Origin of the sequence: Nonomuraea rubra (assembly GCF_014207985.1) — a bacterium.
GTDB classification, from domain to species: domain Bacteria; phylum Actinomycetota; class Actinomycetes; order Streptosporangiales; family Streptosporangiaceae; genus Nonomuraea; species Nonomuraea rubra.
In genome coordinates this window covers 8,363,233-8,474,307 of record NZ_JACHMI010000001.1, presented here as the reverse complement: position 1 = coordinate 8,474,307, position 111,075 = coordinate 8,363,233, and the positions used below count along the sequence as shown (strand labels likewise).

Here is a 111,075-nt window from a genome sequence, read left to right as displayed (position 1 = left end):
TGTACGGCTACCGCGTCGACGCCGTCATCGCCAACCGGGTCTTCCCCGGCGAGGGCGCCGACGAGTGGCGCGCCCGCTGGGTGGAGGCGCAGTCCCGGCTGCTGGCCGAGGCTGAGCAGTCGTTCGCGCCGCTGCCCGTCCACGTCGTGCCGTACCTGCCCGCCGAGCCCGTCGGCAAGGACGCCCTGGCCGGGCTGGGCGCGGCGATGTACGGCGAGTCCGACCCGTTCGCCGCCCACGCCGTCGAGCCGCCGCTGCGGATGAGCGCCGACGAGCTGACGCTGGCCCTGCCCGGCGCCGATCGCGGCGACGTCGACCTGGCCCGCAAGGGCGACGAGCTGATCGTCACCGCGGGGCCGTACCGCAGGATCCTGGCGCTGCCGGCGGCGCTGGCCCGCAGGAGGATCAGCGGGGCGGAGCTGCGCGACGGCGTGCTGCGCGTGCGCTGGGCGGCCGGCGACGGCCCGCCCGGGGGCGGGGGGTCCGCACTACGGTTCGGCTCGGGGAGCGAATCCGCGACCTGAAGAGTTGAACATGGAGGAGCGACCCATACGCCAGGGAGGGCCAAGATGACCGAGAGCCAGGACAGAGATCCCATCGGGACCGTCGCCGACGAGGCGCGCAAGCTGTTCGATTCGATCCAGGGGCGGGCCACCCGCCAGGTGGGCAGGAGCGTGTTCAACTCCTTCACCGGCGGCGGCCGCAGGGAGCGGGACGTGTGGGAGGAAGCCGTCTCCGAGCCCCACGACGAGTACATCTGCCGCGCCTGCCCCGTCTGCCGGGCGATCGCGGCGCAGCGGGAGTCGGGCGGCGACGTGACCGGGCACCTGATGGCCGCGGGCGGCGAGCTGTTCGCCGCCTTCAGGGGCGCGCTCGACGCGCTGAGCAGGCCCGCGCCCCGCACCAGCCGGCCGCGGGAGGACCGTGACGACGACCGCGGCGACGGCGTGGAACACATAGATCTGAACTAGGGAGACACGGGGCATGCTCACGATCGGTGTCGACATCGGCGGAACGAAGGTGGCCGCCGGTGTGGTCGACGACAATGGCGAGATCGTCGAACACACGCTCAGGCCCACCGCCGCGGACCGTCCCGACGTGGTCGCCGAGACGGTGGCCGACGTCGTACGCGAGCTGTCCAGGGACAGGGCGATCGAGGCCGTCGGCGTCGGCGCGGCCGGCTTCGTGGACGAGACCAGGTCCGTCATCCGCTTCGCCCCCAACCTCGCCTGGCGGGAGGAGCCGCTGCAGAAGAAGATCAGCGGCCTGGTCGGCCTGCCGGTCGTCGTGGAGAACGACGCCAACGCCATGGCCTGGGGCGAGACCCGGTTCGGCGCGGGCAGGGGCCAGTCGCACGTGGTCTGCCTGACGCTCGGCACCGGCATCGGCGGCGGCATCGTCATCGACGGCGCGCTCTACCGGGGCCGCTGGGGCATGGGCGCCGAGCTGGGCCACATGCAGGTGCTGCCCGGCGGGCGGCTGTGCGGCTGCGGCAACATCGGCTGCTTCGAGCAGTACGCCAGCGGCCAGGCCCTGGTCAAGGACGCCAGGGAGATCGCCGAGGCGGAGCCGGAGCGGGCCCGCATCCTGCTGGGCCTGGCCGGGGGCAAGATCGAGGGTGAGGAGGTGACCGAGGCCGCGCGGCAGGGCGACGAGGCCTCGCTGGCCGCCTTCCACAGCCTGGCCGACTGGCTCGGGCAGGGCATGGCCGACCTGGCCGCCGTGCTCGACCCCGGCTGCTTCATCGTCGGCGGCGGTGTGTCCCGCGCGGCCGACCTGTTCATCGACCGGGCCAGGCAGGCGTTCGCCGAGCGGCTCACCGGCCGCGGGCACCGGCCGCTCGCCGAGATCAGGCTGGCCGAGCTGGGCGCCTCCGCGGGCGTGGTGGGTGCCGCCGATCTGGCCAGGCAGCGCTGAGCCGCGCACGTGACGATCAGGGTCGCCACGTACAACCTGCACGGGCTGCGCGACAGCGTGCCCGCGCTGACCAGGGTCATCACGGCGGCCCGGGCCGACGTGCTGTGCGTGCAGGAGGCGCCCAGGTTCGGCCGCTGGCGGGCCAGGCGCGCGGCGCTGGCCGCCGCCGCGGGCCTGGCCGTGGCGACGCCGGACAGGGCGGGGGGAGTGGCCGTTCTCGTCGGGCGGCGCGCCCGCGTGCTGCACGCGGAGAGCCACCGGCTGCGCGCGTTCCTCGGCCTGGAACGGCGCGCGCTGGCCGTCGCCGTGGTGCAGGCCGAGGGCGCCAGGCTGGCCGTCGGCTCGCTCCACCTGGACCTCAGCGACCCCGCCAGGATGCACCACGCGGCCGAGGCCGTGGCGCTGCTGGAGGACGTGGCGGCCAGGCACGGCGCCGCCGTCGTGCTCGCCGGTGACGTCAACGAGCATCCCCACCGGCCCGCCTGGCGCTATCTGGCGGGGCGGCTGTCCGACTGTTACGCGGTGGCGCCCAAGGGCGAGGGGCTGACGTTCCCCGCCGCGAGGCCGTCCGCGCGGATCGACGGGGTGTTCGCCGCGCGCGGGACGCACGTCGTGTCGTGCGGCGGAGTGGACGCCGCGATCGCCGATCTGACCGGGGCGAGCGACCATCTCCCGGTGGTCGCGGAGTTGCGAGTTGGGCACTAGCGGGCATGTCAGGCTCTCCAGCCCGTAGCATTTCCTTCATGACCCGTCGCTCTCAGCGGCGTGCGCTCTCCTTGATCTTGGCGACGTTCGTGGCCTGGACGCAGGTCACGCCCGCCGCGCATGCCGATCCCCGCCCCACGCAGATCGAGGCGTGGCAGCAGTCGACCAGCGTGCGCCTCCAGGCGGACGGCTCGCTCTCCGACGTGCTGGCGATCTCGCCGAGCGACGTGTGGGCGGTGGGCCAGCAGGAGATCTGGGACGTCTGGAAGAACCGCGGCACCATCCGCCACTGGAACGGCAGCAGGTGGGCCGAGGTCGGCATCCGCGACAACACGGCGGCGGGCAACCTGCGCGGCCTGGCCGCCGCCTCGCCGTCGGACGTGTGGGCCGTGGGCGACGGCCACGACGGCCTGCCGTACCTGGCGCACGGCGACACGGCCGGGTTCGACCGGGTCAGGCCGCCCGCCCTGCGGGCCGGCGACTGGCTGGGCGGCATCGACGCCAAGTCGGGCAAGGTCGTGGCGGTCGGCAGCCGCGAGAGGAACGGCCTGATCCTCACCGGCCAGGGCAACTCCTGGACCGCGCAGGAGACCAAGGAGAAGGGCGCCCTGTACGCGGTGTCCGGCGGCTTCGCGGTCGGCGACACCGGCACCGAGCCGCTGATCGTGCACCTGTCGGGCGGCTCGTGGAAGTCCATGCCGCTGCCCGACATCCCCGGCGGCTACCTGCGCGACGTGCAGGTCGACAGCTCCAAGCGGGCGCTGGCCGTCGGAGGCGTCTACCGCGGCCCCGGCGACATCTCGCCGCTCGCCCTGGCCTGGAACGGCAAGCGGTGGCGGGAGCTGCGCCTGCCCCGCTCCGAGGCTCGGCTGTACGGCGTTACCGGCGACGGCAAGGGGCGTTACTGGATGACCGGTTACGACCCCGCGCGGGCGGCCGAGCCGTTCATGCTGCGCTGCGAGAAGGCCGCGTGCGAGACGATCAGGGGCGGCACGCAGAAGGGCAGGAGCAGCGTACGGCTGCAGGCGGTGGCGTACCTGGCGGGCAAGAGCACGGTCTGGGCGGTCGGCCACGCGGTGGACACCAGGGACCGCTACACCGACGTGGTGGAGTCGTTCGCGCCCAGGACCACCACGTCGAAGTCGTAGGCACGCTCAGAGTACGGCGCCGTCGTCCCAGCCGGAGTCGTTGGGCGGCCCGTCGCCCATGCGGACCACCAGCGCCACGAACCCCCCGATGAACGCCGCCACCGCGGTGAACAGCGCCCAGCCCTCCATGTGCCAGCTCGCCATGGCGGCGACCAGCAGGTAGGCGGGGCCGCCGAACAGCGCCACCCACGCCAGCTTGGTCGGCAGGTCGAGCTTGGGCAGCGGAGGGGGCGGCGGAGGCTCGAAGTGGCCCTCGTCCTCTTCCTCCCCGTCCTGGCCGGCGTCCGAGCGTTCCAGCGGGTCGTCGTCGAGGACGGTGCCGGTCGCGGGCTCCTCCTCCGGGGGTTTGACCACCCGGCGGGTCGGCTCGGCAGGCACGTTCTCGCTGTCGGGCCATGGCTGATCGGCCGAGTCGCGCTCGGCCGTGTCGTTGAAGGACGCGACGATCTGCCGCCAGACCTCGTCCTCGTCACTCTGGGGCGTCACCTAGATGGGCCTCTCCGCAGCGATCGCGACTTCCCCCTGGGTGCGATCAGTCCCTCTGCAAGGGTACCGAGGCATGTGTCCGGATGAAGTCGAGGCTCCCGGCAAAGATCCTGTCGGCATCGTTGTCAAGCGTCGCAACATGGTAGCTATCGGTAAGCTCCTCGATCGTGGCCTGCGGGACCTTCGCGCGTATGATCGCGACACTCGTCGGCTTCACCACGTGGTCCTCCACGCTGTGGAAGACCAGCAGCGGCTGTGTCACCTTCGCCAGGTCGGCCTGCACCAGCGACCAGAGCCCGGGCAGCGAGGCCGCCGCCTTGACCGGGGTGCGGGTGTAGGCCAGCTCGCGCGCGCCGGGCTTCTTGACGTCGTTGGCGACGCCGGGCACCGACGGCACGAACCATTTGAGCAGCGGAGCCAGCTTCAGCAACGGCACGTCGTTGGCGATCGACGGGTTGACCACCATAACGCCTGAGATCGCCGGGCCGTGCACCTCGGCCAGCCGCAGCGCCAGGCAGCCGCCCAGCGACAGCCCCGCCACGAACACCTCCGCGCACCTGCCCTGGAGGTCGGCGAATGCCTTCTCCACCTCGGCGTACCAGTCCTCCCAGCGCGTCCTGTTCATCTCCTGCCACCTGGTGCCGTGCCCGGGCTGGCGGGGGAGCGAAACGCTGACCCCGTGCCCGGCCAGGTATTCACCCCACGGCCGCAGGGACTGCGGCGTGCCGGTGAACCCGTGACACAGCAGCACGCCGATCTGGCCTGCTTCGTGGTGATAGGGCTCTGCGCCTGGCATGAGCGGCATAACAGCTCCTCTGTGCCGTTTCATTCCGGCAATTTCCGCCGGAACGGCCCGATCGTCGCATGTTCCGGGGTATTTGTGCGAGAGCTGATGTAGGAGCATGGCCGTCGAGGTGGGAAGATGACTCTGCCCGCTGCTGACAATGCCCGCCGACGAGAAGTGCGCAGGAAGAGGTGCCAGGGTGTTCTACTGGGTGGTCAAGGCCATCTTGGGGCCGTTCCTCCACCTCATCTTCAGGCCGTGGACCGAGGGCGCGGAGAACGTGCCCAAGGAGGGGCCCGCGATCCTGGCCGGCAACCACCTGTCCTTCGCCGACCACTTCTTCGGCCCGCTGCAGATCCGGCGCAAGGTCATCTCGCTCGGCAAGGCCGACTACTTCACCGGGCGGGGGATCAAGGGCTTCTTCACCCGGCTGTTCTTCAGCGGCGTCGGCACCGTGCCGATCGACCGCTCCGGCGGCAAGGCCAGCGAGGCCGCCCTGCGCACCGGGCTGCGCGTGCTGCGCGAGGGGCACATCCTGGGCATCTACCCCGAGGGCACCCGCACCCCTGACGGCCGCCTCTACAAGGGCAAGACCGGCGTGGCCAGGCTCGCCCTGGAGTCGCGGGTGCCGGTGATCCCGTGGGCGATGATCAACACGTACGAGATGATGCCGCCCGGGCGGGTGCTGCCCAAGCTGGGCATCAAGCCGGGCGTGCGGTTCGGCAAGCCGCTCGACTTCTCCCGCTACTACGGCATGGAGGACGACCGGCTGGTGCTGCGCGCGGTGACCGACGAGATCATGTACGCGCTGATGGAGCTGTCGGGCCAGGAGTACGTCGACAAGTACGCCGCCAGCGCCCGCGTCGAGATGGAACGCGCCGCGCGCGCCGCGGCCGCGGCCTCCGGCGGCAAGAGCGAGTGATCGCGGGGTCAGGCGGACGACCGTAAGGCCTCTTCCGTCCTGCGCATGGCGCTCGTCATCGCGCGCAGCTCCTCCCGGCTGAGCCGGTCGATCAGGAAGGCGCGCACGACCTCCAGGTGACCGGGGGCCACCTGCTCCAGGCACCGCGCGCCCTTCTCCGTCAGCACCGCCAGCACGCCGCGCTCGTCGGACGGGCACGTCGCCCGCTCGACCAGCCCCGCCTTCTCCAGCTGGTTGATCTGGTACGTCAGCGCGCTCTTCGACACCACGACGTCCCTGGCCAGCTCCGTCATGCGCATCTGGCGGCCGGGGGACTCCGACAGGACCACCAGGATCTCGTACTGCGGGTGCGTGAGGCCGGCGGCGGCCTTGAGCTGCTCCTCGATGCGCCGCTCGAGCAGGTGGGAGGTGGACACGAAGGCGCGCCAGGCCGCCATCTCGGTCGCGTCCAGCCATCGGATGTCCGTCACCGATTCAGTGTACTGTCGTTCGAATTTGAACAAATCACTGCTAGAGTCGTTGTTCAAATCTGAACAACCATCGAGGAGTTCCGCATGGTGGATCAGGCGCGTCCCTTCGCCCTGCTGCTGGCGAGGGTCGCCATCGGGGTGATCTTCCTGGTGCACGGCTATCAGAAGTTCGCGACGATGGGGATCGCGGGCACGACCAAGTTCTTCGAGTCCGTCGGCATCCCGCTGGCCGGCCTGGCCGCTCCGGCGGTGGCCGTGCTGGAGGTCGCCGGCGGCCTGGCGCTGATCCTCGGCGCCGCGCTGCCGATCGCCGGCACGCTGCTCGCCCTCGACATGCTCGGGGCGATCGCCTTCGTGCACGGGGGCAACGGGCTGGCCGGTGAGGGGGGCTACGAGTTCGTGCTGGCGCTGGCCGCGGCCAGCCTGGCCGTCGGGTTCACCGGGGGCGGGGCGCTGGCGCTCGACCGCGTCCTGCTCCGCCGCCGCAGCCCCGCCACGGCGACCGCCTGACGCGCCCGCCCTGCGGTTCAGGCCGGCCGCGCGGACCCGCCCTGCGGTTCAGGCCGGCCGCGCGGACCCGCCCTGCGGTTCAGGCCGGCCGCGCGGACCCGCCCGGCGGCTCAGGTCAGGCGGGCGCGGATCCGCCTGGCGGGTCAGGTCAGGTGCGTGCGGATCCGCCTGGCGGGTCAGGTCAGGTGCGTGCGGATCTGCCTGATGTGCTCCGGCGTCGTACGGCAGCAGCCGCCGATCAGCGACACGCCCGCCCGCTGCCACTCCTGGGCGGCCCGGCCGTACTCGACCGGGTCGGCCAGGCCCGTCCAGCGGCGGGCGGCGGCGTCCCACGACTCGCCCGAGTTGGGGTAGACCACCACGGGCAGGCCGCCCGACAGGCACCCGATGAGGCCGGGGATGTGGCGCGGCGCGGTGCAGTTCGCGCCGACGGCCACCACCTGCGGGTTCCCCGCGAACAGCGCCGCCGCCTCGCGGATCGGGGTGCCGTCGTTGAGCCGCTCGCCGTCGCGGCACGAGAAGCTCACCCACGCCTTCACCCCCGGCGTGCGGGCCAGCAGCGCGGCCAGCGCCCGCGCCTCGGCGAAGGACGGGATCGTCTCGCAGGCCAGCAGATCGGCCCCGGCCGCGGCCAGGATCTCCCAGCGCGGCAGGTGCCAGGCGTACAGGCCGTCCTCGTCGAGGTCGTAGTCGCCGGTGTACTCGGCGCCGTTGGCCAGATAGGCGCCGTACGGGCCCACGGAGGCCGCCACCAGCCCGTGCCCCGCCTCGTCCCGGGCCTGGGCGGCCAGCTCCACCGACAGCCGGATCAGCCGCTCGGCCTCGACCGCGTCCAGCCCGCGCCGCGCGAACCCCGGCAGCGTCGCCTGATAGCTCGCCGTCGTCGCCACGTCGGCGCCCGCCGCGAAGTAGTCCGCGTGCACGCGCCGGATCAGCGCCGGCTCCTCCAGCAGCGGCCGCGCCGACCACAGCGCGTCGCTGAGATCCGCGCCGAGCTCCTCGAGCCGCGTCGCCAGCCCGCCGTCCAGGACCAGTGTCGTCACTTATCCAGCGTACGGGGCCGCCGGAAAGGCACGGATGACGTGGTCGAGCATGGCGGGGGTGTCCTCCGGCGCGTCGATCGTGAAGTCCGCCCGGCGCGCCAGCTCGTCGCCCGTCTCCCCGTTGGCCACCGCCACCCTGACGCCCAGGAACGCCGGATCCCGCTCCTCCCGCCCGCGCAGCACGTCGAACGCCCGGCCGTCGGACAGGTCGTCGCCGAAGTACCAGGCCCGGGTGAGGGTCTCGGCCTCGCGCTCGACGACGGTGCCCTTGTCGCACTCGATTGGGGGTCTGAGCTCGACGACCATGCGCCCGTACTGCTCCCGCAGGCCCAGCTCGGCGGCCTTGGCCGAGGCCCATCGCTCCACCGCGCCGCGCAACGACGGCACCGCGCGGTAGTGCAGCGCCACCAGCAGCGCCTTGTCCTCCACCAGCACCTCGCCGGGCAGGTCGCGGGCGGCGTCGGCGGCCACCCGGCCGATCACGGGGGCCCAGGCGCCGGCCTCGGCCGCCGTACGCACCCGGCCGTCCACGACGCTCTGCATGCCGTACAGGCCGAACAGGCTCACGTGCGGCACGTCCGCGAACCGGTCGCGCAGGAACGCGGCCGGGCGGGCCGAGACGACGGCCACCCTGCCGACCAGCTCCGCCAGCACCCGCAGCCGCTCCACCGCGCCGGCCACCGGGAGGACGGCGGCGGGATCTCGCATGATGGGGGCGATCGTGCCGTCGAAGTCGAAGAAGAAACCGGACTTCGTGCTCTCCGAGACCGTGGCGGACACCGCTTCCGTGAAGCGGAGCGGGGCGCGAGGGGTCGCCATGCTCAGTGACTGTAGAACAGCCGGACCGGATCGGACAGACGCCCGCACGCCATGCGTTTCGGTCCCTGGGGGAGTGCGGGGCGAGGGGTGGGGCAGAACGTGCGCGGGGGGCTTGTGAGCAGGGGTGAGCTTGCGCGGTTCAGGGGCCGGGCTTGCGCTCTCACGGGGTGGGGCTTGCGCGGGATGCTCTCACGGGGTGGGGGCTGGGAGGGCGGCGGCGCGGGCGAGTGCAGGGTGGTCCAGCACGATCACCTCGCCGGTGCCGATCTCGATCAGGCCCCGGCGTTCGAACGCCCGCAGGGCCCGGTTCACGCTCACCCTGGTCGCCCCGATCTCGGCACCCAGACCGGCCTGCCCGCCGTGCAGCGGCACCCGTCCGGTGGCGCAGCGGCGTACCAGCCAGGTCGCCACCCGCGACGGCACGTCCCGCACCGACGCGTCGAGGAGCCGCTCGTCGAGGTCCCGCACGGTCGTGGCGAGCGTGCGCAGCAGCCGCGCCGCCACGGACGGCTCCGCGCCGACGACCTCCAGCACGGCGGCCCGCGGCAGGTACGCCACCTCCACCGCCGTCAGCGCCGTGCACGTGGCGCGATGGGGCCCGTCCACCAGCAGGGCCGTCTTGTCGAAGGCCACCGGCGCCTCCTCGACGGCCAGCACCACCTCCCGGCCCTCCGCGCTCACCCGCGCCGCCCGCACCCGCCCGGCCAGCAGCACGATCAGATGGTCGGCCGGATCCCCCTCCGTGCACAGCACCTGCCCGGCCGGATACCTCCGCCGCCGCGCCGCCAGCCCGCGCAGCCGCTCCTCACCGAGCCCGCCGAACATGGGCAAATCGGCCAGCGTGTACGTCATGTATCCCGTGATACACCACGCCCGTGCCTCGCGATGCTGAGCGCGGTGGTGGCCGGGGCCTAGCGTGCGGGGGCATGGCGAGATACGTGTTGCAACTGGCCTTCGACGGCGATCCCCGGCGGCTCGCGGCCCGCCCGGCGCATCGGGAGCATCTGCGGCGGCTCAAGGAGCGGGGGCTGCTGGTGACCGCCGGGCCGTGGGCGGATGACAGCGGGGCGATGCATGTCTATGAGGTGGCGGACGAGGCCGAGTTGCGGGCGATCCTCCGGGAGGATCCGTACACGGCGGTGGACGGCTACGAGATCGTGCTGCTGAGGGAGTGGACCCCGCTCATGTGACGCCCGAGCGCCGCCACCGCACTGTGGCGGCGGCGGCGCACCCCGCGGGGCCGTGGGCGGTCAGGCGCGCTTCCAGAAGGGGCCGCGTCGCTGGCCGCCGGCAGGGCCGGGTGCCGGAGACGGGGAGCTGCCGCCGGTGAGGGCGGTCAGCACCTCGACGGCGCGATCGTGCAGCGCCTGGGCGTCCGCGCCGGGCCGCTCGGCGCCCTCCAGCTCGCGGGCCAGCGTCTCCAGGTCCTCGTTCCCGCCGAGGAAGGCTGCCAGGGCCGCCAGCCGGGTGCCCAGGTCCGCCAGGTACAGCAGGTCAGGCGCCGGGAGGGCCCTGAGCCGGTCGAGCTCGGCGACCAGCTGGGGCCGTACCGAGTCGAGCCGGTGAGCCGGCCGCGCGCCCGGCCTGCCCCAGCGGCCCCCGCCGGGAGCGGCCGGAGCGGGCATCGGCGGCCCGCCGGGCGTGGCCGGCCGCGGCGCCCCGCCATAAGCCGGTCCTCCACCGCCAGGCCCGCCACCAGGACCGCTGGGACCGCCATCACCACCGAGACCGCCGGGACCGCCGAAGGCGGGGCCGCCCTCCTGGGCGCCGCCGCCCACGAACCCCTGGTCCAGGTCGGCCTGGCTGAGCCCGGGCGCGGGCATCCGCATCCGGGGTGCCGCCATGGGGGCGGCGGCCAGCATCATGCCGGTCGCGAACGTGCCCGGCGCCGGCGCCGCGCTGGGCAGCTCCCAGCCGCTCGGCGGCTCGACCGGCTGGATGACGCGGTGCTCGGGCCCCTCGCCGGCGACCTGCCTGGTGTCGACGGCCACGTACGCGGTGAACCGGCAGAGCACGCCGTACTCCAGCGACGTCCGCACGATGCGCGACTCCAGGTCGTGCTCGCCCATGGCGTACCGGTCCTCCAGCTCGCGCAGGTGCGCCCGCGCCCACACCGCGCGGATGGCCGGATGGTCCGCGGTCACGCCGGGCACCCGCTCCTCCCACGGCGTGCCCGCCGCCGTCCCGCGCACCGTGACCGAGGAGCCCTCGCGGTAACGCCCGTACGCGCGCAGCGGCACGCCGGGGAAGATCGAGCCCAGGTGGGTGACGGTGCCGGGCTCGACGTCGAGGTCCTTGAGAGACAGGTCGGTCACCAGGGGGGCGCCGATCCTGCGGTGGATGGCGTCCATGGCGGCGTCGAGCCGGTCCTCCGACTCGACCAGCTCGCACCGCCCGGCGCCGAGCCCGGCCAGCCGGCCGAGGAACCCGGCGTTCACGGCCCGGTCGATGCCGACCGTGTGCACGCGCATGGCCGACAGCGCGCCGCCCGCCTGCTCCAGGATCTGGTCCTCGTTGCCCACCTGGCCGTCGGTGACCAGCACCACGACGCGTTCGCGTCCGCTCTGGGCGCCGCCCAGCAGGGCGGTGGCCTGGCGCAGCGGTTCGAGCAGCTCGGTGCCGCCGCGGGCGTCCACCCTGGCCAGGTGCTCGACCGCGCGGTACCGGTTGCGGTCGGACGCCTCCACCAGCCCCTCGAACGCCTGCTCCACCACCGAGTCGAACGTCAGCACCGCGAACCTGTCCTGCGGCGTCAGCGTGTCGACGATGCGCGCGGCGGCCCGGCGGGCGCAGACCATCTTCCAGCCGCCCATGCTGCCCGAACGGTCGAGCAGCAGCACCAGGTCGCGCGGTGTCCGGGTGGACTCGAGCGGCGGGGGCAGCACGGTGAGCGCGAACGTTCCCCGGCCGTCGAGCTGCAACGCCGTGGAGGCGTCGAACGACAGCCGGAGCACGAAGTCCCGGTCGAGCCGCTCGCCGGGGCGCAGCCGTACGGTGTGGCCCGCCTCTCCCTCGGCCTCCTCGACCACGTGCAGGCTGGAGGCCAGCTCGCGCAGCTCCAGCCCGGCCGCGTCCACGGTGGCGGACAGCGACAGCCGGACGGGGTTGGGGAAGCCGGGCAGCAGGACCGGCGGGCTGATCCTCGACGCGTCGGGCACGGCGTCGGTGTCGGGAGCCGTGCCGTCACCGGCCGGCGGGCCGTCGATCGGGCTGCCCGGGATGTAGCGCGGCGCCACGACCAGCGGGAACCTGAACGTGGCCGCTCCGTCCTCGTACGGCAGGGGCTGGCTCATCGTGAGCTTCACCGAGACGCGCTCGCCGGGCAGGATGTTGCCCACCCTGATCGTGAACACGTCCGGCCGGTCCTCCTCGGCGATCGCCGCCCGCCTGCCCTCGCGCAGCGCCCGGTCGTAGTCCGCCCTGGCCTGGCCGCGCTCCTTCAGCACGCCCTCGATGACCCGGTCGTCGGCCTCCATCCGGAAGCCGGTGACGGCCGCCCTGCCGGGCAGCGGGAAGACGTACGTGGCCTCGAGCGTGACGTCGAACGGGTTCCTGAAGCCCTGCGTGACCTCCACACCGGCGATCAGGCCGGAGATGTCCGCGGTCACGTCCACGCTCTCCAGCGGCAGGTTGCCGCGCTCGGTCAGCAGCGCGCCGAACCCGGCGTCCGGCACCGGCAGGCACCGTGCGGGCTCCAGCGAAGTGATCCTCATATCAGCTCCCTCTCTTCGAGCACCGCGAGCAGCGGCCGCGCCGCCGCCAGCACCGCCTGTACGTCCTCGTCGGACGGCGCCCGGCCCGCGTCCAGCACGAGCCGCACCCCTTCCGCCAGCCTGACCCCCGTCACCACCCCACCACGGGCCCCGCCCGCCCTGCCTTCCTCGGCGGCCCCGACACGCCCCTGACCGTCGCCGGCCATGCTTTCCTCGGCCGCTCGGACACGTCCCTGACCGGCCCCGCGTGCCTCGGCGGCCCGGACACGTCCTTGCTCAACGCCGCCCCGCGTCGCCGTGTCGCTGGTAGGCACCGTGCCAGGCCCGTGCGCGGGGTGCTCGCGGCGCGGTGCGTGCGCCTCCTGAGGCGGGTGTGCGCTCGGCGATGTGCCGGGCACGGGTGTTTGTGCGCCGGGCGCTGCTTCGCGAGCGTGTGCCGCGCGGCTGCCAGGACGCTCGGCCCAGAACCGGTCCCGCACGGGCTCGCCACCACCGGCCGCTCCCGCGTGTGCTCCAGCGGCCCGCGCACCGTCGGCCGCCGCAGGCACGTGACCGGTCGCGTCCGGGTGGTGGGCGGGCGGTGGGGACTCCAGGTGGGCCGCCGCCTCCAGCATCCGGTCCGTGGCTCCCGTCAGCGCCGCCTGGATCTCCGCGATCGATCGCCCGGCCGCCTGCAAGCGCTTCACGGCGACGAGCTGCAGCAGGTGCCGCCGCCCGTACCTGGCCACCCGGCCGCGCCGGGTGAGCGGCGGGTCCACCAGGCCGATCGTCGTGTACCACCTGATCAGCCGTTCGCCCGGCACGTCGCGGACCCGCCCGTTGGGCGGTGACGGCGCGCCGGCGCGCAGGGCGCGTGCCGCGTGCTCGGCCAGCTCGCCGATCGTCCAGGTGGTGTCACTCATACCCCCACAATGACACTGTCACTATTACACTGTCAATGACGTCGAGACCCGGAAGATCTGACTCCCCGATTTCGTTCTTGAATGTGTAAATTCCGACCGTAGGGGAGGAAACAGACATGGCTACCATCACCGGCCCGCTCTCGGGCGACGCCAGGAACACCGTCGCGGAGGCCCTGCAGGGCGCTCTGGTCGACCTCATCGATCTGTCGCTGGTCGCCAAGCAGGCACACTGGAACCTCATCGGCACCCACTTCCGCTCCATCCACCTCCAGCTCGACGAGGTCGTCGCGCTGGCCAGAACGCACATGGACACCATCGCCGAGCGTGCCGTCGCCCTCGGGGTGAACCCGGACGGCCGCGCCGCCACGGTCTCCCGCTCCAGCAGGCTCCAGCAGCCGGAGAGCGGCTGGATCGAGGACGGGAAGGTGCTGGCGACGATCACCGACGTTCTCGACGGCATCAGCAAGCGCATGTACGAGCGCATCCGGGCCACCGACGAGGCCGACCCCGTCACCCAGGACCTGCTGATCGCCGTGGCGCAGGAGATCGACAAGCAGCACTGGATGTTCCAGGCGCAGCGCTGACCCATCGCGAAGAGAGCCCGGGCCCCGAGCCCGGGCTTTCGCATGTCCCGGACACCGCGGCATGGCGCCGGGCACCGACGTGTCCGTTCCCGCCACGGTGCTGTCACCGGCGCTCGGCTCCGCCGATAGGACGGGACGCGGCGGTACCCGGTCTCACCGTCACCGACCGTCATGAGGCGGCAGGTCGCCGGTCCGCGTACCGCCCCCAGCTGTACGGAACGTCACCGCGCACGGACCGCCCGGCGAACGGAAGCCGGGGTTTGCGCAGAGTTTGATGTCGCGAGTCCCTGCCATTCATGTCGGTGCGGTCGACTAGCGTGGCACCTAGAGGGAGGCCCCACGATGTCGCGCAAGACTCTCCTCCGCACGGGCCCGCTCGTGCCGGGCGGCGTCAGCCCGTACGGTCCGCTCGGCCTGGCAGGCACGGGCGGCCTGGCGCTGCCCCCAGGGTTCACCGGCCGGGTCGTGGCCCGCTCTGGGCAGAAGGTCGCCGGCCTGACCTGGCACGCCGCCCCCGACGGTGGCGCCTGCTTCCCCGACGGCGACGGCTGGATCTACGTCAGCAACTCCGAGCTGCCCCTGCTCGGCGGCGCCTCGGCGCTGCGGTTCCGGGCCGACGGCAGCATCGGCGACGCGTACCGCATCCTGTCGGGCACCGACCTCAACTGCGCCGGCGGCGCCACGCCGTGGCACAGCTGGCTGTCGTGCGAGCTCGGCCACCGGGGCCGCGTCTTCGAGTGCGACCCCTACGGTGCCCGCGCCGCCCGGCCCCGGCTGGCCATGGGGCGGTTCAAGCACGAGGCCGCCGCCTGCGACCCCGAGCGGCACGTGATCTACATGACGGAGGACGAGCCCGACGGCTGCTTCTACCGGTTCCGGCCGAGCGACTGGGGCGACCTGACGGAGGGCACGCTGGAGGTGCTGTGCGCCTCGGGGCACTGGCAGGCGGTGCCCTCGCCGGCCGCCCTGCTCAAGGAGGCCCGCCACCAGGTCGAGGACGCCCGTCACTTCGACGGCGGCGACGGCTGCCACTATGCCGGAGGGGTGTGTTACTTCACCACGAAGGGCGACACCCGCCTGTGGGCGTACGACGCGCAGACCTCGACCCTCGACCGGCTCTGCGAGGGCGTGCGCGCCATCACCGCCGCCCCCTCCGGCGATCTGTACGTCGCCAGGGAGCGCCCCGAGATCGACGTCATCGCGCCCGACCGGGCGGTGACGCCGTTCCTCAGGCTGGAGGGGCACGACGGGGCCGAGCTGACCGGGCTGGCCTTCTCGCCCGACGGCGAGCGGCTCTACTTCTCGGCCAGGCGCGGCCGCACCGAGGGGCACACGTTCGAGGTGAGCGGCCCCTTCCGCACCTGACCGCGGTCAGGGCGCCCCCATATCCGTGGTCAGCTCAGGTAGCGGACCAGCATGAGCTTGAGCTCGTTGACGAGCTCGGCCGACCGCTCGGGCGCCGATGAGGTGATCATCGGCATCACCGCCTTCACCGTGGCCAGCGCCATGGTCCCGGTCAGCAGCGCCCGTTCCTCCGGCAGCCCGGGGGAGCGGCGGCGCAGCATGGCCGCGAGGTGTCCCGCGATGTCCTCGTGCAGCCGCTGCGACGCCGCCGCGAGCTGGTCGCCGGTCGCCGAGCCGTACAGCAGCGACCAGTACGCGGGCGACGCGCTCTTGAACCGCACGCTCTCGTCCACGAGCTGCCCCACCAGCGTCTCCAGGGGCACCTCCGGCGTGACGCCGGCCAGCCGGGCGGCCCAGAACTCCTGCCGGTCCACCGTGTAGCGGGCCACCAGCCCGTCCAGGATCTCCTCCTTGTTCCTGAAGAACTGGTACAGCGACCCCGGCGACACCCCCGCCCGCGCGGCGACCTGGTTCGTGGTCATCTCCGGGTAGCCGACCTCGGCGATCACCAGCTCGGCGGCGTCGAGGATCTCCGCCATGCGCTTGAGGCCGCGCGCCTGCCGGCGGACCGTGCGTTCAGCCATGGGTCTCCTCGTTGACAAATACGAGCATTTACTTGTATTTCTGGGTCCGGAAGTAAAACACGAGCAGTTTACCGACTTTCGGGGAGATCTCATGGTGACCACCCGCGCCCGCCCCGCCCGCCAGGACACGGCGGGCCCGCCGCTGCGCAGGCTGGGCTTCCTGCTCGTCCGCCGCCGCCGGCTCGTGCTCGCGCTGGCCCTGGTCCTGCTGATCGGCGCCGGCGTGCTGGCGGCGGGGGCGGCCTCCGGGCTGTCGCTGGCCAGGTTCGAGGCGCCCGGATCGGAGTCGGACCGGGCGCAGGCCGAGCTGGAGGAACGGTTCGGCACCGGCAGCCCCGACATGATCTTCCTGGTGACGGCGCGGAGCGGCACCGTGGACGATCCCGCCGTCGAGGCGGCGGGCAGGGAGCTGACCGAGCGCGCCGGCCGCTACGAGGGCGTGGCCGATGCCGCCTCGTACTGGACCCGGGGCAGGCCCGCCACCCTGCGCAGCCAGGACGGCAGGCACGCGCTGATCGTCGTGCGCATCCCGGGGGACGCCGACCACGTGCGCGCCGGGGTGCTGCCCGGCCTCGTCCCCGAGATCACCAGGGGCACAGACCTGCTGCAGGTGCGGGCCGGCGGCGGGGAGGAGGTGTTCAGGGAGACGGTGCCGCTGGCCAGGCAGGACTTCGTCCGGGCCGAGCTGGTCATCTTCCCGCTGGCGTTCGTGCTGCTCTGGCTCTACCAGCGGCGCGCCATGGCGGCCCTGGTGCCGATCCTGGCCGGCGTGTACGCCATGGTGATCGGCCTGGCGCTGCTCGGCGGCGTCCTGCTGTTCGCCGAGATCTCCACCTTCGCCCTCAACCTGACCCTGGCCATGGGCCTGGGCCTGGGCATCGACTACTGCCTGTTCGTCATCCAGCGCTTCCGCGAGGAGACGCGGCGCGGGGCGGACCGGGCCGCCGCGGTCGCCGGGGCGGTCGAGCACGCGGGCCGGACGGTGCTGTTCAGCGGCCTGACCGTGGCCTCATCGCTGGCCGTCCTGTTCGCGCTGCCGTTCGACTTCCTGCGCTCCTTCGCCTACGCCGGGATCGCGGTCGTGCTGGGCGGCCTGGTGGCGGCCGTGATCGTGCTGCCCGCCGTGCTGGCCGCGATCGGCGGCACGTTCCTGCCCAAGCGGGACAGGCCCGAGCGGGCGGACGGCTTCTGGCACGCCCTGGCCACCCGGGTGATGCGCCGGCCGCTGGTGTCCGGCGGGCTGGCCACGGTGCTGCTGCTCGTGCTCGCCTCACCGTTCCTGGGCCTGCGTTTCGGCGTGGCCGACGACCGCATCCTGCCGCCGGAGGCCTCCTCCCGCCAGACGCAGGAGGTCATCCGCCAGACTTTCCCCGCCGAGGAGACCGACGCCATCCAGCTCGTCTCCAGGGACGCGTCCGCGGGCGACGTCTCCGGGTACGCCGCGAGCCTGTCCAGGCTGCCCGGCGTCGCCCAGGTGGACTCGGCGGCCGGCTCGTACGCGGGCGGCACCCGCGTGGGCGACGGCGACCGGGCCAGGTTCCAGGGGCAGGGCACGTGGTTGTCCGTGGTCCCGTCCGCGGCGGCGCTGGCCGACGACCCCGTACGCCTGGTCGAGGCCGTACGCGCGGTGCCGCCGCCCTTCGAGGTGCTGGTCGGCGGCTACCCGGCCGAGCTGTCCGACTACCGCTCCTCCGTGGTGGACCGGCTGCCCCTGGTGCTGGCGCTCATGCTGGGCGTGACGTTCGCCGTCCTGTTCCTCATGACCAGGAGCGTGATCATCCCGATCAAGGCGACCCTCCTGAACGTCCTCAGCCTCGGCGTGATGTTCGGCGCCATCGTCTGGATCTTCCAGGACGGCAACCTGTCGGGCCTGCTCGGCTTCACCCCGACGGGCACGCTCGACCCGAGCATCCCGATCCTGATGCTCTGCGTGGCCTACGGGCTGTCGATGGACTACGAGGTCTTCCTGCTCTCCCGGATCAAGGAGGAGTACGACAGGACGGGCGACACCGAGTCGGCCGTGGCCACGGGCCTGCAGGCGGGGGCGCCGCTGATCACGGCGGCCGGCGGGATCCTGGCGCTGACGTTCGCCGCGTACGCCACGGCGTCGGTGACGTTCGTGCAGATGCTGGGCGTCGGCATGGCGGTGGCCGTGCTGGTGGACGCCACCGTGATCAGGGCGGTGCTGGTGCCCAGCCTGATGCGCCTGGCCGGGCCGCTCAACTGGTGGCCTAGAGGTCGCGCGACCACAGCTGCTCGGTGACCTCGACCCCGTTCTCCACCCCCTTCTCCTCCGAGTCCAGCTCGAACCCGGCCGCCTGGTAGATGCGCCGCGCGCTCGCCAGGCAGTCGCGGGTCCACAACACGATCCGCTTGTACCCCTCGGCCCGCGCGTGCCGCAGGCACTCGTCCACGAGCCGCCGCCCGATGCCCAGCCCCCGGGCGGACGGCTCGACGAGCAACATCCGCAGCTTGGCCGTCGTGTCGTCCTGGCGCACGCAGAACACGCACCCGGCCCGTTCCCCGTCGACCTCGGCGATCCAGCCGGCGTCGCGCGAGAAGTCGAGATCGCCCACGATCCTGGCGACGAGCTGCTCGAACTCGGTGCCCCAGCCGTACTCGGCGCTGTAGAGCGTGCCGTGCCGGTAGACGACCCAGCCCAGGTCGCCGGTGTGCGGCGGCCTGATCACGTACGGGGCGCGTTCCCGCCCGCCGTCCAGCGCCCGCCTGATCGCGGCCATGCCGGACACCAGCCGCTCCTGGTCCGCCTCGGGCAGGCGGCCGAGCAGCGTACCGATCTCCTCGGACGAGCGCCGGTCGAGCGCCGCGAACACCTCGGCCCCCGCCGGGGTGAGCCCGACGAGCTGCTTGCGCGCGTCGGCCGCCGAGCGCTCGCGGGTGACCAGCCCGTCGCCCTCGAAGCGGGCCAGGATCCGGCTGAGGTAGCCCGCGTCCAGGCCGAGCAGCCCGCGCAGCTCGCCGGTCTCCATGCGCTCGGAGTGCGCCAGCTCGAACAGCACCCTGGCCTCGGTCAGCGAGTACGGCGAGTCGAGCATCCCTGCCTGGAGCGCGCCGATCACCTTCGTATAGAACCGGTTGAAGGCTCTGACCTCAGAAACCCTTGCTTCTGTCAACGAACTCATTGCCATAGTCAACCATAGGAGGATCCCCACTGTGAAGCATGTGCGCATAGGCGGATACGGCCCTGGGATCGTCACCGTCGGAGGGGGCCTCACCCGGGTGACGGCGGCCTCGTTCCTGGCCGCCCATCCCACGCTGCCGGTGCTGTACGCCGTGGGCGAGCTCGAACGCGGCTGGCTCACCGCGTACGAGGTCCGGGGCGCCGACCTCGCCCCGCTGGACGAGCGCCCCAGCGAGGGCGACAGCCCCTGCCACGTCGCCGTGGACCCCGAGGGCGGCCTGCTCGCGGTGGCCAACTACGGCGACGGCACGGCCACCCTCTACCGGCTGGACGAGCGGGGCGTGTTCGCCGGGGATCCGATCGTGCTGCGCCACACGGGCTCGGGCCCGGTCGCCGGCCGCCAGGAGGGCCCGCACGCCCACCAGGCCGTCTTCCACGAGGGCCTGGTGCACGTCTCCGACCTCGGCACCGACGAGATCCGCCGCTACCGCCGCGACGGCACCCCGCTGGAGCCGATCGCCCTGGCCCCCGGCACCGGCCCGCGCCACTTCGCGTTCGCGGGCTCGCGCCTGTACGTGGCGGGCGAGCTGGACGGCACCGTCACCCTGATCGACGGCGAGCGCCGCACGGTCGTCCGCGCCTCCCGCAGGGAGGGCGACAACGCCCCCTCCCACCTGCAGCTCCACGGTGACCTCGTCTACGTCGCCAACCGCGGCCCGAACACGATCTCCGTGCTGCGCGCCGCCGACCTGTCACCGGTGGCCGAGGTGCCCTCAGGCGGCGACTGGCCCAGGCACTTCGCCATCGACGGCGACCGCGTGTACGTGGCCAACCAGTACGCGAACACCGTCACCACCTTCAGGCTCAAGGACGGCGTGCCGGAGCCGGACGGGGAGGCGTACGAGGTGGAAAGCCCGGCCTGCGTGCTGATCATGTAAGGAGTTCGCCAAGTCGGGGCTCGCCGGGGCGCCGGGTCCCGACCATGGGCACGTGCGCAAGATCCTGCTCGCCCTCGCGCTGCTGGCCGCCGGCTGCGGTGAGGCACCCGCCGTCGAGCCACCCGTTGACACTCCGGTCGCGCGGCAGATGGCCGAGCCGCCGCCGGACGCCGACGTGCAGGAGTCGTGGCGGATCACCCGGCACGGCGCCGAGCACGAGATCGAGGGCTACGCCGACGAGGTGAGCGTGCTGCCGGGGGAGCGGTTCCGGCTGCGCGTCTCCACCACCGCGCCGCGCTTCTCCGCCCGCGCCTTCCGCATGGGCGCCAACCCGTCGAAGGTGTGGGAGTCGGCGTGGGTGCGGGGGACGCGGCAGGCGCCGGCGCGGCTCGTCGGCGGCGGCACGGTGAGCGCCGCCCACTGGAAACCGTCGCTGACCGTGGACACCACCGGCTGGCCCGAGGGCGCCTACCTCGTCAGGCTCGACGCCTCCACCGGCGCCCAGCGCTACGTCCCGATCACCGTGCGCTCGGCCTCCACCGCCGGTCGCGTGGTGCTCGTGAACGCGGTCACCACCTGGCAGGCGTACAACCTGTGGGGCGGCCGCAGCCTCTACTCGGGCCCGGGCGGGTTCGGGTACCGCTCGCGCGCGGTCACCTTCGACCGCCCCTACGACGGCACCGGGGCCCGGCTCTTCCTGGACTTCGAGGAGGAGGCGCTGGCCGTGGCCGAGCAGAGCGGGGTGCCGCTGGCGTACCTGACCAACCTGGACCTCGTGCCCGGCGCGCTGGACGGCGCCCGCGCGGTGATCTCGCTCGGCCACGACGAGTACTGGTCGCCGGGCATGCGCAGGGCCGTCACCACAGCCAGGGACCGGGGCACGAACCTCGCCTTCCTCGGCGCCAACGCCGTCTACTGGCGCATCGCCATGCGCGGCAGGCAGGTCCTGTGCGACAAGGAGCGGGTCTGCGAGCTGTGGCGGGAGTCGGAGCCGGAGAGCTCGCTGATCGGGCAGATGTACGACTGCTTCCCCGCCGAGGGTGTCTACCGGGTCAGCAGGCCGGGGCACTGGATCTTCGCCGGGACGAAGGGGCGGCGCTTCCCCGGGATGGTCGGCGTGGAGACCGACCGGGTGTCGCGGGGGTCGCCTGCCGGGGTCCAGGTGCTGGCCGAGTCGCCGTTCTCGTGCGGCGGGCGGGCGAGCGTCACGCACAGCACGTACTACACGGCGCCGAGCGGGGCCGGGGTGTTCGCCTCCGGGACCATGCGCTGGGTGTGCGCGCTGCGCGGGCGGCGGTGCGGCCACGGCGTCACCGACTCCGCCGCCGCCTTCACCCGCCGCGCCACGCTCAACCTCCTGACCCGCTTCGCCAAGGGGCCGGCCGGCCAGGAGCCATGACGCCGGGGGTTCACGCGCCGTGAGTGGCGAGCCGGACGGCCGCGCGCCACCGCTCGTAGGCGGCGTCGTCGCGCTCGCCCGGCTCGAAGCGCCGGTCCAGGTGCCAGGTCTCGCGCAGCTCGGTCCGCGACCCCCACACGCCCGCGCCCAGCCCGGCCAGGAACGCCGCCCCGAGCGCCGTCGTCTCCTGGATCGCCGGCCGCTCCACCGCCGCCCCGAGCTGGTCGGCCTGGACCTGCATGAGCAGGTCGTTCGCGCTGGCCCCGCCGTCGGCCTTGAGCACCGGCCCGTCACCGTTGGACCCGAGCCCGCCCGTCATGGACTCGACCACGTCCCGCACCTCGAACGCGATCGCCTCCAGCGTGGCCCTGACCAGGTGCGCCCGCGTCGTGCCGCGGGTGATCCCGGTGATCAGCCCGCGCGCCTGCGGATCCCAGTGCGGCGCCCCGAGCCCGGTCAGCGCGGGCACGAACACCACGCCTCCGCTGTCGGGCACCGTACGCGCCACCGCCTCCGACTCCGGCGCCGTCCCGATCACCCCGAGCCCGTCACGCAGCCACTGCACCGCCGCGCCCGTCACGAAGATCGACCCCTCCAGCGCGAACGTGCGCTCGCCCGACGGCGTCTGCCAGGCCACCGTGGTCAGCAGGCCGGACTCGGAGCGCACGATCTCCCCGCCGAGGTTGGTCAGCACGAACGAGCCCGTGCCGTAGGTGCACTTCACGTCGCCCACGTCGAAGCAGGTCTGCCCGAACAGCGCCGCCTGCTGGTCGCCCGCCACCCCGCTGATCGGCACGTCCAGCCCGAGGAAGGCCGACGGTTCCGTACGCCCGATCGGCCCGTAGTTCGGCACGATCTCCGGCAGGGCCTCCTCCGGCACCCCGAACAGCTCGCACAGCTCCGGTTCCCAGGTGCCGGACGCCAGCCCGTACAGCAGGGTGCGGGAGGCGTTGGACGGGTCGGTGACGTGCCGCGCGCCCGCCGTCAGCCTGGCGATCAGGTACGAGTCCACCGTCCCGATGGCTACATGTCCGGACTCGACGCCTTCCCAGACCCGGGGGTCGTTCTCGGCCAGCCAGGTCAGCTTGGTCGCGGTGAAGTAGGGGTCGAGGCGCAGCCCGGTCAGCTCGGACACGCGCGGCTCGTGCGCCGCCTCGCGCAGCCGCCCGCACAGCGCGGCCGTGCGCCGGTCCTGCCAGACGATCGCCCGCCGCGGCGCGGCCAGCGTGCGTCGATCCCACAACACGGCGGTCTCGCGCTGGTTGGTGAGGCCCACGCAGGACGGGGTCTGCGTGGTTCCGCGCAGCGCCGTGGCGCAGGCCGACAGGGTGGCCTGCCAGATGTCCTCGGGGTTGTGCTCGACCCGGCCGGGCTCGGGGAAATGCTGCGCGAATTCCTCGTACCCCTTGGAGATGATCTGCCCGTTTTCGGTGACTACCAGCGCCGTCACCCCAGTTGTCCCGGCGTCAATCGCGAGCACAATCATGAAAATTCCTCCGAGGTAAGGGTTTAGTTTTTCGGGCTGGCGTTTGGTCTAGACCACTGCGCGTGATGCCGGGCACAATGCGAGTCTGACATCAAGGTCTGGCTCGTGACCCCTATCTGGGAGGAACCCGCCATGCGTATTGGAGTGCTCACCGGAGGCGGCGACTGCCCCGGGCTCAACGCCGTGATCAGGGCAGTGGTGCGTAAGGGGGTGAGCGTCTACGGCCATGAGTTCGTCGGCTTCCGTGACGGCTGGCGCGGCCCTCTGGAAGGCGACACGATGCCGCTGGACATCCAGGCCGTGCGCGGCATCCTGCCGCGGGGCGGCACCATCCTGGGCTCCTCACGGACGAACCCGATGAAGATCGAGAACGGGGTCGGCCGGATCAAGGAGAACCTGGCCGCCACCGGCGTGGACGCGCTGATCGCCATCGGCGGGGAGGACACCCTCGGCGTCGCCAAACAGCTCTACGACCGCGAGGTCAACGTCGTGGGCGTGCCCAAGACCATCGACAACGACCTGTCGGGCACCGACTACACCTTCGGCTTCGACACCGCGGTGAACATCGCGATGGAGGCCATCGACCGCCTGCACACCACGGCCGAGTCCCACCACCGGGCGCTCATCTGCGAGGTCATGGGCCGCCACGCGGGCTGGATCGCGCTGCACGCGGGCATGGCCGGCGGCGCCAACGTCATCCTCATCCCGGAGAAGCCGTTCGACATCGACCGGGTCTGCGAGTACGTCGAGTCCCGCTTCCGCACCCGCTACTCGCCGATCATCGTGGTCGCCGAGGGCGCGCACCCCATCGAGGGGCAGATGGAGCTGCAGGCGGGCACGCTCGACGCGTTCGGCCACGTGCGCCTGGGCGGCATCGGCGAGGTGCTGGCCAAGGAGATCGAGAAGCGCACCGGCAAGGAGGCCCGCACCACGGTGCTCGGCCACATCCAGCGCGGCGGCACCCCCACCGCCTACGACCGGGTGCTGGCGACCAGGTTCGGGCTGCAGGCGATCGACGCGGCCCACGAGGGCGACTACGGCAAGATGGTCGCGCTGCGCGGCACCGACATCGTGCGCGTCGGCCTCGACGAGGCCACGGCCGAGCTGAAGACCGTGCCGGTGGAGCGTTACTCCGAGGCCGAGGTGTTCTTCGGATAACAGGCTGAAAGCGGCTTGCAAGCGGGCGGCCGTACCTTCGAGTCAGCGGGGTTACCGCTACAACCCCTCGAGGTACGGCTTGCGTCGCAGAGAGTCGGCGGCCCACCTTGCGTCGCAAGCCGTACCCGGCTACATGGCTCAACCGCGGGGCGTGCCGAAGAGATCGACCTCCGGCGCGCCCTCGTCGCGTCCGCGCAGCCGCTCCCTGTACTCCGCCTCGCTGCGCAGCTCCTTCTCCGAGGGCGACAGGATGACGGTGAGCAGCAGGCCCACCGTGATCACGCTGATGCCCACGATGAGCGGCAGCAGGAAGTCGATGGCCCGCGCCCCCGGCACGGCCGCCATCTCCAGGTGCGACGAGACCGACATCGAGTACATGCCGGTGTAGTGCATGCCCGTGACCGCCACACCCATGACCAGCGCCGCCCCGCCGATCCTGAGCGCCCCGCTGACCCGCAGCGTGAACCAGAGCGCGACCGTGGCCGCCGCCACCGCGATCAGCACCGACAGCGTGACGACCACCGGGTCGTAGGCGACGTGGGCGGACATGTTCAGTGCCGCCATGCCCAGGTAGTGCATGCCGGCCACGCCGAGCCCGGTCAGGACGCCGCCGCCGAGCAGGAAGCCCAGCCGTTCGCCGCCGTGAGCGGCCAGGAACAGCCCCATGCCCACGACGACGACGGCGAGGAACGCGGACGCGGCGGTGAGCGGCACGTCGTACCTGATCGCCAGGCCGCTCACGGAGAAGCCGAGCATGGCGATGAAGTGCATCGTCCAGATGCCGGTGCCGCCTATCGCGAAGGCCGCGCCGACGAGCCACCACCTGGCCTCACGCCCGCCGATCAGCCTCGCGCGCGAGGTGAGCAGCAGGCCGAGCATGGAGCCCACGCTGGACATGATGTACGCGAGCACGGGTGTCAAGAGCCCGTGAGAGAAATGGTCGATCGGCGACATACCCCACCCATCCCCTTACGCACCGATAAGGGAGTATGAGCAGGGTGTCGCCGCCCACGCAACTACCTTCGCCGAGCCTGCATCGGCTGTTGGCGTGGCATTGGCGTGGGATACGTGAGTTGTTGCTGATGAGCGGTGCGACGGCGGAGTTCCAGCTTCGCCACCAGTTCCGCGTCCTCGTGCAGCTCCTCCTCCGAGGGCGACAGGATGACCATGAGGAGCATGGTCAGGGTGATGAGGCTGATCACCGTCATGAGGGGTACGAGGAAGTCGAGCGCGTCGGCGCCCGGCACGATCGCGGGGTCGGAGTCGACCGAGACGTGCATGGCGTACATGCCGGTGTAGTGCATGCCCGAGACGGCCACGCCCATGACGAGGGCGGCGCCGGTGATCCAGATGGGCTTCTTGACCCGCAGGGTGAACCACAGGGCCACGGTCGCGGCGACCACGGCGATGCCCACGGAGGCGGCCACGGTGAGCCGGTCGTAGGAGACGTGGGCGGACATGTTCATCGCGTACATGCCGAGGTAGTGCATGGAGGCCACGCCGAGTCCCGTCAGCAGGCCGCCGCCGAGCAGCGCCAGGATCCGGCCGCCGCCGTACGAGACGAGGAACAGGCCGGTGCCCACGACCACGATGGCCACCAGCGCGGAGGCGACGGTGAGCCAGACGTCGTACTTGATCTGGGTGCCCTCCACCTCGAAGCCCATCATGGCGATGAAGTGCATGACCCAGATGCCGGTGCCGCCGATGGAGATGGCCGCTCCGAGCAGCCAGCGCACGCGGGCCCCGCCGCGGGAGGCGTGCGCCTGCGCGGTGAGCCGCAGTCCGAGCATCGAGCCGATGCAGGACATGACGTATGCGAGTAACGGCGTGATCAGTCCGTAGGTGAAATGATTCACAGCGGAGGTCATCTATCGGTTCCTTGCATTAGGGGTCCCCGGATTGTGCCATCCCGGATGTCCCTTTCGCATGGATACTCGAACTATCTGTCAACTTCTCTGTCGGAAACATGAGAAACGCTCATGGCTATCGAGGGGCCGTTCTGGCGGGCGATCGCGGTCTTCCGCGTCGCCTCGCTGGTGTACGCCGCCGTGCTCATGGCCCAGCACCGCGGCTACGAGCAGCCGCTGCTCGGCTGGCTGGTGATCGGCGTGATGGCGCTGTGGACCGCCGCGGCGACGTTCGCCTACGCGGCCGGGCCGCTGCGCCGGTGGCCGCTGCTGGCCGTCGACCTGACGGTGACGATGGCGTGCCTGCTCACCACCCCGTACGTGCAGGGCGACCAGCAGGTGACGCTCGGCTCCATGCCCGTGCCCGCGACCTGGATCGCCGCGCCCGTGCTCGCCTGGGCCGTGCGCCACGGCAGGCGGGCGGGCACGGTCGCGGCGGCCGTGGTCGCGGCCGGCGAGCTGTGGTCGCGGGCACGGGTCGGCGAGGCGTCCGTCCTCATCAACGAGACGGTGCTGCTGCTCATGGCGGGCTGGCTGGTCGGCCACATGGTCCGGCTGGCCAAGCAGGCGGAGGAACGCCTGCAGCGGGCCGCCGAGATGGAGGCCGCCCAGCGCGAGCGGGAGCGGCTGGCCCGCGACATCCACGATTCGGTCCTTCAGGTGCTCGCCCTGGTGCAGCGGCGCGGCCGGGAGCTCGGCGGCGAGGCCGCCGAGCTGGGCCGCCTGGCGGGGGAGCAGGAGGCCGCGCTGCGCGAGCTCGTCTCGGTCGGGCCGCCGCCTCCCCTGGGCACCATCGACCTGCGCTCCCACCTCGCCCGCTACGGCTCGCCCTCGGTGACGGTCTCGACCCCGGCCACGCCGCTGCTGCTGCCCGCAGAGGCCGCCGCCTCCGTCTCGGCGGCCGTCGGCGCGGCCCTGGACAACGTCCGCGCGCATTGCGGTCACGACGCGCGCGCCTGGGTGCTGGCCGAATTTCTGGACGGCACCGTCACGGTGACGGTCAGGGACGAGGGGCCCGGCATCCCGGAGGGCCGGCTGGAGCAGGCCGCGGCCGACGGGCGCATGGGAGTGGCCAGGTCGATCAGGGGACGGATGGCCGAGCTGGGCGGGCAGGTGTCGATCGTGAGCGTTCCCGGGCAGGGCACCGAGGTGGAGATCACCCTGACCGCCTGACCAACGCCTACAGTTGCGCCATGGTGCGGGTCATGGTGGTGGACGATCATCCCATGTGGCGCGACGGCGTCGCCAGGGATCTCATGGAGGCCGGGTACGAGGTCGTGGCCGCCGTGGGGGAGGGGCGGCAGGCGATCAGGGTGGCCGCCGCGGTGCTGCCCGAGGTCGTGGTGCTCGACCTGAGGCTGCCCGACCTGCCGGGGCCCGAGGTGGCGGCCCGCCTGGCCCAGGTGGACCCGGCGCCCAGGGTGCTGGTGCTGTCGGCGAGCGCCGAGCAGGACGACGTGCTGCAGGCGGTCAAGGCCGGCGCCTGCGGATACCTCGTGAAGTCGGCGAGCCGCGAGGAGTTCCTCGACGCCGTGCGCCGCACCGCCGACGGCGACGCCGTCTTCACCCCGGGGCTGGCCGGGCTGGTGCTGGGCGAGTACCGGCGGCTGGCCGGGCAACTGGAGCCCACCGAGGGGCCCCGGCTCACCGAGCGGGAGACCGAGGTGCTCAGGCTGGTGGCCAAGGGGCTGTCGTACAAGCAGATCGCCGAACGGCTCGTCCTGTCCCACCGCACCGTGCAGAACCACGTCCAGAACACCCTCGGCAAGCTCCACCTGCACAACCGGGTCGAGCTGGTGCGATATGCGATCGAGCGCGGGCTGGACGCGGACTAAACTCGGGTGGTCGCGGCGTTGGCATCATCGACCGCCGCGCCCGTCCCCGTCTTCCCCGGAGGTTCCACCATGACGATGTCCGCCCTGGGCGAGCCGTGCGTTCTGCTCAAGCTGGGCGAGATCGTCCTCAAGGGCAAGAACCGCGAGCTCTTCGAGCGCCGCCTGATCGCCAACATCCGCGACGCCCTGCAGACGGTCGGCGTCCAGGTCGACGTGCGCAAGCGGCACGGCGTGATCGCGATCTTCCTGCCCGAGGGCGCCACCGCCGAGCAGGCGGAGGCCGTGGCGCAGCGGGTCGCCGACGTGCCCGGGCTGGTCTGGATCCACCGCGCCTGGCGGGTCGCCAAGGACCCCGACGCGGTGCTCAAGGCCGGCCTGGAGCTGGTCGGCGAGAGCGAGGAGGCCAAGCGGGGCGCCCGCTTCGCGGTCCGCTCCCGCCGCCGCGACAAGCGCTTCCCGCTGCGCTCCAACGAGCTCGACCGCCTCGTGGGCGGCGCCATCAACGACGAGTACGGCCTGCCGGTCGACCTGAAGAACCCCGAGCTGACGGTCTCCATCGAGGTCGACAGGGACGAGGTGTTCGTCTTCACCGGCGGCATCCCCGGCCAGGGCGGCCTGCCCGTCGGCAGCAGCGGCCGGGCCCTGGTGCTCATGTCGGGCGGCATCGACTCGCCCGTGGCGGCGTACCGGATGATGCGGCGCGGCCTGCACGTCGACTTCCTGCACTTCTCCGGCATCCCGTTCACCACGTCGGAGTCGATCTACAAGGCGTACGCGCTGGTCAGGAAGCTCGACCGGTTCCAGGGCAAGTCGCGCCTGTGGGTGGTGCCGTTCGGCAAGGCGCAGCAGTCGATCCGCACCTCCGGGCAGGACCGGCTGGCGGTGATCGCGCAGCGGCGGCTGATGCTCAAGACGGCCGAGGAGGTCGCCCACCGCATCCGCGCCGCCGCCCTGATCACCGGCGACGCGCTCGGGCAGGTCTCCTCGCAGACGCTGGCCAACATCACCGCCCAGGACAACGCGGTGGAGCTGCCGATCCTGCGGCCGCTGGTCGGCTGGGACAAGACCGAGATCATGGCCGAGGCCCGGCGCATCGGCACGCTGGAGATCTCGGAGCTGCCCGACGAGGACTGCTGCTCGCTGCTGGCTCCCAAGCGTGCCGAGACGCGGGCCAAGATCGAGGACCTCAAGCAGATCGAGAAGCGGCTCGACGCCGAGGAGCTGTGCGTGCAGCTGGCAGACTCGATCCAGGAGTACACCCTCTAGGCGTCGACCTTGAACGGGTCGTGCTCGGCCAGGAGCTTGTCCAGCCGGGCCTGGTCGACGCGGTTGCTGACCTCCGAGAGCTCCTGACGGTCCCGTACGACCTTGCACAGGGTGACCGTGGAGGTGACGACGTACAGGAGGCCGAGCCCGAGGAACGCCCTGATCCAGCCCTCGACGGGCAGGTAGACCAGGGCGACGACCACGGAGGCCAGCGAGACGGCGAACGACAGGACCGCCTGGACGTAGAACGCGGTCGTCTGCGTGGGTTGAATGGGCTTCGTCATGTGGCCATGGTGCGGCGCGGGCGAAGCCCCGCACATGAGGGTTCGTACTCAAGTTACCCATGAGTACGAACCCGGCGCCCGGCGGGTCAGGCGGTCGCGGGCGCCTTGCCGAGCAGCGGCGGGAAGTCGGTCATGACCTGGGCGAGCTCGTGCAGGTCGGCGTCCACCAGGGCCTGCGGCCCGTCGCAGAGCGCCTGCTCGGGCTGCGGGTGCACGTCGATGATGACACCGTCGGCGCCGACCGCGATGGCCGCGCGGGTCAGCGGCAGCACCAGGTCGCGCCGCCCGCCAGAGTGCGACGGGTCGATGATCACCGGCAGGTGCGACAGCCGCTGCGCCACCGGCACCGCGGAGACGTCCAGCGTGTTGCGGGTGGCCGTCTCGTAGGTCCGCACGCCCCGCTCGCACAGCACGATGTCGAGGTTGCCGCGCTGGGCGATGTACTCGGCCGCCATCAGCCACTCCTCGATCGTGGCGGTCATGCCGCGCTTGAGCATCACCGGCCTGCCGGCCGCGCCGACCTCCTGCAGCAGCGCGAAGTTCTGCATGTTGCGGGTGCCGACCTGGAGCATGTCGGCGTAGGAGGCGACCATCTCCACGTCCCGGGCGTCCACGACCTCCGTGACGATCGGCAGGCCCGTCTCCTCGCGCACGTCCGCCAGGATGCGCAGCCCCTTCTCGCCCAGCCCCTGGAACGCGTACGGGGACGTACGCGGCTTGAAGGCCCCGCCGCGCAGCAGCACAGCCCCGGCCGTCTGCGCCATCCTGGCCGCGGCGAGCGTCTGCTCGGGCGTCTCCACCGCGCACGGCCCCGCGATCAGCGTCACGGTGTCGGGGCCGATCGGCACGCCGCCCACGTGGACCGTGGAGCGTTCCGGATGGTTCTCCCTGCTGACCAGCTTGTACGGCGTGGACACGCGCATCACGTCGCGCACCCCCGCCATGCCCCGCAGGCTCGCCGCGTCGAGCTGCGTCACGTCGCCCACCAGGCCGACGATCGTGCGCCGCACCCCCTTGCTGACGAACGCCTCCACCCCGGCCGCCTCGACGACGGACACGATCGCCTCGATGTCGGCGGCGGTGGCCTCGGGCCCCATCACGATCACCATCTGCTTGCTCCTCTGGAGGGAAAGTTGCCGGGAAAAACAAGAAGGCCCCGGGTCCGATCGGACCCGGGGCCTTCGTTCGCCTGTCTGCTAGCGCAGCACCAGATGGCGAACGGACTCGGGTCCGCCGCCATAGGAAAACAGGAACGCTGCGTGCATAGTCCGCAAGCCTACCGCACCACACCCGCCCGCGAACCACAGATGGCCCGATGGCAGGATGGCCCAAGACGCGAGACCGGTGAGGAGAGTGATCGTGGAGGAGTCGCGCCTGCCTCCAGGCCAGTACGTTCCACGCGGCCGGCCCGTGATCCACTACGGCAGGGTGCCCGCGTTCAAGCCGGACAGCTGGGACTTCCGCGTGTTCGGGGCCACGGCGTCGGGGGAGGAGCACCGCTTCGACTGGGGCGAGTTCGAGCGGCTGCCGCGCGACACGAGCATCGCCGACTTCCACTGCGTCACCAAGTTCTCCCTGATGGCCAACGAGTGGCGCGGCGTCACCCCCGCCACGATCATCGAGGCCGCCCCGCCCGACCCCGGCGTGCACCACGTGATGATCTGGGCCGAGTACGGCTACAGCGCCAACCTGCGGATGTCCGACTTCACCGCGCCCGGCACGCTGTTCGCCATGGAGCTGGACGAGAAGCCGCTCAGCCCCGAGCGCGGCTTCCCGCTGCGCATCGTGGTGCCCCACCTGTACGCGTGGAAGAGCGTCAAATGGGTGCGCGGCATCGAGTACCTCCTGGAGGACCGCAGGGGCTTCTGGGAGGAGCGCGGCTACCACAACGTGGCCGACCCGTGGCGCGAGCAGCGCTACTCCTACCAGGAAGAACCCGGAGAGGGCCCGCCCTGACACAACTCCCGGTTTTCCCCCGGGCACACTCCGTCATTGGTTACGGTTTCCAGCATGCTGACCACCGTGTGCGTGGCGCTGTGCTGTCTGACCTTCCTCCTGGGCTACGGCCTCGCCCGCGCGCCGTGGCGCGGCCGGGCGGTGCCGGCGGAGCCATGCAGGGCGGACGACGCGACGTACACCACGCTGCACCTCGCCGCGATGGCGGCCCCGGCCCTGCGTGCGGGGCTCGACCGTGATTCCGCCCGCAAGGCCGTACGGCACCTGCGCACCCTGCTCGGCACCTCCGCCGTCGCGATCACCTCGACGGAGGCCGCGCTGGCGTGGGACGGGCCGTGCACCGACGACGTGCTCACCTACGCCCGCGCCACGCTGGCCGCCGGGCGGACCCAGGTGTTCCCCGGGGGGCCGCAGGGGCCGGACCTGGGGGCCGTGGCGGTGCCGCTGACGGTGGACGGCACCGTGGTGGGCGTGCTGACGGCCTTCGACGGCGAGGTGAGCGCCGCGCTGGTGCGTACCGTGAGCGAGGTCGGCCGCTGGGTCTCGGGCCAGCTGGAGCTGGCCGAGCTCGACGCCTCCAGGCGGCGCGCGATGGAGGCGGAGATGCGCGCCCTGCGCGCGCAGATCTCGCCGCACTTCGTCTACAACGCGCTCACCACGATCGCCTCGTTCGTCCGCACCAACCCCAAGCGCGCCCGCGAGCTGCTGCTCGACTTCGCCGACTTCTCCCGGTACGCGCTGCGCAGGGCGCACGACTTCACCACCCTGGCCGACGAGCTGACCTGCGTGGACCGCTACCTGCTGCTGGAACGTGCCCGCTTCGGCGACAAGCTGCGCTTCAGCATGCAGGTCGCCCCGGAGGTGCTGCCGGTGCCGGTGCCGTTCCTGTGCCTGCAGCCGCTGGTCGAGAACGCCATCAAGCACGGCATGGCCGGGCGCGGCGGCCCCGGCGAGGTGCGGGTCGTGGTGCGGGACGCCGGCCCCGAGGCGCACATCACGGTCGAGGACGACGGCGCGGGCATGGACCCCGAATGCGCCCGCCGCATGCTGGACGAGGACCCGGCACGCGAGGGCAGCGGCATCGGCCTGGCCAACGTGGACCTGCGCATGCGCCAGATCTACGGCGACGGCTACGGCCTGGTCGTGGAGACGGCGCTGGGCGCGGGCACGAAGGTGCGGCTGCGCGTGCCCAAGACGCAGCTTAGCTCTTTGTAGTCAAATACTTACTCCATGCTAGCGTGGCGCTGGTGGTGTCTGCTTTCATACGACAGCGTGGTGGACATGCTGAGAGTCCTGGCCGTTGACGACGAAGTGCCTGCTCTGGAGGAGCTCGCCTACCTGCTGCGCCAGGACGACCGAATCGAACACGTCACGACCGCGGCCGACGGCGTCACGGCGCTGCAGGACATGGTCCAGATGATCGGCGGCGGCGAGCGGCTCGACGGGGTGTTCCTCGACATCCGCATGCCCGGCCTCGACGGCCTCGACCTGGCCAGGCTGGTCGGCGGCTTCCCCAGCCCGCCCAGGCTGGTGTTCGTCACGGCGCACGAGGAGTGCGCGGTGCAGGCGTTCGAGCTGGAGGCGGTCGACTACCTGCTCAAGCCCGTCAGGGCCGAGCGCCTGTCCGAGGCGGTGCGCAGGCTGGAGGCCGCCACCAACCCGGCGCCCGAGCCGGGCCAGGACGACGTGATCCCGGTCGAGCTGGGCGGGCGCACCAGGTTCGTGCCGCAGCAGGCCGTCTGGTTCGCCGAGGCCAAGGGCGACTACGTGCGCCTGCACACGGTCGACGGCAGCTACCTGGTGCGCATGTCGCTGGCCGCGCTGGAGCGGCGCTGGTCGGATGCCGGGTTCATCCGCATCCACCGCAGCACGCTCGTCTCGGGCCGGCACGTCAGCGAGCTCAGGTTCGAGGGCGGGCGGGTGACGCTGACCGTCGGCACCGAGACGCTGCAGGTCAGCAGGAGACACAGCCGCCAGGTGCGCGAGCAGCTCGTGCGCCAGCACAGGGGAGTGATCTCGTGACCGGCGGGCGCCGCGTCGTCGTGTCGCGGCGGCCCGCCGCGCTCGCCGGCCGCGGCACGCCGTCCCCGCCCGGCGACTCGCCCGACGTGCCCGCCATCGTCGGCCTGCAGTTACGGCGGGCGCTGCGCACCGTCGCCGCCGTGGCCGGCCTGCTGGTGGGCATGCCGGTCCTCGCCGCGTGGCTGCCCGGCCCCTGGATGTGGGCGGCGATGTCGGTGGCGGTCCAGTGTGTCTGGGTGGGCCTGTCCCTGCTGCAGCTCAGGTGGGCGGAGCGGCTGGAGAGATGACCGTCGCGGTGCTGACCGGGATCGCCTACGTGCTGGTTCTGGGCATCATGGTGGGCGCCGCACGACCGCGCCGCTCCAGCGGCGCCTCCGACTTCTACGTGGCGGCCAGGGCGGTCCCTCCCTGGTGGAACGGCGCCGCGATCACGTCCGAGTTCACCTCGGCCGCCGCCTGCCTGGGCACGGCCGGGCTCATCGCCACGCGCGGCTCGCCGATGTTGTGGTATCCGGCGGGGGCCGCCGCGGGGTTCGTCGTCATCCTGGCCCTGGTGGTCGCGCCGCTGCGGCGGTCGGGGACGTACACGCTGCCCGACTTCGCCGAATGGCGGCTGCGCTCGGCGCGGCTGCGCCGGTTCACGACCTGCTTCGTGCTCCTCGTCGGGCTGGCGTTCCTGGTCGCCCAGCTGCACGCCGCAGGGGTGGTGGTGCGGCTGCTGACCGGGCTGCCGCCGTGGCTGGGCTGGGCGGCCGTCGCGGCGGCGGCGCTGGCCGTGGCGTTCGCCGGCGGGCTGGGGAGCCTGACGAGCGTGCAGGCCGCGCAGTTCTGGCTGAAGCTGGCCGTGTTCCTCGGGGTGGGGGCGGTGTGCTGGGCGATGGCCGGCACGTCGCTCGTCACCGGGCCTGTCAGCGGGCCGGTCACCTGGCTGGAGGGCGCCTACCGGGCCGGCGGCGGCGGGCTGGCGGGGGCCGGCGACCCGTCGCTGCCGGGAGTGCTGTCCGTGCTGGTGGCCTGCGCGCTGGGCGTGATGGGGCTGCCGCACGTGATCGTGCGCGTCTACACCAGCGGGGACGGGCGCGGCGCCCGCCGCTCGATCGTGGCCACGCAGGTCATGCTGGCCCTGTTCGGCGTCGTGCCGCCGCTGTACGGGCTCCTGGGCAGCGTTCACGTGCGGGGTGCCGCGGCGGACGAGATCGTGCTCCTGCTGCCCGCCAGGCTGCTCTCCGGGCCCGTGGGGGACGTGCTCACCGGGCTGCTGGCGGCGGGGGCGTTCGCGGCCTTCCTGGCCACCTCGGGCGGCGTGCTGGTGGCCGTCGGGGGCGCGCTGTCGGGGTGCGTGCCGCGGCCGGGGGTGCGCTCGTTCCGCGCGGCCGTGCTCGTCGTCATGCTGGCCGGGCTGGCCCTGACGATGGCCACGGGTCCTGGCGTGTCGATGGCGCTGGTGCTGCTGGGCTTCTGCCTCTCCGCCGCCACGTTCTGCCCGATGCTGGTGCTGGGCATCTGGTGGCGGCGGCTGACGGACGTGGGGGTCGCGGCCGGGTTCGTGGCCGGCGGGGGCGTGACGGCGGTGCTGGTGATCGCGGAGCAGGCGGGCGTGAAGATGGGCGCGCTGACTTCCTGCCCCGCCCCGGTGGCGGTGCCGGTCTCCTTTGCCGCCATGATGGTGATATCCCTGGTCACACCGGGTCGGGTGCCGCGGGTGGTGGGGCGGATGATGACCAGGATGCATGTGCCCGAACATCTTGCGGGCCCCCTGACCTACCGCTCGTCGCGTGGCGCCGACCGCTGGTCGTAACACCACTCTCCGTATATCGATGACTACGGACCGTTCGACGAGCTGTCCGTAAACGGGGTTTCGCCCACAAGATCGCAACCGTAGTGTTTCGGCATCGGAAGCCTTCCCGGCGCATCGGGGGGACGGGCCGAGAGGCTCATCGAGAGGAACGGTGCGCGGGGTTCACCGGCGACGCGCAGGTCGCCGCGGCGGTCGGGCCCCTTACCGGGGGGTGGGGCCCGCCACGCCGAACGTGAAGGGGCGCCCGCTGAGGCCGCTGCACGCGGCCCCGCGATCCGGCCCTCGGGGGCGGTCGGATCGCGTGAGCGGGTGCCCCTATCACGGTTGCCGCTCCGGTGGGGGATTTATCCCTGGCGGTCAGCCGTCCCTGAGCTTCTTCAGCAGCGCGATGTCCTCGGCGTGCTTGGGCGCCTTGCCCGGCGTCTCGATGCAGATCGGCACGCCGGCCACCGCAGGGTGCCGCATCAGGTCGGCGAACGGCTGCGCGCCGATGTGCCCCGCCCCGATGTTCTCGTGGCGGTCCTTCTTCGCGCCGCACACGTCCTTGGAGTCGTTGGCGTGGATCAGCCTGAGCCGCCCCGGCGCGATCGTGTGCAGCGCGTCGAACGTCTCCCGCACCCCGCCCTCGGCGGCCAGGTCGTGCCCGGCGGCGAAGGCGTGGCAGGTGTCGAGGCAGATGCAGGCCCGCGGGTGCCAGTCGAGGGCCGACAGGTAGGGCTCGAGGTCCTGAACCGTCGCGCACAACATCGCGCCCTGGCCCGCCATCGGCTCCAGCAGCAGGTCGGGCCCGCCCTCGGGGATCTCGTCGAGCAGCGGCAGCAGGTTGTCGTGCAGCTGCCGCAGCGCGTCGTCACGCGACTGCGTCACCGCCGAGCCGGTGTGCACCACGACCCCCTTGGCGCCGGTCTCCACCCCCCGGCGCAGCGTGTGGCGCACGATCGCGATGGAGTTGGCCAGCGTCTCCGGGCTGGGCGAGCCGAAGTTGACCAGGTAGGGCACGTGGATGAACGTCTCCACGCCCGACTCGGCCAGCTTCGCGTCCTGGTCGGGCTTGCCCTCGGTGAGCGCCCAGCCGCGCGGGTTGGTGACGAAGACCTGGATCATCTCGGCGCCGATCTCGGCCATGTACTTGAGGCCGCCCGTCGCCAGGCCGCCCGTCACGGACACGTGTCCGCCGATCAGGGAAGTTGGGGTCATGATGGCTCTCAGTTTAGGCGCAGCTCCCGACCGTTTCCGTCGCGGCGACACGCGCCCGCCTGCCGTCCTTGGAGCATGACACGAAAAGTGTCCGGCATCCGGACCGCGAGTTGGGAGTTCTGGCGGATGGACCGGGCACGAAGCGCGTGTGTGTACTTCTGACATGCTCACCGACTTCAACGCCCGGTCCCCGGCCGAGGCCGAGGCGGACCTGCTGGCCTGCTGCGCCTCCCGCGCGTTCGCCGGGAAGGTGGCCGCGCTGCGGCCGTACGCCGACGCGGAGCGGCTGTTCGACGCCGCCGGGGCGGCGGTGCTGGAGCTCGCCTGGGACGACGTCCTGGAGGCGCTGAGCGCCCATCCCAGGATCGGGGAGCGGCCGGGCGGGGCCGGCAGGGAGGCGTCGTGGTCCCGCCAGGAGCAGTCGGGCGTGGAGGACGGCCTGCGCGCCGCGCTCGCCGAGGGCAACCGGGCCTACGAGGAGCGGTTCGGCCACGTCTACCTCGTCTGCGCCACCGGGCTCACCGGCGCCGAGATGCTGGCCAGGCTGCGCGAGCGGCTGGGCAACGACGAGGAGCGCGAGCGCGCGGTCGTCAGGGCCGAGCTGGCCGCCATCACCCGGCTGCGGCTGAGCAGGCTCGTGGGGGAGGAGCCGTGAGCTTCTCCACCCACGTGCTCGACGCCGTCACCGGCCTGCCGGCCGCCGGCCTGCGCGTACGCCTGGAGCACGACGGCGACGTCGTGGCCGAGGGCCGCACCGACGACGACGGCCGCATCCAGGGCTGGAACCCCGGCGCCGGCGTGCACCGGGTCGTCTTCGACACCGGGGCATACCTGGAGGACACCTTCTACCCGGAGGTCGTCGTCACCTTCCTGATCACCGACCCCGACCGGCACCACCACGTGCCGCTGCTGCTCAGCCCGTACGCCTACTCCACCTACCGAGGGAGCTGAATGATCGTCAAGCTCGGCGCCAACCGCTACGGCAAGGCGGAGACCAGGCTCGTCCACGTCCTCAGGGACGGCCCCGTGCACCACGTCAAGGACGTCAACGTCAGCACCTCCCTGTCCGGCGACATGGAGGCCGCGCACCTGACCGGCGACAACTCGGCCGTCCTGCCGACCGACACCCAGAAGAACACCGTCTACGCCTTCGCCAGGCAGTACGGCGTCGGCCAGATCGAGGAGTTCGCCCTCCGCCTGGCCAGGCACTTCGTCGCCACGCAGCCCTCGATCCGGCACGCCAGGGTGACGATCGAGGAGTACGGCTGGAACCGCGCGGGCCCGCACTCGTTCGTGCGCGACGGCGGCGAGGTCCGCACCTGCGTCGTCCACCACGACGAGGACGGCCGCAGCACCGTGCTGTCCGGCCTCCGGGAGCTGGTGGTGCTGAACTCGACGGGCTCGGAGTTCCACGGCTACATCACCGACGAGTACACCACGCTCCAGCCGACCACCGACCGCATCCTGGCCACCGCCGTCACCGCCCGGTGGCGGCACACCGCGCCGGAAGCCTCCTCCTACGCGAAGTCGTACGAGGAGGTCAGGCGGTGCCTGATCGACGCGTTCGCCGGCACTCACAGCCTCTCGCTCCAGCAGACCCTGTACGCCATGGGCGAGCGCGCCCTGACCACCTGCCCGGAGATCTGCGAGGTCAGGCTGTCCATGCCGAACAGGCACCACTTCGCCGTGGACCTGTCGCCGTTCGGCCTGGACAACGAGAACGAGGTCTTCCACGCCGCCGACCGGCCGTACGGGCTGATCGAGGGCGGCGTGCTGCGCGACGACGCCCCCGACGCCGGATTCGCCTGGGAGTAGGGGAGATGGACTTTCTGCGCCCCACGACGTGGGAGGAGGCGCTGGCCGCCAAGGCGGACCAGCCGGAGTCGGTGCCCATCCAGGGCGGCACCGACGTGATGGTGGAAATCAACTTCGACGTGCGCAGGCCGCCCGCGCTGCTCGACCTCAACCAGGTGGCCGAGCTGCGTGAATGGTCGATGACCGGCGGGTTGTGCCGGGTGGGGGCCGGGGTGCCGTACGCGGTGGTCGTCGACGAGCTCGGCGGCCCGCTGCCGGGGCTCGCGCAGGCGTCGCGCACGGTCGGCTCGCCGCAGATCCGCAACCGCGGCACGGTCGGCGGCAACCTGGGCGCGGCCTCGCCCGCCGGCGACAGCCATCCGCCGCTGCTGGCGGCCGGGGCGGCGGTCGAGGTGGAGTCGCGCGAGCGGGGCGTCAGGATGATCCCGGCCGCCGAGTTCTACCGCGGGGTCAAGCGCAGCGCGCTGGAGCCGGACGAGCTGATCAGGGCCGTGCACGTGCCGCCCGCCACCGGGCCGCAGTACTTCTCCAAGGTCGGCACGCGCAACGCCATGGTGATCGCGGTGTGCTCGTTCGCGATCGCGCTGCACCCGGGCGAGCGGCGGGTCGGCACCGGGCTCGGCTCGGCCGCGCCCACCCCGCGCCGCGCCCTGGAGGCCGAGGAGCTGCTGGCCGCCGAGCTCGACTGGGAGGCGCCGCTCACGCCCGCGCTGGCCAGGCGCTTCGGGGAGCTGTGCGCGCGGGCCGCCGCGCCGATCGACGACGTGCGCGGCACCGCCGCCTACCGCGTGCACGCCATCGGCGTGCTGGCCCGGCGCACGCTCGCCTGGGCCTGGAACGACCACCTGGAGAAGAGGGCCGCCTGATGCGTGTGAGCTTCGTCGTCAACGGCCGCGAGGAGAGCGCCGACGACGTCTGGGAGGGCGAGAGCCTGCTGTACGTGCTGCGCGAGCGCCTGGGCCTGCCCGGCTCCAAGAACGCATGCGAGCAGGGCGAGTGCGGCTCCTGCACGGTCTACCTGGACGGCGTGCCGGTCTGCGCCTGCCTGGTCGCCGCAGGGCAGGTGGAGGGGCGTCGGGTGCGTACCGTCGAGGGGCTCGCCGAGGGCGACCGGCTCGACCCGGTGCAGGAGGCGTTCGTGGAGTGCGGGGCGGTGCAGTGCGGCTTCTGCACGCCCGGGCTGATCGTGCAGGCGCACGACCTGCTCGAACGCCGCCCGCGCCCGTCCGACGCCGAGATCAGGGAGGCGCTGGCGGGCAACCTGTGCCGGTGCACCGGCTACGAGAAGATCCTGGACGCGGTACGCCTGGCCGCCTCCCGCAAGGAGGCCCGGTGATCATCGAGAACGTCCACGTGGCCCCCGTCGCCGGCCCCGAGCTCGAATCCGGATACATCCGCATCGAGGGGGACCGGATCGCCGAGGTGGCGGCGGGGCCCGCACCCGAGGCCCCGGGAGTCCCCCGGATCGACGGCACCGGCTGCCTGGCCACCCCCGGCCTGGTCAACACCCACCACCACCTCTACCAGTGGGCCTCGCAGGGCCTGGCCCAGGACGCCACGCTGTTCGAGTGGCTGGTGGCGCTCTACGAGGTGTGGGCCGCCATGGACGCCGAGGTGGTCGAGGGCGCGGCCACCGCCGGGCTGAGCTGGCTGGCCCTGTCGGGCTGCACCACCACCAGCGACCACCACTACATCTTCCCCAAGGGCAGGGGCGACCTGCTGGCCGCCGAGATCGAGGCCGCCCGCGCCGTGGGGCTGCGCTTCCACCCGGCGCGCGGCTCCATGGACCGCGGCCGGTCCAAGGGCGGCCTGCCGCCGGACGAGGTGGTCGAGGAGCTGGACGACATCCTGAGCGCCACCGCCGAGGCCGTGGACGCCTACCACGACCCGTCGTTCTCCTCGATGGTGCGCGTGGCGGTCGCGCCGTGCTCGCCGTTCTCGGCCAGCGCCGAGCTGATGACCGAGTCGGCCGCGCTGGCCAGGGCGAAGGGCGTGCGGCTGCACACGCACCTGGCCGAGACCCTCGACGAGGACGAGCACTGCCGCGAGCAGTTCGGCCTGCGTCCCGTCGACTACATGCAGAAGCTGGGCTGGCTCGGCCCGGACGTGTGGTTCGCGCACGCCGTGCACCTCAGCGACCACGACATCGGCAGGCTGGCCGCCACCGGCACCGGCTCGGCGCACTGCCCCTCCTCCAACGGGCGGCTCGGCGCCGGCATCGCCCGCGTGTCGGAGCTGCTCGCACACGGCGCGAACGTGGGCCTCGGCGTCGACGGCAGCGCCTCCTCCGAGCTGACACCGCTGGCCGGCGAGATGCGGCAGGCCCTGCTGTTCCAGCGCGCCCGGTACGGGCCGCGCGCGCTCACCGCCCGGCAGGTCCTGGAGCTGGCCACCCTGGGCGGCGCCCGCAACCTGGGGCGTCAGGACGAGCTCGGCTCGCTGGAGCCCGGCAAGCTGGCCGACATCGCCCTGTGGCGGGTGGACGGTCCCCACACCGCCGCCGTCGCCGACCCCGTCTGCGCGCTCGTCTTCGGGCCCGTGCCGCCGCTGGCCAGGGTGCTGGTCGGCGGGCGCACGGTGGTGTCCGACGGCGAGCTGCGGACCGTCCCCCAGGACGAGGCGGGGCGGGCGGGGGTGCGGGCGCAGCGGCGGCTGGCGCGGCTGGCGCGGGAACGCGGCTTCACCGCCCCCGAACAGATCCACTAGAACGCCGGCACGCCTGAGTGCGGGTTCGCTGTCCATGAGGTCGCGACCACTAGGGTGGGAATGTCCCGAAACGAGCAGGAAAGGCGGTCCCGTGACGGCGGAACTCCCGGACGAGCGGCTGGCGGAGCTCAAGATTGCGTTCGCCTCGATCGACACCGACGGCGACGGCTACATCAGCGAGGCCGAGCTGAAGCGGCACTTCCCCGACCTCCCGGCGGAGGCGCTCGGCGCCATGAGCCAGGAGGCCGACTCCGACCAGGACGGCCGCTACTCCTTCGAGGAGTTCGTCCGCACGGTGTCCTGACGATCTCAGGGGCGCGACAGCTCCCGCTCCAAGGGGGTGCGGAAGCGGGGAGTGACCCTGACCTCGCCGAGCCAGGCGGCCAGCCCGGCCGCCTCGGCCTCGATCGCGGCCACGGCCTGCCCGCCCGCGTCCTCCAGCAGCCGCCAGACGATCTCGCCGTCCGGCCGCTGCGCCCAGCCGCCCACCACCCGGCCGTCCCACCACACCGTCGGGCCCACGTTGCCGTTGCGGTCGAACAGCTCGGCCCGGTGCTCCGGCGGCAGGTACCAGTCGCGGGCCTGCCAGCCCATCGGGGTCGGGTCGAGCGCGGGCAGCAGCGCCGCCCAGGGCTCGGGCACGGCGGTCTCCTCGCCGTCGCCCGGCAGCACGTAACCGGTGCCCTCGTCCAGCTCCACGGCCACCGCGCCGGCGGCGGACAAGGCCCGGCGCACGTCCTTGAGCGTCCAGCCGGTCCACCACTTCAGGTCGGCCTCCGTGCCGGGCCCGAACGCCGCCAGCCACCGGGTCACCAGCTCCGCCTGCGCCTCGTGCGCGGCCAGCTCGGCCATCTCCGGCGCCAGGCCCCAGTAGTGGGTGCCGCTGACCCAGGTGCCGCCCGCGCGGGCCCGCCGTACGAGCAGGCCGTCCATCGCCATCAGGGCCAGCAGCCGCGAGCCGATGCTCACCACGCCCTCGTACGGCTTGCCCACGGCCACCCTGACCTGCTCCCGCAGCCGCGGCTCCAGCCTGCCCAGCTCGGCCGCCGTCGCGTCGCCCGACTCCGCCAGCAGCCGCAGCACGGACGCCTCCACGTCCTTCAGCCGCGCCTCGTCCCAGCCGCCCTCGCCGAACGTCTTCAGCACCGACGCGCGCTCCCTGCGGGCGATGGCCAGCGCCGAGGAATGGTGCACGACCGGCACCAGCTCCGACGGCACCACGAACACCGTGCGCCGCATGCCGGTCATCCGCACCAGCGTGCGGTCCGCGTACAGGGCCCGCTCGACCGGCTCGGGGCCCGGCGCGGTCAGGCGCGCGCCCGCCGACAGGAACACCGTCGCAGGGTCCGTGCCGTGCAGCGCCACCACGGCCGCCGCCGCCTCCTCCGGGGTGGCCGCCTTGCCCGCCAGCAGGTGCCTGGTTCCGAGCCGGGCTCGACGCTGGGCTTGAGAAATCCGCACGAACGCCCCCTTTCCTGCGGTGAGCCTAGTGGGAGGAGGGCGCGAGCCGCTCTTCGGCCACCTGCGGTCTGCCCCGGCCGGGCGCGGGATGTGATGATGAGTCACGCCTTCCTGCCCGCTCGCACCGGGCAGGAAGGCGTGTCTGGACATTGTTCATCATCAGGTGGGAGTTCGTAGTGGTTCAGCATGTTCTGGTCGCCCCGGACAAGTTCAAGGGGTCGCTGACCGCCGCCGAGGTGGCCGCCCGGGTGTCGGCGGGGCTGGGCGTGCCCACGGTGGAGCTCCCGGTCGCCGACGGCGGTGACGGCACCGTGGACGCCGCCGTGGCCTGCGGCTTCGAGCGGATCACGATCGAGGTGACCGGCCCGACCGGCGAGCGCGTCCTGGCCTCCTACGCCTGGCAGCCCGCCGGCACCGCCGTGGTCGAGCTGGCGGAGGCGTCCGGCCTGCGCCGCCTGCCCGGCGACCGCGAGCCCCTGACCGCCACCAGCTACGGCACCGGCGAGCTGATCGCCGACGCCGTGCGCCGCGGCGCCAAGCGCGTGGTGCTCGGGCTGGGCGGCAGCGCCTGCACCGACGGGGGAGCGGGCCTGGCCCAGGCGCTCGGCGCCCGCCTGCTCGACGGCGACGGCGACGACCTGCCCAGGGGCGGGGCGGCGCTCAAGGAGCTGGCCCGCATCGACCTGTCGGGCTTCATGAACGTCTCGGGCGTCGAGTTCGTGGTGGCCAGCGACGTGGACAACCCGCTGCTCGGCCCGCACGGCGCCGCCGCCGTCTACGGCCCCCAGAAGGGCGCCACGCCCGACGACGTGAAGACCCTGGAGGCGGCGCTGGCCCGCCTGGCCGCCGTCGCCACCGCCACGCACGGGCTCATGGGCGCCGTCGAGCACGACGACGTCGTCCGCGCCATGGGCGTGGCGGGGGCTCCGGGAGCGGGCGCGGCCGGCGGTGTCGGGTTCGCGGCGCTGGCGTTCCTGCACGCCGAGATCAGGCCCGGCATCGACTACCTGCTCGACCTGCTCGGGTTCGGCGAGCTGGTGGAGGGAGCCCGCCTGGTGATCACCGGCGAGGGGTCGCTGGACGAGCAGTCGCTGCGCGGCAAGGCCCCCGTCGGCGTCGCGCAGGCCGCGGCCAGGGCGGGCGTGCCCGTGGTCGCCGTCTGCGGGCGCCGCACGCTCAGCGACGCCGAGCTGAAGGCGGCGGGCATCGAGGCCGCCTACGCCCTGACCGACCTGGAGCCCGACCCGGCCGTCTGCATGGCGGAGGCCGGCCCCCTGCTCGAACGCCTCGCCACCCGGCTCGCCGCCGACCGCCGCCTGGAGGGCGATGGATGACCCCGTACGATCTCGTCGTCAGATCCCGCAGGACCGTCACGCCCGAGGGTGAGCGGCCCGCCGCCGTCGCCGTGCGGGGTGGGAAGATCGCCGCCCTGCACGACTACGCCGCCCCCCTGCCCGCGGCCGAGGAGGTGGACCTGCGCGACCTGGCGCTGCTTCCCGGCCTGGTCGACACGCACGTCCACGTCAACGAGCCGGGCCGTACGCACTGGGAGGGCTTCGCCAGCGCGACCAGGGCCGCGGCGGCCGGAGGCGTCACCACGATCGTCGACATGCCGCTCAACTCCCTGCCGCCCACCGTCTCCCGCGAGGCGCTGGACGCCAAGCTGCGGGCCGCCGAGGGGCAGTGCCACGTGGACGTCGGGTTCTGGGGCGGAGCCGTGCCGGGGAACGCCAAGGAGCTGGCGGCGCTGCACGAGCGCGGGGTCTACGGGTTCAAGTGCTTCCTGTCGCCGTCGGGGGTGGCGGAGTTCCCGCCGCTCGGCCCCGCCGAGCTGCGGGCCGCGCTGGAGGAGATCGCCGGGTTCGGCGGGATGATGATCGTGCACGCCGAGGATCCCGAGCTGCTGGCCGAACCAGAGGGGCCGGGCTACCGGGAGTTCCTGGCCTCGCGGCCGGGAGCCGCGGAGCGCAGCGCCGTCACGCAGGTCGTGCGGCTGGCGGAGGAGACCGGGTGCCGGGTGCACGTCCTGCACGTCTCCAGCGCCGAGTGCCTGGAGGTGCTGGAGGCGGCCAGGGCCCGCGGCGTGCCGGTCTCGGCCGAGACGTGCCCCCACTACCTGACGCTGGCGGCCGAGCAGGTGCCCGAGGGGGAGACCGCGTACAAGTGCTGCCCGCCGATCCGCTCGCTGGCCAACCGCGACCTGCTGTGGGACGGGCTGGCGCGCGGCGTGCTGAGCTGCGTCGTGTCCGACCACTCACCCTCGACGGCCGACCTCAAGGTGCCCGACTTCGCCGCCGCGTGGGGCGGCATCGCCTCGCTCCAGCTCGGGCTGACGGCGGTCTGGACGGAGGCCGCGCGCCGCGGGCACGGGCTGGGGGACGTGGTCCGCTGGATGTCGGCCAACCCGGCCGCCCTGGCGGGCATCACCGGAAAAGGCGGGATAAAGACCGGGAACGATGCCGACCTCGTGGCCTTCGACCCCGCCGCCGACACCTTCGTCGACGCCGCCCGCCTCCACCACAAGAACCCCGTCACCCCCTACCACGGCCGCACCCTCAAGGGCGCCGTCCTGACCACCTGGCTGCGCGGGCGGCCGGTGGACGGCCGGCCGCACGGACGACTGCTCATGAAAGGCGATGGATGAGCTCCTTCACCACGCTGCCCGACCTGGCCCTGCGTACCCTCGGCGGCTCGGTGGTGGCCGCCAGCGACGAGTCGTTCGCCGAGAAGGAGAGCCTGATCAGGCCGGGCAGGCCCGGCTTCACGCCGGGGACGTTCGGCGGCAAGGGTCAGGTGTACGACGGCTGGGAGACCCGGCGCAGGCGCGCGCCCGGGCACGACTGGGCCCTGGTACGGCTGGGGGTGCCGGGCGTGATCCGCGGGGTCGTGATCGACACGGCCTGGTTCAAGGGCAACTACCCCACCCACGCCTCCGTGGAGGCCACGGCCGTCGGCGGGCACCCGTCACCGGACGAGGTGCTGGCGGCGCCGTGGACGGAGCTCGTGCCGCTCTCGAAGCTCGGAGGAGACGCCGAGCACGCCTTCGAGGTGCTCGACCAGGGCCGCTACACCCACGTACGGCTCAACATCCACCCCGACGGCGGCGTCGCCCGGCTGCGCGTGCACGGGGAGGCCCGCCCCGACCTGACCGTCCACGACGGGCTCGGGCTCGACCTGGCCGCACTCGCCAACGGCGGGCTCGTCACCGCCTGCTCCGACGAGTTCTACTCCGCGCCCAACAACGTCATCGCGCCCGGCCTGGCCAGGCACCAGGCGGAGGGCTGGGAGACCGCCCGGCGGCGGGGCGGGGGCAACGACTGGCTCGTCATCCGGCTGGCCGGGCGCGGCGTCGTCAGGCTGGCCGAGATCGACACCACCAACCTGCTGTTCAACGCGCCCGCCGCGGTGGCGCTGACCGGGCTGGACGGGGAGCGCGAGGTCGAGCTGCTGCCCAGGACCCGCCTCCAGCCCGACACGCCGCACCGCTTCCGCCTCGGCTCCGCGGAGCCGGTCACGCACGTGCGCGTGGACATCTACCCGGACGGCGGCCTGGCCAGGGTCCGCCTGCACGGCCACCTGGCCTGACCCCGCGCGTGCCCCTGCGGGCACGCGCGTCCGGCTCACTGCCAGAGGTAGACGGTGCTGCCGGCCGGGCGCTCGCTGTTCGGCAGCGGCCGCTGGTACTGCACCACGCCGCCACCGCCGAGCCGCTGCACCCGCACCTGGAAGCCCAGCGCCTCCAGCTCGGCCTTGGCGTCGTTGACGTTCTTGCCGATCACCCCCGGCACCAGGGCGAACTGGTCGCCGTCCCTGGCCTCGCCGTGCCTGCGGAAGAAGTCCCAGATGTCGGTCTGGCAGCGCGCCACCGTCACCATGACCTGCGCGCCCTTGTCGACCTCGGCCTTGGCCTTGGGCGCCTGGGCGATGACCGTGCACGGCTCCGCGTCGTCGTCGACCTCGTTGACCTGCACCTGGAAGCCCTGGCGGCTGAGGAACTCGGCGGCCTGGTCCTTCGGCATCCCGCCCACGTCGGGCATGGTGAGCCCGGCGCTGACGTAGATGTTGACCTTGGTGCCCTCCTTCAGCCTCTCGCCCGACTGCGGGGAGGTGCGGATCACCTTGTCGCGCTCGACGTCCTGGCTGGCCAGGCGCTTGACGGTGCCGACGGTCAGCCCGGCCCCGGCGATCTCGGCGCGCGCCTCGTTGGGGGTCTTGCCCTCGACGTTGGGCACCACGATGCGCTTGGGGCCGAGCGAGAGCACCAGCGTGATCGTGGAGCCCTTCTCCAGCTCGGCGTCGGCCGCCGGATCGGTGCTGAGGACCAGGCCCTCGGCCACCTTCTCGTCGTACTGGCCTTCGGCCTTGCGCATCAGCAGCCCGGCGCCCGCGAGGTTCTTCTCCGCCGCGGTGAGGTTCTGCCCGACCAGGTCGGGCACCCTGACGTACTCGGGCTGGGCGAAGTACCACCCGGTCAGCCCGACCGCCACGACCATCACGGCGGCGAGCGCCACCAGGAACCAGTTGGGGCGGAACCCGCGCCGCTGCTCGGGCACCTCGGCCCGCGGCTGGACCAGCGTGTGCGCGGGCGCGGGCCGCGGCATCGACGGCGCGCCGAACGGCGCCGAGGCCGTGCCGGGGGGCGCGGCGAGCGGCTGGGAGTGCGACAGGACCGGGCCGGTGCCCGGCGGGACGGTCGTGCGCGGCAGCATGCGGTGCGCGTCGACCGCGGCCACGAGCATCGCGGTCGCGTCGGCCGGGCGGTGCTCCGGCTCGCGCGCGGTCGCGCCCGCCACCAGCGTGTCGATCAGCGGCGGCACCTCCGGCACCAGCGACGACGGCGCCGGGACCGTGTCGTGGACGTGCCGGTAGGCCACCGACATCGGGGTCTCCCCGTCGTACGGCTGCTGCCCCGTCACCAGCTCGAACAGCATGATGCCCGCGGCGTAGACGTCGCTGCGCACGTCGGCGGCGCCGGTGATGACCTGCTCGGGCGCCATGTAGCCGACCGTGCCGATCATCACGCCGGTACGGGTCTGGTTGGTCGCCTCGATCGCCTTGGCCAGGCCGAAGTCGACGACCTTGACCCGGCCGTCGTCGGTCATCAGGACGTTCTCGGGCTTCACGTCACGGTGGACCATCCCGGCCTGGTGGGCCGCGCCGAGCGCGGCGAGCACCGGGATCATGATCTCGAGCGCCTCGCGGGCGGGCAGCCTGCCGCGCTCCCGGAGGATGTCGCGCAGGGTCCGGCCCGGGACGTACTCCATCGACAGGTAGACGACGTCGTTGTCGGTGCCCTGGTCGAAGACGTGCACCACGTTGGGGTGCGAGAGGCTGGCAACCGATTTGGCCTCGCCGATGAACCTTCTGACGAACGCCGGGTCCTCGGCGAGCGAGCGGTGCATGACCTTCAGCGCCACCGTCCGGTCGAGCCGGATGTCCAGCGCGAGGTAGACGGTCGCCATACCGCCCCGGGCGATCCGGCTCTCGATGCGGTAGCGCCCATCGAGGAGCCGCCCGACCAGGGGGTCCGCAGTCGTCGTATCCACCCCGCTGAGTTTACGGGCGATTTGCCACCGACATGGCCCCGGCGCCCGAAACCGATGCGGAGACGTTCCCGTAACGTGCTTGCCGGAACGCCTCCGCGCCCGGGCTCAGGGCGTCATCGGGGAGGAGGCCTCGGCGTAGCGGCGGCGCGGGATGCGGCCCGCCTGCCGCGCCAGCCGGCCGGCCACCACGGCCGCCTTCATGGCCGAGGCCATCAGATCGGGCCGCTGCGCCCTGGTGACGGCCGTGGCCAGCAGGACGGCGTCGCAGCCCAGCTCCATGGCCAGCGCGGCGTCGCTGGCCGTTCCGATGCCGGCGTCGAGGATCACCGGGACGGAGGCGGCCTCCACGATGAGCTCGATGTTGTGCGGGTTGCGGATGCCCAGCCCCGAGCCGATCGGCGCGCCCAGGGGCATCACGGCCGCGCAGCCGGCCTGCTCCAGCCGCCGCGCCAGCGCCGGGTCGTCGCCGATGTACGGCAGCACCACGAACCCGTCGGCCACCAGCCGCTCGGCCGCGTCGAACGTCTCGATCGGGTCGGGCAGCAGCGTGCGCTCGTCGGCGATGACCTCCAGCTTGACCCAGTTGGTGCCCAGGGCGTCCCTGGCCAGCCGGGCCGTCAGCACGGCCTCGCCCGCGGTGAAGCAGCCCGCGGTGTTGGGCAGCACCTTGATGTCGCGCTCGCGCAGCACGTCCAGCACGGAGCCGCGGGCGCCGGGATCGAGCCTGCGCATCGCCACCGTCGTCAGCTCGGTGCCGGACGCCGCCAGCGCCTGGTCGAGCACCTCCAGCGAGGGCGCGCCGCCCGTCCCCATGATGAGCCGGGAGGAGAACTTCTCCCCGGCGATGATCAGATCATCCACCTTGCACCGCCGTCAGAACCTCCACGCGGTCACGGTCGCGCAGCGCCGTCGTCTCCCAGGCGCCGCGCGTGACCACCTCGTCGTTCACGGCCACGGCCACTCCGGTGGTGGCCGAGGTCAGGGTATGTACGGCTTGAGCCACGGTCATGCCGTCGGCCACCTCGTGGGTCGAACCGTTGATCACAACAATCATGAAATTTCCCGAAATCTCCCGGGCGCGCACAGCGCCGCCAGCTCGCTCTCCTCGCCCAGCAGGATCGCGGTCGTGAGCGGGGCGAGCAGCACGCCGCCCCGGTGGTGCCCGGTCGCGTACGCCAGCCCCGGCGTACCGCTCGGGCCGATCAGCGGCAGGTTGTCCGGCGTCCCCGGCCGCAGCCCCGCCACCACGTCGGCGACCTCCAGCTCGGTGACGCCAGGCACCAGCTCCCTGGCGTCCCGCAGCAGCTCGTAGAGCCCGCCGGCCGTCACCCTGGTGTCGAACCCCATCTCCTCCTGCGTGGCCCCGACCACGAGCTCGCCGTCGCCCCGGGGGACCAGGTAGACGGACGAGCCGTGCACGGTGCCGCGTACGCACCGGCCGAGCAGCGGCTGCGGGGAGCGCAACCGCATGATCTGCCCCTTGACCGGCCGCACCGGCACCTCGGCCAGCTCGGAGCTCCACGCGCCCGCCGCCAGCACGACCCGGTCGCCCCGCACCTCCCGTCCGATGCCGTCCTCGGGGGCCGGTGGCGGTGCGAGGCGGACTCCCGCGACCCGGCCGCCCTCGTACAGGAACTCGGCCGCCCGGGCCCGCACCAGCGGGACGCCCAGCCGTTCCAGCGCGGCCAGCAGGGCCGCCGTCACGCGGCGCGGGTCCACCCACGCGTCGCCGGGCGCCAGCAGGCCGCCGCGCACGGAGGGGGCCAGCATGGGCTCCAGGCGGCGGCACTCGCGCCCGGTGAGGCGCTCGACCGGCAGGCCCAGCTTCTCCATGTACGCGGCCAGCTCGCCCAGCGCCGCCATGTCGTCGGCCCCGAACGCCACATCCAGCGTCCCGTCCGCCCGCAGGTCCAGCCCGCGTACCTCGGCGAACCCCGGCCCGGCGCCCGCGGCCGACCCGTCGCCGGGTCTCGTGCCGGCGCTGGATTCGGGCTCGATGCCCGATGGCGGCCCTGTGCCCGCGACCAGGCCGGCGTCCGTGGACAGGCCGGCGTCGGCGGTCAGTTCGGCGGCGAAGGCGGGCCAGCGGCGCAGGGAGGCCACGCCCAGCCGGAGCAGCGGCGCCTCGGTGTAGGTCACCTCGCTGACCGGGGCCAGCATCCCCGCCGCCGCGTACGAGGCCCCCCTGCCGGGAGCCGGGTCCACCACGGTGACGGGCCGCCCCGCGCGTGCCATCCGCCAGGCCACCGAGAGCCCGACGACCCCGCCACCCACGATCACATCCACCTGCGCTCCCTTCGCCGGCATGATCCGGATCAGGTGTCTTGCGGTCGAAGGCCCGGCAAAGCCTTCCTCTCAGCCCGGTTACGGCCGGACTCCCGCGCGTCTTACCCGAACAGCCTACGGCCTCGGTGCCACGTCCACGCACGCCCCCCGTTATGGTCATCAACGTGAACCATGTCGTGGTGGTGGGAGCGGGCCTGGCCGGAGTGCGTACGGTGGAGGCCCTGCGCGGGCGCGGCTTCACCGGCCGGATCACCCTGATCGGGCAGGAGCGGCATCGTCCCTACGACCGCCCGCCGCTGTCCAAGGCCGTGCTGAAGGGCGAGGCCGACACCAGCTTCGTCGACACCGACCTCGACGCGCTCGGCGTGGAGTTCTGGCCGGGCGTCGCCGCCAAGTCGCTGCGCGCGGGCGTCGTGGAGACCACCGAGGGCGAGGTCGCCTACGACGGCCTGGTCATCGCCACCGGGGCCGACCCGATCCGGCTGCCCGGCGACGGCCCCCAGCACGTCCTGCGCACCCTCGACGACGCTCACGAGCTGCGGGCCATGCTCGTCCCCGGCGCCCGCGTCGCCGTCATCGGCGCCGGGTGGATCGGCGCCGAGGTCGCCACCGCGGCCCGCCGCGCCGGCTGCGAGGTGACGGTCGTCGAGTCCGCCTCCGCCCCGCTCTCGACCGCGGTCGGCGCCGAGCTCGGGGGGCGCACACTGCCCTGGTACGACGGCATCGACCTGCGGCTGCGCACCATGGTCGACTCCGTGGACGAGGGCGGGGTGCGGCTGGTGGGCGGCGAGTTCGTCGAGGCCCACGTGGTCGTCACCGGCATCGGCGTGCGCCCGGCGGTCGAATGGCTCGCCGACGCCGACATCGACCTGCACAACGGCGTCGTCACCGACGAGCACCTGCGCACGTCCCTGCCCGGCGTCGTCGCGGTCGGCGACTGCGCCGCCTGGTGGTCGCGCCGCTGGCAGGCCAGGCTGCGGGTCGAGCACTGGGACACCGCGCTCAACGCCCCCGACGTGGCCGCGGCGACGCTGCTGGGGGAGGAGGCGGTGTACGATCCGGTGCCGTACTTCTGGTCCGAGCAGTTCGGGCACATGCTCCAGTACGCCGGCCACCATCCGGCGGGCGATCGGCTCGTCTACCGCGGCGAGCCCGAGGGCAAGTGGTCGGCCGTCTGGCTCGCCGGCGACGGCACCCTGGCCGCCGTGCTCGCCGTCGACCGGCCCCGCGACCTCGTGCAGGGGCGGCGGATCATCGGTGCAGGCTCGCGCCTCGACGCGGAACGCCTGGTAGATCCACAAGTACCCCTACGAGATTGTGTTGTTTGAGCAAGCACGGCATGTGGTAGTTGTGGTTTCGTGACGCTTTCTGTTGCACAGATCGACCGGGAGACCGACCAGCTCGTTGACGAGTGGCTCACCCTCCCCGAAGTGGCTACGCGCCTCGATCTTCCGATCGGGCGAGCCAAGCAACTCCTCCGGGACCACAAGCTCCTCGGCGTGCGCCGGGGCAGCGGCGGGCCGCAGGTGCCCGCGGTGTTCCTCGATGGAAAGGACGTGATGAAGGGCCTGCCCGGCACGCTGACCGTGTTGCAGGACGCCGGCTACGACGACGTCGAGTCGCTGCGCTGGCTCTTCACCCCAGACGAGTCCCTGCCGGGGTCGCCCATCGAGGCGATCAAGGCCGGCCGTCACACTGAGGTCAAGCGGCGTGCCCAAGCCCTCGCTTTCTGAGGCCCGCCTCTATCTCTGCACGGACGGCCGCCGCGACCGCGGCGACCTGGCAGAGTTCCTCGACTCGGTGCTGGCCGGCGGCGTGGACATCATCCAGCTGCGGGAGAAGGGCCTGGAGGCCCGCGAAGAACTCGCGCTCCTCGAAGTCTTCCGCGACGCCTGCGACCGGCACGGCAAGCTGCTGGCCGTCAACGACCGGGCGGACATCGCCTACGCCGCCCGGCCCGACGTGCTCCATCTGGGGCAGGACGACCTTCCTGTGATGGTCGCGCGAGAGATACTCGGCGACGACATCGTCATCGGACGGTCCACCCACTCCGCCGCCGAGGCTTCCGCCGCGGCCGTGGAGGAGGGCGTCGACTACTTCTGCTGCGGCCCCACCTGGCCCACCCCGACCAAGCCGGGCCGCCCGGCTCCCGGCCCGCCGCTGCTGCGGCACGCGGCGTCGCTGGAGACCTCGCGGCCGTGGTTCGGGATCGGCGGCATCGACCTCGGCAACCTGGACGAGGTGATGGCGTGCGGGGTGCGGCGCGTGGTGGTGGTGCGGGCGATCACCGACGCCGACGACCCTGGGGCGGCGGCGGCGGAGTTCGCCAAACGGCTCTCGGCCGGCTGACTACCGGGCGCCCGCCCTTCACGGCGGGCGCCTCCGTCATCCCCGCGCACAGCGCCCCGCAAGCAGCAGCGCCCGCGTGACCTGCGGTGCGGGCGTGGCGACGGTGGGGCGGTGCCCGCAGCACGCGCGGGCGTGATGCGAGGCCGGCGGCGCAAGGTGCCCGCGTGACCTGCGGTGCCGCGTCTGACTTGCGGTGCCGTGTGTGGTGCGGTGCTCGCGCGCCATGCGGGCCTCGCGGGCAGAGGTGTGCGAGTGTGGCGGATCAGGTCTTGCGGGAGGTGGCGGCGATGGCGAGGTCGGTGAGCGCGGCCCGGGACTCCGGCGTGACCGGAGCCGTTTCGAGAGCCGCCAGCGCCAGCTCCAGGTAGTCGCCGATCAGGTCCTCGCACTCCTGCAGCGCCCCCGTGCCGTCGATGATCTCCCGCAGCGTGGCGACCCCGTCCTCGTCCAGCTCGGGATCCCCGAGGAGCCGCCGCACGGTCTCGGCGTCCGCAGGGGAGGCGGCGGCCAGGGTGCGGGCCACGAGCATCGTGCGCTTGCCCTCCCGCAGATCGTCCCCCGCCGGCTTGCCCGTCTGCGCCGGGTCGCCGAACACCCCGAGCACGTCGTCACGGAGCTGGAAGGCGATCCCGACCCGCTGCCCGTACCCGGTGCACAGGTCGTCCATCCACGGCAGGAGCTCGCGGGCGGCGAGCGCGAGGCCGAGCCTGAGCGGCTGCTCCACCGAGTACTTGCCGCTCTTGAACAGAGCCACCCGCAGCGCCGACTCGAACGTGTTCTCCCCGTTGGCCTGCTCCAGCAGGTCGAGGTACTGCCCGCACATCAGCTCGCTGCGCATGTGGTCGTGGACGGGCTGGGCCGCCTCCAGGGACTCGCGCGGCAGGTCGCTGGTCCGCCACATCTCGCCGGACCAGATCAGCAGCAGGTTGCCGAGCAGGATGGCCGCGCCCTCGCCGAACTGCTCGGCCGAGCCGTACCAGCCGGACTTCTCGTGCATCGCCTGGAAGCGGCGGTGCGCGGACGGCATGCCGCGGCGCAGGTCGCTCTTGTCCATCACGTCGTCGTGCACGAGCGCGCTGGCCTGGAGCAGCTCCAGCGAGGCCGCGGCGGTGAAGACGCCGGGCACGTCGGTGCCGCCGGCGCCGCGCCAGCCCCAGTAGCAGAACGCCGGGCGCAGCCGCTTGCCGCCGGACAGCAGCTCATCCGCTGCCGTGCGCAATGGAGCGAACTCGGGGTCGTCGGCGGAGGGCAGCTTCCGCTCGACGAACTCGGCGAGGGCACGCTCCACCTGGGCGCGCAGGGTCTCCATGCCGGCGGCGTCAGTGGTCATGCCCCTGAGACTAGTGGCCCGGAGGACAGGTACGGATCTCCAGGTGGCTCCTGTCACCCGCCGGTTCGAGGATGTGACGGTAACCTTGCCTCATGGCGCTTGGTCGATCCTCCATCCGGCCCGATCGTGTTCCCACCGTCCGCGAGATGCTCGCCTCCGGTGGCCGGTCGTTCTCTTTCGAGTTCTTCCCCCCGAAGACCGACGAGGGCGAGCGGCAGCTGTGGCGGGCGATCAGAGAGCTGGAGTCGCTGCGGCCGACCTTCGTGTCGGTGACGTACGGCGCCGGCGGCTCCACCCGCGACCGCACGGTCGACATCGTCGAGCGGATCGCCCACGACACCACCCTCACCCCTGTGGCGCACTTCACAGCGGTCAACCACTCGATCCGCGAGCTGCGTCACCTGGTGGGCCGCTTCGCCGACGCCGGGGTGCGCAACATCCTGGCCGTCCGCGGCGACCCGCCCGGCGACCCCATGGGCGAGTGGGTGCAGCATCCCGAGGGCGTGCTGTACGCCGAGGAGCTGGTGCGGCTGATCCGGCAGGCCGGCGACTTCTGCGTCGGCGTGGCCGCCTTCCCGTACAAGCATCCGCGCTCGCCGTCCATCGACTCCGACACCGAGTACTTCGTCCGCAAGTGCCGGGCGGGGGCCGACTACGCGATCACGCAGATGTTCTTCCAGGCCGACGACTACCTGCGGCTGCGCGACCGGGTGGCGGCCCAGGGCTGTGACACGCCGATCATCCCGTGCATCATGCCGGTCACGCAGATGAGCACGATCGCGAGGTCGGAGCAGCTGTCAGGGGCGCCGTTCCCGCCGGACGTGGCGGCCAGGTTCGAGGCGGTCAAGGACGATCCGGCGGCGGTGCGGCGGCTGGGCATCGAGCACGGCGCCGAGCTGTGCCAGCGGCTGCTCGACGAGGGCGCGCCGGGGATCCACTTCATCACCTTCAACCGGTCGAGCGCGTCCCGCGAGGTGTTCCAGCGGCTGGAGCGGCTGCCCGCCTCAGCGTGACCTCGGCGTGAGTGAGCGCCCGTGAGTGAGCGCCCGCCACCCGCCCGCAGGGGGACCGGGCGGGTGACGGGCAGGGGAAGATGGGTGACGGGTAAAGGGTCGGCTACTTTCCGTCACTGATCGTGCCCGGTGTCATGGCGCGGTAAACCCACAGGTCACAGCTTTACCAGCTCAGGTCAAGGGGAGCGGGCGGCCCGCGATCGCGTACTCCTCCGAGCCGCCGGGGAAGATGAACCTCGTCAGCAGGTCGCTGAAGCCCATGCTGGCGTAGAGGTGGCGGGCGGCCGTGGGCTGGTCGTGGGTCGACAGCACGGCCGAGCGCTCGCGGCGCCCGGCGCACAGCGTCGTGATCATGGCGCGGCCGACGCCCTTGCTCTGGTAGTCGGGATGCACGTGGATCTCGGCCAGCTCGAACGCGTGCCCCATCCAGGCGTTCGCCGCCTCCTCGCCCAGCCGGTCGGCCAGGCCCCGTAGGACGACGTCGTGCCACCACTGCCCCGGCGCCCCCCGGAATCCGTACGCGAAGCCGACGGTCCGGGGTTCCGGAGCGGGCATATCTGGGGATGAATCACGCAATTCCGCGAAATAGCACTGAAAATGGGGATATGTCGCGTGATTTCGCATGATCGTCTTGCGGCCGGTGATCTGCTCCTCCGGCGGGTTCATGGCCGCCGTGTAAATGTCGATCACCGTCTCCAGCCGCTCGGTGAACTCGGCCGGCCCGGCCCCGCGAAACTCGATCATCCGTCGCACACTACTCGACGTCCACCGGCATGCCCCCGGTGATCCGCACGAGCTCGTCGAACGTCGTCGGGAACACCGTGTGCGGATGCCCGCCCGCGGCCCACACCACCTCGTGCTTGCCCAGCCAGTTGTCCACCAGGGTGCGCACCGGCGCGGGGTGCCCGACCGGGGCCACGCCGCCGATCGGCTGCCCGGTGGCCTCCCTGACGAACTCCGGCGTCGCCCTGCGTACCCGCTGGACCCCCGCCGTACGGGCGATCAGCTCGACGTCCACCCGGTGCGCGCCGCTGGTCAGCACGAGCAGCGGCGCGCCGTCGGCGTCGAAGATCAGGCTGTTGGCGATCGCGCCCACCTCGCACCCGAGCTGCGCCGCCGCGGTCGCGGCCGTGGGCGCCTTCTCCGGCAGGACCACGATCTCACCCGTGGCACCGAGCGCGCGCAGGGCGGACTCCACGAGGACGGCGTTCGCAGGCAACTTCTCAGACATGGAGACACTCTAAACAGGTTGACGCCTGTATTACCCATTCCTGGTAAGTGGTGTAGGGTCCCCTGATCCGTTCTTTAGGAGAGGTGGTACGCGTGCGGGTTCGACGGCTGCCCCGGGTGGCTGCTCTTCTGACGGCCGGCGCGGTCGTCGTCTCGGGCTGCGGCACGCAGCGGCTGGAACCGCGGGCGCAGGCGCCGCTGCCCGCCTCCCCTCCTCCCGCCGCCGCACAGCAGGGCCCGTCCGCCGTCACCCCCGAGGCCGTCACCGCGCCGCGCAAGACGCTCAGGCTCGGCGCCAAGGGCAAGACCGTCACCTGGATGCAGAAGCGGCTCATCGAGCTCGGCTACCGTCCCGGCAAGGTCGACGGCCAGTACGGCGGCACCACGCTGGCCGCCGTCTGGGCGTTCCAGAAGGTCAACGGCATCAAGCCGACCAGCACGATCGCCAAGCGCACCTGGGAGGCGCTGGAGTCGCCGCGCACGCCCAAGGTCCTGGCACCGAACGGCAAGGGCACCCGCGCCGAGGTCAACCTCAGCAAGCAGATCATGGTCCTGTACGTGCGCGGCGAGGTGAAGCTGATCACCCACATCTCCTCCGGCAGCGGCATCCCGTACTGCGAGACCACCACCTGGCAGGGCAAGGAGCAGCGCTTCTGCGGCTCGGCCCGCACGCCGACGGGCAACTACCGCACGACCTGGCGAGTGAGCGGCTGGCACAAGTCGTACCTGGGCGAGCTGTACAACCCGATCTTCTTCAACGGCGGCATCGCCTTCCACGGCGCGCTGTCGGTGCCGCTCTACCCGGCCTCGCACGGGTGCGTGCGCATGCCCATGAACGTCGCGCAGGAACTGCCCGGGCTGCTGGGCAAGGGTGTCCCGGTGCACGTCAGGGGCGCGTACAAGCGTGCCTAGCATGCCTGAGGCCGGATAACCCCGGCATAACCGAAATCGGTGACAGGCCGGTTATCCGTGGTCTGGTGAGCTTCCCCCGAACTTCTGGGGGATCTCATGACTACGGCTTTCATCCTGAGCACGCCCGCCCGGCCCGTCCCGCCCGTACGCCGGCGCGGCGCGGGGCCACGGCTCCGGTGGCTGCTCGTTCTCGGCTGGATCGCGCAGGTGGCGCTGCGGCTGTGGCTGAACCGCTACCACACCACGCCCGTGGCGAACCCGGACGAGACCGGCTACCTCCTGGCCGCCCGATGGCTCGCCGGCGGCGCGGGCGCCGATCTGTCCGGCTCGACCTTCTACCAGGCCGGGTACGCGCTGCTCCTCGTCCCGATCTTCTGGCTGACCTCCGACCCCTGGCTCGCGTACCGGCTGGCCGTCGGGGTGGGGGCGGTGGCGGCGGCGAGCGCGTACCCGGTGGCGTACGTGCTGCTGCGTCGGCTGGGCGTGAGCGGGCGGGCGGCGCTGGTCCTGGCGTTCGTGGCGGGGCTGTCGCCCGCACTGGTGGTGTTCTCCGGGTACGCGCTGGCGGACGCCGTCCTGCCGGTGGTCGTGCTGGGGTGGCTGGTCGCGCTGCACGACCTGGTCGCGGACGGGCCCGGGCGGCGGCGGGTCCTGGCCGGGCTGGGGGCGGGCGGGCTGGCGGCGTACGCGATGGCCGTGCACCTGCGGGGGACCGTGATCGTGGCGGTGTGCCTGCTCGTGGCGGTCACGTTGTGGCGCAGGCTGCCGCGCGCCGCCCTGCTCGCGATACTGGCGAGCGCGGTCGCGGGCGCCGTGGCCGGGGACGTCCTCAACCGGGCGCTGCGGGCCGCGCTCTACCCCGGCGGCCCCCGTGATCTGTCGGGGCTGCTGGTGGAACGGCTCACGAGCCTGGAGGGGCAGGCGTGGGCGCTGTCCGGAGCGGCCGGGCAGCTCTGGTATCTCATCGCCGGCACGTGGGGGCTGGCGGGTGTGGGGATGGCGGGCGCGGTGACCCTGCTCGCGCGGCGCCGGGCACCGCTCGCGCCGCGCGTCCTGGCGGGGGCGCTGCTGCTGCTGACGCTCGGCATCGCGTACGCGTCCTCGGCCGCCCTGCCGGACGAGCACCGGGTCGGCAACTTCGCCTACGGCCGCTACCTGGCGTGCGTCGCGGTGGCGTGGACGCTGGCGGGCCTCCTCACCCTGCTACGCGCGAGGCGGCTCCCGGCCGGGCCTGCGCGTCCGGCACCGACCGGGATCGGGCTTCCCGCGCCGGCCGCCGGTCGGCGGGCAGGGTGGCGCGGGCTTGGGCGTCCAGCGGCGGCAGGCGGCCGGTGGGGTGGGCCGCTCCGGGTGGTGTGGCTGGTGGTGGTCGCTGCCGGGCTGCTCGCCGTGACCGGTGGGGTGACCGCCTGGTACGCGGGGGACCGGCTCCGGCGGCACGCGTTCATCGCCTTCGACTTCCCCGAAGTGATCTTCCTCACCCGGACGCCCGGCTCGCTCGACCTGGTCGCCGCCTCCCTGTCCGCCCTGGCACTGCTGGCCTGCCTGGCCGGCGCGACCCTGGTCCGCCGGCCCGGGATGCTCGCCGTCGGCGTCCTGGCCCTGGTCCAGGTGGCGTTCGTCGCCCACCTGGCGCCCGCCCCGCCCGCGCCGGGCCCCGACTGGCTGCCGGCGCCGTCGCCGCCCGGCCGGGTGGCGGTGGAGGAGGGAGTGAAGTGGAACGTCTGGGTCCCGCTGTCGTACCGCGTGTGGTGGACCCGGATCGAACGCTTCCGCGGCACCCCTCCCGAGGGCGTCTGCACCGCCGTCGTCCCGCAGGACGCCGGCCCGCCACCGGCGGGCTGGACCACCACCGGCGCCCGCCACGGCTGGGCCACCTGGTCGCGCTGCTAGCCGCCCTCGCCTGGTCGCGCTGCTCAGCCCCGCCTGGCCGCGTTACTCGGCCTCGCCCGGATGCCCGGCGTCCCAGCGGGCGCGGGCGTCCTCCATGGCGTCCTTGTGCTCGCGCGACCAGTCGGCCAGCCGCTGCACGGCCTCGGCGAGGCTGCGCCCCATCGGCGTCAGCCGGTACTCCACCTGCGGCGGGATCGTCGCGTACGCCGTGCGCTCGACCAGCCCGTCCCGGCACAGCCGCCGCGTCGTCAGCGTCAGCATCCGCTGCGAGATGCCCGGCACCGCCCGGTGCAGCTCCCTGAACCGCCGCACCCCCTTCGCCAGCTCCACCATCACCAGCACCGTCCACTTGTCGCCGATGCGGTCGAGGACGTCCCTGATGCCGCAGTCGTCGTCCCCGCACGGCCCCGCGGCCTGGGGGGTTACCTCCGTGTGCGCGACTGACATGAGAGTGCCTCCTTACGGCGAGCGCGGGGCCTCGCCCATGCTTGGGTTCGTTTCACCTGGCAGATCCACATTAGGGGGACCCATGATTGTCGTGACAGGCGTGTCCGGGGCACTGGGCGGAGCGATCTTCGGCGGGCTGCGGGTCGCCGCCGGGACGGCGGTGGCGGGGGCCAGCAGCTCGGGCGGCGGCGCCGGGGTGCGGCACGCCGACTTCGACCGGCCGGAGACGCTGGAGCGGGCGTTCGAGGGGGCGCGGGTGCTGGTGTTCGTGTCCGCCGGGTACGCCGAGGACGACGTCGTGCTCGCCCGGCACGGCGCGGTCGTACGGGCGGCGGCCGCGGCGGGCGTCGAGCACGTGATCTACACCAGCCTGGCCGGCTCGGGTGAGCGGCTCACGATCGCCCTGCCCCACCGGTGGACCGAGGCGCGGCTGGCCGAGGCGCCCTTCGATGTCACGGTGCTGCGCAACGCCCTGTACGCCGAGATCCCCGCCGGGCTGGCACTGGCCGGCGTTCCGGCGGCGGCGGAGAGCGGGGTGTTCGCGGCGCCTCTCGGCACCGGGCGGGTGTCGGTGGCGGCCAGGGAGGACCTGGCCGCCGTGGCCGTGCGCGTGGCGGCCGAGGCCTGGCAGGACGTCGCCTCGGGCGGGGCGCGGCGGCACGCGGGCAGGACGTACGAGCTGGAGGGCGTGAGCGCGGTCGGCGGGCACGACCTGGCGGAGGTGCTCTCCGAGGTGCTGGGGCGGCCCGTCGCCTACCGTCCGGTGCCGCTGCGGGAGGCGCGGGCGGGGCTGGCCGGGCTGGAGGCGTACCAGGCGGGGCACACGATCTCGACCTTCTCCAACATCGGAGCCGGCCTGCTGGAGGCCGGGGGCGGCGATCTGCCGGCGTTCCTGGACGCGCCCCGGCCTGCCCGCGACCTGATCGCGGCGGTCGTACGAACGGGTGTCAGCTCTGCCCGTTGACCTCTGCCACGTCCGGAGGCTTCGGGGCCGCGCGCCTGCCGTAAGCGGCGGCCACCACCATCCCCACGGCCTGCGCCAGCCCGCCTGCCAGCAGCAGCCAGGCCGTGTACGGCTGCCACGCGGGCAGCCCGGCGAGGAAGTCGGGGGAGTCGTACAGGCCGGCCAGCAGCTCGACGGGATTGAACAGCGCGACCCCGAACCCCAGCGCGTACGGGACGATGAGCACCCCCGACACGACGAGGATCAGCGTCCGCCCGCGCCGCTCCCGCAGCAGGAGCACCCCGAACGCCAGGTAGGCCACCGCCACGGCGCCCACGACCATCGCGGTCCACCAGGTCAGCCGCCACGTGTCCACGCCCAGCGAGGTCAGCCCCGACTCGTCGATCCTGCCGCCCTCCCAGGCGGGGCCGGCGGTCTGCGCGCGTACCGCCGCCCGGATGGCCAGGTGGCCCGCGCCCGCGTACGCCGCCGCCAGCACCGGCCCCAGAGCCAGCAGTACGAGCCCCACCGGGCGACCGCTTCCCGCCATCCGCGCTCCCTTCCCGTGGCGGTTCCCGTGGGACAGCTTCTCAGAAGGATCAGGGCACTCTCCACGCGAAAGGGTGCAGAGCGGGCTCGCGCTAGCCGAGGCTGCGCAGGCCGGAGATGGCGACCTCGGCCGCGCGGCGCGCGTTGCCCAGGATGTCCTCCAGCGACTGCTCCTCCTCCAGGGTGGACATGACGCCCAGCTTGACGGCCCCGATCAGCGCGCCCACCGCCGCGGCGGCGTCCACCCGCGTCAGCTCGGGGAACGCGTCGTGCAGCGCCACGGCGAGCTTGAGCTGGGTGTCGAACAGCAGGTGCAGCGCCCGCGCCTGCAGGGCGGGCTCCGTGAGGATCAGCCGCACCCGCAGCACCGCGTCCTCGCTCGTGAGGTCCTGGTAGGCGACGGCCTGCTCGAAGCTCTCCTCGACGATCCTCATCAGCACGCCGGTCACGGTCTCGTCGGGCCGCCTGCCCTCCATCACCCTGAGCGCCAGGTCCAGCCGGGTCTTGGTGTCGTAGAAGACCACGTCCTCCTTGCCGGCGAAGTAGCTGAAGAACGTGCGGGTCGACACGTCGGCCTGCTCCGCGATCTCCGCGAGCGTGGTCTCCTCGAAGCCCTGCTCCTGGAACAGCCGCAGCGCCGCCTCGATGAGCGCCTGGCGCGTGCGTTGCTTCTTGCGTTCCCGGAGCCCTTCCACCATGCCGGAACTATACTGCACGTCCTAATTGTTTTCATCCATTGAAATTTTGCATCCAATGATGTTTTCTGGGAGTGAGAGTTCGGAAGGAGCGGAACATGTCAGAACTGACCCTGCCCACCGCCCGCCAGCGCCCGCTCGACCCGCCCGACGAAGTCACCGCGCTGCGACAACAGGGCACGATCCACCGCATGACGTACGCCGACGGTCACCAGGGCTGGCTCGTGACCGGCCACGCGGCGGCCAGAGCGGTGCTCGCGAGCCCGTACTTCAGCAACCGGCCGGAGCACATGCACCCGCCGATCCCGTCCGCCAGGATGGAGCTGGCGACCCAGCCGGAGAAGCTGCGCGTGCCGCCCGGGTTCTTCCTGCGCATGGACCCGCCCGACCACACGCGCTTCCGCAGGCTGCTGACCGGGCAGTTCACGGTGCGGCGGATGAAGATGCTGGAGCCCCGGATCGAGGAGATCACCGGCGCCTGCCTCGACGCCATGGAGGCCGCGGGGCCGCCCGTGGACCTCGTCCAGGAGTTCGCGCTGCCGATCCCGTCGCTGGTGATCTGCGAGCTGCTCGGCGTGCCGTACGGGGAACGCGCGCAGTTCCAGGCCGACACCAAGGTCCTGGCCAGCCTCGAGAGCAAGGCGGACGACGCGATCGCGGCGCTCGGGAGTATCTCGGCCTACCTCTACGGGCTCGTCCAGCGCAAGCGCAAGGAGCCCGGCGACGACCTGCTCAGCGGGCTCATCGAGAGCGGCGAGCTGAGCGACGAGGACCTCACCGGGGTCGGGGTCCTGCTGCTCATCGCGGGGCACGAGACGACCGCCAACATGCTGGGGCTGGGGACGTACGCGCTGCTCACGAACCCCGACCAGCTCGCCGCCATGCGCGACGACCCCTCCGTGGTGGACAACGGCGTCGAGGAACTGCTGCGCCACCTCACGATCATCCATCTCGGGCCGATGCGCTCCGCGCTGGAGGACGTGGAGATCGAGGGCGTCACGATCAAGGCCGGTGAGACCGTCTCCATCCACCTGCCCGCCGTCAACCGTGACCCCGCCCGCTTCGACGACGCCGAGCGGCTCGACGTCACCCGGCCCGCCGGCGGGCACCTGACGTTCGGGCACGGCATCCACCAGTGCCTCGGCCAGCAGCTCGCCCGCGCGGAGATGCGCATCGCCTACCCTGCGCTGCTGCGCCGGTTCCCTGGCCTACGCTTGGCGGTAACACCCGAGGAGGTGCCGATGCGCTCGGACATGAGTATTTACGGAGTGCACCGCCTCCCTGTCACTTGGTAGGTCGCGATGGAAATCAAGGCAGATACGACGGTGTGCATCGGTGCGGGCATGTGCGCGCTGACGGTGCCGAAGGTGTTCGACCAGAGCGAGGACGAAGGCACTGTCGTCCTGCTGCAGGACGAACCGCCGCAGGAGCTGGAGGAGGCCGTGCGCCGGGCCGTGACCCTCTGCCCGTCCGGGGCGATCTCGGTCTCCTGACGCGGGCCCGCGCCTTGACACTGCCCTGACAGCACCATCCCGCCGTCGCCGCATCCGAACCGCGGCGGCGGCTCTTTCGTCTGCGCCGCCTCGAACCGGACGGCTTCCGCCGCGTGTCGTTCCTTTCACTTCATGGTCATCGAACCTATGTTCGTGGATCGGTTGACAACGGGGCGTGATCGAAATTATGTTCGACCTAGTGACGGCGAGGCTCGCGGCTCAACGTCACCAGGACCTGGTCGCGGGCCGTTCGCTTCCCCAAGCGAGCCCCGTGGCCAGGTTCCCGGGCGAAGGGTGCGTCCTCGTCGTCGGCGGAGACGAGTGGGCGTGTCCTGGCCGGACGGGGAGAGGGGAAGCTCCTCGTCCGGCCTGCCCGGCGGAAATGTCGGTGGCGTCTGCGATTGTTGGCTCCATCGGCGCAGAAGCCGGACGCCGCCCACGACTCCAGAGGAGGCGCGCAAGATGGCACCACGGCCTAGAGACACGCCCGGGCCCCGGCTGTCGCCTGCGGTTCGGGCACACCTGACCGATTCACGTTCGTGCCTGGCGGAGGCGACCGGCGCTCGCACCCCGGCATCCCGATACGTGGCCGCCCACCTGGCGGCCCTGCGAGCGGCAGCGGCGATCCTCGCCGCCCACCCCCGCCCCACGGAGGGCCGCCGCCGGCGGCTCCGCAGCGCCTGGGACCTGCTGCCCGAGGCCGAGCCCGAGCTGGCGCAGTGGGCGGCCTACTTCGCGATGACCGCCGCCAAGCGCGCCGCCGCCGAGGCGGGGATGGTGCGCCGGATCAGCGCGGCGGACGCGGACGAGATCCTGGCGGAGGCGGAGACGTTCGTCTCGACCGTCGAGGGCATCCTCGGGGTCCCTAGCCAGCCGCAACTGCCGGTGGACGTGCCACTGGCGGGGTGACGGCCACCCTTCGGAGGTGATCCCGCGGCCGGTGAGGGGCTGCGGAGGGGTTGCCGCCTTGCGTCCCTGTGCCGGCGGTCGGGTCACGACGCGCCCTGACCCGCGCCGGGTCGCGCACTGCTCGGACGATGGGCCGCGCCGGTCGGACGCCGCAGCGCGGTCGACGCGCGCGTCCTGTTCGACCTCGCCTTGCCCGGCACGTGGTGCGGTTCGGTGGCTTGTTCGTGGTGCGAGGCTTCTGTGCCGCCATCCGACGCCGACGTTGCGCCGCGACCTGGTCCCGCCTGCGCGCTGCCACTCGACGTCGCTGCAGGTGGCCTTGGGTGTCACCCGCCTGGCGGCCCCGGGTGTGACGCGGGTGGACATGCCGATGGGCTCGCCGGAGTGCGGCGAGCCCTCGGTTGGAGCGGGCGACCAAAAAACCACGGCCTCGGGGCCGCGAAGCCCCGGGACCCGGACGACCTCAGGACGTCAGAACGACTCCACGGCCCGGCGGGCCTCGGCGTCGAGGACGCCCCAGCTGATGAGCTCCTCGGTCAGCTCGCTCGGCGACTTGTCGTAGATCACCGCCAGGGAGCGCAGGTCCTCCTGGCGGATCGACAGCACCTTGCCGTTGTAGTCGCCACGCTGGCTCTGGATGGTGGCGGCGTACCTGGCCAGGGCGCCGGCCTTCTCCTTCGGCAGGGTCGCGAGCCGCTCCAGGTCGATCACAAGCTTGGGCGTCGGCCCGAGCGGGCTGGGGGCGGCTCCGCCCGGCAGCAGCTCGGATACGGGCACCCCGTAGAAGTCGGCAAGCTCGGCAAGCTTCTGCACGGTCACCGCTCGGTCGCCACGCTCATAGGAGCCAACGACTACGGCTTTCCACCTGCCACGCGACTTCTCTTCGACTCCATGCAGGGACAGGCCCTGCTGGGTGCGGATGGCGCGGAGTCGTGCACCCAGCGACTTTGCGTACTCAGACGGCATCGTGTGGCCCCCCGGCTCTCGTATGTATCGCTCTCAGTAGATTGTGCTCCCTTGCGGCGTATGCCCGGGCCACCGGGGGGTCTGGTGCCTGGGTCGGCACCATCGGTAGCCATGGCTCTGGGTTTACCCCATAACGCCGCGCGGTGTGGTTACGCACAGTGACGGTAAAGGGGTGGACGCCTAAGGTCAAGCTGATTGGAAAAAAGATGCCGAATCCGATCCGGTAGGGATCGCCACAATCGCCCCTCATGTCCCACTGGCAACGATGACTTCGTCAGGTTTTGACGAGAAATTCCGGCGGTCAGGGCTCTCGAGTGAGAATCATGACAGGGCAGGTCGAGGCCCGGACGATCTTGATCGAGGTGTCCCCGAGGAAGACCCGCCTGAGTGGCCCGGTGTCGCTGGAAGCGCATATGATCATCTCGCCGGGCAGCCACGAGGTCGTCCCGAGTGCCTGGGCCACGTTGCGGCCCTCCAGCACCTCGACCTCGACGGGCCGCCCACCGGCACGTCTCGCCGGTCGCCGGCCCCGCACCGCCGCGTGGAGGTCGGCCGCCGCCTGGTCGCGCAGGCGTACGAGCATCTCCTCCTCGATCCTCGCCCGCCTGCCGCTGCTGATCACCAGCGTGACCAGGCGCAGCGGCACGCCGAGCGTCGCGGCCGTCCGCGCCGCGTCCGTGACCGCCGCGTCGCAGCCGGGGCCGCGGCGGTAGGCGACGGTGAGGCGGTCGATGGCGGCCGGCGGCCCGTCGCCGTAGCCGCGCGGGGCGAGCAGGACGGGGACGGAGGACGAGTGCAGGAGCTGGTCGGCCGTGCTGCCCACCGAGATGCGCCCCCTGCCGCCCCCTGGTGCCGAGCCGATCACCACGACGTCCGCGCCACGCCTGCGCGCCAGCTCCACCAGCCCGCGCCCGCTGCCCCTGTGGGAGTGCGCGAGATATTCAACCTCTCCGCGGGTCGCCCCAGCAGACTCGGCCGCCGGTCCGGCGTGTTCGGCTATCAGGTCACGGGCCTGGGCGAGCGTGGCGTCGGCCTGCTCGCGCAGGTAGGCGCGCCAGGCGCTCTCCTCGGCCCTGGCGGGGCCGGGGGTGGAGCGGGCGGGCGGCTGCACGGTCGCCACCGTCAGCCGCGCGTGCGCCTGCCCCGCCAGCAGTACGGCCAGCGCCAGCCCGTCCCGCCCCCGGGACCCGGGAACGTATCCGGCCAGCACGTCGTCGAGCCTCATTCAGCGCACCTCGGCATTCAGCCGCGAATGGCCATAGCCGTACAGGAAGTAACAGATCAGCCCCGCGAGCATCCACAGCCCGAACGCCAGCCAGGTCACCCCGGCCAGCCCCGCCATGACCACGACGCACATGATCGCGCCCAGCACCGGCGTGACGGGGAACAGCGGCGTGCGGAAGCCGCGCGGCAGCTCGGGGCTGCGGTAGCGCAGCACGAGCACGCCGACGTTGACGATGGCGAAGGCGAACAGCGTGCCGATGCTGGTCGCCTCGGCGAGCTGCCCGAGCGGCACCAGCCCGGCCAGCACGGAGATGAACGCGGCCACGATGAGGGTGTTGGCGATCGGCACCTGCCGGCGGGGGTTGACCCTCTGGAAGACGCGGGGGATGAGCCCGTCGCGGGACATCGCGAACAGGATGCGGGTCTGCCCGTAGATGACCGTGAGCACGACACTGGCGATGGCGACGACCGCGCCGAAGGAGACGATCAGGCCGGGCCAGGTGGCGCCCACGGCCAGGTCCGCGATGTACGACAGGCTCGCCTCGGTACGGCCGGGGTCGAACGCGGTCCACGGCATCGCGCCGACGGCGGCCAGCGCCACGAGCACGTAGACGGCCGTCACGATGGCCAGCGACAGGATGATCGCCAGCGGCAGGTCCCGCTTGGGGTTCCTGGCCTCCTCACCGGCGGTGGAGGCGGCGTCGAAGCCGATGTAGGAGAAGAAGACCTGCGAGGCCGCGGCCGTGATGCCGGCCACGCCCATGGGGGCGAACGGCGCGAGGTTCCCCGACCGGAAGGCCGTGAACGTCACCACGCAGAAGAACAGCAGCACCGCGATCTTGATGAGCACGAAGAAGGCGTTCGCCCTGGCGCTCTCGGAGGCCCCGTACAGCAGCAGCCACGTGGCCAGCAGGACGATGACGATGGCGGTGACGTTCACCACGCCGCCGTCCTGGCCGGGGGAGCGGGTGATGGCCTCGGGCAGCGTGAAGCCGAACAGCGCGCGCAGGAACGAGTTCAGGTACTCGCCCCAGCCGACGGCCACGGCCGCCACGGAGACGGCGTACTCCAGCATCAGGCACCAGCCGCAGATCCAGGCCACGAGCTCGCCCAGCGTCGCGTACGCGTAGGAGTAGGACGAGCCGGACACCGGGATCGTGCCGGCCAGCTCGGCGTACGACAGCGCGGAGAACAGCGCCGTGACCGCCGCCAGCACGAACGCCATCACCACCGCGGGCCCCGCCTTGGGCACCGCCTGCCCGAGGATCACGAAGATCCCGGTGCCCAGCGTCGCGCCGACGCTGAACAGCGTGAGCTGCCACAGCGACATCGTGCGCCGCAGCTCGCCGCCCTCGCCGTGACCGCCCTCGGCCACGATGCGCTCGGTGGGCTTGGTCCGGAGGAGCCGCCGGGCCAGCGTCATCGGACACCCCCTACAACGTGCTCGTCAGCGGCCACCGGCCGTTGGGTGTGACGATGGTGCCCGCCGTGCCGCCGAGTATGCGCTCGGCGTCCTCCAGCCTGCCGATGGCCGCCATGTCGCCGGTCGTCTCCACGAACCTGCAGACCGCCTCCACCTTCGGCCCCATCGACCCGGCGGGGAAGTCGAGCGCGCGCAGCTCGTGCGGGGTGGTGTGGCCGATCTCGCTCTGGTGCGGCGTGCCGAAGGCCCGCATGACGCGCGGCACGTCGGTGAGGCTGAGGAACGCGTCGCAGTCCAGCGCCTCGGCCAGCATCGCGGTGGTGAGGTCCTTGTCGACCACGCCCTCCACGCCGGTCAGCCGGCCGCGCTCGTCGCGTACGACGGGGACCCCGCCGCCGCCCGCGCACACCACGATCACGCCCTCGCCCACCATCCGCCGGATCAGCCGGGTCTCGACCACGCGCTGCGGGGCCGGTGACGGCACGACCCGCCGCCAGAGCCGGCCGTCCTGCCGCACCGTCCAGCCGTGCTCGGCGGCCAGCTTCTCGGCCTCCTCCTGCTCGTAGACCTGGCCGACGAACTTCGCCGGCTCCGCGAAGGCCGGGTCGACCGCCGACACCAGCGTCTGCGTCACCATGGCCAGCACCTGCCTGCCGGGCAGCGCGTTCTGCAGGGCCTGCTGCATCCAGTAGCCGATCAGGCCCTGCGTCTGCGCGCCGAGCGCGTCGAACGGGTACGGCCCGCTCAGCTCGGGGTCGGCGGCGCTCTGCATGGCCAGCAGGCCCACCTGCGGGCCGTTGCCGTGGGTGATGACCAGCTCGTGCTCGGCCGCCAGCCTGGCGAGCGCCCTGGCGGCCGCGCGCACGTTGGCGAGCTGTACGTCCGCGTCGGGCCGCTGCCCGCGCCGCAGCACCGCGTTGCCGCCCAGCGCCACGATGACCCGCATGTCAGTCTCCCAGCGTCGCGACCATGACGGCCTTGATGGTGTGCAGCCGGTTCCCGGCCTGCTCGAAGACGATCGAGCGCGGCGACTCGAAGACGCTCTCGGTCACCTCCAGCGCGTCGAGCCCGGTCTTGTCGTAGAGGTCGCGCCCGACCTCGGTCTCCCTGTTGTGGAAGGCGGGCAGGCAGTGCATGAACCGCACCGAAGGGTTGCCGGTGGCCCGGACCACCGCGTCGTTCACCTGGTACGGCAGCAGCAGCTTGATCCGCTCCTGCCACATCTCGGCCGGCTCGCCCATCGACACCCACACGTCGGTGTAGAGGAAGTCCACGCCCCTGACGCCCTTGCCCAGGTCGTCGGTGACGGTGATCCTGGCCCCGGTGCCGGCCGCCAGCTTCTCGGCCGGCCCGGCGGCCAGCTCCGGATCGGGCCACAGGGCCCTGGGCGCGACCAGGCGTACGTCCATGCCGAGCAGCGCCCCCGTGACCAGCAGCGAGTGCCCCATGTTGTTGCGCGCGTCGCCCAGGTAGGCGAACGACACCTCGCGCAGCGGGCGGTCGCTGTGCTCGCGCATGGTCAGCATGTCGGCCAGCGTCTGCGTGGGATGCCACTCGTCGGTCAGCCCGTTCCACACGGGCACCCCCGACAGGGCCGCCAGCTCCTCGGCGTGGGCCTGCCTGGAGCCGCGGTACTCGATGCCGTCGAACATCCGGCCCAGCACCCGCGCGGTGTCGCCGACCGACTCCTTGTGCCCGAGCTGGGCGCCGGCCGGGTCCAGGCACGTGACGTGCGCGCCCTGGTCGCGGGCGGCCACCTCGAACGCGCAGCGCGTCCGCGTGGAGGTCTTCTCGAAGATCAGCGCGAGGTTCCTGCCCCGCAGCCGCTGCCGCTCGGCCCCGGCGTGCCTGGCGGCCTTCAGCTCCGCCGACAGCCGCAGCAGGAAGCCGAACTCCTCCTGGGTGAAGTCCAGCTCCTTGAGAAAGCTGCGGCCCCGCAGGTCCACCGCCATGTGTCGTCCCCCTAGACGGCGTCGCGCTCCAGCGGGCAGCTCATGCACCGCGGCCCGCCGCGCCCCCTGCCGAGCTCGCTGCCCCTGATCGTGATCACCTCGATGCCGTTGTCGCGCAGGTAGTTGTTGGTGGTCGCGTTGCGCTCGTAGGCCACGACCACGCCGGGCTCCAGCGCCAGCCCGTTGCAGCCGTCGTCCCACTGCTCCCGCTCGGCGGCGTAGACGTCCTGGGTGGGAGTCAGGACCTTGATGTCGGGCAGGTCGAGTGCGTGCGCGATGGCCTTGTGCATGTCCTCGGGCGGGTGGTCGGTGACCTTGAGCTCCTTGGACGTCTCGCCCGGCTCGATCGTGTACGCCGGCAGCATGCCCAGGCCGGCGTACTTGGTGAACACGCCCACGTCGAGCATGGTCATCACCGTGTCGAGATGCATGAACGCCCGCGCCTTCGGCATGTCGAGCGCCACGATCCGCCGCGCGGACCCGGCGCTGAACAGCCGCTGCGCCAGCATCTCGACGGCCTGCGGCTGGGTGCGCTCGCTCATCCCGACCAGCACCGCGCCGCGCCCGATGACCAGCACGTCGCCGCCCTCCATGGTGGCGGGGGCCACCGACTGGCCGGGCATCCAGCAGTGGTACCCGCCCTGCCCCGGCCTGCCGAAGCCGCTGGCGAACGTCGGGTGGTACATGTAGACGGCCTCCATGTTGACCGTCTCCCGCATGCGGGCCTTCTTCTTCATCGCGTTGATCGACACGCCGTCGTAGATCCAGCACGAGGTGTCCCGCGTGAACAGGTGGTTCGGCAGCGGCGGCAGGATGAAGTCGTCCTCGCCGGTGGCGTGGAAGGTCACCGCCTTGGGGTCGCAGCCCATCGAGACCAGCTCGCGCTTGGTGATGCCGCCGGTCAGGTAGACCTGCAGGGTGGCGGAGTCCATCCCGTCGAGCGTGTTGCGGATGTCGTCGATGGCGACCGGGCCGAGCCAGCGCTCGTCGATGACCGCGTCGAGGATGTGCTTGCGGGCCTCCGGGATGTCGACGGTCTCCCTGAGCAGGTCCGCCAGCAGGTGCACGCGGATGCCGCGGTCCGTCAGCACCTGCTGGAACTCCTCGTGCTCCTCGATCGCCCGCTGCACCCAGAGCACGTCGTCGAAGAGGAACGCGTCCTTGCTGGTGGGGGTCAGCCGCTTCAGCGCCAGGTCGGGCTTGTGCAGCAGGACCTGCCGCAGGTGCCCTACCTCGGAATCGACATGGAACGTCATCTGTCCTGTATCCCCCTCCAGGAAGCGGAAGTCACGCCCGACTCCCGCCTCGCGCGCCGGGTAGACGTGCCCCGCGCGGGCCGTCCCGACACGGCGCGGCGCGGGAAATTACCTGATCCAGGAGATCGCCCTGATCCGCGACCGCGCCGTCGCTCCCCGTACGGGCACCACGGGAGGGCACTCGCGTTGTACCTGGTAGCCCCTGGTACTGTGTGTCCCGACCAACACCCTTTTAAGACCCGTCCCGTGAGGCGGGAAAGGTGGTGAGCTTCGCCATGTCCGCACCTGCGGGTGATTCCAGGGCCGTCCTGGAAGCCCCGGACATCCACCGGGCGCTGACCCGGATCGCGCACGAGATCCTCGAGCGCACCAAGGGCGCCGGCGACGTCGTCCTCCTCGGCATCCCGACCCGCGGCGCCACGCTGGCCCGCCGGCTCGGTGACCGCATCGAGCAGTTCGAAGGCGTCAAGATCCCCGTCGGCTCGATCGACATCACGATGTACCGCGACGACCTGCGGCGCGGGCCCGTGCGCCCGCTCGGCCCCACCGAGCTGCCGCCCGACGGCATCGACGGCAGGGTCGTGGTGCTCGTCGACGACGTCCTCTACTCCGGCCGCACCGTGCGCGCCGCGCTGGACGCGCTCAACGACCTCGGCCGCCCCACCGCCGTGCAGCTCGCCACGCTGGTCGACCGCGGCCACCGCGAGCTGCCCATCCGCGCCGACTACGTCGGCAAGAACCTGCCGACGGCCAAGAGCGAGAAGGTCAAGGTCTACCTGCAGGAGATCGACGGCCGCGACGCCGTCCTGCTGATGAAGGGGGGCGCCAAGTGAAGCGGCACCTGATCTCCGCCGGAGACCTGACCCGGGACGACGCGCTGCTCATCCTCGACACCGCCGAGGAGCTGGCGAGGGTCTCGGAACGTTCCATCAAGAAGCTGCCCACGCTGCGCGGGCGCACGGTGGTCAACCTGTTCTTCGAGGACTCCACGCGCACGCGGATCTCGTTCGAGGCGGCGGCCAAGCGGCTGTCCGCCGACGTGATCAACTTCTCGGCCAAGGGGTCGAGCGTGTCCAAGGGCGAGTCGCTCAAGGACACCGCGCTCACCCTGGAGGCCATGGGCGCCGACGCGGTCGTCATCCGCCACGGCTCCTCCGGCGCGCCGCACCGCCTGGCCAACTGGGTGCGCGGCAGCGTCGTCAACGCCGGCGACGGCACCCACGAGCACCCCACGCAGGCGCTGCTCGATGCCTTCTCCATGCGCCGCCGCCTGGGCAGCCTGGAGGGCCGCAGGGTCACGATCGTCGGCGACGTGCTGCACAGCCGCGTCGCCCGCTCCAACGTGCTGCTGCTGCACACGCTCGGCGCCGAGGTCACCCTGGTCGCGCCGCCCACGCTGCTGCCCGTCTCGGTCGGCACCTGGCCGTGCGAGGTGTCCTACGACCTCGACGCGGTGCTGCCCAAGTCCGACGCGGTGATGATGCTGCGGGTGCAGAAGGAGCGGATGAACGCCGCGTACTTCCCCAGCGAGCGCGAGTACTCCCGCCGCTACGGCCTCGACAGGGACCGGTTCGCGAAGATGCCCGACGAGGCGATCGTCATGCATCCGGGGCCGATGAACCGGGGTATGGAGATCGCCGCCGAGGTGGCCGACTCGGCGCGATCCACGATCGTCGAACAGGTCGCCAACGGCGTGACCATCCGCATGGCCGTCCTGTACCTGCTGCTCGGGGGAGAGACCGCATGATCATTCGCAACGTGAGGATCCTGGGCGCGGAGCCCGCCGACATCCGGGTCGAGAACGGCGCGATCGCCGAGATCGGGCCCGGCCTGGCAGGCGACGACACGCTCGACGGCGCGGGCGCGATCGCGCTGCCCGGCCTCGTGGACCTGCACACGCACCTGCGCGAGCCCGGCCGCGAGGACGCCGAGACCGTGCAGACCGGCACCCAGTCGGCCGCCCGCGGCGGCTACACCGCCGTGCACGCCATGGCCAACACCTCGCCCGTCGCCGACACCGCCGGCGTGGTCGAGCAGGTGTGGCGGCTGGGCCGCGAGTTCGCCCACTGCGACGTGCACCCGGTCGGCGCCGTCACCGTCGGGCTGGAGGGCAGGCAGCTCGCCGAGCTGGGCGCGATGGCCGACTCGGCCGCCCGCGTGCGCGTCTTCTCCGACGACGGCAAGTGCGTGGACGACGCGGTGCTGATGCGCCGCGCCCTGGAGTACGTCAAGGCGTTCGACGGCGTCATCGCCCAGCACGCCCAGGAGCCCAGGCTCACCGCCGGCGCCCAGATGAACGAGGGCGTCATCTCCGGCAGGCTCGGCCTGACCGGCTGGCCCGCGGTCGCGGAGGAGGCGATCATCGCCCGCGACTGCCTCCTGGCCGCCCACGTCGGCTCCCGGCTGCACATCTGCCACGTCTCCACGGCCGGCTCTGTCGAGATCATCCGCTGGGCCAAGTCCAAGGGCTGGAACATCACCGCCGAGGTGACCCCCCACCACCTGCTCCTCACCGACGACCTCGTGGAGGAGTCGCCGGTGGGCGCCTACAACCCGATCTACAAGGTCAACCCGCCGCTGCGCACCCGCGCGGACGTCGAGGCGCTGCGCGCCGCCCTGGCCGACGGCACGATCGACATCGTGGCCACCGACCACGCGCCCCACCCGGTCGAGGACAAGGAGACCGAGTGGTCGGCCGCGGCCATGGGCATGGTCGGCCTGGAGACCGCGCTCAGCGTGGTCCAGGAGGCCATGGTCGAGACCGGCCTGCTCGACTGGGCGGGCGTCGCCCAGCGCATGTCCGTCGTGCCCGCCCGCATCGGGCGGCTCGGCGGCCAGGGGCAGCCGCTGGAAGTGGGCGCCCCGGCCAACATCACGCTGTACGACCCGTCCGTGCGGACGAAGGTGGACCCGTCCGCCTTCGCCTCCAAGAGCCGGAACACCCCGTACGAGGGGATGACGCTGCCCGGCAGGGTAGTGGCCACGTTCCTGCGCGGCAGGCCGACCGTTCTCGAAGGGAAGCTGGTTTGAACACTGCGGTGCTCGTCCTGGAAGACGGCCGCGTCTTCCACGGAACTCCATACGGCGCCGAAGGCGAGACGTTCGGCGAAATGGTCTTCAACACCGGCATGACCGGCTACCAGGAGACCCTCACGGACCCCTCCTACCACCGGCAGATCGTCGCCATGACGGCGCCGCACATCGGCAACACCGGCGTCAACGACGAGGACCCTGAGTCCCGGTGTGTCTGGGTGGCCGGCTACGTCGTGCGCGAGCCGTCCAGGGTGGTCTCCAACTGGCGGGCCAACCGCTCGCTCGACGACTACCTCAAGGAGCAGGGCGTCGTCGGGATCGCGATCTCCGGCACCCGGGCGCTCACCCGCCACCTGCGCGAGCGCGGCGCCATGCGCGCCGGCATCTTCAGCGCGGCGTCGGCGCCGGTCGAGGAGCTCGTCGAGCGCGTGCGGCAGTCGCCCCCGATGGAGGGCGCCGACCTGGCGCGCGAGGTCGCCACGGGCGAGACGTACGTCGTCCCGGCGATCGGCGAGAAGCGGTTCACGGTCGCGGCCGTGGACCTCGGCATCAAGGGCATGACCCCGCACCGGATGGCCGAGCGCGGCTGCGAGGTGCACGTGCTGTCGGCCGACGCCACCTACGAGCAGATCATGGCGGTCCGGCCCGACGGCGTGTTCTTCTCCAACGGGCCGGGCGACCCCGCCACCGCCGACGTGTCGGCGCTGCGCGGGGTGCTGGAGGCGAAGGTGCCGTTCTTCGGGATCTGCTTCGGCAACCAGCTCTTCGGGCGGGCCCTGGGGCTGTCCACGTACAAGCTGCGCTACGGCCACCGCGGCGTCAACCAGCCGGTGCAGGACGTGCGCACCGGGAAGGTGGAGATCTCCGCGCACAACCACGGGTTCGCGGTGGAGGCGCCGCTCGGCGGGCCGTTCGAGACCCCGTACGGGCAGGCCGAGGTGAGCCACGTCAACCTCAACGACCGCTGCGTGGAGGGGCTGCGGCTGCTCGACGGCCGCGCCTTCAGCGTCCAGTACCACCCGGAGGCCGCCGCCGGCCCACACGACGCCGCCTATCTCTTCGACGAGTTCTGCGAGGTCATGACCCGTGCCAAAGCGTGAGGACATCCAGTCGGTCCTGGTGATCGGCTCGGGGCCGATCGTGATCGGCCAGGCGTGCGAGTTCGACTACTCGGGCACCCAGGCGTGCCGCGTGCTGCGGGCCGAGGGCTTCCGCGTGATCCTGGTCAACAGCAACCCCGCCACGATCATGACGGACCCGGAGTTCGCCGACGCCACGTACGTCGAGCCGATCACCCCCGAGTTCGTCGAGAAGATCATCGCCAAGGAGCGGCCCGACGCGCTGCTGCCCACGCTGGGCGGCCAGACCGCGCTCAACACCGCCGTGGCGCTGCACGAGTCGGGCGTGCTGGACAAGTACGAGGTCGAGCTGATCGGCGCCGACTTCGACGCGATCCAGGCGGGCGAGAACCGCGAGAAGTTCAAGGACATCGTCGCCAAGGTCGCCCGCGAGCACGGCCTCAACGCCGAGTCCGCCAAGTCCGTCATCTGCCACACCATGGACGAGTGCCTGGCCGCCGCGGGCGAGCTGGGTTACCCGCTGGTCGTGCGGCCCTCGTTCACCATGGGCGGCGCCGGCTCCGGCTTCGCGTACACGGAGGAGGACCTGCGCCGCATCGCCGGCGCGGGGCTCGACGCCTCCCCGACCACCGAGGTGCTCCTGGAGGAGTCGATCCTCGGCTGGAAGGAGTACGAGCTGGAGGTCATGCGCGACAAGGCCGACAACGTCGTCATCGTGTGCTCCATCGAGAACATCGACCCGATGGGCGTGCACACCGGCGACAGCGTCACCGTGGCGCCCGCGCTGACCCTGACCGACCGCGAGTACCAGAACATGCGCGACGTCGCCATCGCGGTCATCCGCGAGGTCGGCGTCGACACCGGCGGCTGCAACATCCAGTTCGCGGTGGACCCGCGCACCGGACGCATGATCGTCATCGAGATGAACCCGCGCGTGTCGCGCTCCTCGGCGCTGGCCTCCAAGGCCACCGGCTTCCCGATCGCCAAGATCGCGGCCAAGCTGGCCATCGGCTACACGCTCGACGAGATCCCCAACGACATCACCAAGGAGACCCCGGCCTCCTTCGAGCCGACGCTCGACTACATCGTGGTGAAGGTGCCGCGCTTCGCGTTCGAGAAGTTCAGGGGCGCCGACCAGACGCTCACCACGCACATGAAGTCGGTGGGCGAGGCCATGGCCATCGGCCGCTCGTTCCCCGAGGCGCTGCAGAAGGCGCTGCGCTCGCTGGAGAAGAAGGGCTCCTCCTTCACCTGGGCCGGCGACGTGGAGCCCAAGGACGAGCTGCTGGCGGCCTGCCGCACCCCGCACGACGGCCGGCTGCGCACGATGCAGCAGGCCATCAGGGCCGGCGCCACGCCGGAGGAGCTGTACGAGGCCACCAGCGTGGACCCGTGGTTCATCGACCAGCTCTTCCTGCTGCACGAGGAGGCCCAGGCGGTCGCCGCGGCCGACGACCTGACCGCCGAGGTGCTCGGGCGGGCCAAGCACCTCGGGTTCAGCGACCTGCAGCTCGGCGAGATCCGCGGCATCGACGAGGCCAGGGTGCGCGACCTGCGGCACGCGCTGGGGCTGCGGCCGGTCTACAACACGGTCGACACCTGCGCCGCCGAGTTCGCCGCCAGGACGCCCTACCTCTACTCCACCTACGACGAGGAGACCGAGGTCCCCACGGGGGAGCGGCAGAAGGTCATCATCCTCGGCTCCGGGCCCAACCGCATCGGGCAGGGCATCGAGTTCGACTACGCGTGCGTGCACGCCTCGTTCGAGCTGTCGCGGGCCGGGTTCGAGACCGTCATGGTCAACTGCAACCCCGAGACCGTCTCCACCGACTACGACACCTCCGACCGGCTCTACTTCGAGCCGCTCACGCTGGAGGACGTCCTGGAGGTCGTGCACGCCGAGCAGCAGACGGGCCCGGTCGCGGGCGTGATCGTGCAGCTCGGCGGCCAGACGCCGCTGGGGCTCGCGCAGGCGCTCAAGGACGCCGGCGTGCCCGTGGTCGGCACCTCGCCCGAGTCCATCCACCTGGCCGAGGAGCGCGGCGCGTTCGGGCGGGTGCTGGCCGAGGCGGGGCTGCCCGCGCCCAAGCACGGCACCGCGCTGACCGTCTCGGAGGCGCTGGAGATCGCGGGCGAGATCGGCTACCCCGTGCTCGTACGGCCCTCGTACGTGCTCGGCGGGGCCGGCATGGCCATCGTGTACGACGACGAGACGCTGAGCCGGTACATGGCGGCCCAGGAGGGCGGCCACCCGGTGCTGGTGGACAAGTTCCTGGACGAGGCCATCGAGATCGACGTGGACGCCCTCTACGACGGCGAGGAGCTGTTCCTGGGCGGCGTCATGGAGCACATCGAGGAGGCCGGCATCCACTCCGGCGACTCGGCGTGCGCCCTGCCGCCGATCACGCTCGGCGGGGCCGACATCAAGGCCATCCGCGCCGCCACCCGGGCCATCGCCGCCGGCGTGGGCGTGCGCGGCCTGCTGAACGTCCAGTACGCCATGTCCGCCGGCATCCTGTACGTCCTGGAGGCCAACCCGCGCGCCAGCCGTACGGTGCCGTTCGTGTCCAAGGCCACCGGCACGCCGCTGGCCAAGGCGGCGGCCAGGGTGATGCTCGGCGCGTCGATCGCCTCGCTGCGCGAGGAGGGCATGCTGCCCGCCGAGGGCGACGGCGGCACGCTGCCCCTCGACGCGTCGATCGCGGTCAAGGAGGCGGTGCTGCCGTTCAACCGCTTCCGCGGCGTGGACATCGTCCTGGGGCCCGAGATGCGCTCCACGGGCGAGGTCATGGGCATCGACGAGTTCTTCGGCATCGCCTACGCCAAGTCGCAGGCGGGCGCGTACGGGCAGCTCCCGACCAAGGGACGCGCGTTCGTATCCGTGGCCAACAGGGACAAGCGTGCGATGATCTTCCCTGTGAAGGCGCTCGCGGATCTCGGATTCGAGATCCTGGCCACCGAGGGGACGGCCGAGGTGCTGCGCCGCAACGGCGTCCATGCCAAGATCGTGCGAAAGCACAGCGAGGGGACTGGTCCCGGAGGTGAGCCCACGAGCGTGCAGGCCATTCTCGACGGAGAGGTCGACCTGATCGTCAACACGCCTTTCGGCAGCCCCGGCCAGTCGGGGCCGCGGCTCGACGGCTACGAGATCCGCACGGCCGCGGTGCTGCGCGGCATCCCGTGCATCACCACGGTCTCGGGCCTGGCCGCCGCCGCGGCGGGCATCCAGGCGATCGTACGCGGCGACGTCGGCGTACGGTCTCTCCAGGAGCACGCACAGGCACTCCGGGGCTGACCCCGCACGGGAGGTGAAGACGTCTGGCCGGCACACCGGTGCAGGTGACGGGCACGGTGCTGACGACGCGCCGGGTCGACGCCTACCATGCGCTGACGGTGGTGGCGCCCGGCATCGCCGAGCGTTACCGCCCCGGCCACTTCGTCTCCGTGGCGGTGGGCGGGCCGTACACGTCGATGGTGACGCGCCGCGCGCTGTCGATCCACGACGTGAAGTCCGACTACGGCGGCACGGTGGAGCTCGTCTTCACCGTCCGCGGGTCCGGCACGGCCTGGCTCGCCGAGCGGCGCGCCCGTGACACGCTCGACCTGGTCGGGCCGCTCGGGCGGCCGTTCCCGCTGCCGCGCGACCCCGTCCACTGCGTGCTGGTCGGCTCCGAGTACGGCTCCGCCGTGCTGTTCCCGCTGGCCGACGCGCTGCTGGCGCGGGGCTGCCGGGTGGACTTCGTGCTCGGCGGCGCCGGGGCCGAGCGGGTGTTCGGCGCGATGCGGGCCCGCAGGATCGCCGAGACGACGACGCTGACCACCGAGGACGGCTCGCTGGGGCTGCGCGGCAAGGTCACCGACGCGCTGCCCTCGGTGATCGCCGACACGCGCGCCGACGCCGTGTACGCCTGCGCGCCCATGGAGACGCTGCGGGCGGTGACGGCGGTGGCGATGGAGTTCGACATCCCCGTGCAGGTGGCGGTCGAGGAGGCCATGGCCTGCGGGATCGGGGTGTGCATGACGTGCGTGCTGCCCGTCATCGGCGACGACGGCGCGACCAGGATGGTCAGGGCGTGCGCGGAGGGGCCGGTGTTCCGGGGGGAGCGGGTGCGCTTCGAGGACGTGGGAACGATCCCGTTCGACGCGCTCGGCGCCCCCGGAGGCGGTGCACGACATGTCAGTTGATATGCGGACATTTCTGGCGCATGTGGAGCTCGCGAACCCCATCACCACCGCCGCCGGCTGCGCCTCCTCGGGTCGGGAGCTGGCCCAGTTCTTCGACCTGCACCGGCTCGGCGCGCTGACCACCCGCTCGATCACCATGGCCCCGCGCGCGGGCCGGCCCACGCCGCGCATGGCCGAGACGCCCTCGGGCATGCTCAACGCCGTCGGGCTGCAGGGGCCGGGCATCGAGGCGTTCCTGGAGCGCGAGCTGCCCTGGCTGGCCCAGCGCGGCATCAAGACCATCGTCTCGATCGGCGGCGGCACCGTCGCCGAGTACTCCGAGCTGGCCCGCAGGCTCGCCGACGCGCCCGGGGTGACCGCGCTGGAGGTCAACCTCTCCTGCCCGAACATGGAGGACCGCGGGCGCGTCTTCGCCCGCGAGGGCAGCGCGGCGGCCGAGGTGATCGCCTCCGTGCGCTCCATCATGCGCTACGACGTGCCCGTCGTCGCGAAGCTCGCGCCCGACGTGGCCGACATCGTCTCCGTCGCGCGCGCCTGCGTGGACGCCGGGGCCGACGCGCTGTCCATGATCAACAATCCGCTGGGCATGGCCATCGACACCGAGGCGCTGCGGCCCTCGCTCGCCGCCGTCACCGGCGGGCTGTCGGGGCCGGCCATCCTGCCGCTGGCCGTACGGTGCGTCTGGCAGGTGCACGCGGCACTGCCCGGAGTGCCCCTGATAGGTGTCGGCGGCGTCATGACGGGCAGGGACGCCTTCCAGCTCGTCCTGGCGGGCGCCTGCGCGGTCGGAGTGGGCACGGCGCTGTTCCACGACCCCTACGCCTGCCTGCGCATCGAACGCGAGCTGGAGGAGCTCCTGAGGGCCCGCGGCTTCCAGCGGCTGGCCGACGCCGTCGGGCTGGCTCACCGACCGCCGGGGAGCGCGCCCCGGCACCTGCTGGTCGACACCGAGGAGAGCACGCCTTGACTCCCGAATCCCTGGAGAGCACGTCTTGAGTCCCGAATCCTTGGGGAGCACGTCTTGAGTCCCGAAGTCCTGGAGAGCACGTCTTGACCCCCGCACCGATCGCCGTCGCTCTCGACGCTCCCGACCTGGAGACCGCCGCCCGGTGGGCCGCCCTCGTGACGCCGCACGTCAGCACGGTCAAGGTGGGCCTGGAGCTCTACCTGCGCTACGGGCCCGACGTGATCGCCTCCGTGCGCGGGGCCAGCGGCGTACGCGTGTTCCTCGACCTCAAGCTGCACGACATCCCCAACACCGTGGCCGGGGCCGCGCGGGCGGTGGCGCGGCTGCGGCCCTCGATCCTGACCGTGCACGCCGCCGGCGGGCCCGCCATGATCAGGGCGGCCGTGGCGGCCGCGCCGCACACCCAGATCGCCGCCGTGACCGTCCTGACCTCCCTCACCGAGGGCGACCTGGAGCGCATCGGGCTCACCGGGCCGGCCGACTCCGCCGTGCGCCGCCTGGCAGCGCTGTCGGTCGAGTCGGGCGCCACGGCGCTCGTGTGCTCGCCCAACGAGGTCTCGGCGGTGCGCGCCGAGGTGGGCGAGGAGATCACGCTCATCACGCCCGGCGTGCGGCCCACCGGGGCCGCCACGCAGGACCAGATGCGCGTCGCCACGCCCGAGCAGGCCCTGGCGGACGGCGCCGACCTGCTCGTGATCGGACGGCCCATCACGGGCTCGCCCGACCCGGGAGCGGCGGCCGCGGCCATCGCCGCCTCGCTCCGCCGCGCCACCTGAGGCACACGCCACCCGAGGCTCACGCCCCCGAGGCTCACGCTGCCCGGCGCGCCGCTTGGGGCGCAGGCGGCCCGGCGCGCGCCGCCTGAGGCGCGCCGTGCGGGCATGCGCCGCCCGCCGCCACGCACCACGCCTGCCGGGCCCCGCTTACAAGATCGTAATGCATCCGCGGGTGATCACGTGACAGGTTTCGGCCCTGGTGCGGGCGGGGTTTCGGACATCGGTGCGCGGCGAGATCATGAGCCCCCTTGCGTTTCGCGACACCGGCGCGAGCCGACGCGCGAAGGGGGAAGTGAGGGCGATTTGATCAGCACAATGTGATTTTACGAACACGCAGAGTGATGAAGTGGATTTTGTGGCGAGAGAAACCGCTCTTGACGTTGCTTAGGGGGCGATGACCAGCTAGTTTCCCTTCCCGTCCGAGTACATCGACAGAAATTCGAGGTGACCCGGCGTGGCTCTTCCTCCCCTGACCCCTGAGCAGCGCGCCGCAGCTTTGGAAAAGGCTGCCAAGGCCCGTAAAGAGCGTGCCGAGGTCAAGAACCGGCTCAAGCATGGCGCGGTTTCTCTGGCTGAGGTGCTCAAGGATGGGCAGACCGACGACGTCATCGGCAAGATGAAGGTGTCGGCACTGTTGGAATCGCTCCCCGGCGTGGGCAAGGTCCGCGCCAAGCAGCTCATGGAGCGGCTTGCCATCGCCGAGTCCCGCCGCGTGCGGGGCCTCGGCGCGAACCAGAGGGCCTCCCTCGAGCGCGAGTTCGGTGGCAACGAGAGCTAATCTCTGTTCCACACGAAAGCGCAGGTTCAACGGGGGGTAGGAAGTGACCGACAGGTCCTGGTCCGGCGAAGTCAGTGCCCACGAGGCGGTCGGACCGGAAGTGGAAGTCGACTTCCCGCCCTTGATCGAACGGCGGCTGACGGTCCTCTCAGGGCCGTCGGGCGTCGGCAAGTCCACGGTCGTCGCCGAGCTCCGGCGGGCGCACCCCCAGGTGTGGCTGTCGGTCTCGGTGACCACCAGGAGGCCCCGGCCCGGCGAGGTCAACGGGGTCCACTACTTCTTCGTCGACGGCGAGGAGTTCGACCGGCTCGTGGAGTCGGGCGAGCTGCTCGAGTGGGCGGAGTTCGCGGGCAACCGCTACGGCACCCCGCGCGAGCCGGTGCTGAAGAAGCTCGCCGACGGCGTGCCGACCCTGCTCGAGATCGACCTCGAGGGTGCCAGGCAGGTGCGCAGGAGCATGCCCGAGGCGCTGCTGGTGTTCCTGGCCCCGCCCACCTGGGAGGAGCTGGAGAAGCGGCTGCGCGGGCGCGGCACCGAGCCCGAGGACGTCATCGCGCGCCGGCTGGCGGCCGGGCGGGTCGAGATGGCCGCCGAGTCGGAGTTCGACCTGACGCTGGTGAACACAAGTGTCCAAGACGTGTGCCACCGGCTGATAGCCTTGATGACTGACCCTCAGGGGGTCACGACAACCACCAACCGAGAGGTCTGACATCGTGGCAGGCACCACCCCGGCCGCGGAGGGCATCACCAACCCGCCGATCGACGCGCTGCTCGACATCGTCGACAGCAAGTACTCCCTGGTGATCATGGGTGCCAAGCGCGCTCGCCAGATCAACGCCTACTACTCCCAGCTCGGCGAGGGCCTGCTGGAGTACGTCGGGCCGCTGGTCGAGACGCACGCCCAGGAGAAGCCGCTGTCCATCGCGCTGCGAGAGGTCTCCGAGGGCCTGCTCAACGCCGAGCCCATCGAAGGCGCGGCCTGACCCCTTCGATGCAGGTCGTCCTGGGCGTCAGCGGCGGCATCGCCGCGTACAAGGCGTGTGAGCTGCTGCGGTTGTTCACCGAGTCGGGCCACGAGGTGCGGGTCGTGCCGACCCGCGAGGCCCTGAAGTTCGTGGGCGCGCCCACCTGGGCCGCCCTCTCCGGCAACCCCGTGTCGCCGGAGGTGTGGGACGACGTCCACGAGGTGCCGCACGTACGCATCGGCAAGCGGGCCGACCTCGTCGTGGTGGCGCCCGCGACCGCCGACGTGCTGGCCAAGGCCGCGCACGGGCTGGCGGGCGACCTGCTCACCAACACGCTGCTGACGGCGACGTGCCCGGTGGTGTTCGCGCCCGCGATGCACACCGAGATGTGGCAGCACGCCGCCACGCGGGCCAACGTCGCGACGCTGCGCGAGCGGGGCGCCATCGTGATCGACCCGGCGGTGGGCCGGCTCACCGGCGCCGACACGGGGCCTGGCCGGCTGCCCGACCCCGCCGAGATCTTCCAGGTCTGCCTGCGGGTGCTCCGCGGCAGGCCCCGTGACCTGGCAGGCCGCAAGGTGGTCGTCTCCGCCGGCGGCACCCGCGAGGCCATCGACCCGGTGCGCTACATCGGCAACCGTTCCTCCGGGCTGCAGGGCTACGCCCTGGCCCGCACGGCCGCCGCCCGGGGCGCCGAGGTCACGCTCGTGGCCGCCAACGTCACGCTCCCCGACCCCGCCGGCGCGAAGGTGGTGCGGGTCGAGTCCACGGCCGAGCTGCGCGATGCCGTACTGGCCGCCTCCGCCGGCGCCGACGTGGTGGTCATGGCCGCCGCGGTGGCCGACTTCCGTCCCGCGACGCGGCACGACGCCAAGATCAAGAAGACCGACGGCGAGCCCGAGGCCATCCACCTCGTCAAGAACCCCGACATCCTCGCCGAGCTCGGCGAGCGCCGCCGCGTGGAGCCGGGTCCCCCGGTGATCGTGGGCTTCGCGGCCGAGACGCACGACGTGCTGGCCAACGGGCAGGCCAAGCTCGCCCGCAAGGGCTGCGACCTGCTGGTCGTCAACCAGGTGGGGGAGGGCCTGGCCTTCGGCACGCCCGACAACGCGGCCACCGTGCTGGTGGCGGGCGGGGATCCGGTGGAGGTGCCGTTCGGGCCCAAGGAGGATCTCGCCGACGCCGTGTGGGATCTGGTCGCCGTACGGCTCGGGTGAGTCCCGGAAAATCGTACAAAGCGTACAGATTCGGTTACACGATCACCTGTTGCACCATTACTCCTTGCCTACGGATACTTGGGGCAAGGGGGTTGGAATGCCGGTGGGTTCCGCTGTCAGGGAGCGTTGTAGAACATTGCTCGGCGATCAGGGGGAGATCCATTATGTCTTCCCCGCGTTCTCCGAGGGTTCCGCGGGGACGGGCAACTTCCTGATCGTGGTCACCGGCACGGCCATCTCCGTGCTGGCCACGAGAACGCTCAGGACCGACAGGCCCGTGTCGGTGTTCGCGGAGTTCCCGCGGCACACCCGGCTCGGCCCGATCCTTCCGGGGAACGTTCTCGAGCTGGGCTCGATCGTGTTCGAGTTCGATGAGGAGTACGCCGCTGTGGTGTCGGCCGCGGACGCGGAGATCTTCGCCCCGGAGATCCTGCCGGCCGATCCCCTGCCCGAGCTTTGATGGGAGACATATGGTGGACAGTTTCGCGACCTGGCGCCTGGTGGGGCTAGACTTCGGCGAGGCCCAGCCGTGCCCATTGGTCCCGGGCCTTACATCCGTCAGCAGCCGCTGCATGAGGAGCCACTGAGTTGTCACGTCGCCTGTTCACATCCGAGTCGGTCACCGAGGGCCACCCGGACAAGATCGCCGACCAGATCAGTGACGCGATTCTCGACGCCATGCTCAAGGACGACCCCAAGAGCCGGGTCGCCGTCGAGACGATGATCACTACCGGCCAGGTACACGTCGCAGGCGAGGTCACGACCGAGACCTACGTCGACATCCCCGGCGTCATCCGCGAGAAGATCCTGGAGATCGGCTACGACGCCTCCCACAAGGGCTTCGACGGCGCCTCGTGCGGTGTGTCGGTGTCCATCGGCGCGCAGTCGCCCGACATCGCCCAGGGAGTCGACGACGCCTACGAGCACCGCGTCGGCGGCGACGTTGACGAGCTCGACCGCCAGGGCGCCGGTGACCAGGGCCTCATGTTCGGCTACGCCTGCCGCGAGACGCCCGAGCTGATGCCGCTGCCGATCACGCTCGCCCACCGGCTGGCCCAGCGCCTGTCCGCGGTGCGCAAGAGCGGCACGGTCCCCTACCTGCGCCCCGACGGCAAGACCCAGGTCACGATCGAGTACGACGGCGACACGCCGGTCCGCCTCGACACCGTGGTGGTCTCCACGCAGCACGCCGCGGAGATCGACCTCAAGGAGATGCTGGCGCCCGACATCAAGGAGCACGTGGTCGACCCCGTGCTCGCCGACCTGGAGCTCGACACCGAGGGCTACCGCCTGCTGGTGAACCCCACCGGCCGCTTCGAGATCGGCGGCCCGATGGGCGACGCCGGCCTCACCGGCCGCAAGATCATCATCGACACCTACGGCGGCATGGCCCGCCACGGTGGCGGCGCCTTCTCCGGCAAGGACCCGTCCAAGGTCGACCGCTCGGCCGCCTACGCCATGCGCTGGGTCGCCAAGAACGTCGTCGCGGCCGGGCTCGCCGACCGGTGCGAGGTGCAGGTGGCGTACGCGATCGGCAAGGCCCAGCCGGTCGGCCTGTTCGTCGAGTGCTTCGGCACCGAGAAGCTGCCCGTGGAGAAGATCCAGGAGGCCGTGCTGCAGGTGTTCGACCTGCGGCCCGCCGCCATCATCCGCGACCTCGACCTGCTGCGGCCGATCTACTCGGAGACCGCCGCGTACGGGCACTTCGGGCGCGAGGGCTTCTCCTGGGAGTCCACCGACCGCGCGGAGGCCCTGCGGACCGCCGCGGGTCTGTGACGGCACACACTCGTTGACCGGTGCCGCTGCCCGAGAGGGGCGGCACCGGTTTTTCGCGTGCCCGAGGGGCGGCGGTTTGTGGTGCGTCCGGGAGGCGGCACCGCTTTCGTGTGACCGGGAGCGGCGGCATCGGGTTTCGTGTCACCGCGGGGCGCGCCGGGCTGGCGTGGCTCCGGGTCCGGGCGTGGCTTCGGTTCCGGGTGTGCCCGAAGGGTGGTTCCGGCCGCAGGGGCCCGTCTTCGAGCGTGCGCTGTTCCGGGGGTAATCGTCTTCCGGCGTGCGCTCTAACGGGGGCCTGCGCCGTCGCATCGGGGCGTGGCCGGGGCTCACGTCGTGGGCGTGGGCGCGGCCGTGGGTCTGGTAGACCTTTTGCGTGACCCCTTCCTCCGACGACGCGCTCCTGCCGCTCGAAGCCGTGCGGCCCGCGCAGTCGTCGAAGGACACCAAGGGCGCGCCCGTCCCCGCCCCGGAGAACCCCGTGGCCAGGGTCGTCGTGGACAGCCCGCTGCCGCACCTCGACCGGCCCTTCGACTACCTCGTTCCCGGGACCATGCACGAGACGGCCGAGCCGGGCGTGCGGGTGCGGGTGCGGTTCGCGGGCAAGCTCGTGGACGGGTTCCTGCTGGAACGGGTGCCCGAGAGCGAGCACGAGGGCAGGCTCACCCCGCTGGAACGGGTGGTCTCGCCCGAGCGGGTGCTCACCCCGGAGATCGCCGGCCTGGCCAGGGCGGTGGCCGACCGGTACGCGGGCACCCTCACCGACGTACTCCGCCTGGCCGTGCCGCCCCGCCACGCCAAGGCCGAGTCGGAGCCCAGGAAGACCGACCCGCCCGCGGACTCCCAGGACCAGGACACGTCCGAGAGTCCACCGCCGGCCCCGTCCCCGAGCGCGTGGGACGCCTACCCCACCGGATCCTCCTTTCTCGACGCCCTGCGCGACGGCCGCGCGCCCCGGGCCGTGTGGTCGGCGCTGCCGGGAGCGAGGGGGTGGGCCGGGGCCGTGGCCGAGGCGGTGCGGGCCACGCTCGACGGCGGCAGGGGAGCGGTCGTCGTGGTCCCCGACGGGAAGGACGTGGCGCTGGCCGACGCGGAGTTCGGGCGGCTGCTCGGCCCCGGCAGGCACGTGGCGCTCACGGCCGACCTGGGGCCAGCCGAGCGGTACCGGCGGTGGCTGAGGGTGCTGCGGGGCGAGGTGCGGGCCGTGGTCGGCACCAGGGCCGCCATGTTCGCCCCCGTCGCGGAGCTCGGCCTGGTGGCCATCTGGGACGACGGCGACGACCTGCACGCCGAACGCCTGGCCCCGTACCCGCACGCCCGCGAGGTGCTCGGCCTGCGCGCCCACAGGACCGGCGCGGGCCTGCTCATCGGCGGCTACGCCCGCACGGCCGAGGCCACCCAGCTCGTCGCGAGCGGCTGGGCCAGGCCGATCGTGGCGGCGCGCACGACGATCAGGACCCTGGCGCCCCGCGTACGCCCGGCGGGCGAGGACGCCGAGCTGGCCAAGGACCAGGCGGCCCGGCAGGCCCGCCTGCCCAGCATCGCCTGGCGCGCCCTGCGGCTCGGCCTGGAGAGCGGCCCGGTGCTGGTGCAGGTGCCCAGGCGCGGCTACCTGCCCGCGCTGGCCTGCCGGCACTGCCGCGCCCCCGCCCGCTGTGTCCTGCCCCCCACCCGCACCGGCCCTCGCCTTCCTGGGCCGGCGCACCCGCACTCGGAACCGGGCGCGCAAACCGGTGTCCCCCCGGGCGGGCAGGCGCAGATCGCGCTGGCTACCCCGGAGCACGACCTTCCTGCTGCGGACCTGCCGGGTGCGGACCTGCCGGGTGCGGGCCTGCCGGGTGCGGGCCTGCCGGGTGCGGGCCTGCCGGGTGCGGGCCTGCCGGGTGCGGGCCTGCCGGGTGCGGGCCTGCCGGGTGGGCAGGGGCCGCTGTGTCATGGGCCGCTGGCGCTCAGGGGTGGCCACGCGGCCCCGTACTGCCGGTGGTGCGGCCGGGTGGACGCCGATTGGCGGTGCCCGTCCTGCGGCAGCCCGCGCCTGCGGGCCGTCGTCACCGGCGCCAGGCGTACGGCGGAGGAGCTCGGCCGGGCCTTCCCCTCCGTGCCGGTGCGGACCTCGGGACGTGACGGCGTGCTGGCCACCGTGCCCGCCACCCGCGCGCTGGTCGTCGCGACCCCGGGCGCGGAGCCCGTGCCGGAGGGCGGGTACGCGGCGGCCGTGCTGCTGGACGGGTGGGCGCTGCTGGGGCGGGCGGACCTGCGGGCGGCCGAGGAGACGGTGCGCCGGTGGATGAACGCCGCGGCCCTGCTGCGTCCCGCCGCCGAGCTGGTCGTGCTCGGGGACGCGGCGCTGCCGGCCGTACAGGCCCTGCTGAGGTGGGATCCGATCACGCACGCCGAGCGTGAGCTCGGCGACCGCGCGGAGCTGGGCTTCCCGCCGGCGGTGCGGATGGCCACGCTCACCGGCGCGGCCAGTGCGGTCAGGCAGATGCTGGACGAGGTCCGCCTCCCGCCCGACGCCCAGGTGCTCGGGCCCGTCCCGGTGGACGAGTCCGGCCAGGAACGCGCCATGATCCGGGTACGCAGGGCCGGGGGAGCGGCGCTGGCCGCCGCGCTCAAAGGGGCCAGCGGGGTGCGTGCGGCCAGAAAGACGCCAGATGTCGTGAGGGTGAGTGTCGACCCTCTCGACCTGATTTAGACCGTTTCCCCGATTCGCTCATCCGTTGGTCACCCGTTAGCGTGCCCCTGTGTCGATCGAATGGGTGAACCAGGCCATCGACGACCTGCGTGCATGGGGCCGTGCGCGGGAAGTCGAGGTGGACGCGGACGAGGTCCGCCTGCTCTGCGACTACGCCAGCGACTACCTCAACGTCAACGAACTGGGTGATTTCACTCCGGAGACCTTCGACGAGCTCCTGCTGTCCATCTACCCGCGCAAGGTCATCGCTCCACCGGAGAGCGCGCCGGAGACCGTCGCCGCCGCCCGCACCCTCGTCGACTACCTCGCCGAGGCCGCCCAGGTGAGCGGTGACACGGCCGCGCGGATGCGCGAGCGGCTGGACGACATCGCGCCCCGCATGTCCGAGGCGCTCGCCGACACCTCCAACTTCGGCATGGCCAAGAGCCTGTTCAGCTCCATCGGCCCCGAGTCGCTCGAGCAGTCGATCGCCATCCCCTCCGGCGAGCTGCCCGACCTGGGCGAGGCGCCCTGCGACTGCCCGGGCTGCACGCCGCTGCCCGCCGTGCGGCTGGCCGCGCCGGAGGAGCTGCGGGCCGCGCTGGCCGGCGTCCCGATGCTGGCGGAGGAGCCGCTGCAAGGCGGCGGCGACCCGCTGGACGCCTGGGCGCGGCGCGTGGCCCACCTGCTGGAGCAGGACACCGGCGGCGCGGTCACCGGCTCGGCGGCCCTGGACGAGGGGCTGTACGACCTGTTCGACATGATCTACCGGCTCCAGGTGCGGGTGCCCGTCACCGTGATCGGCGAGTACCTCGACGAGCTGGCCGGCGAGGGCGAGGTCGATCTGGCCGCCGTGCTGGGCCGGCTGGAGCGTACCGGCCTGCTCAGGGTCGCCGGCGACTGCGCGGAGCTGACGCCGCTGGGCGTCTGGGGGCTGCGCGAGCACTACCTCTCGCTCGGCGTCGACGCGCCCCAGGCGCCCGACCTGGCCGAGTCCGACGCGCTCGGGCTCATCGAGGGGCTGCTCGACGGCGTGCCCACCGAGATCGCCGAGGACGACATCAGCCGCTGGCTGTCCGGCAGGGACGCCGGCGAGGCCGCCGCGGAGCTGCTGGCCGCCGCCTCCGGCGCGCCCGCGGTGGCCCGCGGCATCGCCATCACCATCGTCGACCGTCTCGGCTCCGAGGCCGAGCCCGCCGTCCGTGGCTACCTGGAGGACCAGGAGCTGCGCCCGCACGCCATCCACTGGCTGGCCGCCAGGAAGCTGCCCGCGCCGCCGCTCACCCAGGACGAGCTGCTCTGGGTCAGCGTCGACATGCTGGCCCTGGCCATGCCCGCGGCCGAGGAGGACCCCGAGATCTTCGCCGAGAACATGGCCGCCTCCGGCCCCCCTGCCCACCTCATCGAGGAGATGTGGCGGGTCGACCACCCCGACGTCGTCGAGGTCCTGGAGCTGCTCGGACGTTCCATCCCCGACGGTACGGTGGCCAAGGCGGCGCGCAAGGCCGCGTTCAAAGCCCGCTCCCGGAGCATCCGTTGAGTACGCTCATGTGACCGGTGTGCAGTAAGTTTCGTGGGTGGCAAACAACGTCTTCGACCTCGCCGAGCTGCGCAAGCTGATCGATGAGCAGGCCGCCGTGCCTCCACGGCCCCCTGAGGAGACTCACGTGGAGCATGAGGCGCTGACGTTCCCGCCGGTGCTGCTGGCGGCCGACGCCGAGCTGGCCCGGGCGGTGCCCGCCGTGCCCCTCGTGGCCGACGCCATCAGGCTCACCGCGTGGACGGGCGAGCGGCAGGTCACCCCCGAGATGCACCTGTCCGAGGCCGACGCCGCTGCCGCCGCCGAGGAGCTCGGCCTGCCCGCCGCCCGCCTGCGCCTGATCTGGATCGTCGCGGTCAACACCGGCCTGCTGCAGATCCTGGGCGGCCGCGCCTCGCGGGGGCCGCTGTCGATGCAGCTCACGGTGGAGGCCACGCTGGAGTTCTGGGACGGCGTGGTCATGGACGTGCTCGATCGCGCCGACGAGGGCCTGACCGGCTCCGCCGTGGTCGACGGTCACCTGGCCGAGATGCTGGCCACGATCTACTCCGTACGGTCGGGGGTGGCCACGGCCAACCTCGCCCGCGGCATCCTCCAGTCCCACGAGGTCGCCTGCGCGCCGGGCCCCGTCGAGATGCGCAAGATCGCCGCCGCGCTGCCCGCGGAGCTGCTGGAGGCGCTGTCGCTGCTGACGTACTGCGGGCTGGTCGAGCAGACCGCCGCCGGCCGCACCGCGCTCACCCCGCTCGGCGTCTGGGCCATCCGCCGCGACCTGCTGCGCGAGGGGCACGACGCGCCGACCGCCGCGGAGGTGGAGGTGTTCGCCGACCTGTCGGCGGCCGAGCTGGTGGAGGCGCTGGTCAAGGGCAGCGCCACGCAGAGCGCGGTGGCCGGCTGGCTGGAGCGCCGCTCGCCGGAGTCGGCCGCCCGCGACCTGATCGAGATCGCCGCCTCCGGCACGGCCGGGCAGCGCGGCGCCGTCGGCGCGATCCTGGAGGAGCTGGGGCCGGAGGCCGAGGCGCCGGTCAGGCAGGCGCTGGAGCATCCGCTGATGCGCCGCTACGCCGCCTCCTGGCTGCACATCCGCGACCTCGAGGCCCCCACCCTCAGCCCCGAGGACCACACCTGGATCGCGGTCGACTCGCTGGCCGCCCTCATGCACCTGTCGGGCCCCGCCGCGGGCCGGATCGACCCGCCCGAGCCCGGCGAGGACCTGATCAAGCTGGTGGGCGAGATGCCCGCGGTCGGCCACCCCGACACGATCGCCGTCCTCGACATGCTGGCCGGCGCGCACGACGACCAGGCCGTGGTCAAGGCGGCGCGCAAGGCCGCGATGAAGGCCCGTTCGCTGGAGCACGCCCGCCACGGCGGCTAGCGCGGGCCACCTGATCGGGCCCGCACCTGCACTAAACTGGGCTGATCCACGCTTGAGAACGGAGTGACCCCCTTGGCGATCCAGTCGATCCGGCTGTTCGGAGATCCGGTGCTGCGCACCCCGGCGGCCCCTGTCGTCGACTTCGACAAGGAGCTGCGCAAGCTGGTCAAGGACCTGACCGACACGATGATGGACGCCCCGGGCGCGGGCCTGGCGGCCCCGCAGATCGGCGTCGGGCTGCGCGTGTTCACGTACTACGTGGACGACCGGCTCGGCCACCTGATCAACCCCGACCTCGACCTCTCCTCCGAGCTCGACGAGGAGGGCGAGGAGGGCTGCCTGTCCTTCCCCGGCCTGTCGTTCCCGACGCCGCGCGCGATCCGCGCCGTCGCCAAGGGCTTCGACATGCACGGCGAGCCGGTCACGCTGGAGGGCACCGACCTCATGGCCCGCTGCTTCCAGCACGAGACCGACCACCTCGACGGCATCCTGTTCATCGACCGCATGGACCCCAAGCAGCGCAAGCTGGCCATGAAGGCCGTCCGCGAGGCGGAGTGGAGCGGCCTGTCCGCCCCCGTGATCAAGGTCTCGCCCCACGCCACCGGCGGAAAGGCACTCTGAGAGCATGCGTCTGGTCTTCGCGGGCACGCCCGAGACGGCACTGCCGTCACTGCGCACCCTGATCGACTCGCCCCGGCACGAGGTGGTGGCGGTCGTCACCCGCCCCGACGCGCAGTCGGGCCGCGGCCGCAAGGTCCACCCCTCGCCGGTGGCCGAGCTCGCGGAGGAGGCGGGCATCGAGGTGCTGCGCCCGCAGAAGGCCGGCGACCCCGCCTTCCTCGACCGGCTCAGGGCGCTGGAGCCCGACTGCTGCCCCGTGGTCGCCTACGGCGCCCTGCTGCCGCAGTCGGCGCTCGACGTGCCCCGGCACGGCTGGATCAACCTGCACTTCTCGATCCTGCCCGCCTGGCGCGGCGCCGCCCCCGTCCAGCACGCGATCCTGCACGGTGACGAGATCACCGGCGCGAGCACGTTCCAGATCGTCAAGGAGCTGGACGCCGGGCCCGTCTACGGCGTGGTGACCGAGGAGATCCGCACGTCCGACACGAGCGGGGCGCTGCTGGAGCGGCTGTCGGTGTCGGGCGCGGGGCTGCTCGCCGCCACCCTCGACGGCGTCGAGGACGGCACCCTGGAGGCCCGCCCGCAGCCCGCCGACGGCATCACGATCGCGCCCAAGATCGCCGTGGGCGACGCGCAGGTCGACTGGGCCAAGCCCGCCATGCACGTCGATCGGCTGATCCGGGCCTGCACGCCCAACCCGGGGGCGTGGAGCGAGTTCAGGGGCCAGCGGGTGAAGCTGGGGCCGGTGCGGGTGGTCGCCGGGGAGCGGCTGGCGCCCGGGCAGGTCGCCGCGACGAAGACGGCCGTGCTGGTCGGGACGGCCAGCGACGCGGTGGAGCTGGGCGAGGTGCAGCCGCAGGGCAAGCGGCTGATGGGGGCCGTGGAGTGGGCCCGCGGGGTTCGCCCCGACGGTGACGAGACGTTCAAGTGATCAGGTTGAGGCGATGAAGACCAGGGGGCAGCAGGGGGCCGGCGGCAGGGGCGGCGACAACCGCCCGGGCAGGCCGCGCAGGCCGTCGCGGGACCCGGCGCGCAACGCGGCCTACGACGTGGTGCGCGCCGTGGACGAGCGCGACGCGTACGCCAACCTGCTGCTGCCGCGGCTGCTGCGCGAGCGGGGCATCAAGGGCCGCGATGCCGCGCTGGCCACCGAGCTGGCCTACGGGACGCTGCGCGGGCTCGGCACGTACGACGCCATCATCGAGATGTGCAGCGACCGCGCGCCCGACCCCGACGTGCGCGACGCGCTGCGGATCGGCGCCCACCAGCTGCTGCGCATGCGCGTCCCGCCGCACGCGGCCGTCGGCACCACCGTCGATCTGGTACGCCTGCGCATCGGCCAGGGCGCGGCCAAGTTCGTCAACGCGGTGCTGCGCAAGATCGGCTCTCGGACGCTGGAGGAGTGGGTGCCCATCGTGGCGCCCGACCCGGCCGACGACCCGGTCGGGCACCTCGCGGTCGCCTACGGGCATCCCCGCTGGATCGTCTCGGCCTTCCGCGACGCGCTCGGCTCGGGCGACGAGCTGGCCGGCCTGCTCGACGCCGACAACGCCCGTCCGCTGGTGACGCTGGTCGCGCGGCCGGGGCGCAGCTCGGTGGAGGAGCTGGAGGACGCGGGTGCCGTTCCTGGGCGTTACTCGCCGTACGCCGCCTACCTGCGGGAAGGCGACCCCGGGCAGATCGAGGCCGTGGCCGAGACGCGCGCGGCCGTCCAGGACGAGGCCAGCCAGCTCGTGGCGCTCGCGCTCACCCGGGTGCCGGTGGAGGGTGACGGTGAGGAGTTGTGGCTCGACATGTGCGCGGGGCCCGGCGGCAAGGCCGGGCTCCTGGACGCCATCGCCACTTACGGTGATCTCGCCGGGCTGAGCGAGGAGGCCCGGCGTCGTGCGGCGGGCGGCGAGAGCGACGGTGCCGGGTCGGGCTCTGCGGGTGCGGTTGCCGGATCGGGCTCTGGAGGCGGTGGCGCTGGGCCGGGCTCTGCGGGCGGTGGCGCTGCCGCCGAGGCGTTTCCCGGCGGGGCGCGGTTGGTGGCCGCCGACGTGCAGCCGCACCGGGCGCGGCTGGTCTGGGAGACGACCAGGGACGCGTCCGTGGTCACCGCCGACGGCACCGAGCCCGCGTGGCGGCCCGGCGTCTTCGACCGGGTCATGCTCGACGCGCCCTGCACCGGGCTCGGCGCGCTGCGGCGGCGGCCCGAGGCGCGCTGGCGGCGCGATCCGGCGGGCATCGCCGAGCTCGGCAAGCTGCAGCGGCGGTTGCTGGAGACGGCGCTCGACGCCGTGCGCCCCGGCGGCGTCGTGGCCTACGTGACGTGCTCGCCGCACCTGGCCGAGACCCGGGTCGTGGTGGGCGACGTCATGGCGCGCAGGAAGGACGTCGAGCAGCTCGACGCCCGCGACCACCTGCCCGGGATCGAAGGGCTCGGCGACGGGCCGCACGCCCAGTTCTGGCCGCACCGGCACGGCACCGACGCGATGTTCCTGGCCCTGCTGCGCAAGATCCGGTGACGCGCCGGCAGTCCGTGTGATCCGATCAGGAACGTGGATTTTCTGGACGACCTTCACCTGGCGGAGCTGGGGCCGATCGCCTGGCTCCAGAGCTGGCCCGACGCTGTCCGGCCCGTGCTGGAGCTGGTGTCGGTGCTCGGCACGGACACGTTCTTCCTGCTCTGCCTGCCGCTGCTCTACTGGTGCGTCGACCCGGCGCTCGCGCTGCGGCTCGGGTTCACCGTCCTGGCGGCCGCCACCACGAACGCGATCGGCAAGCTCGCCGCCCACCAGCCCAGGCCGTACTGGATCGATCCGAGGATCCACGCCTTCTCCGTGGAGGGGGCGTTCGGGCTGCCTTCCGGGCACGCGCAGATCGGCACCGCGGCGCTGGGGCGGCTCGCCGCGGCGGTGGCCAGGCCGTGGGCGTGGTGGACGGCCGGGGTGATCGTCGTGCTGGTGTGCCTCAGCCGGGTGTATCTGGGCGTGCACTTCATCTCGGACGTGGTCGCCGGCGTGCTGCTCGGGCTGCTGGTGCTGGTGCTCGTGCGGCGGCTGGAGCGGCCCGCGACGGCGTGGTGGCGCGGGCAGCGGCTGCGGGTGCAGCTCGCCGCGTCCGCGGTGCTGTCCGGCGCGATGATCGGCGGTGCGATGCTGGCCAACGCGCCGTACGCCGGGTGGACGGTGCCGCCGGGCTGGGGCGCGGCCGGGACGATCGACCCCGAGAGCCTGGACACCGTCGTGTCCTTGGCCGGGGTGCTGCTGGGCACGCTGGCGGGGGCGTCGATCATGTACCGGCTGGGCTGGTTCGACGCGGGCGGGCCGCTCGGCGCGCGGGCCGGGCGGTGGGCGATCGGGACTGTCGTGGCGGTGCTCATCTGGTACGCCGAGCGCGAAGTGCTGCCGGAGGGCCCCGTGGGGACGTACGCGGGGTACGCGGTGCTGGCCCTGTGGGTGCAGGTGGGGGCGCCGGTGCTGTTCATCAGGCTCGGGTTGATGAGCCGGAGCGCGAAGGAGCCTCGGGGCGACCGGGCGGGGGCGGGTCACTAGACTGGGGGGATCATGGCCGTACAGATCTCGCCCAGCATCCTCGCCGCCGACTTCGCCAGGCTCGCCGACGAGGCCGCCGCCGTGCCGAACGCCGACTGGCTGCACGTCGACGTCATGGACTACCACTTCGTGCCCAACCTGACCCTTGGGCTGCCCGTGGTCGAGGCGCTGCGCAAGGCGACCGACACGCCGCTCGACTGCCACCTCATGATCGCCGACCCCGACCGCTGGGCGCCGCAGTACGCCGAGGCGGGCGCGGGCAGCGTGACCATCCACGCGGAGGCGGCCAAGGCGCCCATCCGCACGCTGCGCGAGATCCGCTCGCTCGGCGCCAGGGCGGGGCTCGCGCTCAACCCCGCCACCGCCGTCGAGCCGTACGAGGACCTGCTCGGCGAGGTCGACATGCTGCTGCTGATGACCGTGGAGCCGGGGTTCGGGGGGCAGAAGTTCCTCGACGTGGTGCTGCCGAAGGTCCGGCGGGCCCGCGAGCTGATCGGGCGGCACGGCGGCCGGGTCTGGCTGCAGGTCGACGGCGGCGTGGACGCCGGCACCATCGAGCGGTGCGCCGAGGCGGGGGCCGACGTGTTCGTGGCCGGCAGCGCCGTGTACGGGGCCTCCGATCCGGTGGCAGCGATCGACGCGCTGCGGGCCGCCGCCAATCGCGCCATTTCCTGACATGAACCCTGCATCACCTGGGTAACTCTCCACTTATGAGCGACCATGGGATCTTCGGGCCCCGCTCGGTGACGTGGCGGGTGATGGGCGAGCCGATCCTGCTGGTGGGCGGCATCCGCGCGCTGCTGATGCAGGGGCTGCATCCGAGGGCGATGCGCGGGGTGCTGCAGAACTCGGCGCTGATGGATCCGCAGGAGGCCTGGTCCCGGTTCGTACGGACCTCCGAGTTCGTCCGCGTGCGCACCTACGGCACCCACGCCGAGGTCGAACGGGCCGGCCGCCGCGTGCGGAAGATCCACGCCAAGCTGACCGCGTACGACCCCGACACGGGCGTCACCTTCCGGCTCGACGAGCCCGAGGCGCTGCGCTGGGTGCACGTGGGCGAGGTGGACTCGTACCTGTCGGTCGCCCGCCGCGCCGGGGTCGGGCTGTCGGACGCCGAGGCCGACTCGTTCGTGGCGGAGTGGCGGCGGGCCGCCGAGGTCGTGGGCCTGGCGCCGGAGGACGTGCCCGGCTCGGTGGCGGAGCTGCGCGACTACATCGAGGCCGAGCGTCCGGGGCTGAGGTTCGTGCCCGAGGCCGCCCATCCGTTGCGCCTGTCGCTGAACGCCCCGCTCCCGCGCCTGCTCACGCCGCTCAAGCCGGCGATGCCCGCGCTGACGCTGCTGGCGTTCGCGACGTTGCCGCGCTGGGCGAGGAGACTGTACGGGCTGCCCGCCACGCCGGTCGGCGACCTGTGGGCGACCGCCACGCTGCGTACCCTGCACACCGGGATCGGCCTGGTCCCGGGGCACGTCCGCTACAGCCCGGCGGCGCGGAGGGCGCACCGGCTCATGGCCGCCTGACCGAGCGCTTGCTTGTTTTGCCGGGGGTGGTCGCGTGCTCGGGCATGGACATGGCAAACTGGTAGCAGAAGAGAGCTAGCGTGCTCCGGGGTCGGTGAAATTCCGAACCGGCGGTGACAGTCCGCGACCCGGCCGATGCCATCGGCCGGTTGACCCGGTGAAATTCCGGGACCGACGGTTAAAGTCCGGATGGGAGGAAGCGCGCGAGGTGTCCGGTGTCCCAGCCGGGCGCCTGCCGTGATGCGTGTGCCGCATCCCGGTCAAATCCCCCGGGGCCCGCCGTGGCTTGGAGCTACTGGCGAGTAGGAGACCCGGGGTTGGAGACACCCGCGCAGGACGCCGCCCACATGGCGCGCGCCGTCGAGCTGGCCGCGCACGGGCACGGCACCACCAGCCCCAATCCCGTCGTCGGCTGCGTCGTGCTCGACGCCGCCGGGCGGGTCGCGGGCGAGGGCTTCCACGCGTACGCCGGCGGGCCGCACGCCGAGGTCGTCGCACTGGCGCAGGCGGGGGAGCGGGCCCGCGGCGGCACCGCGTACGTGACGCTGGAGCCCTGCGACCACACCGGCAGGACGGGGCCGTGCAGCCGCGCGCTGCTGGCGGCGGGGGTGGCGCGGGTGGTGATCGCCGTGTCCGACCCCAACCCGAAGGCGGCCGGTGGAGCGGCGCGGCTGCGTGACCACGGGGTGGCCGTCACCACCGGGGTGCTCGCCGGGGCGGCCGAGCGGGTCAACGAGGAGTGGCTGACCTACGCCCGGCTCGGGCGGGCCCACGTGACCTGGAAGTTCGCCGCCACGCTCGACGGGCGGTCGGCGGCCGAGGACGGCACCAGCAAGTGGATCACCTCGCCCGAGGCCAGGGCGGACGTGCACCGGCTCCGGGCCGCCTCCGGCGCGATTATCGCCGGGATCGGCACCGTGCTTGCCGACGACCCCCAGCTCACCGCCCGCCCCGCCGCCGCGGCGCGGGACGTCGCGGAGCGCTCGGCCGTCGCGGCGCGGGAGGCGGCTCTGGGGGCCTCCGATGGCGCGGGGCGCGAAGGTGGCGTGCTGGAGGGCGGCGCGGATGCCGTCGCGCTGGGCGCCGTGGAGCACTCGGCCGCTGGCGCGACGCGCAAGGGCGGCGCGACCCGGGAGGGCGGCGCGACCCGGGAGGGCGCGACATGCGAGGGTGCCGCGGAGTGCGAGGGCGGGTGGCTCGTGGGCGGGGGCGCGAGGTCGCGGCGGGTGCCGTTGCGGGTGGTGGTCGATGCCGAGGCCAGGACGCCTCAGTCCGCCAGGGTGCTGGACGACCAGGCGCCCACCCTCATCGCCATCGCCGACGACACCGGCACCACGCTCAAGGCCGACCTGCTGCGCCTGCCCCGCCGCGACGGCGGGCTCGACCTGGAGGCGCTGCTGCGGGAGCTGGCCAGGCGCGACGTGGTGAGCGTGTTCCTGGAGGGCGGGCCGACGCTGGCCGGTGCGTTCGTGCGGCAGGGGCTGGTCGATCGCGTGGTGGCGTACCTGGCGCCGGCGTTGCTCGGCTCGGGGCGGGCCGCGCTGGGCGCCGCAGGGGTGGGGACGATCGCCGGGCTCCACCGCCTGACTTTTGACGAAATTTCCCCCATCGGGCCGGATGTGCGGCTTATTGCCCGGCCCTTCACCCAACGAGGCAGGGAGTAGTTGATGTTCACCGGAATCATTGAGGAAAAGGGCGAAGTGGTGGCCATCGAGCAGGCCGGCGGCGGCGCCCTGCTGTCGGTACGCGGCCCGGTCGTCACCTCCGACGCCAAGCACGGCGACTCGATCGCCGTCAACGGCGTGTGCCTCACGGTCGTCGAGGTGAAGGACGACGTGTTCACCGTGGACGTGATCAAGGAGTCCCTCGACCGCAGCTCCCTGGGCGGCCTCGCCGAGGGCTCCGCGGTGAACCTGGAGCGCGCCGTACGCGCCGACCAGCGCCTGGGCGGCCACATCGTGCAGGGCCACGTCGACGGCACTGCCGTCCTGCTCTCCCGCGACCCGGGCGAGAGCTGGGACGACCTGCGCTTCTCCCTGCCGGAGCCGATCGCCCCCTACGTCGCGGAGAAGGGTTCGATCGCCATCGACGGAATCAGCCTGACGGTGACGACGGTTGACGACGACAGCTTCGGCGTGAGCCTCATCCCGACCACGCTGAAGCTCACCACGATGGGCGAACGGCAGGCGGGTGACGTGGTCAACATCGAGGTGGACGTGATCGCGAAGTACGTGGAGAGACTGGTGGTCAGGAGATGAACTGGCTCAACGCCGGATTCGACATTTTCGGCACGCATGTGCTCTGGACCGACCTGGTGGGCAACATCGCCGCCCTGGCCACGGTGCTGCTCGCCATGCGCAAGTCCCTGTGGACGTGGCCGGTGCAGTTCGCCGGGGCGGTGCTGCTGTTCGCCGCTTCGATCAACGCGCACGTCACCGGCAACGCGCTCAAGCAGGTGCTGTTCGCGGGGCTGGCGATCTACGGCTGGTGGGCGTGGCGGCGCGGCACCCAGGACGGCAGGCAACTGCCGGTCAGGCCCGCGCACTGGTGGGAGCGGTCGACGCTGATCGCGGTCATGCTGGTGGGCACGGCAGTCGTCGGGTTGCTGTTCTACGTGACGGGCCTGTCGTGGGGCGCGTCGGTGCCGGGGCTCAAGGGCATGGCGCTGGTGGCCGCCGACGCCTACATCTTCGTCGGCAGCGCGATGGCCACCTGGGCGCAGGGCAGGGCGCTCGTGGACTTCTGGATCGTGTGGGTGGCGGTGGACCTGGTCGGGGTGCCGCTGGCGTTCAGCTCGGGGCTGGTGGTCTCCGGAGCGGTGTATGGGGTGTTCTTCGTGCTGGTCCTGGTCGGGTTCGTGAAGTGGTTGCGTGAATACCGGACGGGACCCCTGGGAGTGGCGGCGGTGGCACAGTGAACGACATCAAGCTCGACCCGATCGAGCGGGCGATCGAGGACATCCGCAACGGCAAGCCCGTGGTCGTCGTGGACGACGAGAACCGGGAGAACGAGGGCGACCTCATCTTCGCCGCGGCCAAGGCCACGCCGGAGCTGTGCACGTTCACGATCAGGCACACCAGCGGCATGATCTGCGTGGCCATGGACGGCAAGGAGCTCGACCGGCTCGGGCTGCCGCTCATGGTCTTCCACAACAAGGAGCGCATGCGCACGGCGTACACGATCACCGTGGACGCCCGCGACGGCGTCACCACGGGCATCTCGGCGGCCGACCGGGCCAAGACCATCCGCACGCTCGCCGACTCGGCCACCGAGCCGAACGAGCTGGTCCGCCCGGGTCACGTCTTCCCGCTGCGGTACCGCGAGGGCGGCGTGCTGGCCAGGCGCGGCCACACCGAGGCGGCCGTCGACCTGGCCCGGCTGGCCGGGCTGTCGGCGGCCGGGGCGCTGGCCGAGGTGGTCAACGACGACGGCACCATGGCCCGGCTGCCCGAGCTGCGCCGCTTCGCCGACGAGCACGACCTGGCGCTGGTCTCCATCGAGCAGCTCGTCGACTACCGGCGGCGGGCCGAGAGCATGGTCACCAGGGTCGCCGAGACGCGGCTGCCGAACACGTACGGGATGTGGCGGGCGTTCGGGTACGCCAGCGCGCTCGACGGCGGCGAGCACGTCGCGCTCGTCTACGGCGATCTGGCCGGCGGCGAGAACGTCCTGGTCAGGGCCCATTCGGAGTGCCTGACGGGCGACGTGTTCGGCTCGCTGCGGTGCGACTGCGGGGTGCAGCTCGACAACGCCATGTCGGCCATCGCGCAGGAGGGCCGCGGCGTGATCGTCTACCTGCGCGGGCACGAGGGCCGGGGGATCGGCCTGCTGGCCAAGCTCAAGGCGTACAGCCTCCAGGACAACGGCAGCGACACCGTCGACGCCAACCTGGAGCTGGGGCTGCCGGTGGACGCGCGGGAGTTCTCCAACGCGGGCCAGATCCTGGCCGACCTGGGGGTCAAGTCCATCCGGCTGCTCACCAACAACCCGGCCAAGCTCAAGGGCATGGACGGCTACGGCATCAAGGTGCTCGGCCGCGAGCCGATGCCGGTGGCGATGAACCCGTACAACGAGCGGTACCTGAAGGCCAAGCGCGAGAGGCTGGGCCACGACATCATCGAGGAGAGCGCATGAGCGGGGAAGGACGGCCGGGCGTCGCGGTACCGGACGCGTCGGGGCTGACGGTGGGGGTGGTCGCGGCCAGCTGGCACGCCAAGATCACCGACCAGCTCGTCTCGCGGGCCGTGCAGGCGTGCGACGACAGCGGCGCCAGCGCGACCGTGGTACGGGTGCCGGGCTCGCTGGAGATCCCGGTGGTCGCCCAGGCGCTGGCCCGGCGCTGCGACGCGGTGGTGGCGCTGGGCGCGGTCATCCGCGGCGAGACGGCCCACTTCGACTACGTGTGCGACTCGGTGACATCCGGTCTGACGAGGATCTCGCTGGACGAGGAGACGCCCGTCGGCAACGGCGTGCTCACCTGCGAGAACCTGGACCAGGCGCTCGACCGGTCCGGCCTGCCGGGCAGCAAGGAGGACAAGGGGTACGAGTCGGCCATCGCCGCGCTCGAGACCGCCCTCCTGCTGAGGAACCTCCACTGACCTACGGTAGGTTTCCTTCGTGCCAGAGCCCGTATCCCCTCCGCCCCTGCCCGTCACCTGGCGTCCGCGCCGGGGCCGCGTCGTCGCCTACGGCTTCGCGGCCGTGATCGTGCTGGGGGCGGTGGCGATGGCGGTCTTCATCGCGGAGCCGTTCAAGCTGCCGGACCGGGTGGCGATCGTGGCGTTCGGGTGCGGGGTGGCGTGGCTGCTGCATCTGCTGGGCCGGGTGCGGGTGGAGGCGGACGAGCAGGGGCTGACGATCGTCAACGCCGCCCGTACGCACCGGGTGACGTGGCCGGAGGTGCTGGAGGTCACGATGGTGGTGGGCGATCCGTGGCCGCGCCTCGACCTGTCCGACGGGCGTACGGTCGGGGCCATGGGCATCCAGGGCTCGGAGAAGGCCCGCGCCCGGCAGGCCACGGCGGAGCTGCGCGCCCTGATCAGGCAGCGAGGAGAGGCGCAGGAAGGCTAGCCGGGCTCGGCGAACAGCTCCTCGACCGTGTCGACGGTGAGGATGCGGATCAGCCACTGCTGGAGGACCTCCAGGTCCTCGCAGGTGGCGATGGCCTCGCGCTTCTCCGAGCTGATCCAGAGGAAGCGGGTCTGCAGGGCGACGTCGATCGCCCTGCGGGCGGCGGTGATCTTACGCTGCTCTCTCGTCGCCGGGGAAACGTGGTGGTCGTCCCACGACTCCGGCATGCCGGGGGGTACGGGCACGCCCTGACGTCCTTTCGTTGGGTGAGCAGGATTTTACATGCTGTGATGGTCGCTCCGGGTGAATATCGCAGGAGCGGGTGTCGACGTAGCCTGAAGGCGTGCTGCGGCGGACAATCAGGGCAATGGACATCGAGTCGCCGGAGAAGCTCATCGAGCTTCTCGACCGGCACGCCTACCTGGCCGACGAAGGGCTGGCCACGGCCGCCTTCCTCGCGTTGCGGATGGGGCGGCCGCTCTTCCTCGAAGGGGAGGCGGGGGTCGGCAAGACGGAGCTGGCCAAGACGCTCGCCGCGCTGCTGAAGGCGCCGCTCATCAGGCTCCAGTGCTACGAGGGCCTGGACGCCGCCCAGGCGCTGTACGACTGGGACTTCGCCCGCCAGCTCCTGCACCTCAAGGCCGCGGAGGCCGCCGGGATCACCGACGTGAGCAGGCTGGAGGGGGAGATCTACGACCGCAGGTTCCTGATCGCCAGGCCGCTGCTGAAGGCGATCGAGACCCAGCCGAGCGTGCTGCTGGTGGACGAGATCGACCGGGCCGACGACGAGTTCGAGGCGTTCCTGCTGGAGGTGCTCTCCGACTTCACGATCTCGATCCCCGAGCTGGGCACGGTCAGGGCCAGGACGCCGCCGGTGGTCGTGGTGACCTCGAACAGGACGCGCGAGGTGCACGACGCGCTCAAGCGGCGCTGCCTCTACCACTGGCTGGAACACCCGGACTTCGACCGCGAGGTGGCCATCCTGCTGCGGCGGCTGCCCGGCTGCACCGAGACGCTGGCCATGCAGGTGGCGCGGGCGGCCGAGCGGCTGCGGCAGGCCGACCTGGTCAAGCCGCCCGGCGTGGCCGAGACGCTGGACTGGACGGAGGCGCTGCTGACGCTGGGGGCCAAGGAGCTCGACCCCGGCCGGGCGGCCGCCACGCTGGGCGCGGCGCTGAAGTACCGGGAGGACGTGGCGGCGGTGATCGGCAACGGGCTGCTCTCCCATGGATGAGCTCGCGGCCACGATGACGGGGTTCGCCAGGACGCTGCGCGCGGCGGGCGTCGCGGCCGACCACGAGCGCACGCAGAACCTGCTCAGGGCGCTCGACCACCTCGACGTGTGCGATCCGGGCGAGGTGTACTGGGCCGGCCGGCTGACGTTGTGCGCGGGCCCCGACGACCTGCCCCGCTACGACCGGTGCTTCGCCGCGTACTTCGGCGGGCGGAAGGCGGCACTCCAGCGTACGGCGACCACGAGCGTCACCCGCCACCTCGCGGAACGGCAGGGCGACGGCGGGACCGGCGACGACGACGGCACGCCGGCCGCCGCCACCGCGAGCCGTATCGAGGTGCTGCGGCACCGGGACGTCGCCAGGCTCACCGAGGCGGAGCGGGCCGAGGTGCACCGCATGATGGCGCTGCTGAAGGGCGGCCGGGCCCGGCGGCGGTCGCGGCGGTTCGAAAGTGCCCACCGGGGCGATCTGGACCAGCGCCGCACGATCCGCGACGCGCTCAGGAAGGGCGAGGTCGCCAGGCTCCGGCACCGCAGGCACACCACCAGGCCGCGGACGGTGGTGATGTTCGTGGACGTCAGCGGCTCCATGGCCCCGTACGCCGAGACCCTGCTGCGCTTCGCCCACGCGCTGGTCAGGAGCGAGCCGAGGGCCACCAGGGTCTACTCGGCCGGCACCCGGCTCACCCCGATCACGGCCGAGCTGCGCCACCGCGATCCCGGCACCGCGCTGAACGAGGTGTCCAAGGTCATCCCCGACTGGAGCGGCGGCACCCGGCTGGGGGAGGAACTCAAGGAATATCTCGCCCGTTTCAGTGCGCGAGGCGCGATCGTGCTGATCGCCTCGGACGGGTGGGAACGAGGAGATCCGGAGCTGCTGGGCACGCAACTGGCCAGGCTGGCCAGGCAGGCGTACCGGGTGATCTGGGTCAACCCGCACAAGGGGTACGCGGACTACCAGCCGCTCACGGGCGGCATGCGGGCCGCCCTGCCGTACCTCGACGACCTGGTGGCCGGGCACAGCCTGGCCGCCTTCGAGCAACTGAGCGAAAGGCTCGCGCATGCGTGACGTGCTGCCGGAGATCATGAAGTGGTGGCGGTCGGGGCTCAGGTTCGGGCTGGCCACGGTGGTCGGCACCTGGAGCAGCGCGCCCAGGCCGCCCGGCGCGGCGATGGCGGTGCGCGGGGACGAGGTGGTCGGCAGCGTCTCGGGCGGCTGCGTCGAGGGCGCCGTGTTCGAGCTGGCCACCGAGATCGAGACGCCCGTCCTGCAGCGGTACGGCGTGAGCGACGACGACGCCTTCGCCGTGGGGCTCACCTGCGGCGGCATCATCGACGTCCTGGTGGAGCCCATCTCCATCGAGACCTTCCCCGAGCTGGGCGAGATCGCGGCGTCGGTGGAGGCGCACGAGCCGGTCGCCGTGGCCACCATCGTCTCCGGCCCCGGCCAGGTCGGCGCCCGCCGCGTCATCTGGCCCGACCGCGTCAGCGGCACGCTCGGCCTCGAACGCCTCGACGACGCCGTGGACGACGACGCCCGCGGCATGCTCGCCCAGGGCCTGACCGGCCTGCGGCACTACGGCGGGCAGGGGGAGCGGCGGCTGGACGACCTTTCGGTGTTCGTGCACTCGTTCGCGCCGCCGCCGCGGATGCTGGTGTTCGGCGCGATCGACTTCGCCGCGGCGGTGGCCAGGGTGGGCAAGTTCCTCGGCTACCACGTCACGGTGTGCGACGCGCGGCCGATCTTCGCCACGGCCAAGCGTTTCCCCGACGCCGACGAGGTCGTGGTCAAGTGGCCGCACGACTACCTGGCGTCGGTGCAGGTGGACGAGCGTACGGTGATCTGTGTGCTGACCCACGACCCCAAGTTCGACGTGCCGCTGCTGGAGGTGGCGCTGCGTACCGACGCCGGGTACGTCGGCGCCATGGGCTCGCGCCGCACGCACGACGACCGCCTCGCCCGCCTGCGCGAGGCCGGCCTCACCGAGGCCGAGCTGGCCCGGCTGAGATCGCCGATCGGCCTCGACCTGGGGGCGCGGACGCCGGAGGAGACGGCCGTGTCGATCGCCGCCGAGCTGATCCAGCTCCGGTGGGGCGGCTCCGGCGCCCCCTTGTCCACGACCCAGGGCCGCATTCACCACGAGATCCAGCACGAGATCCCGCACGAGGCGCCATGAGGTCGTCCAGGAACGCCGGGCTGCTGCTCGCGGCCGGTGAGGGCACGCGGCTGGGCAGGCCCAAGGCGCTGGTCGAGTTCGCGGGCGAGCGGCTGGTGGACCGGGGTGTGCGGATGCTGGAGGACGGCGGCTGCCATCCGGTCGTGGTCGTGCTGGGCGCGGCCACGGTGCAGGTGCGCGGGGCCGTCACCGTACGCAATCCGGACTGGGCCTCGGGGATGGGGTCGTCGCTGCGGGTCGGGCTGGCCGCGCTGCCCGAGGAGGCCGAGTCGGTGGTGGTCGCGCTGATCGACCAGCCGCTGATCGGGCCGGGCGCCGTGCGGGCGCTGATCGCCTCGGGCGCCACCGGGCTGGCGGTCGCGACGTACGGGGGCCGGCGCAGGAACCCCGTGCTGATCGGCCGCGCGCACTTCGCCGGGGTGGCCGAGCTGGCCGTGGGCGACGTCGGGGCGCGGCCGTACATGAAGGCGCATCCCGAGCTGGTCACCGAGGTGCCGTGCGACGGGCACGGCGACCCGGCCGACATCGACACGCCGGAGGACCTGGCCCGCCTACATCCGCAGTGAGGCGATCGCGGCCCGGTGGTCGCTGCCGGTCGCCGGCGCCACGCCCGCCTCGGTGGCCGTCATCCCCTTGAACAGGATGTGGTCGGGCCGGGTGACGGGGAACTCGGCCGGCCAGGTGAAGCCGAACCCGTCGCCCGCCGCGGCCTGCGCGTCGGTCAGCGGCGGCGTCAGGCCGCGCATGCCGCGGTCGGTGGTGGCGGTGTTGAGGTCGCCGAGCAGCAGCAGGCGCTTGCTGCGGTCGGCGTCGATGAGCTTGCGGGCGCGCGCCAGCGAGGCGTCACGCGTGGTGGTGTGGCCGGGCCTGGCCGAGGCCAGGTGCATGACGTAGACGGTCACCTCGCCCTTGGGGGTGGTGATGACCGCGCGCAGGGCCCGCGGCCAGCCGAGGCCGACGTCCAGCGGCTCGGTCTCGCTGATCGGGTAGCGGCTCCACAGGCCGACCGTGCTGACCGGGTAGTGGTACTTGAACATCTTGTTGAGCTGCTTGGCCGCGGGCCCGCCCCTGGTCAGCTCCTGCGCGGCGAGCACGTCGAGGTCCTTGGCGATCACGCGTACGGCCTCGCCGGACGCGCTGTTGCGCACGCCCACGTTGACGGTGCCGACGGCCAGGTCGCTGGGCCCGCCCGGCGGCGTGCGGAAGAGCGTGGAGCCGAACATGACGGCCCACACCAGCCCCGGCACCAGCGCCGCGGCGGCGGCAGCGGTGGAACGTGCCACCGCGGCGCCGGCGATCAGCACGGGGACGGTCAGCCCGATCCAGGGCAGCAGGCTCTCGAGGACGGGCGTGAACCCGCCGAGAGCAGGGATCAACCCGTGCCCCGCCAGGGCCGCGGCCACCACGACGGACACGACGATGACGAGCCGACTCAGCACCCGAACCAGGCTAGCGGCTCCCGCCCCGGATCGCCGACGCGATACGATGTCCGAGTCGTAACAGAACATCATTCGGTCCAGCGGGAGCCCGGCATGCGCATCGGTATGGCACTCAAGTACTCGGGTGGATTCAAGGAGTCGGTGGCCGAGCTGGCCGACTACGAGAAGGCCGGGCTCGACATCGTGTTCGTGGCCGAGGCCTACTCCTTCGACGCGGTCAGCCAGATGGGCTACATCGCGGCCAAGACCGAGCGGCTGGAGATCGCCTCCGGCATCCTGCCGATCTACTCGCGCACGCCGACGCTGATGGCCATGACGGCCGCGGGCCTCGACTACGTCTCCGACGGGCGGTTCACGCTCGGCATCGGCGCCTCGGGGCCGCAGGTGATCGAGGGCTTCCACGGGGTGCCGTACACCGCGCCGCTGGGGCGTACCCGGGAGGTCATCGAGATCTGCCGCCAGGTCTGGAAGCGCGAGCGTGTCCAGTACGAGGGCCGGCACTACACCGTGCCGCTCCCGGCCGATCAGGGCACCGGCCTCGGCAAGCCCCTGAAGATCATCAACCACCCGGTACGCCCCCGCATCCCGATCGTGGTGGCCGCCATCGGCCCCAAGAACGTCGAGCTGACCGCCGAGCTGGCCGAGGGCTGGGAGCCGATCTTCTACGTGCCCGAGAAGGCCGCCGACGTCTGGGGCCCCGCGCTGGCCGCCGGAAAGGCCAGGCGTGACCCCGAGCTGGGCGAGCTCGACGTGATCGCGCAGGCCAGCCTGGCCATCGGGGACGACGTGGCCGGGCTGCTGGAGTTCGGGCGGCCGATGGCGGCCCTCTACATCGGCGGCATGGGCGCCAGGGGCAGGAACTTCTACAACGACCTGGCCAGGCGCTACGGCTACGAGAAGGAGGCCGAGCTGATCCAGGACCTCTACCTGGCGGGCAAGAAGGAGGAGGCCGCCGCGCAGGTGCCGGCCGAGCTGCTGGAGAAGATGTCGCTGGTCGGCAGCGAGGGCTACGTGCGCGACCGGGTGCAGGCGATGAAGGAGTCGGGCGTGACCACCCTGAACGTGACGCCGCTCGCCGGGACGCACGAGGAGCGGCTCCGGTTGATCGAGACGATCAAGGAGTTTGCCGCATAGTGAGGTAGATCACCCAGTTTGCGGGGAATGCTCCGCCTTTCACGGGTGTTGTGGCAGCTCGTGAGGTTTTCCCTGGTGTTCGTGTGGCTCGTAGAGCGGCTGCACATCGACCTGTGCCGGTTGCACGGGTCGCTCTGTAGCTGACGGCTCTGCGTCCGTCCACACCCCTCACCAGGCGTGCCGCACCGGCATGCCCTTCTCGCGAAGGCTTCCTCATCCGTGAAGAGATTCTCCTTTTCCCTGCAGCTCCTGCTGGGCCTCGTCGTCGGCATCGCGCTGGGCTTCGCCGCCAAGATCTGGGACGTGGCCTGGCTCGGTGAGACGCTGAAGCAGGTCGGCCAGATCTTCGTCCAGCTCCTCAAGCTCGCCGTGCCGCCGCTGGTCTTCACCGCCGTGCTGGTCAGCGTGGCGAACCTGCGCAACGTCAACGGCGCGGCCCGGCTCGCCTCCAAGACGCTGCTGTGGTTCCTGATCACCGCGTTCGTCTCGGTCTCGCTGGCGATCGGGCTGGGCCTGCTCATCAACCCCGGCCAGGGCGTCACCCTCGACACCGGTGCCGCCAAGCCCTCCGACACCCAGGGCACCTGGCTCGACTTCGTCACCGGCATCCTGCCGACCAACGTCGTGACGGCCTTCACCGAGGTGAACGTCCTCCAGATCGTGTTTCTGGGAGTCGTCCTCGGTGCGGCGGCGATGGCGGTCGGCGAGAAGGCCGAGCCGTTCCTGAACCTCGCCCGTTCCGTGCTGGAGCTGGTGCAGAAGGCGCTGTGGTGGGTCATCCGCCTGGCGCCCATCGGCACGGCGGGCCTGATCGGCAAGGCCGTGTCCACGTACGGGTGGGAGCTGCTGGCGCCGCTGGCCAAGTTCAGCGCCGGCGTCTACATCGGCTGCTTCGTCGTGCTGCTGGCCGTGTACCCGACGCTGCTGGCCGTGTGGGGCAAGGTCAGCCCCATCGCGTTCTTCCGCAACGCCTGGCCCGCCATCGAGCTGGCGTTCGTCTCGCGCTCCTCGGTCGGGACGCTGCCGCTGACGCAGCGGGTCACGGTCGAGCGCAACGGGGTGGACCGCGACTACGCCTCGTTCGCGGTGCCGTTCGGCGCCACCACCAAGATGGACGGCTGCGCCTCGGTGTACCCGGCGCTGGCCGCGATCTTCGTGGCGCAGGTGTTCGGGGTGCCGCTCGGCTTCGGTGACTACCTGCTGATCGCGTTCGTCTCGGTGGTCGGCTCGGCCGCCACGGCGGGCCTGACCGGCGCCACGGTCATGCTGACGCTCACGCTCAGCACCCTGGGGCTGCCGCTGGAGGGCGTCGGGCTGCTGCTGGCGATCGACCCCATCCTCGACATGATCCGCACCGCCACCAACGTGGCGGGGCAGCTCGTGGTGCCGGTGCTCGTGGCGCGTTCCGAGGGGCGCCTGGACACGGCGGTCTTCAACGCGCCGCCGCAGTCGCTCGACCGCGCGCCCGCGCCGCGCGTGCCCGAGCCGGCCGCGGCCTGACCGGTCTGATCTGATCTGAGGGGGGTGGCTGCGGCCGCCCCCCTCATTCGTACGTCAGCAGGTCTCCCGGCTGGCAGCCCAGCGCCTCGCACAGGCGCGCCAGCGTCGAGAACCGTACGGCCTTGGCGTGGCCGTTCTTCAGGATCGACAGGTTGACGACGGTGATCTCCACGCGGTGCGACAGCTCGGTGAGCGTCATGCCGCGCTCCTTGAGCACCTCGTCGAGCCGCACCCTGATGACTGGCTCGGCCATCAGATCGTGGCCTCGACCTCTTCGAGCAGGGCCAGGCCCCGGCGGACGATCTCCGACACGCCGAGCGCGGCGAGCCCCGCGACGACGGCGCCGACGAACTCGCCCGACGGCAGGTAGAAGGGATAGGTCTCGGCCAGCAGCATGGGGGAGAGTATGGCCTGCGCCACGGCACCGAGCACGGCCGACACGACCGAACCCGCGATCAGGATCCAGCCGAGCCTGCGCAGGTGATCGGCCGTGACCGTGGAGAACAGGGCCCGATCACCCGACCTGGCCCTGCGCAGCGCCCGTACGACCGTGAACAGCGCCAGCAGGGCCGTCGCCGTGCCCGGTGCCCACATCAGCAGGTAGAGCAGGGCGGCCAGCGGTGCGGCCCCGCTCGGGCGGACCGTCACCTCCGCGCTGACGCTCTCGACCGTGGCGCCGCCGACGGTCATGCCCGCGGTCGGCACGTCGAAGACCTCCAGGGGGATGCCCATGCCCTTCGCGGTGCCGAAGAACGCGATCGCGACGGTGGCGGCGAGGCCGGCCAGGGCGCCCAGGAGGCCGAGCACCAGGCCGATGCTCAGCAGGGTCTCGAGTCTGATGATCCAGCGAGTTGGCATAACGATAATCGTAAATAACGAAAGTCGTTATGTCGAGCCCGGCGGCGGGCGAAGGTGGGGCGGGCGGGGGTGCGGGGGCCCTATGGTGGGTCGAAAATCCTGATATTCGAGTAATTGGCGGGGATATGTCCGACGGAACGGAGCGTGCGCCGTCATTGGTCGCTGACCGGTACCGGCTCGACGAGCGCATCGGCAGCGGGCCGATGGGCGAGGTGTGGCGCGGGTACGACACCCGGGCCGACTGGGTCGTGGCCGTGAAGGTGCTCGGCGCCAGGGCGGCCGGGGCCGCCACCCGGGAGGTGCTCAGGCAGCACGCCCAGGCCGTGGCGCGGGTGATCCATCCGAACGTGGCCATGGTCCTCGACGTCGGTGACCACGAGGGGTCTCCGTTCCTGGTCATGGAGTACCTCACCGGGCTCAGCCTCGGCGAGGAACTGGCCGCGCGCGGGCCCATGAAGATCGTCGAGGTGTGCGACCTGATCGGGCAGGCGGCCGCCGGGCTGGACGCCGCGCACCGGGCCGGGGTGGTGCACGGGCGGGTCGATCCCGACAGCTTCCGGCAGGCCGGCAGCGGGGTGCTCAAGGTCGTCGGGTTCGGGATGGACGAGCGCGGGCCGGCGCCCGCCGGGGGCCGGTACGTGGCGCCCGAGCGGGCCGGGGGTGAGGCGGCGCGGGCGCCCGGGGATGTGTACGCGCTGGGGTGCGTGTGTTACGAGCTGCTGTGCGGCCGACCGCCCTTCGACGACGGGACGGCGCCCCAGGCGGGCGCGCCGGGTCACGAAGCGGCGGGGGCAGACCAGACCGCGCCGGGCGCGGCGCCGGGTGAGACCGCGCAGGGCGCGGCACC

115 protein-coding genes and 2 riboswitches (2 of these 117 cut by a window edge) are annotated in these 111,075 nt (G+C 72.5%); of the genes, 78 read left to right on the top strand and 37 right to left on the bottom strand.

Annotated features, from left to right (window positions below; all coding sequences use genetic code 11):
- The 5 genes in view from HD593_RS38515 to HD593_RS38495 are tightly spaced (at most 45 nt apart) and all read left to right on the top strand, a layout consistent with a single transcriptional unit that may run on beyond the window.
- On the top strand, window positions 1-524 hold the 3' portion of the coding sequence (locus tag HD593_RS38515) for an ArsA family ATPase (protein WP_185106861.1). It extends 685 nt beyond the left edge of the window; only the last 524 of its 1,209 coding nucleotides appear in the window; its start codon lies off the left edge, out of view; its stop codon occupies window positions 522-524.
- Between the two features lie 45 nt (window positions 525-569).
- On the top strand, window positions 570-971 hold the full coding sequence (locus HD593_RS38510) for a DUF5304 family protein (protein ID WP_185106859.1): 402 nt from the start codon (window positions 570-572) through the stop codon (window positions 969-971).
- 13 nt (window positions 972-984) lie between these two features.
- The gene (locus tag HD593_RS38505) at window positions 985-1,917 is read left to right on the top strand and encodes an ROK family glucokinase (protein ID WP_185106857.1); all 933 of its coding nucleotides are present in this window, start codon (window positions 985-987) and stop codon (window positions 1,915-1,917) included.
- Between the two features lie 9 nt (window positions 1,918-1,926).
- Complete coding sequence (locus HD593_RS38500; RefSeq protein WP_185106855.1) at window positions 1,927-2,622, top strand: endonuclease/exonuclease/phosphatase family protein; 696 nt, start codon at window positions 1,927-1,929, stop codon at window positions 2,620-2,622.
- Between the two features lie 38 nt (window positions 2,623-2,660).
- Window positions 2,661-3,770: a hypothetical protein gene (locus tag HD593_RS38495; protein ID WP_246546935.1), complete on the top strand. Its 1,110-nt coding sequence runs from the start codon at window positions 2,661-2,663 to the stop codon at window positions 3,768-3,770.
- Between the two features lie 6 nt (window positions 3,771-3,776).
- Here HD593_RS38495 and HD593_RS38490 read toward each other — a convergent pair whose 3' ends face one another.
- Both HD593_RS38490 and HD593_RS38485 read right to left on the bottom strand, forming a co-directional pair.
- Window positions 3,777-4,256 carry a hypothetical protein gene (locus HD593_RS38490; protein ID WP_185106853.1) on the bottom strand — a complete coding sequence of 160 codons (480 nt, stop codon included), beginning with the start codon at window positions 4,254-4,256 and terminating at the stop codon, window positions 3,777-3,779.
- A gap of 46 nt (window positions 4,257-4,302) precedes the next feature.
- Window positions 4,303-5,061 carry an alpha/beta hydrolase gene (locus tag HD593_RS38485; RefSeq protein WP_185106851.1) on the bottom strand — a complete coding sequence of 253 codons (759 nt, stop codon included), beginning with the start codon at window positions 5,059-5,061 and terminating at the stop codon, window positions 4,303-4,305.
- A gap of 178 nt (window positions 5,062-5,239) precedes the next feature.
- Here HD593_RS38485 and HD593_RS38480 point away from each other — a divergent pair, with 178 nt between their 5' ends.
- Window positions 5,240-5,962, top strand: a complete 723-nt coding sequence (locus HD593_RS38480) for a lysophospholipid acyltransferase family protein (RefSeq protein WP_185106849.1) — start codon at window positions 5,240-5,242, stop codon at window positions 5,960-5,962.
- 8 nt (window positions 5,963-5,970) lie between these two features.
- Here the strand turns inward: HD593_RS38480 and HD593_RS38475 are convergent, their stop codons facing one another.
- On the bottom strand, window positions 5,971-6,432 hold the full coding sequence (locus tag HD593_RS38475; RefSeq protein WP_185106848.1) for a MarR family winged helix-turn-helix transcriptional regulator: 462 nt from the start codon (window positions 6,430-6,432) through the stop codon (window positions 5,971-5,973).
- Between the two features lie 84 nt (window positions 6,433-6,516).
- Between HD593_RS38475 and HD593_RS38470 the strand changes: the two genes are divergently transcribed.
- Complete coding sequence (locus tag HD593_RS38470) at window positions 6,517-6,942, top strand: DoxX family protein (protein WP_185106846.1); 426 nt, start codon at window positions 6,517-6,519, stop codon at window positions 6,940-6,942.
- A 176-nt stretch (window positions 6,943-7,118) separates the two neighbouring features.
- On the opposite strand, the gene mmuM is transcribed toward HD593_RS38470, so the two are convergent.
- The 3 genes from mmuM to HD593_RS38455 all read right to left on the bottom strand — a co-directional run bounded on the left by mmuM (window position 7,119) and on the right by HD593_RS38455 (window position 9,656).
- On the bottom strand, window positions 7,119-7,985 hold the full coding sequence (gene mmuM, locus HD593_RS38465) for a homocysteine S-methyltransferase (protein ID WP_185106844.1): 867 nt from the start codon (window positions 7,983-7,985) through the stop codon (window positions 7,119-7,121).
- Window positions 7,986-8,804: a trehalose-phosphatase gene (otsB, locus tag HD593_RS38460; RefSeq protein WP_221525185.1), complete on the bottom strand. Its 819-nt coding sequence runs from the start codon at window positions 8,802-8,804 to the stop codon at window positions 7,986-7,988. It abuts the gene before it with no gap.
- 189 nt (window positions 8,805-8,993) lie between these two features.
- Complete coding sequence (locus HD593_RS38455; protein ID WP_185106842.1) at window positions 8,994-9,656, bottom strand: Crp/Fnr family transcriptional regulator; 663 nt, start codon at window positions 9,654-9,656, stop codon at window positions 8,994-8,996.
- A 74-nt stretch (window positions 9,657-9,730) separates the two neighbouring features.
- On the opposite strand from HD593_RS38455, the gene HD593_RS38450 reads away from it, so the two are divergent.
- On the top strand, window positions 9,731-9,994 hold the full coding sequence (locus HD593_RS38450; RefSeq protein WP_185106840.1) for a YciI family protein: 264 nt from the start codon (window positions 9,731-9,733) through the stop codon (window positions 9,992-9,994).
- Between the two features lie 60 nt (window positions 9,995-10,054).
- On the opposite strand, the gene HD593_RS38445 is transcribed toward HD593_RS38450, so the two are convergent.
- The gene (locus tag HD593_RS38445; protein WP_185106839.1) at window positions 10,055-12,517 is read right to left on the bottom strand and encodes a VIT domain-containing protein; all 2,463 of its coding nucleotides are present in this window, start codon (window positions 12,515-12,517) and stop codon (window positions 10,055-10,057) included.
- Window positions 12,514-13,419 carry a helix-turn-helix domain-containing protein gene (locus tag HD593_RS62300; protein ID WP_246546932.1) on the bottom strand — a complete coding sequence of 302 codons (906 nt, stop codon included), beginning with the start codon at window positions 13,417-13,419 and terminating at the stop codon, window positions 12,514-12,516. The genes HD593_RS38445 and HD593_RS62300 overlap by 4 nt, the downstream gene beginning before the upstream one ends.
- Window positions 13,420-13,535: 116 nt before the next feature.
- On the opposite strand from HD593_RS62300, the gene HD593_RS38435 reads away from it, so the two are divergent.
- Both HD593_RS38435 and HD593_RS38430 read left to right on the top strand, forming a co-directional pair.
- Window positions 13,536-14,003 carry a Dps family protein gene (locus tag HD593_RS38435; RefSeq protein ID WP_185106837.1) on the top strand — a complete coding sequence of 156 codons (468 nt, stop codon included), beginning with the start codon at window positions 13,536-13,538 and terminating at the stop codon, window positions 14,001-14,003.
- 342 nt (window positions 14,004-14,345) lie between these two features.
- Window positions 14,346-15,368, top strand: a complete 1,023-nt coding sequence (locus tag HD593_RS38430) for an alkaline phosphatase PhoX (RefSeq protein ID WP_185106835.1) — start codon at window positions 14,346-14,348, stop codon at window positions 15,366-15,368.
- Between the two features lie 29 nt (window positions 15,369-15,397).
- On the opposite strand, the gene HD593_RS38425 is transcribed toward HD593_RS38430, so the two are convergent.
- Complete coding sequence (locus HD593_RS38425; protein WP_185106833.1) at window positions 15,398-15,991, bottom strand: TetR/AcrR family transcriptional regulator; 594 nt, start codon at window positions 15,989-15,991, stop codon at window positions 15,398-15,400.
- 91 nt (window positions 15,992-16,082) lie between these two features.
- On the opposite strand from HD593_RS38425, the gene HD593_RS38420 reads away from it, so the two are divergent.
- Window positions 16,083-18,254, top strand: a complete 2,172-nt coding sequence (locus HD593_RS38420; RefSeq protein ID WP_185106831.1) for an MMPL family transporter — start codon at window positions 16,083-16,085, stop codon at window positions 18,252-18,254.
- Here HD593_RS38420 and HD593_RS38415 read toward each other — a convergent pair.
- Window positions 18,223-19,071 carry a bifunctional helix-turn-helix transcriptional regulator/GNAT family N-acetyltransferase gene (locus HD593_RS38415; RefSeq protein WP_312904009.1) on the bottom strand — a complete coding sequence of 283 codons (849 nt, stop codon included), beginning with the start codon at window positions 19,069-19,071 and terminating at the stop codon, window positions 18,223-18,225. The genes HD593_RS38420 and HD593_RS38415 overlap by 32 nt on opposite strands.
- 94 nt (window positions 19,072-19,165) lie before the next feature.
- On the opposite strand from HD593_RS38415, the gene HD593_RS38410 reads away from it, so the two are divergent.
- Window positions 19,166-20,071 (top strand): lactonase family protein, encoded by a 906-nt coding sequence (locus HD593_RS38410; protein ID WP_185106827.1) that lies wholly within the window; start codon window positions 19,166-19,168, stop codon window positions 20,069-20,071.
- A 52-nt stretch (window positions 20,072-20,123) separates the two neighbouring features.
- Window positions 20,124-21,470: a N,N-dimethylformamidase beta subunit family domain-containing protein gene (locus HD593_RS38405; protein ID WP_185106825.1), complete on the top strand. Its 1,347-nt coding sequence runs from the start codon at window positions 20,124-20,126 to the stop codon at window positions 21,468-21,470.
- A 10-nt stretch (window positions 21,471-21,480) separates the two neighbouring features.
- Here the strand turns inward: HD593_RS38405 and glpK are convergent, their stop codons facing one another.
- Window positions 21,481-22,956, bottom strand: a complete 1,476-nt coding sequence (gene glpK / locus HD593_RS38400) for a glycerol kinase GlpK (protein ID WP_185106823.1) — start codon at window positions 22,954-22,956, stop codon at window positions 21,481-21,483.
- Between the two features lie 132 nt (window positions 22,957-23,088).
- Between glpK and HD593_RS38395 the strand changes: the two genes are divergently transcribed.
- The gene (locus HD593_RS38395; protein WP_080041143.1) at window positions 23,089-24,114 is read left to right on the top strand and encodes a 6-phosphofructokinase; all 1,026 of its coding nucleotides are present in this window, start codon (window positions 23,089-23,091) and stop codon (window positions 24,112-24,114) included.
- A 138-nt stretch (window positions 24,115-24,252) separates the two neighbouring features.
- On the opposite strand, the gene HD593_RS38390 is transcribed toward HD593_RS38395, so the two are convergent.
- Complete coding sequence (locus HD593_RS38390) at window positions 24,253-25,026, bottom strand: MHYT domain-containing protein (RefSeq protein ID WP_312904470.1); 774 nt, start codon at window positions 25,024-25,026, stop codon at window positions 24,253-24,255.
- 104 nt (window positions 25,027-25,130) lie between these two features.
- Window positions 25,131-25,982, bottom strand: coding sequence for an MHYT domain-containing protein (locus HD593_RS38385; RefSeq protein ID WP_185106820.1), 852 nt, complete (start codon window positions 25,980-25,982; stop codon window positions 25,131-25,133).
- Window positions 25,983-26,093: 111 nt separating this feature from the next.
- On the opposite strand from HD593_RS38385, the gene macS reads away from it, so the two are divergent.
- The 3 genes from macS (at window position 26,094) to thiI (ending at window position 29,122) form a co-directional block, all read left to right on the top strand.
- A complete protein-coding gene (macS, locus tag HD593_RS38380) occupies window positions 26,094-27,194 on the top strand; it encodes a MacS family sensor histidine kinase (protein WP_185106818.1) in 1,101 nt (366 codons plus the stop codon).
- A 20-nt stretch (window positions 27,195-27,214) separates the two neighbouring features.
- Window positions 27,215-27,856: a response regulator gene (locus HD593_RS38375; RefSeq protein WP_221525184.1), complete on the top strand. Its 642-nt coding sequence runs from the start codon at window positions 27,215-27,217 to the stop codon at window positions 27,854-27,856.
- A gap of 69 nt (window positions 27,857-27,925) precedes the next feature.
- Complete coding sequence (gene thiI / locus HD593_RS38370; RefSeq protein ID WP_185106816.1) at window positions 27,926-29,122, top strand: tRNA uracil 4-sulfurtransferase ThiI; 1,197 nt, start codon at window positions 27,926-27,928, stop codon at window positions 29,120-29,122.
- Here the strand turns inward: thiI and HD593_RS38365 are convergent.
- Window positions 29,119-29,406: a YiaA/YiaB family inner membrane protein gene (locus HD593_RS38365; protein WP_185106814.1), complete on the bottom strand. Its 288-nt coding sequence runs from the start codon at window positions 29,404-29,406 to the stop codon at window positions 29,119-29,121. The genes thiI and HD593_RS38365 overlap by 4 nt on opposite strands.
- Before the next feature lie 86 nt (window positions 29,407-29,492).
- Window positions 29,493-30,515 carry a 3-deoxy-7-phosphoheptulonate synthase gene (gene aroF / locus HD593_RS38360; protein WP_185106812.1) on the bottom strand — a complete coding sequence of 341 codons (1,023 nt, stop codon included), beginning with the start codon at window positions 30,513-30,515 and terminating at the stop codon, window positions 29,493-29,495.
- A gap of 250 nt (window positions 30,516-30,765) precedes the next feature.
- On the opposite strand from aroF, the gene HD593_RS38355 reads away from it, so the two are divergent.
- From HD593_RS38355 to HD593_RS38335, 5 genes are all read left to right on the top strand, one after another.
- Window positions 30,766-31,362 (top strand): molybdopterin-dependent oxidoreductase, encoded by a 597-nt coding sequence (locus HD593_RS38355; RefSeq protein ID WP_312904007.1) that lies wholly within the window; start codon window positions 30,766-30,768, stop codon window positions 31,360-31,362.
- A gap of 54 nt (window positions 31,363-31,416) precedes the next feature.
- On the top strand, window positions 31,417-32,577 hold the full coding sequence (locus HD593_RS38350) for a sensor histidine kinase (RefSeq protein ID WP_185106808.1): 1,161 nt from the start codon (window positions 31,417-31,419) through the stop codon (window positions 32,575-32,577).
- Between the two features lie 66 nt (window positions 32,578-32,643).
- Window positions 32,644-33,384 carry a LytR/AlgR family response regulator transcription factor gene (locus tag HD593_RS38345; RefSeq protein ID WP_185106805.1) on the top strand — a complete coding sequence of 247 codons (741 nt, stop codon included), beginning with the start codon at window positions 32,644-32,646 and terminating at the stop codon, window positions 33,382-33,384.
- Entirely contained in the window at window positions 33,381-33,671 is a 291-nt protein-coding gene (locus HD593_RS38340; RefSeq protein ID WP_185106803.1) for a hypothetical protein, read from the top strand. Before HD593_RS38345 ends, HD593_RS38340 begins: the two co-directional genes overlap by 4 nt.
- A complete protein-coding gene (locus tag HD593_RS38335; protein WP_185106801.1) occupies window positions 33,668-35,182 on the top strand; it encodes a sodium:solute symporter family transporter in 1,515 nt (504 codons plus the stop codon). The genes HD593_RS38340 and HD593_RS38335 overlap by 4 nt, the downstream gene beginning before the upstream one ends.
- 357 nt (window positions 35,183-35,539) lie before the next feature.
- Here HD593_RS38335 and HD593_RS38330 read toward each other — a convergent pair whose 3' ends face one another.
- Window positions 35,540-36,379: a deoxyribonuclease IV gene (locus tag HD593_RS38330; RefSeq protein ID WP_185106800.1), complete on the bottom strand. Its 840-nt coding sequence runs from the start codon at window positions 36,377-36,379 to the stop codon at window positions 35,540-35,542.
- Window positions 36,380-36,542: 163 nt separating this feature from the next.
- Here HD593_RS38330 and uraD point away from each other — a divergent pair, with 163 nt between their 5' ends.
- From uraD to HD593_RS38295, 7 genes are all read left to right on the top strand, one after another.
- On the top strand, window positions 36,543-37,034 hold the full coding sequence (uraD, locus tag HD593_RS38325; protein WP_185106798.1) for a 2-oxo-4-hydroxy-4-carboxy-5-ureidoimidazoline decarboxylase: 492 nt from the start codon (window positions 36,543-36,545) through the stop codon (window positions 37,032-37,034).
- Window positions 37,031-37,330: a hydroxyisourate hydrolase gene (gene uraH, locus HD593_RS38320; protein ID WP_185106796.1), complete on the top strand. Its 300-nt coding sequence runs from the start codon at window positions 37,031-37,033 to the stop codon at window positions 37,328-37,330. The genes uraD and uraH overlap by 4 nt, the downstream gene beginning before the upstream one ends.
- Window positions 37,331-38,194 (top strand): factor-independent urate hydroxylase, encoded by an 864-nt coding sequence (gene pucL / locus HD593_RS38315; RefSeq protein WP_185106794.1) that lies wholly within the window; start codon window positions 37,331-37,333, stop codon window positions 38,192-38,194.
- 5 nt (window positions 38,195-38,199) lie between these two features.
- On the top strand, window positions 38,200-39,060 hold the full coding sequence (locus HD593_RS38310; RefSeq protein WP_185106792.1) for an FAD binding domain-containing protein: 861 nt from the start codon (window positions 38,200-38,202) through the stop codon (window positions 39,058-39,060).
- Window positions 39,060-39,530, top strand: a complete 471-nt coding sequence (locus tag HD593_RS62295; protein ID WP_185106790.1) for a (2Fe-2S)-binding protein — start codon at window positions 39,060-39,062, stop codon at window positions 39,528-39,530. Before HD593_RS38310 ends, HD593_RS62295 begins: the two co-directional genes overlap by 1 nt.
- On the top strand, window positions 39,527-40,900 hold the full coding sequence (locus tag HD593_RS38300; RefSeq protein WP_379478833.1) for an 8-oxoguanine deaminase: 1,374 nt from the start codon (window positions 39,527-39,529) through the stop codon (window positions 40,898-40,900). Before HD593_RS62295 ends, HD593_RS38300 begins: the two co-directional genes overlap by 4 nt.
- A 91-nt stretch (window positions 40,901-40,991) precedes the next feature.
- On the top strand, window positions 40,992-41,204 hold the full coding sequence (locus HD593_RS38295; protein ID WP_185106788.1) for an EF-hand domain-containing protein: 213 nt from the start codon (window positions 40,992-40,994) through the stop codon (window positions 41,202-41,204).
- 5 nt (window positions 41,205-41,209) lie between these two features.
- On the opposite strand, the gene HD593_RS38290 is transcribed toward HD593_RS38295, so the two are convergent.
- Window positions 41,210-42,361 (bottom strand): winged helix DNA-binding domain-containing protein, encoded by a 1,152-nt coding sequence (locus HD593_RS38290; protein WP_312904006.1) that lies wholly within the window; start codon window positions 42,359-42,361, stop codon window positions 41,210-41,212.
- Window positions 42,362-42,537: 176 nt separating this feature from the next.
- On the opposite strand from HD593_RS38290, the gene HD593_RS38285 reads away from it, so the two are divergent.
- Genes HD593_RS38285 through alc form a run of 3 tightly spaced genes read left to right on the top strand, consistent with a single transcriptional unit; the run spans window position 42,538 to window position 45,946 of the window.
- Window positions 42,538-43,695 carry a glycerate kinase gene (locus tag HD593_RS38285; RefSeq protein ID WP_185106785.1) on the top strand — a complete coding sequence of 386 codons (1,158 nt, stop codon included), beginning with the start codon at window positions 42,538-42,540 and terminating at the stop codon, window positions 43,693-43,695.
- Complete coding sequence (gene allB, locus HD593_RS38280; RefSeq protein WP_185106783.1) at window positions 43,692-45,005, top strand: allantoinase AllB; 1,314 nt, start codon at window positions 43,692-43,694, stop codon at window positions 45,003-45,005. Before HD593_RS38285 ends, allB begins: the two co-directional genes overlap by 4 nt.
- The gene (alc, locus tag HD593_RS38275) at window positions 45,002-45,946 is read left to right on the top strand and encodes an allantoicase (protein ID WP_185106781.1); all 945 of its coding nucleotides are present in this window, start codon (window positions 45,002-45,004) and stop codon (window positions 45,944-45,946) included. The genes allB and alc overlap by 4 nt, the downstream gene beginning before the upstream one ends.
- Before the next feature lie 35 nt (window positions 45,947-45,981).
- Here alc and pknB read toward each other — a convergent pair whose 3' ends face one another.
- The 4 genes from pknB to HD593_RS38255 all read right to left on the bottom strand — a co-directional run bounded on the left by pknB (window position 45,982) and on the right by HD593_RS38255 (window position 50,193).
- On the bottom strand, window positions 45,982-47,907 hold the full coding sequence (pknB, locus tag HD593_RS38270) for a Stk1 family PASTA domain-containing Ser/Thr kinase (protein WP_185106780.1): 1,926 nt from the start codon (window positions 47,905-47,907) through the stop codon (window positions 45,982-45,984).
- Window positions 47,908-48,012: 105 nt separating this feature from the next.
- Window positions 48,013-48,768: a thiazole synthase gene (locus HD593_RS38265; RefSeq protein ID WP_185106779.1), complete on the bottom strand. Its 756-nt coding sequence runs from the start codon at window positions 48,766-48,768 to the stop codon at window positions 48,013-48,015.
- On the bottom strand, window positions 48,761-48,961 hold the full coding sequence (gene thiS / locus HD593_RS38260; protein WP_185106778.1) for a sulfur carrier protein ThiS: 201 nt from the start codon (window positions 48,959-48,961) through the stop codon (window positions 48,761-48,763). The genes HD593_RS38265 and thiS overlap by 8 nt, the downstream gene beginning before the upstream one ends.
- Complete coding sequence (locus HD593_RS38255) at window positions 48,958-50,193, bottom strand: FAD-dependent oxidoreductase (protein WP_379478832.1); 1,236 nt, start codon at window positions 50,191-50,193, stop codon at window positions 48,958-48,960. The genes thiS and HD593_RS38255 overlap by 4 nt, the downstream gene beginning before the upstream one ends.
- Window positions 50,183-50,299: riboswitch (TPP riboswitch) on the bottom strand. Its footprint overlaps the gene before it by 11 nt.
- Window positions 50,300-50,357: 58 nt before the next feature.
- On the opposite strand from HD593_RS38255, the gene HD593_RS38250 reads away from it, so the two are divergent.
- Genes HD593_RS38250 through thiE form a run of 3 tightly spaced genes read left to right on the top strand, consistent with a single transcriptional unit; the run spans window position 50,358 to window position 52,542 of the window.
- On the top strand, window positions 50,358-51,521 hold the full coding sequence (locus HD593_RS38250) for an NAD(P)/FAD-dependent oxidoreductase (protein ID WP_312904005.1): 1,164 nt from the start codon (window positions 50,358-50,360) through the stop codon (window positions 51,519-51,521).
- Window positions 51,522-51,551: 30 nt separating this feature from the next.
- Complete coding sequence (locus HD593_RS38245; RefSeq protein WP_185106775.1) at window positions 51,552-51,926, top strand: Rv2175c family DNA-binding protein; 375 nt, start codon at window positions 51,552-51,554, stop codon at window positions 51,924-51,926.
- Window positions 51,904-52,542: a thiamine phosphate synthase gene (thiE, locus tag HD593_RS38240; RefSeq protein WP_185106774.1), complete on the top strand. Its 639-nt coding sequence runs from the start codon at window positions 51,904-51,906 to the stop codon at window positions 52,540-52,542. Before HD593_RS38245 ends, thiE begins: the two co-directional genes overlap by 23 nt.
- 262 nt (window positions 52,543-52,804) lie before the next feature.
- Here thiE and HD593_RS38235 read toward each other — a convergent pair whose 3' ends face one another.
- Complete coding sequence (locus HD593_RS38235; RefSeq protein WP_185106773.1) at window positions 52,805-53,872, bottom strand: polyprenyl synthetase family protein; 1,068 nt, start codon at window positions 53,870-53,872, stop codon at window positions 52,805-52,807.
- A 92-nt stretch (window positions 53,873-53,964) separates the two neighbouring features.
- Here HD593_RS38235 and metF point away from each other — a divergent pair, with 92 nt between their 5' ends.
- Window positions 53,965-54,885 carry a methylenetetrahydrofolate reductase [NAD(P)H] gene (gene metF, locus HD593_RS38230; RefSeq protein WP_185106772.1) on the top strand — a complete coding sequence of 307 codons (921 nt, stop codon included), beginning with the start codon at window positions 53,965-53,967 and terminating at the stop codon, window positions 54,883-54,885.
- A gap of 171 nt (window positions 54,886-55,056) precedes the next feature.
- On the opposite strand, the gene HD593_RS38225 is transcribed toward metF, so the two are convergent.
- Window positions 55,057-55,629 carry a GNAT family N-acetyltransferase gene (locus tag HD593_RS38225; protein WP_185106771.1) on the bottom strand — a complete coding sequence of 191 codons (573 nt, stop codon included), beginning with the start codon at window positions 55,627-55,629 and terminating at the stop codon, window positions 55,057-55,059.
- 10 nt (window positions 55,630-55,639) lie between these two features.
- On the bottom strand, window positions 55,640-56,116 hold the full coding sequence (locus HD593_RS38220) for a YbaK/EbsC family protein (RefSeq protein ID WP_185106770.1): 477 nt from the start codon (window positions 56,114-56,116) through the stop codon (window positions 55,640-55,642).
- Between the two features lie 92 nt (window positions 56,117-56,208).
- On the opposite strand from HD593_RS38220, the gene HD593_RS38215 reads away from it, so the two are divergent.
- On the top strand, window positions 56,209-57,027 hold the full coding sequence (locus tag HD593_RS38215; RefSeq protein WP_312904004.1) for a L,D-transpeptidase family protein: 819 nt from the start codon (window positions 56,209-56,211) through the stop codon (window positions 57,025-57,027).
- A 96-nt stretch (window positions 57,028-57,123) separates the two neighbouring features.
- Window positions 57,124-58,920 (top strand): hypothetical protein, encoded by a 1,797-nt coding sequence (locus tag HD593_RS38210; RefSeq protein ID WP_185106769.1) that lies wholly within the window; start codon window positions 57,124-57,126, stop codon window positions 58,918-58,920.
- Between the two features lie 42 nt (window positions 58,921-58,962).
- Here the strand turns inward: HD593_RS38210 and HD593_RS38205 are convergent, their stop codons facing one another.
- On the bottom strand, window positions 58,963-59,367 hold the full coding sequence (locus HD593_RS38205; protein WP_185106768.1) for a winged helix-turn-helix transcriptional regulator: 405 nt from the start codon (window positions 59,365-59,367) through the stop codon (window positions 58,963-58,965).
- An 82-nt stretch (window positions 59,368-59,449) separates the two neighbouring features.
- Here HD593_RS38205 and HD593_RS38200 point away from each other — a divergent pair, with 82 nt between their 5' ends.
- The gene (locus HD593_RS38200) at window positions 59,450-60,331 is read left to right on the top strand and encodes a Rossmann-fold NAD(P)-binding domain-containing protein (RefSeq protein ID WP_185106767.1); all 882 of its coding nucleotides are present in this window, start codon (window positions 59,450-59,452) and stop codon (window positions 60,329-60,331) included.
- Here the strand turns inward: HD593_RS38200 and HD593_RS38195 are convergent.
- Both HD593_RS38195 and HD593_RS38190 read right to left on the bottom strand, forming a co-directional pair.
- The gene (locus tag HD593_RS38195; protein ID WP_185106766.1) at window positions 60,315-60,860 is read right to left on the bottom strand and encodes a hypothetical protein; all 546 of its coding nucleotides are present in this window, start codon (window positions 60,858-60,860) and stop codon (window positions 60,315-60,317) included. The two genes, HD593_RS38200 and HD593_RS38195, sit on opposite strands and share 17 nt — an antisense overlap.
- 91 nt (window positions 60,861-60,951) lie before the next feature.
- Complete coding sequence (locus HD593_RS38190; protein ID WP_185106765.1) at window positions 60,952-61,557, bottom strand: TetR/AcrR family transcriptional regulator; 606 nt, start codon at window positions 61,555-61,557, stop codon at window positions 60,952-60,954.
- 95 nt (window positions 61,558-61,652) lie between these two features.
- Here HD593_RS38190 and HD593_RS38185 point away from each other — a divergent pair, with 95 nt between their 5' ends.
- From HD593_RS38185 to HD593_RS65310, 3 genes are all read left to right on the top strand, one after another.
- Window positions 61,653-62,849, top strand: coding sequence for a cytochrome P450 (locus HD593_RS38185; protein ID WP_185106764.1), 1,197 nt, complete (start codon window positions 61,653-61,655; stop codon window positions 62,847-62,849).
- A 6-nt stretch (window positions 62,850-62,855) separates the two neighbouring features.
- Complete coding sequence (locus tag HD593_RS38180) at window positions 62,856-63,047, top strand: ferredoxin (RefSeq protein WP_148434761.1); 192 nt, start codon at window positions 62,856-62,858, stop codon at window positions 63,045-63,047.
- Between the two features lie 585 nt (window positions 63,048-63,632).
- Window positions 63,633-63,956, top strand: a complete 324-nt coding sequence (locus HD593_RS65310; RefSeq protein ID WP_379478831.1) for an SAV_6107 family HEPN domain-containing protein — start codon at window positions 63,633-63,635, stop codon at window positions 63,954-63,956.
- A gap of 471 nt (window positions 63,957-64,427) precedes the next feature.
- Here HD593_RS65310 and bldD read toward each other — a convergent pair whose 3' ends face one another.
- From bldD to HD593_RS38145, 6 genes are all read right to left on the bottom strand, one after another.
- The gene (gene bldD / locus HD593_RS38170) at window positions 64,428-64,922 is read right to left on the bottom strand and encodes a transcriptional regulator BldD (RefSeq protein ID WP_026214021.1); all 495 of its coding nucleotides are present in this window, start codon (window positions 64,920-64,922) and stop codon (window positions 64,428-64,430) included.
- A 301-nt stretch (window positions 64,923-65,223) separates the two neighbouring features.
- The gene (locus HD593_RS38165) at window positions 65,224-66,147 is read right to left on the bottom strand and encodes a universal stress protein (RefSeq protein WP_185106762.1); all 924 of its coding nucleotides are present in this window, start codon (window positions 66,145-66,147) and stop codon (window positions 65,224-65,226) included.
- Entirely contained in the window at window positions 66,148-67,569 is a 1,422-nt protein-coding gene (locus HD593_RS38160) for an amino acid permease (protein WP_185106761.1), read from the bottom strand.
- A 10-nt stretch (window positions 67,570-67,579) separates the two neighbouring features.
- Entirely contained in the window at window positions 67,580-68,515 is a 936-nt protein-coding gene (gene arcC / locus HD593_RS38155; RefSeq protein ID WP_185106760.1) for a carbamate kinase, read from the bottom strand.
- A 1-nt stretch (window position 68,516) separates the two neighbouring features.
- Window positions 68,517-69,521, bottom strand: coding sequence for an ornithine carbamoyltransferase (argF, locus tag HD593_RS38150; protein ID WP_185106759.1), 1,005 nt, complete (start codon window positions 69,519-69,521; stop codon window positions 68,517-68,519).
- 11 nt (window positions 69,522-69,532) lie between these two features.
- The gene (locus HD593_RS38145) at window positions 69,533-70,777 is read right to left on the bottom strand and encodes an arginine deiminase (protein ID WP_185106758.1); all 1,245 of its coding nucleotides are present in this window, start codon (window positions 70,775-70,777) and stop codon (window positions 69,533-69,535) included.
- Window positions 70,778-71,052: 275 nt separating this feature from the next.
- Here HD593_RS38145 and pyrR point away from each other — a divergent pair, with 275 nt between their 5' ends.
- The 29 genes from pyrR (at window position 71,053) to HD593_RS38000 (ending at window position 101,886) form a co-directional block, all read left to right on the top strand.
- Window positions 71,053-71,610: a bifunctional pyr operon transcriptional regulator/uracil phosphoribosyltransferase PyrR gene (gene pyrR, locus HD593_RS38140; RefSeq protein WP_185106757.1), complete on the top strand. Its 558-nt coding sequence runs from the start codon at window positions 71,053-71,055 to the stop codon at window positions 71,608-71,610.
- Window positions 71,607-72,524, top strand: coding sequence for an aspartate carbamoyltransferase catalytic subunit (locus HD593_RS38135; protein WP_185106756.1), 918 nt, complete (start codon window positions 71,607-71,609; stop codon window positions 72,522-72,524). Before pyrR ends, HD593_RS38135 begins: the two co-directional genes overlap by 4 nt.
- Complete coding sequence (locus HD593_RS38130) at window positions 72,521-73,807, top strand: dihydroorotase (protein ID WP_185106755.1); 1,287 nt, start codon at window positions 72,521-72,523, stop codon at window positions 73,805-73,807. Before HD593_RS38135 ends, HD593_RS38130 begins: the two co-directional genes overlap by 4 nt.
- A complete protein-coding gene (gene carA, locus HD593_RS38125) occupies window positions 73,804-74,910 on the top strand; it encodes a glutamine-hydrolyzing carbamoyl-phosphate synthase small subunit (RefSeq protein ID WP_185106754.1) in 1,107 nt (368 codons plus the stop codon). Before HD593_RS38130 ends, carA begins: the two co-directional genes overlap by 4 nt.
- Window positions 74,897-78,184 carry a carbamoyl-phosphate synthase large subunit gene (gene carB, locus HD593_RS38120; protein WP_185106753.1) on the top strand — a complete coding sequence of 1,096 codons (3,288 nt, stop codon included), beginning with the start codon at window positions 74,897-74,899 and terminating at the stop codon, window positions 78,182-78,184. Before carA ends, carB begins: the two co-directional genes overlap by 14 nt.
- Window positions 78,185-78,222: 38 nt before the next feature.
- A complete protein-coding gene (locus HD593_RS38115) occupies window positions 78,223-79,074 on the top strand; it encodes a dihydroorotate dehydrogenase electron transfer subunit (protein WP_312904000.1) in 852 nt (283 codons plus the stop codon).
- Window positions 79,064-80,041 (top strand): dihydroorotate dehydrogenase, encoded by a 978-nt coding sequence (locus HD593_RS38110; RefSeq protein WP_052424271.1) that lies wholly within the window; start codon window positions 79,064-79,066, stop codon window positions 80,039-80,041. Before HD593_RS38115 ends, HD593_RS38110 begins: the two co-directional genes overlap by 11 nt.
- Window positions 80,042-80,124: 83 nt before the next feature.
- Entirely contained in the window at window positions 80,125-80,817 is a 693-nt protein-coding gene (gene pyrF, locus HD593_RS38105; RefSeq protein WP_185106752.1) for an orotidine-5'-phosphate decarboxylase, read from the top strand.
- A gap of 454 nt (window positions 80,818-81,271) precedes the next feature.
- Window positions 81,272-81,595 (top strand): integration host factor, actinobacterial type, encoded by a 324-nt coding sequence (gene mihF, locus HD593_RS38100; RefSeq protein WP_020541698.1) that lies wholly within the window; start codon window positions 81,272-81,274, stop codon window positions 81,593-81,595.
- Window positions 81,596-81,695: 100 nt separating this feature from the next.
- Window positions 81,696-82,304 carry a guanylate kinase gene (gmk, locus tag HD593_RS38095; protein ID WP_185106751.1) on the top strand — a complete coding sequence of 203 codons (609 nt, stop codon included), beginning with the start codon at window positions 81,696-81,698 and terminating at the stop codon, window positions 82,302-82,304.
- A gap of 4 nt (window positions 82,305-82,308) precedes the next feature.
- Window positions 82,309-82,578, top strand: a complete 270-nt coding sequence (gene rpoZ / locus HD593_RS38090; RefSeq protein WP_080041099.1) for a DNA-directed RNA polymerase subunit omega — start codon at window positions 82,309-82,311, stop codon at window positions 82,576-82,578.
- Window positions 82,579-82,586: 8 nt separating this feature from the next.
- A complete protein-coding gene (coaBC, locus tag HD593_RS38085) occupies window positions 82,587-83,777 on the top strand; it encodes a bifunctional phosphopantothenoylcysteine decarboxylase/phosphopantothenate--cysteine ligase CoaBC (RefSeq protein WP_185106750.1) in 1,191 nt (396 codons plus the stop codon).
- 136 nt (window positions 83,778-83,913) lie between these two features.
- Window positions 83,914-84,237, top strand: a complete 324-nt coding sequence (locus HD593_RS38080) for a hypothetical protein (RefSeq protein ID WP_246546925.1) — start codon at window positions 83,914-83,916, stop codon at window positions 84,235-84,237.
- Between the two features lie 128 nt (window positions 84,238-84,365).
- Window positions 84,366-85,553 carry a methionine adenosyltransferase gene (gene metK / locus HD593_RS38075; protein ID WP_185106748.1) on the top strand — a complete coding sequence of 396 codons (1,188 nt, stop codon included), beginning with the start codon at window positions 84,366-84,368 and terminating at the stop codon, window positions 85,551-85,553.
- Window positions 85,554-85,926: 373 nt separating this feature from the next.
- Entirely contained in the window at window positions 85,927-88,245 is a 2,319-nt protein-coding gene (locus HD593_RS38070) for a primosomal protein N' (protein WP_185106747.1), read from the top strand.
- A 49-nt stretch (window positions 88,246-88,294) separates the two neighbouring features.
- Complete coding sequence (locus HD593_RS38065; protein ID WP_185106746.1) at window positions 88,295-89,764, top strand: hypothetical protein; 1,470 nt, start codon at window positions 88,295-88,297, stop codon at window positions 89,762-89,764.
- Window positions 89,765-89,801: 37 nt separating this feature from the next.
- On the top strand, window positions 89,802-91,139 hold the full coding sequence (locus tag HD593_RS38060) for a hypothetical protein (RefSeq protein WP_185106745.1): 1,338 nt from the start codon (window positions 89,802-89,804) through the stop codon (window positions 91,137-91,139).
- Between the two features lie 72 nt (window positions 91,140-91,211).
- Window positions 91,212-91,760 (top strand): peptide deformylase, encoded by a 549-nt coding sequence (gene def / locus HD593_RS38055; protein WP_185106744.1) that lies wholly within the window; start codon window positions 91,212-91,214, stop codon window positions 91,758-91,760.
- A 4-nt stretch (window positions 91,761-91,764) separates the two neighbouring features.
- Window positions 91,765-92,691, top strand: coding sequence for a methionyl-tRNA formyltransferase (gene fmt / locus HD593_RS38050; RefSeq protein ID WP_185106743.1), 927 nt, complete (start codon window positions 91,765-91,767; stop codon window positions 92,689-92,691).
- A 13-nt stretch (window positions 92,692-92,704) separates the two neighbouring features.
- Window positions 92,705-94,267 (top strand): RsmB/NOP family class I SAM-dependent RNA methyltransferase, encoded by a 1,563-nt coding sequence (locus HD593_RS38045; protein WP_185106742.1) that lies wholly within the window; start codon window positions 92,705-92,707, stop codon window positions 94,265-94,267.
- Window positions 94,268-94,300: 33 nt separating this feature from the next.
- Complete coding sequence (locus HD593_RS63745) at window positions 94,301-95,296, top strand: phosphatase PAP2 family protein (protein ID WP_185106741.1); 996 nt, start codon at window positions 94,301-94,303, stop codon at window positions 95,294-95,296.
- A 12-nt stretch (window positions 95,297-95,308) separates the two neighbouring features.
- On the top strand, window positions 95,309-95,971 hold the full coding sequence (gene rpe / locus HD593_RS38035; RefSeq protein WP_185106740.1) for a ribulose-phosphate 3-epimerase: 663 nt from the start codon (window positions 95,309-95,311) through the stop codon (window positions 95,969-95,971).
- 35 nt (window positions 95,972-96,006) lie between these two features.
- Window positions 96,007-96,816: an oxygenase MpaB family protein gene (locus HD593_RS38030; protein WP_185106739.1), complete on the top strand. Its 810-nt coding sequence runs from the start codon at window positions 96,007-96,009 to the stop codon at window positions 96,814-96,816.
- Between the two features lie 76 nt (window positions 96,817-96,892).
- Window positions 96,893-97,023: riboswitch (FMN riboswitch) on the top strand.
- 110 nt (window positions 97,024-97,133) lie between these two features.
- A complete protein-coding gene (ribD, locus tag HD593_RS62285) occupies window positions 97,134-98,480 on the top strand; it encodes a bifunctional diaminohydroxyphosphoribosylaminopyrimidine deaminase/5-amino-6-(5-phosphoribosylamino)uracil reductase RibD (protein ID WP_246546923.1) in 1,347 nt (448 codons plus the stop codon).
- A gap of 3 nt (window positions 98,481-98,483) precedes the next feature.
- The gene (locus tag HD593_RS38020; protein ID WP_185106738.1) at window positions 98,484-99,074 is read left to right on the top strand and encodes a riboflavin synthase; all 591 of its coding nucleotides are present in this window, start codon (window positions 98,484-98,486) and stop codon (window positions 99,072-99,074) included.
- Entirely contained in the window at window positions 99,071-99,733 is a 663-nt protein-coding gene (locus tag HD593_RS38015; RefSeq protein WP_185106737.1) for a nicotinamide mononucleotide transporter family protein, read from the top strand. The genes HD593_RS38020 and HD593_RS38015 overlap by 4 nt, the downstream gene beginning before the upstream one ends.
- Complete coding sequence (locus tag HD593_RS38010; RefSeq protein WP_185106736.1) at window positions 99,730-100,950, top strand: bifunctional 3,4-dihydroxy-2-butanone-4-phosphate synthase/GTP cyclohydrolase II; 1,221 nt, start codon at window positions 99,730-99,732, stop codon at window positions 100,948-100,950. The genes HD593_RS38015 and HD593_RS38010 overlap by 4 nt, the downstream gene beginning before the upstream one ends.
- Window positions 100,947-101,414, top strand: coding sequence for a 6,7-dimethyl-8-ribityllumazine synthase (gene ribH, locus HD593_RS38005; protein WP_185106735.1), 468 nt, complete (start codon window positions 100,947-100,949; stop codon window positions 101,412-101,414). Before HD593_RS38010 ends, ribH begins: the two co-directional genes overlap by 4 nt.
- A gap of 19 nt (window positions 101,415-101,433) precedes the next feature.
- The gene (locus HD593_RS38000) at window positions 101,434-101,886 is read left to right on the top strand and encodes a PH domain-containing protein (RefSeq protein WP_312903998.1); all 453 of its coding nucleotides are present in this window, start codon (window positions 101,434-101,436) and stop codon (window positions 101,884-101,886) included.
- Here HD593_RS38000 and HD593_RS37995 read toward each other — a convergent pair.
- Window positions 101,883-102,131 (bottom strand): hypothetical protein, encoded by a 249-nt coding sequence (locus HD593_RS37995; protein ID WP_185106734.1) that lies wholly within the window; start codon window positions 102,129-102,131, stop codon window positions 101,883-101,885. The two genes, HD593_RS38000 and HD593_RS37995, sit on opposite strands and share 4 nt — an antisense overlap.
- A gap of 122 nt (window positions 102,132-102,253) precedes the next feature.
- Between HD593_RS37995 and HD593_RS37990 the strand changes: the two genes are divergently transcribed.
- From HD593_RS37990 to HD593_RS37975, 4 genes are read left to right on the top strand one after another with little or no spacing between them, the layout of a single operon-like run.
- Complete coding sequence (locus HD593_RS37990) at window positions 102,254-103,120, top strand: AAA family ATPase (protein WP_185106733.1); 867 nt, start codon at window positions 102,254-102,256, stop codon at window positions 103,118-103,120.
- A complete protein-coding gene (locus HD593_RS37985) occupies window positions 103,113-104,189 on the top strand; it encodes a vWA domain-containing protein (RefSeq protein WP_185106732.1) in 1,077 nt (358 codons plus the stop codon). Before HD593_RS37990 ends, HD593_RS37985 begins: the two co-directional genes overlap by 8 nt.
- Window positions 104,182-105,297, top strand: coding sequence for an XdhC family protein (locus HD593_RS37980; protein ID WP_185106731.1), 1,116 nt, complete (start codon window positions 104,182-104,184; stop codon window positions 105,295-105,297). Before HD593_RS37985 ends, HD593_RS37980 begins: the two co-directional genes overlap by 8 nt.
- Window positions 105,294-105,863 carry a nucleotidyltransferase family protein gene (locus HD593_RS37975; protein ID WP_185106730.1) on the top strand — a complete coding sequence of 190 codons (570 nt, stop codon included), beginning with the start codon at window positions 105,294-105,296 and terminating at the stop codon, window positions 105,861-105,863. Before HD593_RS37980 ends, HD593_RS37975 begins: the two co-directional genes overlap by 4 nt.
- Here the strand turns inward: HD593_RS37975 and HD593_RS37970 are convergent.
- Window positions 105,849-106,736, bottom strand: a complete 888-nt coding sequence (locus HD593_RS37970; RefSeq protein ID WP_312903996.1) for an endonuclease/exonuclease/phosphatase family protein — start codon at window positions 106,734-106,736, stop codon at window positions 105,849-105,851. The genes HD593_RS37975 and HD593_RS37970 overlap by 15 nt on opposite strands.
- A gap of 93 nt (window positions 106,737-106,829) precedes the next feature.
- Between HD593_RS37970 and HD593_RS37965 the strand changes: the two genes are divergently transcribed.
- Together HD593_RS37965 and HD593_RS37960 are read left to right on the top strand one after the other, a co-directional pair.
- Complete coding sequence (locus HD593_RS37965) at window positions 106,830-107,870, top strand: LLM class F420-dependent oxidoreductase (protein WP_185106729.1); 1,041 nt, start codon at window positions 106,830-106,832, stop codon at window positions 107,868-107,870.
- 219 nt (window positions 107,871-108,089) lie between these two features.
- On the top strand, window positions 108,090-109,370 hold the full coding sequence (locus tag HD593_RS37960; RefSeq protein ID WP_185106728.1) for a dicarboxylate/amino acid:cation symporter: 1,281 nt from the start codon (window positions 108,090-108,092) through the stop codon (window positions 109,368-109,370).
- A 43-nt stretch (window positions 109,371-109,413) separates the two neighbouring features.
- Here HD593_RS37960 and HD593_RS37955 read toward each other — a convergent pair whose 3' ends face one another.
- Window positions 109,414-109,623 (bottom strand): helix-turn-helix domain-containing protein, encoded by a 210-nt coding sequence (locus tag HD593_RS37955; RefSeq protein WP_185106727.1) that lies wholly within the window; start codon window positions 109,621-109,623, stop codon window positions 109,414-109,416.
- The gene (locus tag HD593_RS37950; protein ID WP_185106726.1) at window positions 109,623-110,228 is read right to left on the bottom strand and encodes a DUF2975 domain-containing protein; all 606 of its coding nucleotides are present in this window, start codon (window positions 110,226-110,228) and stop codon (window positions 109,623-109,625) included. The genes HD593_RS37955 and HD593_RS37950 overlap by 1 nt, the downstream gene beginning before the upstream one ends.
- Window positions 110,229-110,383: 155 nt before the next feature.
- Between HD593_RS37950 and HD593_RS37945 the strand changes: the two genes are divergently transcribed.
- Window positions 110,384-111,075: the start of a serine/threonine-protein kinase gene (locus HD593_RS37945; RefSeq protein ID WP_185106725.1), read on the top strand. The gene runs 1,000 nt beyond the window's last position; the window shows 692 of its 1,692 coding nt (coding positions 1-692); its start codon is at window positions 110,384-110,386; its stop codon lies beyond the right edge, outside the window.

What these genes read in the sequence shown, in the direction of transcription:
- HD593_RS62300 (WP_246546932.1), bottom strand. Translation starts at nt 13,419, where the DNA reads ATGAGTGACACCACCTGGACGATCGGCGAGCTGGCCGAGCACGCGGCA.
- thiS (WP_185106778.1), bottom strand. Translation starts at nt 48,961, where the DNA reads ATGATTGTTGTGATCAACGGTTCGACCCACGAGGTGGCCGACGGCATG.
- HD593_RS37980 (WP_185106731.1), top strand. Translation starts at nt 104,182, where the DNA reads ATGCGTGACGTGCTGCCGGAGATCATGAAGTGGTGGCGGTCGGGGCTC.
- HD593_RS38145 (WP_185106758.1), bottom strand. Translation starts at nt 70,777, where the DNA reads ATGACGTTCCATGTCGATTCCGAGGTAGGGCACCTGCGGCAGGTCCTG.
- bldD (WP_026214021.1), bottom strand. Translation starts at nt 64,922, where the DNA reads ATGCCGTCTGAGTACGCAAAGTCGCTGGGTGCACGACTCCGCGCCATC.
- arcC (WP_185106760.1), bottom strand. Translation starts at nt 68,515, where the DNA reads ATGCGGGTCATCGTGGCGCTGGGCGGCAACGCGGTGCTGCGGCGCGGG.
- pyrR (WP_185106757.1), top strand. Translation starts at nt 71,053, where the DNA reads ATGTCCGCACCTGCGGGTGATTCCAGGGCCGTCCTGGAAGCCCCGGAC.
- HD593_RS38180 (WP_148434761.1), top strand. Translation starts at nt 62,856, where the DNA reads ATGGAAATCAAGGCAGATACGACGGTGTGCATCGGTGCGGGCATGTGC.
- HD593_RS38015 (WP_185106737.1), top strand. Translation starts at nt 99,071, where the DNA reads ATGAACTGGCTCAACGCCGGATTCGACATTTTCGGCACGCATGTGCTC.
- coaBC (WP_185106750.1), top strand. Translation starts at nt 82,587, where the DNA reads ATGCAGGTCGTCCTGGGCGTCAGCGGCGGCATCGCCGCGTACAAGGCG.
- pucL (WP_185106794.1), top strand. Translation starts at nt 37,331, where the DNA reads ATGATCGTCAAGCTCGGCGCCAACCGCTACGGCAAGGCGGAGACCAGG.
- HD593_RS38190 (WP_185106765.1), bottom strand. Translation starts at nt 61,557, where the DNA reads ATGGTGGAAGGGCTCCGGGAACGCAAGAAGCAACGCACGCGCCAGGCG.
- HD593_RS38450 (WP_185106840.1), top strand. Translation starts at nt 9,731, where the DNA reads ATGGCGAGATACGTGTTGCAACTGGCCTTCGACGGCGATCCCCGGCGG.
- HD593_RS38510 (WP_185106859.1), top strand. Translation starts at nt 570, where the DNA reads ATGACCGAGAGCCAGGACAGAGATCCCATCGGGACCGTCGCCGACGAG.
- HD593_RS38420 (WP_185106831.1), top strand. Translation starts at nt 16,083, where the DNA reads ATGGTGACCACCCGCGCCCGCCCCGCCCGCCAGGACACGGCGGGCCCG.
- HD593_RS38430 (WP_185106835.1), top strand. Translation starts at nt 14,346, where the DNA reads ATGTCGCGCAAGACTCTCCTCCGCACGGGCCCGCTCGTGCCGGGCGGC.
- HD593_RS37975 (WP_185106730.1), top strand. Translation starts at nt 105,294, where the DNA reads ATGAGGTCGTCCAGGAACGCCGGGCTGCTGCTCGCGGCCGGTGAGGGC.
- HD593_RS38345 (WP_185106805.1), top strand. Translation starts at nt 32,644, where the DNA reads ATGCTGAGAGTCCTGGCCGTTGACGACGAAGTGCCTGCTCTGGAGGAG.
- HD593_RS38470 (WP_185106846.1), top strand. Translation starts at nt 6,517, where the DNA reads ATGGTGGATCAGGCGCGTCCCTTCGCCCTGCTGCTGGCGAGGGTCGCC.
- otsB (WP_221525185.1), bottom strand. Translation starts at nt 8,804, where the DNA reads ATGGCGACCCCTCGCGCCCCGCTCCGCTTCACGGAAGCGGTGTCCGCC.
- HD593_RS38495 (WP_246546935.1), top strand. Translation starts at nt 2,661, where the DNA reads ATGACCCGTCGCTCTCAGCGGCGTGCGCTCTCCTTGATCTTGGCGACG.
- HD593_RS38445 (WP_185106839.1), bottom strand. Translation starts at nt 12,517, where the DNA reads ATGAGGATCACTTCGCTGGAGCCCGCACGGTGCCTGCCGGTGCCGGAC.
- allB (WP_185106783.1), top strand. Translation starts at nt 43,692, where the DNA reads ATGACCCCGTACGATCTCGTCGTCAGATCCCGCAGGACCGTCACGCCC.
- HD593_RS38165 (WP_185106762.1), bottom strand. Translation starts at nt 66,147, where the DNA reads ATGAGGCTCGACGACGTGCTGGCCGGATACGTTCCCGGGTCCCGGGGG.
- HD593_RS38235 (WP_185106773.1), bottom strand. Translation starts at nt 53,872, where the DNA reads ATGACCACTGACGCCGCCGGCATGGAGACCCTGCGCGCCCAGGTGGAG.
- HD593_RS38210 (WP_185106769.1), top strand. Translation starts at nt 57,124, where the DNA reads ATGACTACGGCTTTCATCCTGAGCACGCCCGCCCGGCCCGTCCCGCCC.
- HD593_RS38505 (WP_185106857.1), top strand. Translation starts at nt 985, where the DNA reads ATGCTCACGATCGGTGTCGACATCGGCGGAACGAAGGTGGCCGCCGGT.
- argF (WP_185106759.1), bottom strand. Translation starts at nt 69,521, where the DNA reads ATGGCGGTGGACCTGCGGGGCCGCAGCTTTCTCAAGGAGCTGGACTTC.
- HD593_RS38395 (WP_080041143.1), top strand. Translation starts at nt 23,089, where the DNA reads ATGCGTATTGGAGTGCTCACCGGAGGCGGCGACTGCCCCGGGCTCAAC.
- HD593_RS38330 (WP_185106800.1), bottom strand. Translation starts at nt 36,379, where the DNA reads ATGACCCCAACTTCCCTGATCGGCGGACACGTGTCCGTGACGGGCGGC.
- uraD (WP_185106798.1), top strand. Translation starts at nt 36,543, where the DNA reads ATGCTCACCGACTTCAACGCCCGGTCCCCGGCCGAGGCCGAGGCGGAC.
- HD593_RS37965 (WP_185106729.1), top strand. Translation starts at nt 106,830, where the DNA reads ATGCGCATCGGTATGGCACTCAAGTACTCGGGTGGATTCAAGGAGTCG.
- HD593_RS38385 (WP_185106820.1), bottom strand. Translation starts at nt 25,982, where the DNA reads ATGACCTCCGCTGTGAATCATTTCACCTACGGACTGATCACGCCGTTA.
- HD593_RS38200 (WP_185106767.1), top strand. Translation starts at nt 59,450, where the DNA reads ATGATTGTCGTGACAGGCGTGTCCGGGGCACTGGGCGGAGCGATCTTC.
- HD593_RS38435 (WP_185106837.1), top strand. Translation starts at nt 13,536, where the DNA reads ATGGCTACCATCACCGGCCCGCTCTCGGGCGACGCCAGGAACACCGTC.
- HD593_RS38195 (WP_185106766.1), bottom strand. Translation starts at nt 60,860, where the DNA reads ATGGCGGGAAGCGGTCGCCCGGTGGGGCTCGTACTGCTGGCTCTGGGG.
- HD593_RS38020 (WP_185106738.1), top strand. Translation starts at nt 98,484, where the DNA reads ATGTTCACCGGAATCATTGAGGAAAAGGGCGAAGTGGTGGCCATCGAG.
- HD593_RS38365 (WP_185106814.1), bottom strand. Translation starts at nt 29,406, where the DNA reads ATGACGAAGCCCATTCAACCCACGCAGACGACCGCGTTCTACGTCCAG.
- HD593_RS38310 (WP_185106792.1), top strand. Translation starts at nt 38,200, where the DNA reads ATGGACTTTCTGCGCCCCACGACGTGGGAGGAGGCGCTGGCCGCCAAG.
- fmt (WP_185106743.1), top strand. Translation starts at nt 91,765, where the DNA reads ATGCGTCTGGTCTTCGCGGGCACGCCCGAGACGGCACTGCCGTCACTG.
- HD593_RS37990 (WP_185106733.1), top strand. Translation starts at nt 102,254, where the DNA reads ATGGACATCGAGTCGCCGGAGAAGCTCATCGAGCTTCTCGACCGGCAC.
- HD593_RS38110 (WP_052424271.1), top strand. Translation starts at nt 79,064, where the DNA reads ATGTCAGTTGATATGCGGACATTTCTGGCGCATGTGGAGCTCGCGAAC.
- HD593_RS38350 (WP_185106808.1), top strand. Translation starts at nt 31,417, where the DNA reads ATGCTGACCACCGTGTGCGTGGCGCTGTGCTGTCTGACCTTCCTCCTG.
- glpK (WP_185106823.1), bottom strand. Translation starts at nt 22,956, where the DNA reads ATGATTGTGCTCGCGATTGACGCCGGGACAACTGGGGTGACGGCGCTG.
- HD593_RS38045 (WP_185106742.1), top strand. Translation starts at nt 92,705, where the DNA reads ATGAAGACCAGGGGGCAGCAGGGGGCCGGCGGCAGGGGCGGCGACAAC.
- ribH (WP_185106735.1), top strand. Translation starts at nt 100,947, where the DNA reads ATGAGCGGGGAAGGACGGCCGGGCGTCGCGGTACCGGACGCGTCGGGG.
- HD593_RS38205 (WP_185106768.1), bottom strand. Translation starts at nt 59,367, where the DNA reads ATGTCAGTCGCGCACACGGAGGTAACCCCCCAGGCCGCGGGGCCGTGC.
- HD593_RS38130 (WP_185106755.1), top strand. Translation starts at nt 72,521, where the DNA reads ATGATCATTCGCAACGTGAGGATCCTGGGCGCGGAGCCCGCCGACATC.
- metF (WP_185106772.1), top strand. Translation starts at nt 53,965, where the DNA reads ATGGCGCTTGGTCGATCCTCCATCCGGCCCGATCGTGTTCCCACCGTC.
- macS (WP_185106818.1), top strand. Translation starts at nt 26,094, where the DNA reads ATGGCTATCGAGGGGCCGTTCTGGCGGGCGATCGCGGTCTTCCGCGTC.
- HD593_RS37955 (WP_185106727.1), bottom strand. Translation starts at nt 109,623, where the DNA reads ATGGCCGAGCCAGTCATCAGGGTGCGGCTCGACGAGGTGCTCAAGGAG.
- HD593_RS38455 (WP_185106842.1), bottom strand. Translation starts at nt 9,656, where the DNA reads ATGACGTACACGCTGGCCGATTTGCCCATGTTCGGCGGGCTCGGTGAG.
- HD593_RS38160 (WP_185106761.1), bottom strand. Translation starts at nt 67,569, where the DNA reads ATGACGCTGGCCCGGCGGCTCCTCCGGACCAAGCCCACCGAGCGCATC.
- HD593_RS38225 (WP_185106771.1), bottom strand. Translation starts at nt 55,629, where the DNA reads ATGATCGAGTTTCGCGGGGCCGGGCCGGCCGAGTTCACCGAGCGGCTG.
- HD593_RS37985 (WP_185106732.1), top strand. Translation starts at nt 103,113, where the DNA reads ATGGATGAGCTCGCGGCCACGATGACGGGGTTCGCCAGGACGCTGCGC.
- HD593_RS38425 (WP_185106833.1), bottom strand. Translation starts at nt 15,991, where the DNA reads ATGGCTGAACGCACGGTCCGCCGGCAGGCGCGCGGCCTCAAGCGCATG.
- alc (WP_185106781.1), top strand. Translation starts at nt 45,002, where the DNA reads ATGAGCTCCTTCACCACGCTGCCCGACCTGGCCCTGCGTACCCTCGGC.
- HD593_RS38030 (WP_185106739.1), top strand. Translation starts at nt 96,007, where the DNA reads ATGAGCGACCATGGGATCTTCGGGCCCCGCTCGGTGACGTGGCGGGTG.
- HD593_RS38185 (WP_185106764.1), top strand. Translation starts at nt 61,653, where the DNA reads ATGTCAGAACTGACCCTGCCCACCGCCCGCCAGCGCCCGCTCGACCCG.
- HD593_RS38220 (WP_185106770.1), bottom strand. Translation starts at nt 56,116, where the DNA reads ATGTCTGAGAAGTTGCCTGCGAACGCCGTCCTCGTGGAGTCCGCCCTG.
- HD593_RS62295 (WP_185106790.1), top strand. Translation starts at nt 39,060, where the DNA reads ATGCGTGTGAGCTTCGTCGTCAACGGCCGCGAGGAGAGCGCCGACGAC.
- HD593_RS38485 (WP_185106851.1), bottom strand. Translation starts at nt 5,061, where the DNA reads ATGCCGCTCATGCCAGGCGCAGAGCCCTATCACCACGAAGCAGGCCAG.
- HD593_RS38335 (WP_185106801.1), top strand. Translation starts at nt 33,668, where the DNA reads ATGACCGTCGCGGTGCTGACCGGGATCGCCTACGTGCTGGTTCTGGGC.
- HD593_RS38375 (WP_221525184.1), top strand. Translation starts at nt 27,215, where the DNA reads ATGGTGCGGGTCATGGTGGTGGACGATCATCCCATGTGGCGCGACGGC.
- HD593_RS37950 (WP_185106726.1), bottom strand. Translation starts at nt 110,228, where the DNA reads ATGCCAACTCGCTGGATCATCAGACTCGAGACCCTGCTGAGCATCGGC.
- rpe (WP_185106740.1), top strand. Translation starts at nt 95,309, where the DNA reads ATGGCCGTACAGATCTCGCCCAGCATCCTCGCCGCCGACTTCGCCAGG.
- aroF (WP_185106812.1), bottom strand. Translation starts at nt 30,515, where the DNA reads ATGGTGATCGTGATGGGGCCCGAGGCCACCGCCGCCGACATCGAGGCG.
- thiI (WP_185106816.1), top strand. Translation starts at nt 27,926, where the DNA reads ATGACGATGTCCGCCCTGGGCGAGCCGTGCGTTCTGCTCAAGCTGGGC.